The 115,343-nt window shown below is 40.2% G+C and carries 76 protein-coding genes, 2 tRNA genes and 1 riboswitch (2 of these 79 only partly in view); of the genes, 41 read left to right on the top strand and 37 right to left on the bottom strand.

Going from position 1 to position 115,343, the window contains the following annotated elements:
• Positions 1 to 1,145 carry the 5' portion of a glycoside hydrolase family 43 protein gene (locus AC06G9_RS06515; protein ID WP_480957754.1) on the bottom strand. 211 nt of this gene lie to the left of the window's left edge, so only the first 1,145 of its 1,356 coding nucleotides appear in the window; it begins with the start codon at positions 1,143 to 1,145; the stop codon falls past the left edge of the window.
• A 927-nt stretch (positions 1,146 to 2,072) separates the two neighbouring features.
• On the opposite strand from AC06G9_RS06515, the gene AC06G9_RS06510 reads away from it, so the two are divergent.
• From AC06G9_RS06510 to AC06G9_RS06495, 4 genes are all read left to right on the top strand, one after another.
• Positions 2,073 to 2,216 (top strand): hypothetical protein, encoded by a 144-nt coding sequence (locus tag AC06G9_RS06510; RefSeq protein ID WP_293925365.1) that lies wholly within the window; start codon positions 2,073 to 2,075, stop codon positions 2,214 to 2,216.
• Between the two features lie 68 nt (positions 2,217 to 2,284).
• On the top strand, positions 2,285 to 5,464 hold the full coding sequence (locus AC06G9_RS06505) for a SusC/RagA family TonB-linked outer membrane protein (RefSeq protein WP_293925364.1): 3,180 nt from the start codon (positions 2,285 to 2,287) through the stop codon (positions 5,462 to 5,464).
• A gap of 10 nt (positions 5,465 to 5,474) precedes the next feature.
• Positions 5,475 to 7,241: a RagB/SusD family nutrient uptake outer membrane protein gene (locus AC06G9_RS06500; protein WP_434438612.1), complete on the top strand. Its 1,767-nt coding sequence runs from the start codon at positions 5,475 to 5,477 to the stop codon at positions 7,239 to 7,241.
• Between the two features lie 6 nt (positions 7,242 to 7,247).
• The gene (locus tag AC06G9_RS06495; protein ID WP_480957753.1) at positions 7,248 to 8,567 is read left to right on the top strand and encodes a glycan-binding surface protein; all 1,320 of its coding nucleotides are present in this window, start codon (positions 7,248 to 7,250) and stop codon (positions 8,565 to 8,567) included.
• 495 nt (positions 8,568 to 9,062) lie between these two features.
• Here the strand turns inward: AC06G9_RS06495 and AC06G9_RS06490 are convergent, their stop codons facing one another.
• Positions 9,063 to 11,657 carry a glycosyl hydrolase 115 family protein gene (locus tag AC06G9_RS06490; protein WP_480957752.1) on the bottom strand — a complete coding sequence of 865 codons (2,595 nt, stop codon included), beginning with the start codon at positions 11,655 to 11,657 and terminating at the stop codon, positions 9,063 to 9,065.
• 160 nt (positions 11,658 to 11,817) lie between these two features.
• Here AC06G9_RS06490 and AC06G9_RS06485 point away from each other — a divergent pair, with 160 nt between their 5' ends.
• The 9 genes from AC06G9_RS06485 (at position 11,818) to AC06G9_RS06445 (ending at position 21,266) form a co-directional block, all read left to right on the top strand.
• Positions 11,818 to 15,996, top strand: coding sequence for a two-component regulator propeller domain-containing protein (locus tag AC06G9_RS06485; RefSeq protein WP_480957751.1), 4,179 nt, complete (start codon positions 11,818 to 11,820; stop codon positions 15,994 to 15,996).
• 147 nt (positions 15,997 to 16,143) lie between these two features.
• A complete protein-coding gene (locus AC06G9_RS06480) occupies positions 16,144 to 16,572 on the top strand; it encodes a GNAT family N-acetyltransferase (protein ID WP_480957750.1) in 429 nt (142 codons plus the stop codon).
• A 484-nt stretch (positions 16,573 to 17,056) separates the two neighbouring features.
• Positions 17,057 to 17,236 (top strand): HU family DNA-binding protein, encoded by a 180-nt coding sequence (locus AC06G9_RS06475; RefSeq protein ID WP_045756216.1) that lies wholly within the window; start codon positions 17,057 to 17,059, stop codon positions 17,234 to 17,236.
• 160 nt (positions 17,237 to 17,396) lie between these two features.
• Positions 17,397 to 18,146, top strand: a complete 750-nt coding sequence (locus tag AC06G9_RS06470; protein WP_480957749.1) for a LuxR C-terminal-related transcriptional regulator — start codon at positions 17,397 to 17,399, stop codon at positions 18,144 to 18,146.
• A gap of 269 nt (positions 18,147 to 18,415) precedes the next feature.
• Positions 18,416 to 18,928, top strand: coding sequence for a hypothetical protein (locus AC06G9_RS06465; RefSeq protein ID WP_248754327.1), 513 nt, complete (start codon positions 18,416 to 18,418; stop codon positions 18,926 to 18,928).
• A 106-nt stretch (positions 18,929 to 19,034) separates the two neighbouring features.
• The gene (locus AC06G9_RS06460; protein WP_248754328.1) at positions 19,035 to 19,535 is read left to right on the top strand and encodes a hypothetical protein; all 501 of its coding nucleotides are present in this window, start codon (positions 19,035 to 19,037) and stop codon (positions 19,533 to 19,535) included.
• Positions 19,536 to 19,665: 130 nt separating this feature from the next.
• Positions 19,666 to 20,109: a hypothetical protein gene (locus tag AC06G9_RS06455; protein ID WP_248754329.1), complete on the top strand. Its 444-nt coding sequence runs from the start codon at positions 19,666 to 19,668 to the stop codon at positions 20,107 to 20,109.
• 51 nt (positions 20,110 to 20,160) lie between these two features.
• On the top strand, positions 20,161 to 20,424 hold the full coding sequence (locus AC06G9_RS06450) for a hypothetical protein (protein WP_045756212.1): 264 nt from the start codon (positions 20,161 to 20,163) through the stop codon (positions 20,422 to 20,424).
• 248 nt (positions 20,425 to 20,672) lie between these two features.
• On the top strand, positions 20,673 to 21,266 hold the full coding sequence (locus tag AC06G9_RS06445) for a hypothetical protein (RefSeq protein WP_480957748.1): 594 nt from the start codon (positions 20,673 to 20,675) through the stop codon (positions 21,264 to 21,266).
• Between the two features lie 178 nt (positions 21,267 to 21,444).
• Here the strand turns inward: AC06G9_RS06445 and AC06G9_RS06440 are convergent, their stop codons facing one another.
• Positions 21,445 to 21,879, bottom strand: a complete 435-nt coding sequence (locus AC06G9_RS06440; RefSeq protein ID WP_094773523.1) for an immunity 22 family protein — start codon at positions 21,877 to 21,879, stop codon at positions 21,445 to 21,447.
• Between the two features lie 148 nt (positions 21,880 to 22,027).
• On the opposite strand from AC06G9_RS06440, the gene AC06G9_RS06435 reads away from it, so the two are divergent.
• The 5 genes from AC06G9_RS06435 (at position 22,028) to AC06G9_RS06415 (ending at position 27,589) form a co-directional block, all read left to right on the top strand.
• Complete coding sequence (locus tag AC06G9_RS06435; protein WP_434438623.1) at positions 22,028 to 23,104, top strand: agmatinase family protein; 1,077 nt, start codon at positions 22,028 to 22,030, stop codon at positions 23,102 to 23,104.
• A gap of 290 nt (positions 23,105 to 23,394) precedes the next feature.
• Complete coding sequence (locus AC06G9_RS06430) at positions 23,395 to 24,090, top strand: SMUG2 DNA glycosylase family protein (protein ID WP_293925354.1); 696 nt, start codon at positions 23,395 to 23,397, stop codon at positions 24,088 to 24,090.
• 89 nt (positions 24,091 to 24,179) lie between these two features.
• Positions 24,180 to 24,252, top strand: a tRNA-Lys gene (locus AC06G9_RS06425).
• 202 nt (positions 24,253 to 24,454) lie between these two features.
• Positions 24,455 to 26,782, top strand: a complete 2,328-nt coding sequence (locus AC06G9_RS06420; RefSeq protein ID WP_480957747.1) for a TonB-dependent receptor — start codon at positions 24,455 to 24,457, stop codon at positions 26,780 to 26,782.
• An 18-nt stretch (positions 26,783 to 26,800) separates the two neighbouring features.
• Positions 26,801 to 27,589, top strand: coding sequence for a DUF4249 domain-containing protein (locus tag AC06G9_RS06415; protein WP_480957746.1), 789 nt, complete (start codon positions 26,801 to 26,803; stop codon positions 27,587 to 27,589).
• Positions 27,590 to 27,703: 114 nt separating this feature from the next.
• On the opposite strand, the gene AC06G9_RS06410 is transcribed toward AC06G9_RS06415, so the two are convergent.
• Together AC06G9_RS06410 and AC06G9_RS06405 are read right to left on the bottom strand one after the other, a co-directional pair.
• Positions 27,704 to 28,432, bottom strand: a complete 729-nt coding sequence (locus AC06G9_RS06410; protein WP_293925351.1) for a LytR/AlgR family response regulator transcription factor — start codon at positions 28,430 to 28,432, stop codon at positions 27,704 to 27,706.
• A 1-nt stretch (position 28,433) separates the two neighbouring features.
• A complete protein-coding gene (locus AC06G9_RS06405; protein WP_346572464.1) occupies positions 28,434 to 29,519 on the bottom strand; it encodes a sensor histidine kinase in 1,086 nt (361 codons plus the stop codon).
• A gap of 382 nt (positions 29,520 to 29,901) precedes the next feature.
• Between AC06G9_RS06405 and AC06G9_RS06400 the strand changes: the two genes are divergently transcribed.
• Positions 29,902 to 30,372: a response regulator gene (locus AC06G9_RS06400; RefSeq protein ID WP_248754335.1), complete on the top strand. Its 471-nt coding sequence runs from the start codon at positions 29,902 to 29,904 to the stop codon at positions 30,370 to 30,372.
• A gap of 26 nt (positions 30,373 to 30,398) precedes the next feature.
• Here AC06G9_RS06400 and AC06G9_RS06395 read toward each other — a convergent pair whose 3' ends face one another.
• The 4 genes from AC06G9_RS06395 to AC06G9_RS06380 all read right to left on the bottom strand — a co-directional run bounded on the left by AC06G9_RS06395 (position 30,399) and on the right by AC06G9_RS06380 (position 35,300).
• Entirely contained in the window at positions 30,399 to 31,484 is a 1,086-nt protein-coding gene (locus AC06G9_RS06395; protein WP_045754962.1) for a sensor histidine kinase, read from the bottom strand.
• Between the two features lie 74 nt (positions 31,485 to 31,558).
• Entirely contained in the window at positions 31,559 to 33,709 is a 2,151-nt protein-coding gene (locus AC06G9_RS06390) for a sensor histidine kinase (protein WP_480957745.1), read from the bottom strand.
• A gap of 1 nt (position 33,710) precedes the next feature.
• Entirely contained in the window at positions 33,711 to 34,481 is a 771-nt protein-coding gene (locus AC06G9_RS06385) for a methyltransferase domain-containing protein (protein ID WP_045754964.1), read from the bottom strand.
• Between the two features lie 6 nt (positions 34,482 to 34,487).
• The gene (locus AC06G9_RS06380; RefSeq protein ID WP_480957744.1) at positions 34,488 to 35,300 is read right to left on the bottom strand and encodes a hypothetical protein; all 813 of its coding nucleotides are present in this window, start codon (positions 35,298 to 35,300) and stop codon (positions 34,488 to 34,490) included.
• Between the two features lie 684 nt (positions 35,301 to 35,984).
• On the opposite strand from AC06G9_RS06380, the gene AC06G9_RS06375 reads away from it, so the two are divergent.
• From AC06G9_RS06375 to AC06G9_RS06350, 6 genes are all read left to right on the top strand, one after another.
• A complete protein-coding gene (locus AC06G9_RS06375; RefSeq protein ID WP_480957743.1) occupies positions 35,985 to 36,668 on the top strand; it encodes a response regulator transcription factor in 684 nt (227 codons plus the stop codon).
• Entirely contained in the window at positions 36,665 to 38,032 is a 1,368-nt protein-coding gene (locus AC06G9_RS06370) for a sensor histidine kinase (RefSeq protein ID WP_480957742.1), read from the top strand. The genes AC06G9_RS06375 and AC06G9_RS06370 overlap by 4 nt, the downstream gene beginning before the upstream one ends.
• Positions 38,033 to 38,273: 241 nt before the next feature.
• Positions 38,274 to 39,413: an efflux RND transporter periplasmic adaptor subunit gene (locus tag AC06G9_RS06365; RefSeq protein WP_434438641.1), complete on the top strand. Its 1,140-nt coding sequence runs from the start codon at positions 38,274 to 38,276 to the stop codon at positions 39,411 to 39,413.
• Between the two features lie 93 nt (positions 39,414 to 39,506).
• Positions 39,507 to 42,614: an efflux RND transporter permease subunit gene (locus AC06G9_RS06360; RefSeq protein ID WP_480957741.1), complete on the top strand. Its 3,108-nt coding sequence runs from the start codon at positions 39,507 to 39,509 to the stop codon at positions 42,612 to 42,614.
• Positions 42,615 to 42,631: 17 nt separating this feature from the next.
• Positions 42,632 to 43,933, top strand: coding sequence for a TolC family protein (locus AC06G9_RS06355; RefSeq protein WP_480957740.1), 1,302 nt, complete (start codon positions 42,632 to 42,634; stop codon positions 43,931 to 43,933).
• Positions 43,934 to 44,171: 238 nt separating this feature from the next.
• Positions 44,172 to 44,244 (top strand) — tRNA-Lys (locus tag AC06G9_RS06350).
• 296 nt (positions 44,245 to 44,540) lie between these two features.
• Here AC06G9_RS06350 and AC06G9_RS06345 read toward each other — a convergent pair.
• The 14 genes from AC06G9_RS06345 to AC06G9_RS06280 form a co-directional block, all read right to left on the bottom strand.
• Positions 44,541 to 45,827 carry a retropepsin-like aspartic protease gene (locus AC06G9_RS06345; protein WP_480957739.1) on the bottom strand — a complete coding sequence of 429 codons (1,287 nt, stop codon included), beginning with the start codon at positions 45,825 to 45,827 and terminating at the stop codon, positions 44,541 to 44,543.
• A 97-nt stretch (positions 45,828 to 45,924) separates the two neighbouring features.
• A complete protein-coding gene (locus tag AC06G9_RS06340) occupies positions 45,925 to 47,067 on the bottom strand; it encodes a TlpA disulfide reductase family protein (RefSeq protein ID WP_248754344.1) in 1,143 nt (380 codons plus the stop codon).
• Positions 47,068 to 47,069: 2 nt separating this feature from the next.
• A complete protein-coding gene (locus AC06G9_RS06335) occupies positions 47,070 to 48,692 on the bottom strand; it encodes a S41 family peptidase (RefSeq protein WP_480957738.1) in 1,623 nt (540 codons plus the stop codon).
• Positions 48,693 to 48,714: 22 nt separating this feature from the next.
• Entirely contained in the window at positions 48,715 to 50,718 is a 2,004-nt protein-coding gene (locus AC06G9_RS06330; RefSeq protein WP_480957737.1) for a TlpA family protein disulfide reductase, read from the bottom strand.
• Positions 50,719 to 50,883: 165 nt separating this feature from the next.
• A complete protein-coding gene (locus tag AC06G9_RS06325) occupies positions 50,884 to 52,248 on the bottom strand; it encodes a RagB/SusD family nutrient uptake outer membrane protein (protein WP_480957736.1) in 1,365 nt (454 codons plus the stop codon).
• Between the two features lie 12 nt (positions 52,249 to 52,260).
• Positions 52,261 to 55,821, bottom strand: a complete 3,561-nt coding sequence (locus tag AC06G9_RS06320) for a SusC/RagA family TonB-linked outer membrane protein (protein WP_480957735.1) — start codon at positions 55,819 to 55,821, stop codon at positions 52,261 to 52,263.
• Between the two features lie 23 nt (positions 55,822 to 55,844).
• Positions 55,845 to 56,876 (bottom strand): FecR family protein, encoded by a 1,032-nt coding sequence (locus AC06G9_RS06315; protein WP_480957734.1) that lies wholly within the window; start codon positions 56,874 to 56,876, stop codon positions 55,845 to 55,847.
• 168 nt (positions 56,877 to 57,044) lie between these two features.
• Positions 57,045 to 57,638, bottom strand: a complete 594-nt coding sequence (locus AC06G9_RS06310) for an RNA polymerase sigma factor (RefSeq protein ID WP_346568962.1) — start codon at positions 57,636 to 57,638, stop codon at positions 57,045 to 57,047.
• A gap of 328 nt (positions 57,639 to 57,966) precedes the next feature.
• Complete coding sequence (locus tag AC06G9_RS06305) at positions 57,967 to 58,995, bottom strand: glycoside hydrolase family 53 protein (protein ID WP_480957733.1); 1,029 nt, start codon at positions 58,993 to 58,995, stop codon at positions 57,967 to 57,969.
• Between the two features lie 54 nt (positions 58,996 to 59,049).
• Positions 59,050 to 60,102 (bottom strand): DUF5111 domain-containing protein, encoded by a 1,053-nt coding sequence (locus tag AC06G9_RS06300; protein WP_480957732.1) that lies wholly within the window; start codon positions 60,100 to 60,102, stop codon positions 59,050 to 59,052.
• A 31-nt stretch (positions 60,103 to 60,133) separates the two neighbouring features.
• Complete coding sequence (locus AC06G9_RS06295) at positions 60,134 to 61,699, bottom strand: RagB/SusD family nutrient uptake outer membrane protein (protein WP_480957731.1); 1,566 nt, start codon at positions 61,697 to 61,699, stop codon at positions 60,134 to 60,136.
• A gap of 183 nt (positions 61,700 to 61,882) precedes the next feature.
• Positions 61,883 to 64,864 (bottom strand): SusC/RagA family TonB-linked outer membrane protein, encoded by a 2,982-nt coding sequence (locus AC06G9_RS06290; RefSeq protein ID WP_480957730.1) that lies wholly within the window; start codon positions 64,862 to 64,864, stop codon positions 61,883 to 61,885.
• 137 nt (positions 64,865 to 65,001) lie between these two features.
• Entirely contained in the window at positions 65,002 to 67,578 is a 2,577-nt protein-coding gene (locus AC06G9_RS06285; protein ID WP_480957729.1) for a hypothetical protein, read from the bottom strand.
• Positions 67,579 to 67,737: 159 nt separating this feature from the next.
• Complete coding sequence (locus AC06G9_RS06280; protein WP_480957728.1) at positions 67,738 to 71,649, bottom strand: hybrid sensor histidine kinase/response regulator transcription factor; 3,912 nt, start codon at positions 71,647 to 71,649, stop codon at positions 67,738 to 67,740.
• Between the two features lie 146 nt (positions 71,650 to 71,795).
• A riboswitch (TPP riboswitch) is annotated at positions 71,796 to 71,888 on the top strand.
• 60 nt (positions 71,889 to 71,948) lie between these two features.
• Here AC06G9_RS06280 and thiM point away from each other — a divergent pair.
• The 9 genes from thiM to AC06G9_RS06235 all read left to right on the top strand — a co-directional run bounded on the left by thiM (position 71,949) and on the right by AC06G9_RS06235 (position 83,540).
• Positions 71,949 to 72,746 (top strand): hydroxyethylthiazole kinase, encoded by a 798-nt coding sequence (gene thiM, locus AC06G9_RS06275; RefSeq protein WP_480957727.1) that lies wholly within the window; start codon positions 71,949 to 71,951, stop codon positions 72,744 to 72,746.
• The gene (thiE, locus tag AC06G9_RS06270; RefSeq protein WP_045752396.1) at positions 72,743 to 73,381 is read left to right on the top strand and encodes a thiamine phosphate synthase; all 639 of its coding nucleotides are present in this window, start codon (positions 72,743 to 72,745) and stop codon (positions 73,379 to 73,381) included. The genes thiM and thiE overlap by 4 nt, the downstream gene beginning before the upstream one ends.
• Positions 73,378 to 74,211, top strand: coding sequence for a bifunctional hydroxymethylpyrimidine kinase/phosphomethylpyrimidine kinase (gene thiD / locus AC06G9_RS06265; protein WP_045752397.1), 834 nt, complete (start codon positions 73,378 to 73,380; stop codon positions 74,209 to 74,211). Before thiE ends, thiD begins: the two co-directional genes overlap by 4 nt.
• A complete protein-coding gene (gene tenA, locus AC06G9_RS06260; protein WP_480957726.1) occupies positions 74,198 to 74,848 on the top strand; it encodes a thiaminase II in 651 nt (216 codons plus the stop codon). The genes thiD and tenA overlap by 14 nt, the downstream gene beginning before the upstream one ends.
• 1,035 nt (positions 74,849 to 75,883) lie before the next feature.
• On the top strand, positions 75,884 to 76,321 hold the full coding sequence (locus tag AC06G9_RS06255) for a GNAT family N-acetyltransferase (RefSeq protein WP_248754361.1): 438 nt from the start codon (positions 75,884 to 75,886) through the stop codon (positions 76,319 to 76,321).
• 127 nt (positions 76,322 to 76,448) lie between these two features.
• Positions 76,449 to 77,504 carry an SGNH/GDSL hydrolase family protein gene (locus AC06G9_RS06250; RefSeq protein WP_346568954.1) on the top strand — a complete coding sequence of 352 codons (1,056 nt, stop codon included), beginning with the start codon at positions 76,449 to 76,451 and terminating at the stop codon, positions 77,502 to 77,504.
• A gap of 169 nt (positions 77,505 to 77,673) precedes the next feature.
• A complete protein-coding gene (locus tag AC06G9_RS06245; RefSeq protein WP_094771561.1) occupies positions 77,674 to 80,859 on the top strand; it encodes a SusC/RagA family TonB-linked outer membrane protein in 3,186 nt (1,061 codons plus the stop codon).
• Positions 80,860 to 80,870: 11 nt separating this feature from the next.
• Complete coding sequence (locus AC06G9_RS06240) at positions 80,871 to 82,457, top strand: RagB/SusD family nutrient uptake outer membrane protein (RefSeq protein WP_248754363.1); 1,587 nt, start codon at positions 80,871 to 80,873, stop codon at positions 82,455 to 82,457.
• 12 nt (positions 82,458 to 82,469) lie between these two features.
• Entirely contained in the window at positions 82,470 to 83,540 is a 1,071-nt protein-coding gene (locus tag AC06G9_RS06235) for a cell shape determination protein CcmA (RefSeq protein WP_480957725.1), read from the top strand.
• A gap of 37 nt (positions 83,541 to 83,577) precedes the next feature.
• Here the strand turns inward: AC06G9_RS06235 and AC06G9_RS06230 are convergent, their stop codons facing one another.
• Entirely contained in the window at positions 83,578 to 84,459 is an 882-nt protein-coding gene (locus AC06G9_RS06230; RefSeq protein ID WP_045754442.1) for a helix-turn-helix domain-containing protein, read from the bottom strand.
• 267 nt (positions 84,460 to 84,726) lie between these two features.
• Between AC06G9_RS06230 and AC06G9_RS06225 the strand changes: the two genes are divergently transcribed.
• The 4 genes from AC06G9_RS06225 to AC06G9_RS06210 are packed head-to-tail and all read left to right on the top strand — an operon-like array spanning position 84,727 to position 89,613.
• Positions 84,727 to 85,836, top strand: a complete 1,110-nt coding sequence (locus AC06G9_RS06225; RefSeq protein WP_346568953.1) for a glycoside hydrolase family 26 protein — start codon at positions 84,727 to 84,729, stop codon at positions 85,834 to 85,836.
• A complete protein-coding gene (locus AC06G9_RS06220) occupies positions 85,837 to 87,237 on the top strand; it encodes an MFS transporter (protein ID WP_293929248.1) in 1,401 nt (466 codons plus the stop codon).
• A gap of 18 nt (positions 87,238 to 87,255) precedes the next feature.
• On the top strand, positions 87,256 to 88,428 hold the full coding sequence (locus tag AC06G9_RS06215) for a glycoside hydrolase family 130 protein (RefSeq protein WP_480957724.1): 1,173 nt from the start codon (positions 87,256 to 87,258) through the stop codon (positions 88,426 to 88,428).
• Positions 88,429 to 89,613 carry an AGE family epimerase/isomerase gene (locus tag AC06G9_RS06210; protein WP_480957723.1) on the top strand — a complete coding sequence of 395 codons (1,185 nt, stop codon included), beginning with the start codon at positions 88,429 to 88,431 and terminating at the stop codon, positions 89,611 to 89,613.
• A gap of 162 nt (positions 89,614 to 89,775) precedes the next feature.
• On the opposite strand, the gene AC06G9_RS06205 is transcribed toward AC06G9_RS06210, so the two are convergent.
• Positions 89,776 to 89,973 (bottom strand): hypothetical protein, encoded by a 198-nt coding sequence (locus AC06G9_RS06205; RefSeq protein WP_293929242.1) that lies wholly within the window; start codon positions 89,971 to 89,973, stop codon positions 89,776 to 89,778.
• A 412-nt stretch (positions 89,974 to 90,385) separates the two neighbouring features.
• Here AC06G9_RS06205 and AC06G9_RS06200 point away from each other — a divergent pair, with 412 nt between their 5' ends.
• Genes AC06G9_RS06200 through AC06G9_RS06190 form a run of 3 tightly spaced genes read left to right on the top strand, consistent with a single transcriptional unit; the run spans position 90,386 to position 96,121 of the window.
• Positions 90,386 to 91,534, top strand: a complete 1,149-nt coding sequence (locus AC06G9_RS06200; protein WP_480957722.1) for an efflux RND transporter periplasmic adaptor subunit — start codon at positions 90,386 to 90,388, stop codon at positions 91,532 to 91,534.
• A 19-nt stretch (positions 91,535 to 91,553) separates the two neighbouring features.
• Entirely contained in the window at positions 91,554 to 94,709 is a 3,156-nt protein-coding gene (locus AC06G9_RS06195) for an efflux RND transporter permease subunit (RefSeq protein ID WP_480957721.1), read from the top strand.
• Positions 94,709 to 96,121 (top strand): efflux transporter outer membrane subunit, encoded by a 1,413-nt coding sequence (locus AC06G9_RS06190; protein ID WP_480957720.1) that lies wholly within the window; start codon positions 94,709 to 94,711, stop codon positions 96,119 to 96,121. The genes AC06G9_RS06195 and AC06G9_RS06190 overlap by 1 nt, the downstream gene beginning before the upstream one ends.
• Before the next feature lie 163 nt (positions 96,122 to 96,284).
• Here AC06G9_RS06190 and AC06G9_RS06185 read toward each other — a convergent pair whose 3' ends face one another.
• From AC06G9_RS06185 to AC06G9_RS06130, 12 genes are all read right to left on the bottom strand, one after another.
• Positions 96,285 to 97,040 carry a LytR/AlgR family response regulator transcription factor gene (locus tag AC06G9_RS06185; protein WP_248754374.1) on the bottom strand — a complete coding sequence of 252 codons (756 nt, stop codon included), beginning with the start codon at positions 97,038 to 97,040 and terminating at the stop codon, positions 96,285 to 96,287.
• A complete protein-coding gene (locus AC06G9_RS06180; RefSeq protein ID WP_480957719.1) occupies positions 97,015 to 98,157 on the bottom strand; it encodes a sensor histidine kinase in 1,143 nt (380 codons plus the stop codon). Before AC06G9_RS06180 ends, AC06G9_RS06185 begins: the two co-directional genes overlap by 26 nt.
• 528 nt (positions 98,158 to 98,685) lie before the next feature.
• Positions 98,686 to 100,854: an IPT/TIG domain-containing protein gene (locus AC06G9_RS06175; protein ID WP_480957718.1), complete on the bottom strand. Its 2,169-nt coding sequence runs from the start codon at positions 100,852 to 100,854 to the stop codon at positions 98,686 to 98,688.
• A 155-nt stretch (positions 100,855 to 101,009) separates the two neighbouring features.
• Positions 101,010 to 103,595 (bottom strand): outer membrane beta-barrel protein, encoded by a 2,586-nt coding sequence (locus tag AC06G9_RS06170; protein WP_480958173.1) that lies wholly within the window; start codon positions 103,593 to 103,595, stop codon positions 101,010 to 101,012.
• A complete protein-coding gene (locus AC06G9_RS06165; RefSeq protein WP_480957717.1) occupies positions 103,570 to 104,325 on the bottom strand; it encodes a carboxypeptidase-like regulatory domain-containing protein in 756 nt (251 codons plus the stop codon). The genes AC06G9_RS06170 and AC06G9_RS06165 overlap by 26 nt, the downstream gene beginning before the upstream one ends.
• A gap of 31 nt (positions 104,326 to 104,356) precedes the next feature.
• Complete coding sequence (locus AC06G9_RS06160) at positions 104,357 to 105,355, bottom strand: fasciclin domain-containing protein (protein WP_248754378.1); 999 nt, start codon at positions 105,353 to 105,355, stop codon at positions 104,357 to 104,359.
• A 106-nt stretch (positions 105,356 to 105,461) separates the two neighbouring features.
• Positions 105,462 to 106,814, bottom strand: a complete 1,353-nt coding sequence (locus tag AC06G9_RS06155; RefSeq protein WP_480957716.1) for a fasciclin domain-containing protein — start codon at positions 106,812 to 106,814, stop codon at positions 105,462 to 105,464.
• Positions 106,815 to 106,831: 17 nt separating this feature from the next.
• Entirely contained in the window at positions 106,832 to 107,920 is a 1,089-nt protein-coding gene (locus tag AC06G9_RS06150) for a fasciclin domain-containing protein (RefSeq protein ID WP_108157199.1), read from the bottom strand.
• 23 nt (positions 107,921 to 107,943) lie between these two features.
• Positions 107,944 to 109,149: a hypothetical protein gene (locus AC06G9_RS06145; protein WP_293929222.1), complete on the bottom strand. Its 1,206-nt coding sequence runs from the start codon at positions 109,147 to 109,149 to the stop codon at positions 107,944 to 107,946.
• A 49-nt stretch (positions 109,150 to 109,198) separates the two neighbouring features.
• A complete protein-coding gene (locus tag AC06G9_RS06140) occupies positions 109,199 to 110,995 on the bottom strand; it encodes a DUF4397 domain-containing protein (RefSeq protein WP_480957715.1) in 1,797 nt (598 codons plus the stop codon).
• A 2-nt stretch (positions 110,996 to 110,997) separates the two neighbouring features.
• On the bottom strand, positions 110,998 to 114,477 hold the full coding sequence (locus AC06G9_RS06135; protein WP_480957714.1) for a TonB-dependent receptor: 3,480 nt from the start codon (positions 114,475 to 114,477) through the stop codon (positions 110,998 to 111,000).
• Between the two features lie 206 nt (positions 114,478 to 114,683).
• A protein-coding gene (locus tag AC06G9_RS06130; RefSeq protein ID WP_480957713.1) for a FecR family protein crosses the window boundary here: on the bottom strand, positions 114,684 to 115,343 show its 3' portion. 537 nt of this gene lie beyond the right edge of the window; only the last 660 of its 1,197 coding nucleotides appear in the window; its start codon lies off the right edge, out of view — the gene reads right to left on this strand; its stop codon occupies positions 114,684 to 114,686.

Raw genomic sequence — 115,343 nt, 5'->3', positions numbered from 1 at the left:
CTGTTATGAGTCGTTCCTACCCGTGCAAAAAAGGATGCCGCTCCTTCATGACCAAAATCAACATTTTTAACAGCAGTAAAAGCTCCACTTTTTTTGGCTTTTACAAATACGCCTACTTTATTGTTTTGATAAGATTTTACCTCTTTTGACCACGCAATGGTTTCTGCTTGAGTCAACTCATACGGATTTAATGTTGCGATAGCCTTTTTTATCCCTTCATTCATTGAAACCTGTGGAATAGTTCCATCGGTATTAAATGTTAATTCTTGTACACATACCGAACGCGTAAATCCAGTTCCACCCGGGAGGCCCGCATTATGATAAAAGAAATACGTCTTACCGCGAAAGTCAATAACACCGGGATGGTTAGTAAATGATCCACCTTCTGCAGGCATAACAATACCGCCGTATTTCCATGGACCTTTTACGCTTTTACTGGTGGAATAACCAATAAACTCGGGAAGCGGCCCGCCTGGCCAAAACAAATAATACAACTCTTTACGCTTATACAACCACGGGCCTTCTTCATATTTGGTCGGGCGTTCCGGATTGTCATTTCTTTTTCCAAACGCTTCCTCTGTCATTGGTACCTCAATAATCTGTCCTGTGTAAGATATCATGTCTTCGTTTAATTGCACATACTTCAATTTTGGATTACCCCAATACATATGGGCTGTCCCGTCCTCATCAATAAAAATGGTAGGGTCAATATCTCCCCATTCACTTTGCACGAGTGGCTTACCCAATGGATCATAAAATGGTCCCAAAGGACTATCACCAACTGCGACTCCTATCGCACCACGATTGTTCAGCTTGGAGATAACCGGAACATAAAGGTAAAACTTACCATTTTTCTCCACACATTGTGCGGCCCAAGCATCTCCTTTGGCCCATTCAAAATCGGTGTATGGAAGTATTTTACCATGATCGGTCCAGTTCAGCATATCATTGGTCGAATAAGCGCGCCAATTGTTCATATTGAACCACGTGGATTTATCTTCATCATGTGTCGTATAGACATAAAGTCGATCGTTGTAAACCATTGGTGCCGGGTCGGCGGTGTAGGTAGTCTGTATAATTGGATTTTGAGCAAATAGCCTTGTTAAAGTTGCTGTCAGAATCAATATGAGTAAATAGCGCATCATTTATTTGGTCAATTGGTTTTAATGATATTTTTAGATTTATATTTTATTATACTTTATAAGCTCAATTAGGTTAGAACTACTGTATTCGGCTTAGTTTATAAAAAAGTACGCCGTGTGCTGGAATTTCCATTGAGAATGGACAATTTGCGTCATAAACAACAATAATAAGATGAGCATTCCTTTTTTTATTCTATGTAGCATATTCAGTGTTTAAGTTATTTACGGTAATACAGGTTTATACTGATCAAAAATTAATTTATTTATTAATGCTTTTCTCAATAATTTTCAACAGAAGCAAAACCAAAAATAAATATTTAAAAAAATTAATATCCTTGGAAAATGTCTGAATATATTAAATAGCTGATAAAAGTCATATTTTAAGATATGAAATGAATCATTTTGAAATGACTTCGAAACTCCTTTGTAACTGAACGATAGCCAAAGAATGGTCTCCTATTGGGTACATAGTTTAAATTATCAGAAACGGGTATTAAAAAATGCTTCATGTTATTCCCTTTAATGCGCGGTATTTTGACCCGATAAAATACTGACCCTACCCTGGTTATGGCAAAGTGCTTCGGCGCCTTCCCGTCTCTGCTAGCGAGTCCGCTGCCGACATCTGTAAAAAATTAATTAACACTGAACTAACTACTAAAAGACCGATTTGAAATCGACATGCTACTACCGCTGTTGGTATCTTAGACAAGATTGGACATATCACCGAAAATTATAAAGTGGAATTTCCAACCACATTTTACACCTGTGTAACAGTGAGTTAAAAGCGATGTAACAAAAAACAATGTTTATGAAACAAGGAGATATTTCAGTTTTAAAATGTTATTACGACATTTATAATCATAAGGGCTGTAGCACTCGACACATGTCAAAGTAATAGTCCTAAAACCAATTATAAATTCTAATAAAGTTATGAAAAATCCAAATGCGGGAATATTAATTCCTATGCTCCGACGAACTGTACCATTCCGATTTTTGACAGCTGTTGACAATCGATTGCAATATGGTGCATCACAAATTAACGTCGTTTCTTATACCAGTAATAATTTGGTTTAGAAACTAGATCGAAGACAAGATTCTTTTCAGAAAGAAAAATCTGAACAACAAGCTAACCTATTTAAATTATGAGAATTCAACTATTAATCATTCTCTTTCTGTCTACTTGTGTGTATGCATTTGGACAAAGTACACAGATAGAGGGCTCCGTTAAAAATACATTAGGCGAGCCATTAATCGGCGTCACAGTAGGAATCGAAAATTCCAGTACGGTAACCAAGACGAACAAAGATGGATTTTATACAATAAGAGCACAAAAAAATGCAAATCTGAGCTTTTCGAGTGTAGGTTATCAATCCATCACTGTAGCGATTTCAAATCGTAAGACGATCGACATTATTCTACAAGAGGACACGAGGAAAATTGACGAAGTCGTCGTCAACGTGGGTTATGGTACCATGAAAAAAAGTGATCTTACTGGTGCTGTTTCGTCCATCAGCTCAGAGAGTATACAGCAATCGGTACCCACGACGATAGATCAGGTCTTTCAGGGGCGAATAGCAGGTTTGCAAATGTCATCCAACTCAGGTCTTCCGGGTGGAGGAAGCTCTATTCAAATCCGGGGTATAAACTCGATCAACAGTACGAATGAACCTATTTACGTCGTCGATGGAGTCATTATGAGCGGACAGACAGGTAATAACGACGTGAATGCACTTGCAGGGATAAACCCAAATGATATCGAGAGTATCGAGGTGCTTAAAGATGCATCTGCTTCGGCGATTTATGGGGCCCAGGGCGCAAATGGTGTCATTATTATCACCATGAAAAAGGGAAAAAATGCTCGTCCCATTATCAATTTCAATACAAAATATGGTTTGGAAGAGCTCCCAAAAAAGATAAAAATGATGAACCTAAGGGAGTATGCTGTACACCACAATGCTTTCTCCGATGTGCTCGGCTATGGCCATCGTACAGACTTTGCTCACCCAGAGTACTTAGGCGAGGGAACAAATTGGCAAGACGAACTCTATCGAGTGGGGAATCTACAAACTTATGATATCGCTGTAAGAGGCGGAAACACGATCTCCAATTATGCAGTTTCGGCTGGTTATCTCAATCAAGATGGAATGATCTACGGGTCAGGTTTTAAGCGATTCACTTTCCGGTTGAATCAGGAAACCGAATTACGTCCTTGGTTAAAAATGGGAGCTGTACTCAATGGAAATTACACCAAGCAAGCTACGGCAGTTTCATCATGGAGTGTTGTAGGAAGCTCCCTGCTTCAAACACCATCCATCCCTGTTCGCAACGCCGATGGCACATTTGGAGGACCTTCTTCCGAATACGATGCCAATAATCTGGGATTTTCAAACCCTTTGGCAATTGCACAGCTCAACCAACGTAATCGTACTCAATTTGGAGGAAGAGGAAATTTTTATCTGGAATTTAAACCCACGACATGGATGAATTTTAGATCCGAGCTTACTGGCGAAGGCAATACAAATAACTATCAGCAGTTTTTACCGGCTTATGCTTTTGGCGCTTCGATCAAATCCAACGCCGAAACCAGGCATGAGAAATCCTTCAATACCTTCTGGTCACTCAAAAACCTTTTTAATTTCAACAAAGATTTCGGTAAAAAGCACAAAACAACATTAATGCTCGGGCATGAAGTCATTGCCACCCGATATGAATTTTTAATGGGTGAGCGCCAATATGGCTCAAGCGAGCTCCCTGGTCTCGACGCTGGGGACGCAGAGTATGATTCGAATGCGGGGAATTCCAATGAAACTAAACGGGTTTCTTTCCTGGCGCGAGGTACCTATAATTATGATGACCGATACCTTTTTACAGCCACATTTCGGCGAGATGGATCGCACAATTTCGCAAGAGGTCATAGATGGGGAAATTTTCCTTCGGCAGCGCTCGCATGGCGAGTATCTCAGGAAAGATTTTTCTCTCCTTTGAAAAACACCATTGATGATCTCAAATTTAGAGTAAGCTATGGCGCTGTAGGAAATGCCAATGTAGACGCTTTTGCTTATCAGGCCATTTTGGCTAATACCCTCACCAACAATTGGGGTGTCGGTTATTCAACTTCAAATATTCCGAACGAAAATATCACATGGGAGACAACAAGATCCTGGAATGTAGGTTTTGACCTGAGTTTTTTAAAACGACGTGTCGAACTGGTTTTTGATGCTTACAACAAAATCACAGATGATCTACTGCTTCGTTTGTCGTTACCCTCATTTACTGGTACCCGTGGCAATACTCCTGGTTCTGCTGCTCCTCCTTATTATAATATTGGTGCTATACAAAACAAAGGAATTGAGTTTTCCCTCAATACACATAACATCAAAAAACCTGATTTCAATTGGCGAAGTGGACTGGTATTTACCCTTAATCGAAATAAGGTGACCCGGATGAATACTACTACAGCGACAATCCAGCAGATTGATTATTCCAATGGAACCAACATCATCACACAGACCATGCAGGGCCAGCCTATTTCGCAATTTTACGGATACAAACAGGTTGGCCGCATCAACACTGCTGGCGACTATCTGAAAGACAATGGTGACGGAACTAGCACTGTGATCACTGCGACTTTTAAAAATAGAATCGGTGATATTGTCAATAATGAAGGACTGGCAACTTCTACCTATGTGGGTGATATCCTGTATGCAGATCTGAATCAGGACGGCATCATCAACGACGCCGATATGACATTGATCGGAAGCCCGCTGCCCAAATTCACCTTTGGGTTTAACAATACATTCAATTATAAAAACTTTGATCTCACTGTATTTTTGAATGGTTCCTTCGGACATAAAATCTTTAATATTTTAAGGACTTCGTTGGATAACCCCAGAACTTATAGCAACGTCCGAAAAGATGTTGCCAATTATGCAAAAATCGGTTATCACGACGGTAATGCAGAAAACACGAACGTATGGAATGCTTACGTGTTACCGGGCTCAGATCCAGAATTGGGACGCATATCCGTCAGAGATGCCCAAAATAGCATATTTAGTGACCGCTTTGTAGAAGATGGCACATTCCTGAGAGTACAGAATATTGCACTTGGTTATCGGTTTCCAACCAAATTCCTGTCTAGGTATAATATCAATAATATCCGTGTGTATTCTAATCTACAAAATGTGTTCATCTTCACAAAGTATAAAGGATATACACCGGAGGTGGGCTCCAGCTCGGGTCAAAGTATGCTTCGCTACGGCGTTGACGGCGGTTTTGTCCCTTCACCACGTACATATACATTAGGTTTAGACATCACTTTTTAACGATTTGATCATGAAAAAAGCATTTTATTATATTCCATTAGCCTGCGCTGCTCTATTAGGCTTTTCCAGTTGCGAAAAATACCTTGATGTAACATCAGAAACACAGAAGCAGGCAACACAATCATTTAAAAACATAGCAGATTTACGTGGCGCAACAGCATTTCTATACTGTCGACCATGGTATACCACCAACACATCAGTACGAGAAATTACAGAAGCCAGAGCTGGTAATTTATATGTTGACGGGGTGACAGGTGAATTGATAACAACAGCCCTATTCTCTGAAGTTGCCAACTACAATAATATCGCAAACTCCTGGGCATCTTTATACCTTGTGATTACCCAAGCTGATTACATCATCAATGATTATGTGAAGACAGCGATAGAGAATGGTGTAAACGAATCGGAGGCAAAAGCATGTGAAGCTGAAGCGCGTTTTATGCGTGCAGCTGCTTACTGGTACCTTGCCAACTTATGGCATGATGTACCCATTATAGACGATCCCCGAAACCATACATTAAATCCCTTGACACCACCACATCGCTTTGAAGATGTGGTGCAATACGCCATTAACGACCTGATATTTGCATCCGAATACCTCAAAGATGCCGATACAAAAGGGCGAGTGACCAAAGATAGTGCGCGTGGGATGCTGGCAAGGATATACCTCATGGCAGCAAATTATGCGATGGGCAACCATTTCTCAAACGATTATATAAACCGGAACAATGCAGGAAGCAACAGCGGATTGGCAGATAACTATTTCGAACAGGTAAAGAAACTCTGTCAACAAGTGGTTGAAGGCGGGTATTATTCCATGTTGCCCGATTTTGAACAACTGTGGCGAACTCAAAACAATAATAATTCGGAAACACTATTTGGCATTCAATTTATACCTGGTATTACTGAATGGGGATATACGAGTCCATTGAATGATCTTGCCTACAATAGGGAGTTAACAGGCAACTTGAATGGAGGCGGGACGATATTTGTTTCCTATGATATGCTCAAGTCTTTTGTTGATGATGGTGCAGTGGCCAGAATGCGAGGAAGTGTTGCGGTTCCTGGACAGAATTACAATTATATAGGAACTCACTTAAGCGCTGGAAGCTGGACTGTACCTAGCGGTAAAACGAAAGTCAATCTAAAAAAATTCGTCGTCGGCAGTAGTAAAGACACCGATGGTGCAGCCGTTCAAGGCAATACTGGTTTAGTATCGCCTATGTTACGGATGTCCGAAATCTATCTTATGTACGCTGAGGCTTCCCTCGGAAAACAACAACAGACTAATGATGCAGTCGCGCTAGCTTACTTTAATAAAGTGAGGGAAAGAGCGTTCAGCAAAAATATCCAGAACTTCGTACCTGCAACCACTATTACCCGAGACAACTTATTTACGGAAAGAAGGCTGGAGTTTTTTTATGAGACGATCTACTGGACTGATCTTAAAAGAAGATCTTTTTACGACATGGACTGGGTCCTCAACTTTCTAAACAATAAGCTAAAAGATAGCGATGCGGAAACCCCTTTTACCAATTATGCCTCTTGGGCTTATACGTACGATCCTCTACTCTATCCGACAGGCAAAGGCTGGACAAACTCTCCTCGCGCCCAGAGTGGTTACAAACCCCAGGCCGTGGTACATAACTTGCCAGCAGGATCTTATGTGCATGCAGTGGGTGCAACCTCCAATATTTGGTGTTTGCCCTATCCATCTGCAGATGTAACTACCGATCCTGAACTGACCTCAGCTCCCATAAATTATGACTTTAACTAATTTGATATGAGAAATTTGAGAATTACATATATATTTATCTTAGCGCTGATATGTTATAGTTTTTTTTCATGCAAAAAAGATTCATCTAGCAGCAGCATACAGGTGACAGGTATCTGGTCACACAGCAGAAATACAGAAACCACCCAGATATCTTCTATTTTTTTTAATAATTGGATCCGTATTCACGGCAATGGTTTTACTGGGCTACAGCGCGTCTATTTTAACGGAACACAGGTACCTTTTATACCTATTTACGTGACCGACACTGACATTATCATCAACGTCCCAGAGACCATACCGACAGGAAGTGACGTCGCGGACCAAACACGTTTGAACACCATCCAGCTTGTTACCGCAACAGGTCAAACCAGTTTTGAGGGATTCATTTTTCGAGATCCAGATAAAATTCCATCGATCAGTGGAATATCCTATACCATGCCCTATGCTGGAGATGTTATTGAGATCTATGGGAAAAATCTGAAAGAGGCTAGTGTCATCACCTTTCCTGATTCAACAAAAGGAACCATAAGATCGGCCAATGATTCAATCTTACAAGTAATTGTTCCAGAAAACATCGATAGACAAAAATATGGACGTATTACAATTGATATCGATAATGAACGATATTCGTCAGCTCCTTATATGTTTTTCCAGAATGGAATTTTTCTAAAGACTTTTACTGAAGAGGCCATGGTTGCTGGTGGCAATAACGGGATCAGAATCTACTCAAATCCAGCAGATATTGCAGCATTAACAGGCATTCAACACAATCCAGAAAACGTGATTGCTATCCCAGCTACAAAAACAGATATACCTGTAGCAGCAAACAATGGTATAAGCGGTAACTTCTTTAAATTTTACGCTTATAAAGCTTTCAACACATTGATTGAAAAAAATGGCGATATAAAAGGAACCACCTCGATTGAAAATCTTGCGATACAATTTGAACTCTATATGCCGTCACCATGGATATCAGGTGCTATTCCGTTTAAAATGAATAAAAATAGAAGTGGCGTGAATTATGCCTATCTCTATAATATTACGGCATGGGAATGGAAAAAATTAGTTTCGGGCGGTGTCGAATTAAATCCGTTTAAATTTGACAATGGGTGGAAAACGATCACACTCAAATTTAGCGACTTTCCAACTCTAGCCATGAGTTCGCTAAAAGACTATTCGACATCACTGCAAACAAATGGCTTCGAGTCTTTAGTGGGCTATGTTAATTACGATCTCAACGAAGATGGCCATACGCCACAAGCCGTAAAGAATTTCCAAATGTACCTGGCAAACTTCAGGCTTGTTCCCTTAACAAATTTAGAATAACAAATCAGTCATATCATCCCTCCATTATCAATCCTTTCCGCCCAGAATTATCACTAATTCCTGGGCGGATTATTTTTGGGAGAAAATATCTGTAAAACATGTTTCGTAGCCTTTTAAAACCTTACCTCTTATTTCCACCCATTTACAGTGTTGATCATAGCTCGATTGAAGGAGAGTTGAAAGCCTTTGTTCTGTGTATTTCCGACATAAGCTCTATTGCTGTCCCCATTACTGAGGTCTAGCTATAGGCGTTGTTCTGGCACAAGTTTATCCACAAATGTTGCCGTAGATCAGTCCCGCAACACGTGGAATGCTGATCTTACCTTACATCTTTATTGTAGGAAGCAAACACGTGCTGTTGATTAATATTGTTATTCACAAGTGCATCGTCGAATTTTCGGTTATGCCACACCCATTCCTGCCCCGATGTCTACTGTTAGACACGGGGCAGGAGTATTAGCCATCTATATATAAAAATTAGGTACTGGCGACGCGCTAATGGCGGCTGTTTAACGCTGCGCTCTCCCTGGGACCGAGGTAAGAGGGTTTCAGTCCTCCCAGGTCTATGAGTAAGCGCTGCAGCACGATACCCTGATCCAAAAAGCGGATTTTGAGGGTATGGTCTCCCGGTAGCAAGTTGTGCAACGAAACACTTTCGATGATGCGGCGTGCCTGCCACTGCCCCAGCTCGCCCTTGTAATGTCCATTAAAGTTGACCAGCGTTTCGGGCCCTCCGTCAATGGAAATTGCGTAGCGCAATCCTCTGTTTCCATTAAAATTGAGCGTGGGCGAAAATAATGCGATGACCTTTGCCTGCCGCTTTTCTTTCACACGGATTTTGTACTCTAGGGCAGTATTGTTTCCCAGGCTGACCGTGGGTGGTAATGTTGTCATAGCCGATACCGTCTTTCCCAAATCTGGGATCTCCGTCCACTCCACCCCGGGAGCACTGCTTGCTGCGCTATAGCTCGCTGCCTCCATGGCTATGTAACCATCCGTCTCCATAAACACCTTGGCTGCAGGAGCAGCGACGGGCTCAGATAAATAGCGAACGTTGGGCATGATTGCCTTCGCCGGTTCATTCCAGCTGCTATAGCCGATGCGTACTTGATCCATCATATGTACCCATTTGCCTTTGGCGATGCTATGGTTGTAGTGTTCGGTAAAAAGCGAATCACGCCGAAAGCAGGCCTTTACCCTGTCGGCCCAGTCATTTGCCCTGCGATGATTCCGCTCATAACAGTAGTCGTTCATGGCTTTGGCATGGTACATCTCATACAAGTTGGCGCAAGCATTGATTGGAAAAGCCACGAGCTGGTCGAATGCATCTTTCAAGGAATCCGGTAGCAGGTAATGGAGACGCGAGGCTTCCATGGCTAGCGTCTTATAGTCGTTGACTACGCTGTCCAATTCGTTATAATGTATCAGGCTAAACGTCTTATCATTCAGTAGTTCGGGTGTAACCCGATGGTTGTATTTGGCATAACGGTTGATCATTCCGGCGGCTTCCGCCGCATAGGCTTCACCAAACTGCTGCCGGCACCAGTCGTACGTATAAGCCATAAGGTTGCCTGCGTTAAACCTGTCTGGATCCCAGGCCATGTCTAAAAAAAATGAAATGGGAAACTCCATCGGCTTGAGGTCACCGACATTAACGATCCAGATGCGGTCTACTCCATGTCGGTAGGTTAGATTCATCTGTTCCCATACACGCTGGATCTGGGACACATTGATCCATTTAGCATTGCGGGGGGCACCCACATAGTCAAAGTGGTAATACATCCCATAACCGCCCTTTCGGGGTTTGGCTTCCAGTTCTGGCAACTTTCGGACATTACCCCAATTGTCATCACAGAGCAGCAGCGTCACATCCTCTGGCACCCGCATACCTTTATCGTAATAGTCCTGTACTTCTTTATAAAGGGCCCAGAGCTGTGGCGTTTCGGCAGCAGGTCGGCCTGTAACGGAGGCGATCAGACGGCGCTGATCCCTGACAATCTGTTCCAGTAGTCCTACATTCTCCTTTTCGCTCATGGGTTCGTCACCGTCACCGCGCATGGCTATGGTAATGATAGACTCCCAGGTTCGCGCTCGATCCATACCGCCACGCCAGAAATCCTGCAGTCCGGCTTTATTTTTAGCATAGTCCCAGCTGCCACCTTTTCCGTAGCGTTTCCATTCCGCTTGTGCCCTCGCCATCGGCTCGTGGTGCGAAGTACCCATCACGATACCCATTTCGTCAGCCAGCGGCCCGTTTTTAGGGTCATCATCATAAAATGCGCTCCCCCACATCGCTGGCCAAAGGTAATTGGCCTTAAGACGCAGCAGCAGTTCGAATACCTTTTCATAGAAATCCGCATTAAATCCGCCGAATGTTGCCTTGGACCAACCACTCAATGCCGGCGCTTCATCGTTCAGAAAAATGCCGCGGTATCTGACCTTTGGCTCCCCCTGCGTGTAGACTCCAGGCTTAACATATAGCTGCGACGCTTTCCGCACGGGTACATCTGCCCAATAATACCAAGGTGATACGCCAATCTGGGCCGAAAGTTCATAAATTCCGTAGATCGTGCCACGTTTGTCGCTACCGGCGATGACCAGAGCCGATTCAACTCCCTGAAGCGGCTGTTTGACCACTGTCATCACAAACTTTTCACGCTTCCCGGCCAGCTCTTTGCTGTCCAGAAGGCCTTTACGCACGAGACTGTCGATCAGAGCCGAGCGGCCGTAGGTGCCGATAATTATTTTAGACTGACCGCTCCCCTTTTGATGGGAGCTGTTGCCCGTGACCCGCACAAAATCTTTTTTTAGATTATCGAAAGCACGCAGTACCCCCCTGTGATCCTGTGGATCGACAAGCATGGGTAGCGGCACACCATCCTTAACCAGGGAAAGATAACCGGGCCGTGCGGTCTGCACCACAAAGCCTGTAGCGGCAGTATCAGCTGTGCTGCGCAGCATAGCGTGAGCAGTCTCCGAAAAACAGTAGATCAGCACTGCGACCAATAGGATGTTACGATGACCGCGACCGATCAAAAAGCTTGCACAGATCCTAAAAGCAGACCAGTCAGTTTTATTCAAAAATAACATGATAATCTTATTTACAATATTTAGAATTGGTATTTTAGCTCACCTGAATTCAGTACCATACAGCAGCCCTGCCAATCGTGTTACAGTAACATTAACGGACCAATGATATTACCACATTTCAAGAATTTAAAATTAGTCATCCTTACAGGTAGCAGCATATATGTATGTTACATTCCTTTTGGGCTTTGTTACGGCACTAATCGGTGATGTTTCATATTTATTTCAATTTGTTTCACAACCGCTAAAAGCAGCGATTTCATTACCGAAGCCTTCCTTTTTCTTTTCAGGATTGCGCGATAATATGTATCTTCAACAGAATAAACCAATAAAACCAATGCGGAGGGATTTTTTTTCGACAGTCATATTATTATTTGCTTTTGTACTCTATGCACACGGACAAGCGACGCGCATCTATGACAATAGGGATTATGGCTTTGGTGAACTCTCTTCCAATCTGACCAACAGTATCAGTCAGGACAAACACGGCTACATCTGGACAGGCACCGAGTACGGGCTTAACAAATTTGACGGAACTCGTTTTGTACAATATCTTCATGATGTGCAAGACAGTACTTCGGTATCCAGCAACAATATCATCATCCTTTATCTGGACCGTGATAAAAAGCTCTGGGTAGGCTGCAACAACGGCTTACAGTATTATGATGAAAACAGCGACAAATTTGTACGCATCAATTTTCCAGATCAGATCGCGCCCCACATTACGGATATCATTCATAAAAAAGACGGTCAGATCTGGGTAGCCACATCAGGTTGGGGAATCTTCGCTATCCAAGTAAACCGCAAACAGGCCGTATCATTGCCACGCCTCAATGCACTGGTGGGTGGTATGTTTGCCCGCAGCATCTTTGAAGACCGCGACAATGTCATCTGGGTGGCCATTGACCGCGTGGGCGTCTCTCAGGTTTCTACCGACCAGAAGCAGGTGAAGCGTGTTATTTCCGACCTACTCCCCATGCCTAAAGGCGGCAATTACGACATCATACAGCAGGCTGACGGTAAACTGGTATTCGCATCGCCGTCGAAGATCGGCCGACATGATCCGCAAAAAAATACATTCGAAGCTGTAGAATTCAAGGAAAAGCTCCGGTCTACTGTTACGGAGATCCAGCTTTCCAAAGCAAGCAAAAATCATCTGCTGATCACGACCGAGGGGGATGGCCTCTGGTATCTGGATCTGGAAAAAACTCCGCTGATTGCGGCACATGCTGAGCTGCCTAATCTGGACAATGATTACCGAAATGGACGGATACGCACGTTGCTGCAGGACCGAGAAAATAATCTCTGGCTCGGCTGCTTTCAGCGGGGCCTGGTTTTTATTCCCGTACAGAGCAAGCAGTTTGAGTTTTGGCGTATCCTAAGCCGGGAGAAAGCAGCTCAAAATATGATCAGCGCGATCACGCGGGACCAGCAAGGAAATATTTGGTATGGCGTGGAGAACGAAGGCGTATTTAAAACTGACCCTCAGGGCATCTCACACCAGCAAATAAATGCAGTGCAGGATATCAATAAACTGGAAACTGCGGCGGACGGAACAATCTGGTTCAGCTCTTATGACAATGGATTGGGGCAGATTGACCCCAGCACAGGGCGGTCCACATATCTGAATATCTGCCAAAAAAGACAAGTAAAATCATTTGCCTTCGGCAAAAACAACAAGGTCTACATCGCTACTTTCGGTTCTGGTTTTGTTGAATATGATCTCGAGACCAAAGTCTCGCATAATTATAGCATGAATATTAGCAATTCAAAAAAAGGTACATTAGCTAACGATTGGATTTCAACTGTTTTGTGCGATAAGGATGGTCTCATCTGGCTGGGGCACCATAAAGGTCTGAGCTGTTATGACCCAGACGACAATAGCTTCCCTGGGCAATACACAGCTAATAGGCTATCCGAACAGATTACGCTCTCCTTATTAGAGGACGGATCAGGCAATATCTGGGCAGGTACCTATAACGGCCTATATCAGATCAACAAAAAATCAGGATCGATCAACATTTACACTACCAATAACGGCCTGTCCAGCAATGTTATAGCTGGCTTAGGTTGGGATCAGCAAGGGAACATTTGGTGCAGCACCTTCAAAGGTATCAATTGCCTGAATCCCAAGACCGAAAAAATTGTCAACTACTATACTGGGGACGGATTGGTTGATAGATCCTACAACCGTGGTGTACACTTTCAGGATACGCAAGGAAAAGTATACTATGGAGGAAGGCAAGGAATTACATCATTTTTTCCCGAAAAAATACAGTTGCATACATACTCCCACCCCGTGATGATCACCAATCTGTATGTCAAAAATCAGCCGATTAAGCCCGGTATGGCCCCCAGCGGAAGGGTCATCTATCATAACGATCTTATCGCCGCCAATGAGTTCTTTTTCCATAGCAATGACGACAGCTTTACTTTTGAACTGTCCACGATGGACTTCAACAGTCCCGAAAATGTCCGCTACGAATACCGCATCAAGGGAATTAACAAAAGCTGGAATGCTACGTTGCCAGGTGTCAATCTGATCACCTACAACAACCTATCCCCTGGCGAGCATGAGCTCGAAATACGCGCCTGCAAACTTGGTGTTTATTCACCAAGTCTCTTGGTGACGCTACATATTTTCCCGCCCTGGTATTTGAGTACTACGGCCTATTTCGTATACTTCATATTAGCGGCCGGCCTCTTATTCCTCATTATGAAATACCTGCACGAGCGGCGGCTGGAGCGCCTGCAGGCCTTACGGCTACAGCTGTTTACCGATGTGTCGCATGAGATCCGCTCGCCCCTTACCCTTGTGATGAGCCCGATCAACAAGCTCATGAAAAATGCCGCTGATCCGCAGACCAGATCCACGCTGCAAAATATGAATCGCAATGCGCAGCGAATCCTTGATCTGGTCAACCAGCTGCTCGATATCCGAAAGCTGGAAAGTGGACACCTGAACCTCAAGTTTGCCCGTGTCAATGCGGTGGATTATATCAAGCAGGTGATCAGCGTATTTGGGGATCAGGCTCTGGACAATCAGATCCAGCTTTTGGTGCACAGCGATTCCAGCGATATCCCTCTCTGGGTAGATGTGAACAGCTTTGAAAAAATCATGCACAATATTGTCTCCAATGCTTTTAAATTTACACCTAATGGCGGGCAGATTGAAATTTCGCTGGCTGTTCAGCAACTGGAAAAGGAACGTAAAATATTGGAACTTGTTGTGAGCGATACTGGTACCGGTATTGCCAAAAGTGATATCCGACATGTGTTCAAACGGTACTACCAGTCCTCCGCCGGTACAAACTACCAAAGACAAGGTTCGGGCATCGGTTTACATCTGACCAAGGTGCTGGTCGAACTGCATGGTGGAACGATACATGCCGAAAACAGAAGAGACAACAACGGTAGCCGTTTTGTGATCAGTCTTCCGATGGGCACTAAACACCTGCAAAAGGAAGACATCGAGATATGTGGACCAATTGGTGCCCTTCGGTCTGAAGAATCGTTTAAAAGCATTTCTGCTGATGTGCTATCTAGGAAAACTGACAATCCAAAAAAAGACTATAAGATTCTCATTATAGATGACGACCGGGACATCCTGAAGTTTCTACATCACGAACTCTCTTCGGCTTATCAAGTACTTATTGCCGAACATGGTGGCGACGGGTTTCAGCTCGCCCTTGCCGAGCAGCCCGACCTCGTTATCTCCGACGTCGCGATGCCGTGCATGGACGGCTATACTTTGCTCAAAAAAATCAAAGATAATAGCACAACCAACCATATCCCAGTGATCCTACTGACGGCAAAAACTAATCAGGAAGACCGCTTGGCGGGTATTGGACTAGGAGCAGATGCTTATCTGACGAAGCCCTTTATGGTCGATGAACTTCACCTTGTTGTGCGCAATCTTATCAAAAATCGCATGAAAGTAAAGGGAAAGTTCTCGGGCGCCCAGCAGCAGGAAGGCAAAATAAAAACGATCAGCTTCAAATCCAGCGATGAGCAGCTGATGGAACGTATACTCAAAACGGTCAACCAATATCTGGATAACTCGGACTTCAATGTGCAGTTTCTTGCGGACGAAGTGGGGCTGAGCCGTGTACAACTTCATCGTAAGGTGAAGTCACTGACTGGTATTTCTACCGGCGAGTTTATTCGTAATATCAGATTACAGCAAGCTGAAAAGCTGTTGTTGGAGAAAAAAATGAATATATCTCAGGTAGCCTATGCCCTTGGTTTTACAAATCAGACGCATTTCACGACCTTATTCAAGAAGATGTATGGGCTCAGTCCGACAGATTATATCGAGCGCCATCGCTACAAGGAAAATTGAAAGGCTGTAAAAACACCAGATCTTAAAATAAATATTAAATATCGGTACTGGAAAGAGCAATGATTAGCAGTTCATAGCCTCTCCAAAGCAGATATAAAAAATCATTGAATAAGCTAAAAAAAAGGACTGTTATTCTAAAACACTAAAATGAAAGTACTTCCGTATCACAGTTACCCCATTATAAAAGACGACAAAATATCGTTACGCCAGATTATGCCAACTGACGTTAAACACATTGTGGATATTTCGTTTTATGATGGCATTCAGGCAACAACATTTGAAATGGCGGTAGTTATGCAAGAAAGAATTGATGAGGATATTCGACAGGGAAATTCCATACATTGGGGTATTATAGATCATGTAACTAATAAAATTGTAGGAACTTGCGGACAAGGTTTTATGACAAACGCAATGCAGCTGGCAATTGATTTTGGACTAAAAGAAATAGGCTTAACACGTATTTGGGCCATTACATCAAAAGAAAATCTCAAAGCAATCAAGTTACTTGAACGTCTTAAATTTATAAAAGTCGTAGATTTAGAAGACAACGACATGGAATATGAATTAACACTTTAAAAAAAATAAATGAAATTTTACCTTGTTTTTTTACCAAATAAAATTTCAAATAATATCAATTAAAGTCTAAAAAAATGTCACACTTAAATATTGAGCCTTATCATCCGATCCCATTCAATAACTACATGCGGCGATCAAACAAAATATCAGATCGTTCGTGACCACGAATTAAGAGTTGATATTAGCCTCCTATTTGGATCATCAGAAAAGTGACTCACAAGGTCCGTATTTTTGTTTAAAGACAATAGCATTCGAAAGAAAGGTTGACCGTGTTCGATCCCAGATAGCTCGACGATCATATGTGGAAATTGCCGTCCCCACTCTAACAGATGAAAAAAGCTTGTTTTCGTCTATTTCTACAATTTCAAGATAATTACAAGTAAAAGAATCGGTTTTCATCGCAGAAAACCAGTGTTCTGTCTCGTATTTCAAAAATACGTTTATGAGATCGATAATTTTGTAAGGTCACTAAGATCAATACAAAATGAACAAAAAAGAAACACTAGAAAAAGTATCAGAATTGTCCCAAGTCACTATTGCCGATTGTAAAAAAGTATTGGACGCACTAGAAGTAGTTATGCAAGAAGAATTAGCCAACAGAAAAGGTATTCGAAATATATTCGATATGCTATACAAGTTGATGGGTGTATTCAAAAGTAAATAACACCTGTCCTTTTTTAGATCTGCTTTGTGCGAGAACCGATCGCCAAAGTTAAGCTACTTCGACAGGCAATATTTCTTTGATCCAGTTTTTTCTCAAAAGCGTATTGAAAAATGAAATTTATTCTTTTAATTTATACTACAAAACCATTGAACCGCAAGCCATGACTACCGATCTACAAAAACTGCATAACATTTGGCTGGAAACCAGAGCGCATCAAAACACCGATTACCCTATGATTGGTTTTGACAATCTCACCAATGCTGTAATCAGTACAGGACCTTTTTATTATTATGTGATAGATTTTTATGATATGTCTTTATCACACGTAAACGGTGATATTGAAGGGATTCATGGTCTTGATCCGGCGGTAGTCACGTTCAATGATATATTGCTTACCATTCATCCGGATGATGTTGATTTTGTAGCAAATGCGGAATCCTTTATTAATAGATTTTTTCGTGAACGGATTGCAACAGAAAAACTGCTCAGTTACAAAATGAATTATAGCTTCAGAAGCAGAATGAAAAATGGGGAATATGTTTTATTAAATCATCAAGCAATCATGCTCAGCATCGATACAGATGGAAGATCGGGTAAATCGCTTAACATCCATACGCGAATTGATCATCTGAGCAGCTTAAATACACGAAAGATATCTCTTATTGGTCTCAATGGAGAACCCTCTTTCCTAAATATGAGCCTTCCGGAAAAAGCTTTACCTTCTTTTTCAAAAAGAGAAATACAAATATTGAAACTTATCGCCGAAGGGTTGAGCAACAGCGAAATAGCAGAAAAATTATTTATCGCGACCATTACGGTTAAAAAACACCGTCAAAATATTCTTGAAAAAACAGATTGCAAAAACATTACGCAACTCATCAACCAATGCACACTGCAGGGATTGATTTAATATCGTTAAATCGATATTAGCTATAGAAATAATCCCTTATAATAAATTATGATAACACGCTATTCTTATTGCCCAATAAAAATACTCCTTTTGGGGTATTTTATCCATTATACTTTGTTTTTAATTTTGTTTTAATTTACCTAGAGAAAACAAATATCCGCTTCAAGTTAGATCTGAAAAGTGATACTACATCAACGAACTTATTCAGTTTGACAATTAGGATTGATTAACATAAGTAATTACATCTGAGATCAATAAATCTAAACATTATGAAATCTAAAGTATTGGCATTCCTATTGGTTATATGCTCCTTCAACCTTTTTGCGCAAAGCAAATCAGAGGTCATTAAAAACATCAATGACCTGCTTCAAAATGTAAAAAACGTTCGCATAATGACCAGCGAAAACAGTCCTACGCACATTACTCATACTTACATGAATTTTGCAGCACATTCCAGTAAGAAAGGATGGGTTTCATTTACCAGTGTGACATCGTGGGGAAGTGGTTATGAGAATCTAACTCTTACCTATTCTTTTGATCCGTCAAAGATTGAAAAAATAAGCTTGAACGATGAGCTTGATAAAAAACGGGGCAACAAAGCATTCTTATTTGCACTCACACTCGACGATAATAGTGTAGATATAACGAGTGTTCAAGGTGGTAAAACCAGTCGAGACCAATCAGATATGGTGGTCATGTATATCATGATGAAAGGAGATGATGGTTATGAGATTTATGATACGTTAGAGGAATTATTTCAAGAACTTGTAGAGGTATCTTAAGTCGAGTTTACGCTATGAGACTTTATCTTAGTGACCTCCTGCAATCACCATTTATTCTCGAGCTATTCATTTTGGTCAAATAAATTAAAAACAATAAAAAGGTGATATGAAACTCAAAGGAGCAGAAAAACATTTTTGGTGGCACTTTAGACACATCACGGATTCCAAACATATCCCTCTCGAGTTGCCTGGTTTTACCGCGATTGACGATATGGATGTTGATGATGAATACATCGGTATGATTGCCGCAAAAGTTTCCATTGTTCATCATATTTATTTAAAAGAAACAAAGGTTACGGATGTTGGGATTAAATTCATAAGTGATTTTAAACAACTGAAAACCCTAACGCTGATGAAGCATGCAGGAATTACCAAAGCCTGCTTGCCAGATATCAATAAACTAACCGATCTGGAGTACCTGGATGTCTGGAAGACGAAAATCCGATTGGAAGATGTAGATGCGTTAACTAACCTCAATAAATTAAAGGAGCTTTATGTGTCCCCGAACGATGAAGACGACGATTCGGACAGAGATGCTATCTTGGAAAAGATTATCAAAATAGAGGAAAAATTGCCAAACTGCTCGGTATATACTTCTCCACGATAATAAACCGAAATAAGAATCCAGTACTACAGATGAGGAGATAAAGATTGATCTTTTTAAAATATGGCACTCCATTCGTTAACGACTTAAAAGAAACGGGCAATAAAAAATTAAACCTTATAAACTAAAAATTATGAAATACGTATTCACATTCTTATTTTCTATTATGCTTTTAAGCGTAAGTGCTCAAAATAAACAAGAAACACTAAAATGGCTAAATAAGCATAAGAAATATATTACGATGGTTAATCCTAGCGGTTATAGCAGCGAGGATTTCACGGTGGAAATGACCGATAGTTTTATTCGGGCAGAAACCCGAAATGACGGTGACAAATATGAAGTTAAAATGTATTGGTCCGACATTAAGAAAACAATGTTAGGTCTAACAGACAAAGAAAAAGGTTATGTGACATTAAATACAAATGATGAAAGTTATTCTGCGCCTAGTATCACTTTATATTTATCAGATTACAGTACTGAAATGCGAGAAAAATTAACACGAATGGCAAATTTTAGTGGTAGTGATGTCACACTTCAAACACTGGATTTTAGAGGGAAATCATTATTTGGCAATTAACGTTGGACGACAAATAAATTTTATAATACAGCGTGCATAAAAATCAATCATATGACTTACGATGAAGCTTTTAAACACTATATCCTATATCAAAAAGTAATCGCTTGGGGATTCCAACATGAATCACGGGTTCTTCTACCGAATGGCTATTACGCTTTTCCTTGCGGCTATTTCACTGAGTATGAAAATGGATATAAAGTGATTGCAAGCGGAGCTACCCTACACAAAACCGCTATTCAGGAATCGATGATTCTAGATCCCGATGGAGTACCTATAGCTCGGGATACGGAAGATTTAAGGCCTTTTTCTTTTTGAGTAATCAGGCTACAAAGAGCATTTTTTATTCCCATTCAGAGGTAGTCTTCAACAGCCATTCATCCTATATTTCGATGTAATATACTCCTATTGGAGTATTTTTTCTGTTGTTCTTTCTCCTTAATTTTATGAGTGTAGGAGTAAAAAATAGGAATCTCAAATAAAACAGTTAGCCAAACAAATGAGATTCGGACAAAGAGGATTTATAATTCAGGACCTATTCATTGTACAATTAAACTTGATTACCTATGAAAACAGCAATTTCAACTGACTTGATTTCTGAAAACAGATTTCACCGTATTTTTTTAAAAAGGAAGAAATTACGGTTATATTCCAACGCCATTTACAAAACTCCCAACTATTGTAGATGGTTACTTGTGCTCATCTGCGCTGTCTTTTTCTTAACTGCAAGAGGACAACATGTTGCCACTCCTAATTCTTACGAAGGAATTTGGGCTGGAGTGCTAAAAAATAGCAAAGACAGTAAATTAGCCGTTATTGTAAGGATATCCAACGGTACTGCTACCCGATACAATTACAATGTTGATAACAAGAAAATTGAGAAGTATGACTTTCTTAAAGAAATGACGATGATTGTAGGCAATAACCTCAGTTACACATGGATGAATAAAGGAGGAGTATGGTCAGAAACCCAGACCCATATGATGTCCTATGCCGCACCTGATATGTTAAAATGCAGATTAATTCGACAAGTTACAAATACAGAGGAAAGTAAGGAGGATCCAGGCATGAATGATGAGTGGTCTACTTATTTCCAAGGTTTTTTAGATCGTTTTGAGTCTATTCAAGAACTAGAAAAATTTATGAATATTGATGATTAGATTGAAGTTTTGAAAATATGATCTTGAAAAAGCATCATCATCTGCAGGAATTATCTTGCTTTCACCGAAAATAGAAAGTCAAAAAAAGCTAATCCTATGATTAGCTTTTTTGTTGATGGCTACCAGAATTCAAAACAGATACAATACATCATTATTTTGATCCTGATTATGGTATGTATTATGCAGGTACGTTGAAACTTCCAATATAGATCATATCGTTATAATTACCGAGCGGTTTGTCTATGATAAGTTCTGCATCGGCATAACATAATATCGCATTTACCGTTGATATTCCTTTATCCACGCATGCTTGATAAATCTCCACTTCTGTTTGGTCATTCCATATCGGTAGTTCTTCAATGGCTGCCTGAACGCTCATTTTTTTGCGACTGTAGTAAACGGTGATCCAATCGACATCGTAATCGTACTGCTTGTCAATTGCTTTACTGAACTGGGATCTCAGGTTAAAGTCAGGAGCATTTCTAGCATAAGTTTCATCCGTTTTAAATCGATGATAATCTTTAATAAACTTGCTTTGATCAAAATATTTGTAAAATTGATCTTCTGTTTTAGTTGATGTTCCTGCCCAGATATGGATACGTTGTTCTGCCATTTTATTTCTTATACTTTTAGTAGACCGCAAAGGTACCCTAAATTACTGAACCTTTCTTTTTCATTTACTGCCAACATACTCGGTCAACATATCTTTTTTTAACGCAGTTAAGTTTTTTATATTTGCAGTTCAACTAGTGATTCATAACATGTCGACAAAGCAAACAAAAATTGAAAATTTCGATCCATCACAACCTGGCTTACCAGATTCAAGCATATATGGACTTCCTTTTACAGCAGAAGAAAGTGATATTATCGTCATACCGGCACCTTGGGAAGTGACCGTCAGCTACGGTAGTGGCGCTAGCAATGGTCCTGATGCTATTTTAAATGCTTCTTTTCAAGTAGATTTATTGCATCAAGAATTTCCGGATTTATGGAAATTAGGAATTTTCATGGACGAGGCTCCTGAGCACTGGTTAGAAAACAGTGAAAAATATAAAAATCTAGCCCAACCGATTATAGAGGCTTTAGAAAATGGTGAGGATATCGATAGCATCCCCGAATTAAAAAATAACTTAGAAGAGATTAACAAAGCCTCACAGCAATTCAATGACGAAGTAAAAGAACGTGCTTTATATTGGATGAATAAAGGCAAGAAGGTGATTCTTTTAGGTGGTGATCATTCGACCCCATTAGGATATTATCAGGCTTTAGCTGCAAACCACGATTCATTTGGCATATTACATTTTGATGCGCATATGGATTTACGCGATGCATACGAAGGTTTCACATACTCCCATGCTTCTATTATGTTCAATGCTATTCAGCTTCCTCAGATCGAAAAAATCGTTCAAGTTGGTATTCGTGATTTCAGTGAAGGTGAATTGGAAGCTGTAAAAAGTTCGAATAAAGTTAAAGTATATACCGATACCGATTTAAAAACGAACAGTTTTGAAGGAAAGACATGGAAAGATCAGTGTGATGAAATCTTAGCGCAGCTACCTCAAGATGTAGCGGTCAGCTTTGACATCGATGCTTTACAACGCTGGTACTGTCCAAATACAGGAACTCCTGTACCGGGCGGATTATCCTATGAGCAAGCAACTTATTTGTTGAGCAAATTGGCCAATAGCGATAAAAATATCGTTGGTATTGATTTGGTCGAAGTTGCACCAGGAGAAGATGATTGGGATGGTAATGTAGGTGCCCGATTGTTATTCCATTTATGTGGTGTATTTGCAAAAAACAATAAATTGGCTACAGGAACTAAAATTGTTTTATAACAGCATTAAAGACTAGATATCAAAATCAGATTGCCCCTACCCCCATATGGGTAAAATATTAAAATCCTGATACACAACACAGCAGGTAAAATGACAAACAAAGCCAATCTTTCGATCGGCTTTGTTGTTTTAATACAACATCATATGATATCCTCTATGTTTAAGCCATCTAGGCTTAAGTGTACTGCTCTTAAGATAGGGATCGAGAAGATTATCATGGACTGAATTGAATATCCTTTAACGATAGAACAAAATAAATTTGTAAATTAAAAAATTAGCGACGTCATTGTATGGTTACCACTAAAACTTTAGCAGAAAAAATTATTGACTTCAATAAACAATTACAGTATCAAGGTGATCTTCCTCCTGATTTTCAAGTATTAAATCCTTATTTAGGAAATCCGGAAACTTTGGTCGTTATGCAACAATTCTACCATACCTATTACAACGACACATCGAGTCGTAAATTCATCATTGGCATTAATCCGAGTCGTCATGGTGCTGGTGTCACTGGAGTACCATTTACGGACACCAAACGTTTGGAACACATTTGTGGTATTCCAATGAGATCGGCACACACACATGAAATTTCATCTGTTTTCCTTTACGATATGATCGCAGAATTTGGAGGCGCACAAGCTTTTTACAAACAATATTATATCAATTCACCTTTTCCCCTAGCCATTGTCAGAAGAACAAAAGAGAACAAATGGATCAACGCCAATTATTACGACGATAAAAATCTATTTGAACTGGTTAAACCCTTTATGATAACCTCGCTGAAAAAACATATAAGCTTAGGTCTAGATACCAGTGAAGCATTTGTATTAGGGAAAAAAAATGCAACATTTATTGAAAAAATAAACAAAGAAGAGCAGTTGTTTGAAAAATTGACAATTCTCGAGCATCCGCGTTATATACAACAGTATAAATCCCGAGATCGTGACCGCTATATAAATAAATATATCGGTGTATTAGGCACTTAAAAGTTTAGTTCAAAAATTATTTGGAGTATGTGCATAGAAATTCTATCTTTGCATCACTTTCAAAAAAGGAATACATTCCAAAAAGAAAGGATTCCGTAGCTCAGCTGGTAGAGCAATACACTTTTAATGTATGGGTCCTGGGTTCGAATCCCAGCGGGATCACAATAAAAAGCTAATCGCAAGATTAGCTTTTTTTGTTTAAAGATATTTGGGATTCGAAAGAAGAGAAAAACAAATCTCATTTATCATTTCAAACGCTAACAAAACAGCCTAAAATCATAGGTTCCTATAATATCTACCAGCATTCCTATAATAAAAAATATGGGACTGCACGAAAGGGCTACTTTCGTAGAAAATTCGAAAAATGTTAAAATCAATATCTTTTTTATTCCTTCTTATATCGCTTTCGCATCTATCCATTGCTCAAAAGAGATATACGATATCGGGGACAATAACAGATGTCTCAAGCGGCGAAACACTGATCGGTGCTACGGTCCGACTACAAGAATTACCTCAATCAAGCAGTTTAAGCAATTCTTATGGCTTTTATTCTGTTTCAGCTCCATCAGGACGATACCTACTCGTCGGCTCTTATGTAGGTTATAAAACCTTTACAGATACCGTATCCTTAGATAGCGATATGGTGTTACCTATTGCACTGCAATCGCAATCTACATTAGATGAAGTAGTCGTTTCTGTCAACAGAAAAAACAATAAAAACATTTCATCTCCACAGATGGGAATTGAAAAACTCAATATGAGCCAGATTAATCAGTTGCCAGTGGTATTGGGTGAACAAGATATCTTAAAAAGTATCACGCTCATGCCCGGAATAAAAACTTCTGGAGAAGGCAATACCGGCTTTTACGTTCGTGGAGGTGGTTCGGATCAAAATTTAATTTTATTGGATGAAGCGACTGTATACAATGCCTCTCACCTATTAGGATTCTTTTCCACCTTTAATTCAGATGCCATTAAAGATGTCAGTATTTACAAAGGTGGCATGCCTGCCGAATATGGAGGTCGACTGTCTTCGGTCCTAGATATAAAAATGAATGAAGGAAATAATAAAAAAATAACGGTCCAAGGTGGCATAGGAATGATTGCTTCTCGGATCAAAGTTGAAGGACCGATTGTAAAAGATAAAGGATCATTTATGATATCTGCACGCCGCACGTATGCAGATCTATTTCTCAAAGCCTCATCAGATACAACCATCAACAAAAGTACACTCTACTTTTATGACATCAACGCAAAAGCCAATTACAGATTCAACGATAAAAATGCGATCTATCTTTCTGGTTATTTTGGTAAAGATGTACTGGGACTGCAGGATATCTTTGGGACCAACTGGGGCAATGCAACAGGTACAGTAAGATTTAACCATGTATTCAACAACAAGCTATTCTCAAATACGTCTTTCATCTACAGTAATTATAACTATGTCATTGAAGGACTAGATCGCAATGATGGATTTAAAGCGACTTCAAAAATTACAGACCTCAATCTCAAGCAAGATTTTCAATATTATGCGGCATACAACCATAACTTAAAATTTGGTTTACAAGCAACACGGCATGATATTGCTCCTGGAGATATTACTACAACTGCAAGTTCGAGCTTCAACGACAAACATGTAGAACATCGCTATGGTTATGAAATGGCGGCATATATAAGCGATGAATGGAAATTAAACGATAAACTCAGTATGCTATATGGCTTACGTTTAAGCTCGATGTTGCTTGTCGGACCGGGCACTTTCAACAGCTATGATGCTGCAGGTAATATCACGGTTTCCAAAAAGTACCATTCAGGCGAAGTCGTACAGAATTACCTCAACTTAGAACCCCGCTTCAGTGTAAGCTATATGCTCAATGAGCAGCAGTCCATCAAAGCATCCTACAATAGAAACACACAAAACATCCACTTATTAACAAATTCGACGAGTTCAAGTCCTACAGATCTGTATGTCATGAGCAGTAAAAATATCAAACCACAAATTGCAGATCAGGTTTCTGCGGGATATTTTAGAAATTTCAAGGACAACACCTATGAATTTTCAGCAGAATTTTATTATAAAAATCTACAAAATCAAATCGACTATAAAGATGCCGCACAATTGCTCGTCAATCAAGATGTAGAATCCCAATTACTATATGGCGTTGGTAGAGCTTATGGTACCGAAATATTTCTGAAGAAAAAATATGGAAAGTTTAATGGATGGGTTGGGTATACCTTGTCCAAGACGGAACGTAAATTTAAGGAAATCAACGATGGCAGATATTACCCTGCCACCCATGACAGGACACATGACCTATCCTTAGTAGCTATCTACAAATACAACGACCAATGGACATTCTCCAGCAATTTTGTTTATGGAACTGGTAAAGCCGTAACCTATCCGACAGGTAAATATCATGTCGGTGGTCATACTACCTATTCTTATTCAGAAAGAAATGCATATCGCCAACCTCCCACACACCGTCTAGATATAGCAGCTACGTATGAAGGCAAGCCTGGTAAATACTTCCAATCGAGCTGGACATTTGGCGTCTACAACGTATATGCACAAAAAGATCCATATCGCATTACATTCAAAGACAGCAAAAATGTGCCTCATGCAACGGAGGCTGTTCAAACCAGTATTTTTGGAGTGCCCATTCCTTCTGTTACCTGGAATTTTAAATTTTAATCTTAAATCAGAACAAACATGAAAACATATATTCCATATTCGCTTATCCTGATGCTTTTTATTTTAGCGACTTCTTGTGAAAAAGTCATTGATATTCAAGTTGACGATGATATAGGCAAGCTTGTCATTGAAGGTACCATTAACAATACTGATGAACAACAGGAAATCAAGCTCAGTAAAAATATCGCATTTTCAGATCGCAACAACTATCCAGCAGTGTCAGGTGCTACTGTTATTGTCCGGGATGATGAAAAAAATGAATTTGTATTTAGCGAGACGAGTGCAGGCACCTATATTGCAAAATCATTTACAGGAATACCCGGCAAAACCTACAGTTTTGAAGTTCATGTTAATGAAAATAAATATACGGCGATATCGCAGATGCCTCAAGTGGTAACACTAGATTCGATTGCTGCAGAAAAGCCCAAATTCGGAGAAAAAGATACACGGAATATAAAAGTATTCTACCAGGATCCAAAAGATCAAATTAATCAGTATCGATTTGTCCTTTTTGTCAATGAGAAGCAAATCAATGATATCTATGCTGTAAATGACGATTTTAACAATGGAAATCAAGTTAGCATAACATTAAGACCCAAGGAAGATGTCGATATTGTTTCTGGAGATAAAATTCGTGTCGAGATGATCGGGATGGATAGAAACGTCTATCAGTATTGGTATAGTCTCATGCAACAATCTGCTGGTGCAGGCATAACCCCTAGCAATCCCCCAACAAATATTAGCCCATATGTATTTGGTTATTTTAGTGCACAAACCCATTCAAGCAAAAGCATAAGGGTGGATTGACCCATTTCTAATAAAACAAAGGAGGTTTCATAGTGGAGATCTCCTTTGTTTTTATAGATCAGAGTCAGCATCCGTTATACTTCTAGGCATTTAACATCCTCCTCTGTTCCCATATTACCGATTAATAGTGTGCTTTTCAATACGCTTTAACAAATTCTCTTTAAAGCTAGCTCCCAAGGGCATCTCAAAACCAGCCACAGTGACCCAGTGATTATCCACGCTCTCAATATTATTCAAATTGACAACAAATGACTTGTTGACCCGAACAAAGTCAGATCCGGGCAATTGATTACAAATAGTCTTTATATTCATGGCTACCATTAATTTTTTATGTTTTGTATGAATCATCACATAATCTTTCATGGCTTCAATATACTGGATTTCAATCAATTCCAATCGAAACAGTTTACGATCAGCTTTTACAAAAATATGATCAGTCTCTGGCAAGACATCCTGCTCTGTGACATTTTTTTGAAAATAGTTGATCACTTTATCCACAGCTTTTTTTAAACGGTCTTCGGCAATAGGTTTTAAAAGATAATCTAAAGCATTCAATTCGTAACTTTCTAAAGCATAATGGGGATAGGCTGTCGTAAATATAATCTGGACAGGTGCCGGCACAAGCTTTGCGAACTCCAATCCGCTTTCCTCTGGCAGATGAATATCTAAAAAAACCAAATCGATCTGCTGCCCTTCCATGATCATACGGGCATCTTCTGTATTACTATACATACCCATACAATCCAAGCAGTCATACTCTTTTAATAATTTCACCAGCCCCCTCCTAGCCAAGGGTTCGTCCTCAATGACAATATATTTTATCGTTAACTTATCTTTAGCCATATCAACCTTTTATTGGAATACTTAAAAAAACTTTAAATATATCTCCACCATCATCTATCTGTAGATCATACGCCTGAGGATAAAGGATTTCTAGTCTTTTACGAATATTACTCAGTCCTAGGCCCCCGTACGCTGCTGTATGTTGTTTCTTTTTTTGTGAATTGATACATGTAAAACAAATATGCTGATTATTTATGGAGAACTGGATTTGGACATGTAAACCTCCCTCCATGGTTTGATGCGCACCATGCTTGACCACATTTTCTATAAAAGGTATAAAAAGAAAGGGCGGTACATGAATCTGTTCCAAATCGCTATCAACCTGAAAATCCACTATGAATTTATCCCGACGGATATCTTCCAGAAAGAGAATGTTCCTCAATACCACGATTTCTTTTCCCAGTTCAATCGTCTCCCCTTTTGATAAATATAATTGATTTCGCAGAATATCACTCAGTTTCACTAGAACTTTTGAAGCCAATTTGGGATTTTCATCAATCAAAAAATTGATATTATTGAGTGTATTGAATAGAAAATGAGGATTAATCTGACTTTTGAGCTGTTCTAGTTGAATGGTTAATGTATTATTTTCAAATTCTTTAAACCGAATCAAATTAACAATCCATATTTTAAACAACTTAACACTACTTACCGCGGCTATAAAAATAGTAAATAGAATAATCAAAACGATAAAGTCCTTCCAATTTAAAAGAGACTGATCCTGTTTTTTAATAAACTGCAATTCCTGGCTTTCTAGTACCAACATACTTAAAAATATGAAAGTGTAAAGGGCAAATAAGCTGCCGGCATAATCTAAGAATCGACTTTTTAGTATGAAAAAAGGAATTAAAATATAATGATTGATATAAAATAGCGCCAGAAGGATGAGGATTGAAATGAATTTGACCCATAAATTCCACATCTCCGTGTCCTTATCGACCTCTGCAGGGGCACTATTGGGTAAAAAATGAATCCCTATGATGGCTGCTATCAATAGAATATGTCGAATCCAACGATATTTACTATCGATTATAAAATCTATAAAAAGACTATTTTCATAGCCTATGATTATTTGTCCATTTTTCATATAAAGAGTCGGTCAAGAGCATTTGTAGCAAAGATACGCTATAAAGATGAAAACGATTTGGTGGCCTTGCCTCCCTTTATTCAATTGAGATATGCACACTGCTACGCTCTTGCATGAGGTCAAAAATATTTTTGATGAATCTTCTCCAGATTGAAATTAGATTCAAATAATTCTTTAACTTTGTAATACATAAAAATAACTATTCTATCTATAGGTACATCTTGTTTGTTTAAATACAGAAAAAGCTATTTATTATTGAAAAATAAATAAGCATATTTGGATACAAACCAATGTATTAAACTTTTGTTATTACAATAATAACAGCATTGATATATTGTTAAGGCGACTTTATTAAGATCTCTTACTTATGACAACAAATAACATGGAAAATAAAAAACCCAAAATAACTGTATTATATGTTGATGACGAGGAAAACAATCTCGTTTCTTTTAAAGCGACATTCCGTTTCAAGTATAAAATATTCACTGCTATCAGTGGTTCTGAAGCCATTGATATTGTCAAGAAAAATCAAATTGATGTCATTGTGACCGATCAACGGATGCCAGAAATGACGGGCGTTGAATTATTGGAAGAGATTATCAACATCGATCCAGAGCCTATGCGTATTTTATTAACAGGCTATACGGATATGGGTGCAGTAATAGATGCTGTAAACAAAGGAAAGATTTTTCATTATCTCAACAAACCATGGAGCGAAGAGGAACTAGACGAAACCATTAATCGCGCCTATGATATCTATTCTGAACGCAAGAATTTACTGGAGACGTATTCAAAACTGGAATTATCTAATGAACAATTAGAATTTTTACTGCGTCAAAAACTACTTTCTTAAGTAATTACTTAGCTTTTATACATCAACTACTTACTTGGAACAACTATCGTAAAAGTTGTTCCAACTCCAATATCAGATTTCACATCAACTGTTCCTTGTAGTTTCATTAAGGCACTCTTGACATTATAAAGCCCAAATCCCATGCCTTCGGCTTGATCACTTGCCCTGAAAAACAATTTAAAAATATCATTGATATATTCTGGAGAGATTCCAATTCCGCAATCACTCACGACAAAAGTAGCGTATCCATCAGCTACTTTAACGGACAACTTTACAAATTTATCCTCATTATCCTTGCGTTGATATTTAAATGCGTTGGAAAGCAAATTATGCAAAATCAGTTCTAAAACAGTCTTGTCACACTTAAAATCTTCCGCTTGATCAACATTTATTATAAACTGCACATCGTTATTGCGAACGTACATATTGTAAAATGCAGCAATATCCTTGAAAAGCTCTTTAAAATCGATACTAGACAAAAATAATTCTCCACGCCTCAACAAATAATAGTCGCGTAAACTATCAATATATAAATCAAGCCTAGTCAAGGAACCATCCATTAGCCTCAGCAATTCATGAATTTGATCGATGTCATCAAATTGCAAGGCAAGTTTGACAGCTGATAAAACTCCTGTAAGTGGATCACGAAGATCATGACTTACACTATACGCGAATTTATCTAGCTCATGATAGGCTTTTTCAAGTTCTTCATTTTTAATATCCAACATCGAGTTGGCTGCATAAAACTTATCGGCCTCTTCAATACAAGAAATCATCTCCTCTTCCAACCAAGGCTTGCGGACGAATCGAAAAATGTGTCCCTTATTTACCGCGTCGATTACGGTTTCCATATCTGCATATGCCGTTAGTAGAATACGAATAGGTCTTGGAAATTCTTTTTTTATACGGAAAAAGAAATCGATACCCATTTCATTTGGCATACGTTGGTCACAGAATATAATCCTAATATTAGGATTTTTAATTAATATTTCTTCAGCTTGAATTGTCGAGGAGGCGGTGTGCACAACATAGCTATATCTAAAATTGGCTTTAAAACCAAATAAGTTATTCAATTCATCATCAATATATAATATTTCTATGTCTTTAATCATAATCTAATAATATAGCAATGCATACCGCATTAACAAAAGTAAGAATATTTGTTACTATAAATACATTCCCCTTCTTAATTAATTTGTCGAATAGGAATAATTAATTTAAAGCTAGTACCTTCCCCTATAACTGAATCAACGACAATTTTACCATTATGCTTGGCAATTGTATTGTAAGCAATAGACATGCCTAATCCTGTTCCTTCCCCAACATCTTTTGTTGTAAAAAATGGTTCGAAGATTTTATCTCTAATATTTGCTGGAATTCCAATACCGTTATCCTGAATACGGATAAAAATAAAAGAATCGTCCTCATCTATTCCAGTATCTAATTTTAACGTTCCCCCTGGTTTATTTACAAACTTTTTATTAATAGCGTAGATTGCATTAGTTAAAATATTTAGAAAAACCTGATTAAGTTTACCTGCATAACATTCAATAGCTGGTAAAGCTCCGTAATTTTTCTCTACCTCGATGCCCTGTTGTATTAAGCTATTGAGAATGACCATGGTCGATTCTAGACCTTCGTTGATATCTGCAAATTTAAGAGTATCCTCATCTACTCGAGAAAAAATACGGAGACTTTTGACGATTTCAGCAGTCCGATTAGCACCGTCGCTCATGCCTTTAAGTAAAAAGTCAACTTCCGTTTTCAAATACTCCAGATCTATTTCCTCTTTGTATGCCTCGATACGAGATTTCTTTTCATTCAGAGAGAGCTCTTCATTAAAAGCGAGGTGCTCGACCTCTTCCAATGTATCCCAGATCATACTAATATCCCGTTTCAAAGGAGCTACATTTGAAGTTACAAAATTGATTGGATTATTGATTTCATGTGCTACCCCTGCAGTCAGTTGACCAAGAGAGGCCATTTTTTCTGCTTCTACCAATTGTGATTGCGTTTCTTTCAAGTGGGTCAAAGTGGCTTGCAGGGACTCATTTGCTTCCATCAATTCACTTGTTCGCTCTTCCACCTTTTGTTCTAATACGACATTTTGCTCCCGGATCAAACGTTCATTCTCAAGTGACGTGGCCAATTCTTTAGCTTGAGACATTTCCTTTTCTTTTTTCAAAATATTAATACGAGAAGCTAAAGCAAAAGAAAGTAGAGCCATCTCAATAATGGATGCTAGCCTAAAAGAATTGCTGGTAAACAAATTATAGGGCAATATTCCATAATCTTTCAAAAGAAATATTAAAGCTCCGATCAGTAAGATAGACCATGCAATAAAAAAATATCGTGCTGGCAGATAATTCTTCTTTAATACATACAATGATGCGATAAATAGAGCAACTGTCTCCAATGAGGTGGTGATCTGCATCAACTCAAATGCCAATTGACGATAGCCAAAAATCATGAACAGCATACTCAGCAGAAACAAACCTAATAACACAAACAACACCTTACGAATGATCGGTGCGTTGGTACGTAGGTTTAAAAACTGATTGGAAAAAAACAAGACAGCGATACTACTCAAGCATGCAAAAAGAACAACACTGATCGATTCCCATTCCGGATTATTGGGCCAAAGAAATTGAAAGTTGAAGCCCACAATTCCTAATTGTGTAAGCCCCAAGAAAGAGATATAAAGCACATAATATAGATATGCCGAATCCCTAACGGACAGGAATAAGAAAAAATTGTAAATTGCCATGATGAGCACCACTCCCAAGAATAGCCCCAATAAAATATTCTCTTTCCATAACCTTTCCCAAACAACATCGGGTTTACCCACAGCAATAGGAAGAATAATCTGTTCTGAACTTTTTACTCTTAAAAAATACTGTTTAGTTTCCGAGGACTGTAAGTGGAGATCAAAAATATAATTTGTACTTTGATAAGTACGATGCTTAAAAGCTTTGAAACTTCCTAAATGACCAAGCGATCGGAGGTTGCCTGTATCGTCCAAATCATATAGCTCGACATCATCAAGTAGTGGATAGGCAACATCTAATAAATAATGTGAGCGCTTACTGAGATTTTGAATTGAAAATGAAACCCAAACACTAAACTTACTAATCCCCAGATTTGGATTGGCAGCATTACTGGGTGTAAATTCATGAAGAAGCGCTTTGATCTCCTGAGGCTGCACCTCTCTTTCTAATTTTAAAATATCTAAATTAGAGTCTGGTGTAACATACTCAATATGATCAGCCAGTTTTATTTGGCTAAATGCAGGGATGGGTACTATTAATAAAAATAATAGCAGTCTAAATAACATCATACTATTTAACAGCCGAAACGACTACAATATTCATAGAACAAGAAAAATAACCGGATTGATCGGCATGTTTTTGGGCTTCAATAAAATGATCTCGTTCATGAGCTCCTATCAAATCCAACGCATACATCTCATCGATCATTTTATCGATCCAAAGATATTTACATGCATCTTCATATCTTTTTAACACAAATGGAAACACTTCGATGGCTATTTCTGAGAATCCGCTTTCCATCAAATAAGCAGATAAGGATTGGGCAGCCTTTCCATTATTTACCTTTTTTCCTGTCAGATATTGGTTCAATTTATCGGTCGTGCTGCTATCTCCGTTATAAAATGATAAACTATTCCAATCAGATTCTACAATCACAATCACTCCTTGATCTTTTAAGATACGTCGCGTTTCTTGAAACAAAGATATCGGATCGGAAACATGCTGAACTAAGCGTTCCATCCGCACACCATCGACAGCTGTATCAGGCAATGGTACTTCCAGTACATTCGAAACCAAAAATTTAACATTGTCCTCGTCTTTTATCGCGTTATTACCTGCCGCAATCATTTCAGGATCGTGGTCAATACCCAAAAACTCCAATTTATTGGCACGAAACATATGGCTCATATTGAGCACATCCTGTCCAGATCCGCAACCCAGATCAACAATAGTTCCACCTTCAGGAGTATCTTTAAAAAATGCGTAAGATTTCTCTTTAACACCACTAAGTAATTTTAGTGTTTCGGTTAAATAATCTATATTATAATGTTTTTCGTACATGTTATATTAAAGTATATTCAGATTATTTTCATCAAAAAGTTCATCATTATTTTTCTGTTTAGACATCTGTTTGATCACCTCTTTCAAATCCCATCGTTCCATATTATCCAACTGCAGCATATAATGGATCTCAATCTCTTTAGATCGCAATTCCTCGATTCTCACGACGTTACCTCTATTACGCAATTCTAAAATTGCTTGTCTATCTTCTTCAGATGCTAAATCTAGATTATTGACATCATCTAAAATCATGGTTGTTGCCAAAAGGTCAAGTTTTGGGTAATAGAATGTCCCATTATTTCCCACTCCACTTTCCAAACGATAACCGACACATTTTGTCAAATTAATCGTATAGGGAGCACAAAGTGCAAATAATGATTTTATACCGATTTGAGGTGCAATGGCAATCGCTGCTCTTGTTAAGAAAATACTACCGATTCCATAACCCGCAATTTCACGCGAATTCCACAATCCGCAGCCCTCTCCTGTACCTTCTTGTGCATAATCCCAAACTAGATCAAAGATCTTAGCGTCCATTCTGCCTGTTGCCTCCTCGATAGGAAGAAGTTGCGATCCTCCAGAAACATGTATTCTGGCGCCCCCATATACGTTTTCCCCATCGAGAGATTCAACAATTAAAACAAAAGCTGCAGGGTTATACATCCAATCATTTTTGGATGATGTCACTTTTTTGACACCTATAGCTGTTAAAACATGTGCATGTCCCTCTATAAAACGCTCACAAGTCTTAGGATCATCAATCGCACGAAACGCTCTTAACCTGACCACAGGACGTCCCTCTTTAAATATTAGTGCCATGGAACAGTTAATTATTCGATTAAGATTCAAAAATAATGAATATAATCAAAAGATGTTAACGATAAAAAAAACTTTACAATTTTATACGTATATCTTTTTCAAAATTTTAACCTACATCATGAAAATTTGATGTTCCATATAATATAAGTTCCTAAAAAAGAGAATTCCCTAGTCGATAATAAAAATTTATAATACATCGACACCAACTATCAATCCTATAGGTAATTTAGCTCTCTTCAAACACGCTCATCAAATAACACATATTTAAGTCAATTCAATAAACACCGTAAAACTAAGCTTAAAATCTTTATAAATACAATTAAAAAATCTTAAAAGTTAATTTTAAATAACTATGTGTTACATAACACTTTTTTATTGATCGATAGTTTCATTAAAATCAACAATAAAAACCTGCATGTTTGAAAGAAAAGTATATTATAATCCGTACAAATAGCATTCCCGATAAGCTGTCCTGCTGCTAATTTTACGATAATACCATCATAAATTGTAAGTTTGTATTTATAAAAATAGTTTTGGGTATGTAGATCTTGGTCAAAATAATCGATTTTGACTTTGTTTTTTTGATTACCTGATTATCATTTATATACATCAAAGATCAGTTAAATTTCAAGGGTATTAACATGATACTCATGACCATCATTTAGCTAAAAAACAACTTGTTCCATGAAAATACTAATTGTAGAAGACGATCATCGTGTAGCAGAACTCATCAAAAGAGGACTTGAAGAGCAGGGGTTTGTGACGACCTTAGCTTATGATGGCTTATCAGGCAAAAAATTGTCTTCACAAGATCATTTTGATCTCGTGATCACCGATATCATTCTACCAAAAATGGATGGACTGGATCTTTGCAAATACCTCAGACAAACACATCCAGATCTTCCTATCATTATGTTAACAGCCCTTGGTACGACAGACGATAAGGTAGAGGGTTTTGACGCTGGAGCAGATGATTATTTAGTGAAACCTTTCGAAATGCGCGAATTGTTAGTTCGCATCAGAGCATTATTAAAGCGAAACCAAAAAAACTCCGGTAACATCAGTGGTATTTTGGCTTATGCAGACCTTGAAATGAATTTGCATACCAAGATTGTCAAACGAAATCAACAGCAGATAAACCTTACTCCTAAAGAGTTTAAACTTTTGGCCTATTTGATGCAAAACCCAGATCGTGTATTATCTCGTGTAGAAATTGCCGATAAGGTGTGGGAGACCCATTTTGATACCGGCACCAATTTTATTGATGTCTACATCAATTACCTTAGAAAAAAGATAGATCGCAATTTTGATCACAAACTCATTCATACAAAATCTGGAATGGGTTTTATTTTGAAAACAGAATCATGAAAATAAGAACCCGGCTGATTATACTTTTTACACTGATCACAGCGATTATATTAGGACTGTTTGCTACGATTATTTACTTATCTGCCAAAGAGAATAGGGAGATCGAATTTTACCAGTTACTCCGAAAAGAAGCGATTACTAAAGCAAATCTTTTTTTAAATGCCCATGTAGACAAAAAGATCTTACAAGATATCTACCATAACAACCGAAAAATTTTGAATGAAGTTGAGGTTGCTATTTATGACACCCACTTTGACCTACTTTATCACGATGCGGTCGACATTGATTTCGTCAAGGAAACCAAAGTGATGATCGATCAGATAATTCATAAAGGAGAAATTAGGTTCTATCAACAGGGCTGGCAAGTCGTGGGGCTACCCTACCGGTATGAAGGCAAAAATTATATTGTTACCGCAGCCGCTTATGATGAATATGGTTATAGTAAACTTGCCAATCTACTCCACAACAGCATTTTTGTTTTTGTCATTTCCATTCTGTTTATCCTCATAGCGGGAATCTTCTTCTCTAAAAAGGCATTTGAACCGGTACGAGCGATGATTGAAAAAGCCAAAAATATATCGGCTACAAATCTTGATCTTCGATTATACAGCCATCAAAGTAAAGATGAATTATCTGAACTCGCAGATACATTTAATGAAATGCTCAATCGTTTAGAAAATTCATTCGATGCACAAAAACACTTCGTTTCAAACATATCACATGAATTGCGTACACCGCTGGCCGCCATTATTGCTGAATTGGAGCTATCAACAACTAAAGAACGCAGTATTGCAGACTATAAAGCAGCGATTCATCATGCTTTAAGTGATTCAAAAAAGTTAGTCCGATTATCCAACAGCCTATTAGATCTTGCCAAAGCCAGCTATGATCCTAGTGAAATCACTTTTAAGCCCGTTCGTATCGATGAAGTATTATTGGATGCCAGACAGCAGGTTCAACAAACAAATCCTGAATATAAAATTGATATCCATTTTGAAGATGATTTCGAAAGTGATGATCAAATTTCGGTAAATGGTAATGAATATTTATTGCAGGTTGCCTTCAGTAATCTTTTTGAAAATGGTTGCAAATTTTCCAGTCCGCATCGATGTACTGTCTTGGTCTTATTTGAAGATAAAAACATCATCTTAAAATTTAAAGATCAAGGAATCGGAATCCCTGAACAAGATCTCGCACAGCTATTCAGCCCATTTTATCGTGGCAAAAATAAAGATTATACTTATGGCAATGGTATTGGACTTGCACTGACCGAAAAGATCATTACACTGCACCATAGTAAAATAACGGTTGTTTCGGAGGAAAACGTGGGAACTACTTTCATGATCACCTTGCGGCATTATTAAATAGTTCATCTTCTTTCCTCTTCTAAAGATTCACCTAAATGACCAAGCTCACATGAGGTTTTACAAAATAGTTGCCCTCCCCATATCCTTCTAATAAAATTCTAATTTTTTTCTATTGTTCTTCTAACAGCTTACCATCGATAGACTCAGCACCTTTGCCCTATTCAAAAAAATAGGCACTTCCTAAAAGGGAAGTGATACGAAGTTTGTGTTCAAGTCAAATCAAAAAAAGATCTTATCGATGAAAGCAACAATGACAAATAAATACACCATTTTAACAAGGCTCCTTTTCATTTCTCTTATTTCATTACCTCTATTGGGCTGTCACAATCCAGTTGATCAAGAACAGCTAGCAAGTATGACTTTACGCGGTGATACCATTTTTGTCCACGAAGCGGCTCAAGTAAAATCGTACTTAAAGACCATAACCGTGCAGAAAGAACTGCATCAGCTGCAACTGAACACCACCGGAACAGTCAAAGCAATTCCAAACCAATATGCCGAAATTACCGTTCCTTTTTCAGGCCGTGTAACTGCGGTACACCTCAAATTAGGGATGAAAACAAAACCAGGAATGCCGCTTTTCGAAATTGCATCACCCGAATTTATGGACAGTCAAAAACTATTCTTTCAGGCAAAGACAGCCTTTCAAAATGCATCATTAATTTTAAAACGCCAACAAGATCTTAAAGTTAACGGAGTCGGTACCGCACGGGATGTAGAAGAAGCTAAAGCAACCTATGACATTACACAGAAAGAGTATGAAAATGCACGAGCTGCGCTCCAAATCTTCCAGATCGATATCAATAAACTCGTTCTAGGACAGTCCCTGATTGTACGTTCACCCATTGCCGGACAAGTCATTAGCCACGATATCGTCGTCGGACAATATATCAAATCTGACGAACCTTCCCGTGCAAAAATTGCCGAGTTGAATCGGGTTTGGGTAGTCGGAATGGTGAAAGAGCAGGATCTCAACCTCATCAACAAACTGGACATCGCAGAAATTGCCATTGCAGCTTTTCCTGATAAAAAAATAAAAGGAACCATTGAGCACATTGACCAAATCCTAAACGAAGATACCAGAAGTGTTCAGGTGCTAGTAGCCTGTCAAAATTTAGATAGCGTGTTAAAACCCGGTATGTATGTCAGTGTCAATTTTATTGAAAAAGCATCCGATGTAATCTTTATTCCCGAAAAATCATTGCTACAATACCATGATCAAAGTTACGTATTGGTGCAGATTGGTCAAGATCAATACCTCAAGCGTCCGGTCAAGACGGGTATGACCGATCACGGCAAAGTACAGGTTATATCTGGACTAACGGTTGGTGATACCATCATCAGTGAAGGCGCCTTTTATCTGCTAAATGCAAAATAGCATAACACAGACCGATCCCTATTAATATCATCTCGTGCAAGCAAAAAAAATCCGCTAAACGGATGACCGTGCTCACCATAGATTCTTATACTGATGAAAAATATATTTAACAACACCATTGCCAGACGTTGGCTTGTTTTGGCACTTTTTATTCTACTAACCTTCTTTGGATATTACTCTTGGACACAATTATCGATTGAAGCTTACCCTGATATTGGCGATGTTAGTTCACAAATTGTAACCCAAGTACCTGGACTTGCTGCCGAAGAGGTTGAGCAACAAATCACTATTCCGATAGAGCGTGCTATCAATGGTTTACCTGGCATGCATGTCATGCGCAGCAAAAGCACCTTTGGTCTCTCTATGGTTACGATCGTTTTCCAAGATGGAACAGACGATTATTTCGCACGCACACGCATTCAGGAACGTTTGGCGGACTTAGCATTACCCTATCAAGCTGTGCCCAGTCTGGACCCACTTACCTCTCCGACAGGAGAGATATTTCGTTATATCATCGAAAGCAAATCACATGATTTGCGCGCACTCACAGATTTGCAGACTTTCGTTATTATTCCGCGGATCAAACAAGTGTCCGGAGTTGTTGATGTCACCAATTTTGGGGGAATTACCACCCAATTTCAGATTGAGATCGATCCGCAGAAACTTGAGCACTATGGTATTGTCTTAAGCGAAGTCGTTCATAAAATCGAAGCAAATAATACCAATGCAGGTGGAAGTGTCATGAACAGAGGCGACCAATCTTATGTAGTCCGAGGAATTGGATTGGTCCGAACACTGGAAGACATCGGCCAGATAGTTGTCAAATCACAACAGGGAACAGCCATTTTCATGAAAGATATCGGTCAGATCAAATATGGACATTTGGAAAGAAAAGGCGCTTTGGGATACTCAGATAAACGTGGAGCAAATTACTCGGATAATATTGAAGGAATAGTACTCTTGTTAAAAGGTCAAAATCCATCTCTTGTTTTAGAGGGAGTCAACGAAGCCATAGATGAACTAAACAGCAGCATTTTACCAAATGGCGTACAGATTCATGCTTTTATGGACCGTACAGATCTGATCAATACCACACTAAACACCGTTTCGCATACCTTATTAGAAGGAATGGCGTTGGTCATTATTGTACTGATCGTATTTCTGGGAAGCTGGCGTGGGGCATTGTTAGTTGCGATTACCATTCCTGTTGCTTTGCTGACTGCTTTTATTCTCATGCATTTTACCCATGTGCCTGCCAATCTCTTATCATTGGGAGCAATTGATTTTGGTATTATCGTCGATGGAGCCATTGTCATGATGGAAGCTATTTTGAAAAAAAGAGAAGAGAATGAGCAAGCAGAGTTAACAGAATCAGGTGTAGCTTCATTGGTCAAGCAAATGGCAAAACCTATATTTTTTGCGACCATTATTATCATCACCGCTTATATCCCATTATTTGCTTTTGAGCGTGTAGAGAAGAAATTATTTACCCCTATGGCATTTACCGTAGGTTACGCCTTATTTGGAGCATTATTAGTGGCGCTGTTTCTGATCCCAGGAATAGCTTATGTTGTCTACCGCAAACCGCAAAAAGTATATCACAATAGATGGTTAGCAAATTTGACAACAGGTTATCATAGACAAATCGAAAAACTATTAAAGAAACCAAAAGCCGTCATTTTTCCTCTGGTAATTATATTTTCGGGTGCACTAGTGCTCACCGCTACCGTCGGTAAAGATTTTCTTCCACCCTTGGACGAAGGTTCTATCTGGTTGCAAGTATCGCTTCCACCGGGTATCACGGTCGAGAGATCAAAAGAAATGAGTGATGCATTACGTACACGAACACTCCAATTTGATGAAGTGACCTATATGATGGTTCAAGCAGGTCGAAATGATGATGGCACAGATGCCTGGACGCCCTCACACTTTGAGTGCAGCATTGGTTTACTTCCCTATAAACAGTGGAAAGGTGGTAAGACTAAGGCTGATCTCATCGAAGAATTAGCAGCCGCATATGCAGAGATGCCCGGATATGATGTCGCTTTTTCTCAGCCGATGATCGATGGGGTCATGGATAAAATAGCGGGAGCACACAGTGAACTGGTCGTAAAAATATATGGCGAGGATTTCAAAGAGATACGCCGCATTGCGGAAGAAGTGATGTTTACATTACATCAAGTTAAAGGAGCTGTGGATTTGGCTATTGACCAAGAACCACCCTTACCTCAGTTACAAATTAAAGCAGACCGCACTAAAATAGCACAATATGGTTTAAATGTAGCTGATGTTTCAGAGCTTATTGAAACTGCGATTGGAGGAAAGGCAATTTCACAAATATATCAAGAAGGAAAAGTATACGATATCATCTGCCGTTATCAGGAAGAGAGTCGAAATACACCTGAAAAAATAGGTGCCTTGATGCTCACAAGTGAATCAGGAATGAAGATCCCCTTGGCACAAATTGCAACGATCAAGCTCCATACCGGAGAAAGTACGATTGCTCGTGAGATGAACAAAAGACACTTAACCGTACGGCTAAACCTTCGAGGCAATGATCTGACGTCTTTTCTCAAAGAAGCGCAATTAGCGATAGAAAAAAATATCCGATATGATCATGATCAGATCAAAATAAAATGGGGAGGACAATTTGAGAACCAAAATCGCGCCTATCAACATTTGTCGGTCATTGTTCCGATGGCATTAATGATTATGTTTATTCTTCTTTATGGAGCATTTGGGAGTTTCGCCCAGGCAGGATTGCTTATGAGTGTCGTACCACTTGCTATTTTTGGAGGGATGCTCGCGCTCCATGTACGTGGAATGACCCTCAATGTATCGTCCGTGGTAGGATTTATAGCCCTATTTGGTGTCGCGATCCAGAATGGGGTGCTGATGATCACGCAATTCAATACCTTAAGGAAAAATGGATATTCACTTCAAGAAGCTGTTACTATGGGTTCACAACACCGCTTTAGACCAGTTATCATGACTGCAACTGTAGCGATCTTAGGTCTTTTACCGGCATCACTCGCCACTGGAATTGGTTCCGATGTACAGAGGCCTTTAGCAACAGTAATTGTTTATGGGTTATTCTTTGCAACAGTGATTACCCTATATGCGCTGCCATCATTATACTACCTCATGGAAAAGAAAAATGCAGCTCAAATGGCGCATGAAAACCTTCACCAAAAATCATAAAAATCATGCTTAACAATATGACCATAGTTAAAAATTTACTGTTATCCACCTACTGGACTTTGTTGCTCTTGGCTCTTGCACCGATTCAGGCTCAAGTTGTGGTAGATACCACTTTTCATAAAAAAATAATGACCTATTCGGACTATATAGAAGCCGTGGCTCAAAACAACCTATCCTATGCAGCAGAAAAATTAAACATTAATATAGCTCAAGCAGCTATTGAAAAGGCTAAAATAATACCTGACCCAGCATTCAATACCGGATTTTTCAATAACGATCAACAGCATATGAAAATGGGGTATGGTTATGATATCGGGTTAGATTGGACATTAGAGCTTGGCGGTAAACGAAAAGCTCGAATAGATCTGGCAAAAAGTGAATCGGAATTAGCGCAATATGCATTGCAGGATTTTTTTCAGCGTCTGCGAGCAGAAGCTACCATGCACTATTTGACAGCTCTACATCAGGAACAACTCGTTAAACTGCAACTCAGCTCTTATGACGCTCTGGATCAATTAGCAAAATCCGACAGTGTCCGTGAAAAATTAGGTGCAATTACTGCTATAGATGCCACACAAAGTAAACTCGAAGCGGCATCCATGTGGAATCAAGTTATCCAGTCCATTGGTCATTGGAAATCCGCTCTTGGAAACTTAGACTTGCTAATGGGCAGCAAGCGAATAGCAGCCGTCACGTCAACAAACGGAGATTTTTCAACCTTCAATAGGAATTTTCATCTGCATGACTTGATCGAACAAGCGCAGTTGTACCGCTCCGATCTACTTTACGCCTTGCAGCATCAAGATGCTTCGCAAAAAATGTTAAAACTGGCAAACGTCAATCGGATCATTGATCTCGGTATCAATACGGGATTAACCCGCAATGCTGCAGCCCGTAATGAGATCGCACCGAGTCCTGCATTCACAGCAACCAACATCGGTATCAGTATTCCATTAAAATTTTCAAATAAGCAAAAGGGAGAATTGAAAGAAGCTTATTATGCCCAACAGCAATCCGCAGTACAATACAAGCAGATCGAACTTCAGGTGCATACAGAAGTAATAAACGCCTATTATCAATATGAAGCAACACAAAAGCAACTTCAACAGTTTAATACTGGATTACTCCAAAATGCTCAAGCTATTTTAAAGGGAAAACGCTATAGTTATGAACGAGGCGAATCCAGCTTATTAGAAGTGCTGCTTGCACAGCGTGCCTATATAGAAATCCAGCAACATTATTACGAAACACTTTTTAACAATGCGGCCGCACTTGTGGAGCTCGAACGATCTGCTGGAATATGGGATATCCATTTTTAACGATCTTAATGAAAAAGGAGCACTTTTATAGTATAAATCTTCCAACATTATTGGATAGTGGGGTACATAACGGCACAAAATCAAGCAAAAAAGAAGAGCTAAAATGGTCAATTAAAAAATATTCTCCCTCAAAACAAACGTTTTAAAGAATATTCACAACATATACTTGGCATATATCAGGTATTTTTCTACCTTTGCATCACTCCAAACAACGAAGGAAACTTCAAAAAAAGAGTAAGATTCCGTAGCTCAGCTGGTAGAGCAATACACTTTTAATGTATGGGTCCTGGGTTCGAATCCCAGCGGGATCACAACAAAAAGCTTCACAGAAATGTGAGGCTTTTTTTTGTACCCAATGGAATGAGAACAGAAGCGTTGGGATGGGTTCGACCTTTTTCATTGCGGACATGCGTTTGGGGTATGTGGGTCGCAATAAATCCCAGCGGGATCACAAACAAGAAAAGCTAATCTTGCGATTAGCTTTTCTTGTTTATAGTCAGAGAACTGCCTATAGTAATGACCGCAAAAAGAATAGGAAAATTGCATGTTAATCGGTTATCGAAAACATACTATTCTATGATAACCAAAAAAGGGATATCAACCTGATTTAATACAGATAAAGATTTCCGATTTGAAAATTAAACACGACCCTAAATTGCTTTAAAAATGGTGTACCAAGTAGCCCCACCATTGGTAATTGCTGGTCCCCTTTACCTGCACCAATAGCTTGATCTGTAATGACGGTTGACATAGGCACTAAAGTCAGTGGGCCTACCTGTGCTTCCTCTAGATGTGCCACTTCACTGATCACTTGCCTATTACCAACACCCAATAGGCTCGTCGTTTTTCCTTCAAATCTAAGATGAGTCTTGAGGTTATGTACAACTTCTTGCTTGAGTAAATTAGTATTTGCACCACAATCTATACCCATCGGATAAGGTTTCCCGTCAATATTGATATCAACTATAGGGATATGCCTTCTCATTCTGATAGGAATAGTAGCAAGGGGCTCGCCATGCCTAAAAGATATGCCGGTTAAATGCCCCGCTCGATCCACACGTTCAAAAAGGAGTTCTTGCTGATCATAATCTATAGATAATTGAAAACCGCTAAAGATACCGAAGCCCATTAAACCAAAAAGTGGTCCAACCATTAATTCTTCCTGATCCATCTCATCCAACGACACCGCTGCTGCATCCAGAGATTTGATGATCATATCGCCCCAGATCAAGTGATTTCCAAGAGACCAGTTCACGTCCGACATGTTGCCCCCCATACCCGTAAAATCTAGAGTGACATCTTTATTGATCGCATGATCCGGCACATATTTCTTTCTAAGCATAATCGTAGGAGCCCCAGAATCGAACATAAAAAATCCATCCATACCGTTTAATTTAGCTGGAACATAGATTAAGTCATTGACCAACTTAAACTTGACACGCATCGTATCAGGGATCATTGTATTGGACAATGCTGCCGCAAGTGCTTGTGCCGGATTGGCAGTTAATTTAACCTTAATAATACCTAATTCGATTAGTTTACCATCTTTGTTAAAAGTAAATGTAGGCTTACCGCGCCCCCCATTTTTGTAGTTCACCAATAGCGAAACGAAGTGATCTCCAGTTAACATCCTCTGGTCTGTAATCCAATCATAGGAATCAATGCCTTGGAAATTAGCAAGAATATCTGGAAGAACTTGCTGCTTATCAATTGTTGCAGGCAAATTACCTATTTGACAAGAGTCGGCCATCATTTCCAATAGCCCACTACTATTTTTAGTATTTAGTAAAACAATGATTTTTTGGATATCCCTATGTACGACGTGCTCTTGCGCATGACAAAACCCGATTAGAGCGACGTATAAAATCAAGACCTCGACTATTTTTTTTCCCATATCAAACCGAATAAAATGATTATTTATAAAAAAAAGAAGAGCCGCTTGGAGAGGCGACTCTTTCTTTTCTAACTAGATGTTTATGTAGGTTACTAAATTACTTTCCAAATATTTCAGCGAGCTTTTTATCCAACTCGTCACCGCGCAAATATTTCGCAATGATCTTGCCGTTTGGATCCACTAAAAAGTTCATGGGGATTGCCTTGACTTCATACATCATACCAGCTTCGTTTTCCCAACCTTTCAGGTCACCTACTTGCTTCCAAGTCAGTCCATCATCTTGGATAGCCTTCAACCATTTTGCTTTATCCGCGGCTTTATCCATCGATACGCCCAAGATTTCAAAACCTTCTTTTTGGTATTTTGCATAAGACTTGACCAGATTCGGATTCTCACGGCGACATGGTGCACACCACGATGCCCAAAAATCGATCAGTACATATTTACCTCGGTAGTCGGACAATTTAACTGGTTTACCATCTATATCAGGCTGTGTAAAATCTTGCGCCTCTATACCTTCACTTGTTTTCTTCAGTAAAGCAATCCGCTTGGCCAAATCCTTACCCAAAACTGAGTTTTGTAAACTTGGATCCAACGTTAGAAATACTTCTTCAGCTTTAATAGCGTTAAATTCTGGAGGTAAAGTCGAATTAAACGCCATCAGTGCCATATAGCTTTTTGGGTTTTTTGCGACATAATCCATTTTAGCATCAATAGCCGCTCGATCCACGACCTGAGCACGCTCCTCCAAAGATTTGATGAAAGCAGGATCCTGTTGATCAGCCAAAGATTTGGATCTATACTCCTTTTCCAAAGCCTCATACTGGTCGTAGATCGGTTTCAACAATACAGTTACTTTCTCATTCTCCGCATTTAGTGGTGAACCGGAAATTTTCGCGTTTTTTATGGAGTCCGCAGATACAAATTTAATAGTAGCCCCTTCGATCAAAAAAGCAAGTATGTCCTGTTTTGGCGGTTTTGCAGGATCAAAAGGTGCATTGTCGTGGATAATACGCAAATGCGCTTCCATAGGTGAAGGGATACTACCTTTAAATTCGAACTTACCATTTTTAATATCAACAGAATCGATACGTACTTTTTCGTCATAATTTAAACGCAAATATGCTTTTGCTGGCTGGTCCAATTTACCAACAGTCCCCTGCAGCGTATAATTTTGCTGTGCAAATCCAAAAGCAGGTAAAGCTACAGCTAGCATTAAAGCCCATTTCATATTTTTCATCTTTATTTTGTTTTTTGTTTTATTCTCTCTCCTACTGTTCCAGTATTTAACAACTTATTGTAAAGCTGTTTATCACGCAATACCAATAACGCTTGTTTAAAGCTTTGGTTCGCTTCATTGCGCACGCGTGTACGATAATCACCGCCCGTATAAAGGAGTGATCCTACCTGAGCTTTAAATTCAATATCAATGGCATCATGAGCAGCAGTAAACTTTTGCTCCGGTATTGAAATGGAATGTTTTTGGGCGGCATCTACCACTTGTACATGAACTGGTTTTGGCACTTTGAAACTCTTATTAAACATGTTAAAATCGGGATACGCTTTTAACAACGCTTGACGATTTTGTTGCACAAATTCAAATCCACCCTTAGCGACCAAGCCACTATTCATCAATTGTGCCATCCAACTGCTATATTCATTGGTATCGATAGCCACAAATCGATCGGGCATAATGCCACCTCCGCCATAAACAATTCTTTTATTCTGAAGTGTCGTGTATTTTAAAGAGTCTGGAAATTGAACATGTCCTTCTTCCAATAACTCTTTAGACTCCATACGGCGATTGAAATCTTGGAAATAATCATCCTTACCTTTTGTGTACGGTTTTTGGATAGAACGACCTGAAGGTGTATAGTATCGAGCTCCAGTCAATTGCATCTCTGAACCATCGGATAACAGAACAGGTTTTTGCATCAAGCCCTTTCCAAAACTTCGTCGTCCGATGATCACCGCACGATCCCAGTCCTGCAGTGCTCCTGTAACGATCTCACTGGAAGATGCTGTCGATTCGTCGATCAGCACCACCAATTCACCTTCATAAAATCGGCCGAATCCACCCGTAAAGAAATAATCTTTACCCCCTTCATTGGGCACCGAGTAGAAGACAATTTTTTCTTTGGGCAGAAATTCATCTACAACACCAATAGCGGATTCGACATATCCTCCACCATTACTTTGTAGATCCAAAATCAACTTCTTCATCCCCTGTTCTTTGAGTTTTTTCAAAGCCTCATCAATCTCTGGTCGTGTCGTACGGTTGAAAATAGAGAGTGCTATATATCCGATTTCACTGTCAACCATATAGCTTTCGCGGACTGATCTTTCTAAAATATTTTCTCTCACGATACTGATCTTTTTCGGTTCCAAATGACCAGCAGATAAGATTTCTAACACTACAGGGATTCCTTTTTCGCCGCGGAGTTTTTCCATAATCTCCTTGTTCCCCCATTTCTTCCCCGCTATCGCCTCACCATCAATACTGATGATCTGGTCGCCCACTTGGATTCCAGCACGCATGGCCGGACCATCAGGATTGACAATCGTAATAAAGGTCTGGTCATTATTCTTTAAAAACTGAATACCAATACCGGCAAAACTTCCACTCATTGCTCCCCGCATAGCCTCCGCCTCTTCCCGACTGGTGTATTTGGAATGCGGATCCAAATCGGCAATCATCGCTTTTATGGCAGCATCTACCAAATGCTCTTCATTGACCTGATCGACATAGTTTTGTTGAATCAGTTTCAATGCCTCCTCAAATTTATACTTTGGATTCATCTGAGCCTGTAAAGACAGACTTAGACCTACCATCCCCACGAGCAAGCCCGCTGCTTTCTTATTCATATGGTATTTTTTATAAAACTGTTTATTTTTCATTCTTTAGGATCTCTATAGCAAGCGATAATTCATCCATCAACTTACTTGGACTACCAGAATATCCTCCCGAACAGTAGCGTACACGACCATCTTTGACCACGATTTTGCGTGGAATAGAAGAATCACCAAAAAGAGGTACCAATTGTTTAAATACCAAGTTTTGATCATTTGTAACTGGATTGACCGAATCATGTAATAGATGGAATCGATATCCTTCCCCACGCACATAGTTGACCGACTTGCTTTTATAGTCTCCTGTCTGCATAGTACCCAACATATAGATCGCTACAGTTGGATCGTGGGCATATTTATCAACCAAGAGCTGCATCCCCGGAAATGCCATAATGCAAGGACGGCACCAAGTCGCCCAAAAATCGACGACGACAATTTTACCCTTCCAGTCTTCAGGTGTTATAAATGATCCTTCTGCAGTTTCTAAACGAAAATCCGGCATAGGATGATTGACCCAGTTGTGGTCCACATAAGCTTTCATTTCGGCTTTTTCTTCATCCGATTTTAGACTCGCAAGATAAGCCTGGTATCCCTTTTCATCGCCATTATGCCCTTTCAGATAAATAGTTTTCAGTTTTTCGAACATACGGGGTGTCATAGCATTGTACCGTGCACTCATTTCCAAAAGCGGCAGGATCTGTTTATCATCGTTAAGACCTTCGAGCACCTGTAGGTTGATCTCGTTCAATTCGGCATTTTCATATTTCCCTTTTTCAGAAAGTTCCAAAAAATATCTGCACGCCTCTGTATATTTTTTCAGATCGTTTAACAGCGAAATGTGTGTAAACAATCGATCATCCAGATTTTTCACCACATTGGAATCTGCTTGTGCCTTGGTGTCAAAATCTTGCTTATACGACTGATCATCTTTTCTGGATATCAATTTAGGTATAATCGCCTCTGAGATGCTGTATAACGTATCTTTGCCAACCATCTTGAACATATAAGCACGCATGATATTCCAACGCATCAATTCATTACCGGTACGAAAATCAAGATCATCGAATAGTGATACGAACTTATCAAATTGCTTGGACTCGAAATAAGATGTTCCTAAACCTCGATAAACTGCATAATAAATAAAATTCTGATTATTTGGATTTTTGCGCCATTGCGCAATCGGAAACCGTTTTAAAAATTCTTCATAAGCACCGATCGCCTGAGCCTGATCCGAACTAGCAAGCATCGCATTATTATAAGCCATAAAACGTGCAGTAGCGCCATTTGGAAAGTCACTATAAACCCTATTTTGAATAAATTTAATCAAATCCGCATCTTTCAAACGGGCATTGGCATAATTATAAAATACGCCTAATGTTTCGTCATCCAGACCTTTAACAGCAAGCGCATCTGTCACAAACTTTCTGGCATATGCCGGAAATTCATTTCCTAAGCCCAACTTTTGCAGATTCATAAAGGAATGAAAGTAATTGAGGTAATTTTTTCCCAACAAAGCAGACTCTTTAGCACCCAACGTCTTTAGATAGGCCTGTTCCAGAGAGTCAGGTGGGTTGGTATAATAACTTAATATTTCTCCTCCGGTGATACCTGGCGCCTGAAATGCGGCTTCAGCTAAGTAAGATCCTGCCAGGGGTTTTCCTTTTGCACTTGTTAGCGCAACAGCATAACCTAAGTTATTATTATTATCACCAGCATCAGGTTGATCACTCTCTCCCTGAAAAAATTTCACGCCGATAAAGACAGTGCTCGGTTTAACGGGTACATTTGCCGTCCATAATCCATCACTATTTTTTTGCAGAGGCAGGATGAGTTTGGTCCACGTAAAATTGTCAAAAATAAACAGGTTGGCATTTACCTCATCACTGAATTCTAGATCCTTATCTTTTGCATTGTACATCAGCTGCACAAAATCACTCGTTTTTGGGTTTTTAGGCTTAAAAACACCGCTATCATATCGAGGCTGTGCATATAACACAGCCTGGACAATAAACAACAGTAAAAAAATCGCTCGCTTTTTCATCAGTATCGTATTACTTTATGAGCTCGTAAGCTCGATTTGTTTATTTATGAATGGATTTTCTCTTGGCATTTACGTGCCCAGATCAATTTTATCGGTAATAAACCGTTCATGAGCACGACCCCTAGCTGTCTACGCGTGCTCATGACGGTTTTCTTCTGACAGTTATTATCTAGGATTCTGACCGATTTCAGGATTTAGCGTGAGCACCTCCTGATTGATAGGATATACCATACGGGGACTATTTGCCTGTAAGGTATAGCTCTTTCCGTTAAGTGTTCTCGTTACCGGTTTAAAATAATTGCCATCCAACGTTAACCTCCTCATATCATACCAACGTAAATCTGTCCCTACAAATTCTCGACGTCGCTCATCCATCACATATTGCAACAAATCGGCTTGGACATCTGTCGTCTTCAATGCGACATATTTACTTGCTTGGAAACGTTTTTTACGTAATAGATTCAACATTTCCACTGTTTTAGCCACATTATTCTGGCGTGCATATACTTCAGCTCTATTGAGATAGATTTCAGGTGTATTCAAGCCTATGTATGCATTATAATTGGAATTGCCATTGGACAAAGGTTTGATATACACATAACCTTTAAACGTATTTGGATCTGTACCGATAAACATTTTGAGGCGTAGATCGTTCTGATCATAAAGTGCTACAAGATCGGGATTGATTGGACCACGAACAAAGCCTGAGCTCAGTTTTGAAAGTAGCACTTCTTTATCGTCAATAAGTCTAGGATAAGTTGCTGAAGTATATTCTTCCAAATTATACACCGTTGGATCAAGCGCCAAAGCCAAATCGGCATATCTTCCACTCTCCTCAAAATTTCGCATGGTCAAATACACCCGCGATAAAAGTGCATAGGCTGCAATCTTGGATGGGTGATAATTGAAGGATGGAAAATTGGGCAAGTTTCCAATCGCGATATTAAGATCTTCAATAATTTGCTCATATACTCTTGATAAGGATACTCGGCTTAAGTTTTGAAAAAGATCTGGTGTCAATAGCAATGGTAAACCCTGCTGGCTAGTTGCTTTTGTTGGATCGTAAATGGGTGCATATTGATTTGCTAGAGAAAAATAAGCGAACGCGCGATGCACGCGTGCTTCTGCAGCAACATGAAGTTTCTGTGCTTCACTTCCACTTTGACTCCCCATCACCCCCGCCAAGATCTCATTAGCGATATAAATCTGTTTATATAAATTGTTCCAGGCTATATCTTGCTGGTTATCGATGTAGAAGTAATCGTTCCACAAATAAGCGCGCTGGTAGATTTCCCCCCAAGCAGTCGACGCAGATGTAGCCACATCTGCAGCGATGTTGTCGCTGGTGATCAGAGGCAGCACAAAAGAACTTTCAAAGTTAACTTTGTTATTGAGCAAGTAACGGTAGTCGTCCGTAGTTTTTAACGTACGTTTATCATTTTGGTCGATCTCTACGTACTTTCTACAGGATGAAGTAAGTAAAGCTCCTGAGATAACCAAACTATAGAGTAAAATATTTTTGATTTTCATAGCTTTTGCTGTTTAAAAAGACATATTTAGCGTAACAAAAAATGTTGGCGATGGAGGCAAGTTGGAGTAACTGTTCAACGTTCTATAAGTTGGATCGACTCCATCCTTATTTTTACGCCAGATCAATCCCAGATTACGCACGCTACCGCTCACATTTACCGATTTAAATGGTGTGTTTTCAAGAGTTTTAAACGGAACATTATAAGCGAGGTCAATTTGTTGTAGACGCACATTACTACCGCTGATCACGAGCGCATCGGAACTGGCATAGCGCGACAAGTTATTATATTGATATCCCGCTCTGCTTAATCCAGGTACATTTGTTATTGCTTCATCTCCAGGCTTTCTCCATCGAAGAGCAAGATCAGACTGCAAACCGATCGCACCGGAATAAGGTGCATAATCGGGATAATTTTGCACTGATAATCGTCTTAACACATGTCCCAATTCATAGCTAATCCGTACACCCAAAGTAAAATCTTTATAAGAAAAAGTATTAAACAATCCACCAAAATATGGCGGCGTTGTTCTGCCAACTTTCACCAGATCATCAACAGTAAGAGCTGTAGCAGGAGCATCTGCGGCTACGATTTCACCATTTTGTTTATAGATCTGTGAACGTCCTTGGTTATCCAAACCAGCCCAACGATACGCATACATGTAGTCGGTCGGATTATCCACAATCGGTACACCCGTATTGATATAATCCAATACCCGAGTCGGATTGACGAATCGTGAATCGGTCACCTTATTGGTATTGTATCCAAAATTAAAGAGGGTATTCCATTTCACTTTCGATTGTAACCATGCCGCTTTTACGCCCAAGTCTATCCCATGTCCCTCCATCGTAGAGCTATTAAATTTGACTCTTGTCCAGCCATAGGTAGGATTGAATGGGAAATCATAAATGATGTCGGACGAACGCTTGGTATAATAATCAAAGTTAAATTGCAATCTATTATTCCAGGTTCCATAATCAAGACCGATATTAAAGGTTTTGACCTTTTCCCAAGAAATCTGTTTATTCGCTGGCGATACAATACTTGCTGTAACTTCATTGGTGACCAAGTCACTACTTGTATTGATAATGATTGTTTTACCTGCACTTTGAGGCAATGTTCCGTTGACACCATAAGTCATCCGTATACCCAAGGCATCGGCCCAAGCAGCGTTTTTTAGAAAATTCTCTTTCTTGGCATCCCACTTTCCGCCCACTGACCACAGCGGTTTAGCTCGTTGGTCGCGCGATGCACCAACAACAGTAAAGTCGTCAAAACGGACACTTCCAGAGAATACATATTTTCCCTTAAAAGCCGAGAAAGCCGCATTGGAATAATAAGAAAGAGCACGAGATGTATTTTTCGCTATTGATGCATTGGAGTTGAAATAATTATCCCATCCATAAATGGTATTATAACTCCCCCTTGGATTGATCACAGCAAAAGAATAAGTATCCTCGCTAAAACCTAAATAAGTATCTGTTGAGGATCTATAATTATTTTGTCTCCATTCCGCTCCAGCTAAGAAATTGAGATGATGTTCAGCATCTTGTCCCAGAGCTTTATTGACGTTCAATTGCGTACGAAATACATATTGCGAACCATTGTAGTTACGTACCCCTAGATTACCTCCCATGGGATAACCGTAAACAAAATTTCCATTTTTATTAAAAGTTGTTCCGATATTGATTTGGTTGCGCAGTGCATAACTTGTGACATCATCGATATTTTCCTGGTTATTCATTTCACGCTGCCACTGCCCCATCACTGATAGATCCGCCCAGCTGTTCAATTTGGTATTGACATCCATATGCATGCGCAAACGATGCGTCTGATCGTCATAATTTCCAGTTTTCAACTCTTCTATTGGATTGTAAGCCCAATCTAGGTAACCTCTTTTTTCAAAATCTTGAGTTACTTCTGGTCTAAATTGTATGTATCTTCTGATGTTATTTCCATCCCCATCTTTCAACATATCGTAGGGTAGTAGACCTCCAGAATAAGGATTTGATGACAGTGCATTGACCGCCGCATTATTCGTCTTGGAATTTCCGTAGTTATAATTTATTCCTGTAGCAATCTGCACCCGATCATGAAAGAGCATATTGGTTAAATTGGCTGTTGTTGTGAAACTCTCTGCCTTATTGGATCGAAAAACAGGAATATCCTTGCTGTAGTTGGTGGAAACAAAATAGGTACTTTTGTTTGCTCCTCCCGATATTGACAGGTTATATTGCTGTGATGTCGCATTTTGCAATAGATAATCTTTGATTTGATCCCTATTATCTGTAGCGGCGAGTTTGGCTAGTGCCGCATCTCGCTCCTGTTCAGTTGCAGTACCACGTTTTACTCGAAACAGCCATTCCATAGATTCGGAGTGTGGTTTATTGGTATTAAATGGGTCCCAACTTTTTTTGATGATGTTATCTCCGATAAAACCCTCTTCAAACAATTGCTTTTCTAAATCAATATATTGTGCAGAGGACATCCGATCCATTTTATGAAGATCTGCAGGAGCTGCTATACTTAATGATGTACCGAAACTCAGCGAGGTCGGCGTATTGCGACCTTTCTTTGTTTCGATAACAATTACACCATTCGCCGCTTTCGCTCCCCATATAGATGAAGCTGCAGCATCCTTAAGCACTGTGATACTTTGAATATCATTAGGATTGATCCGACTTAATATCGCACCTCCTGAACTCTGAAGAGACCCCTTACCAGTTAATGAAAATGACGCATCTACAGTTTCTGCCATTGGAAATCCATCGATCACGATCAAGGGATCTTTTGGCGTCCCGCCCGTTCCAAAACTATTGATACCACGTATACGGATCGCATTACTTCTAGGATCGACATACATCCCTGGTACCAAACCCTGAATACGTTCCAAGACATTAATCGCTGGAGTTTCTTGTATTTGTTTTGCCGTAACGGTACCGAATGATCCCGTAGCACGTTCTTTTGGTAGCTGGGTATAACCTGTCGAAACCACTTCCACATCTTGGAGAACATGGACGACCTCGCTCATAGACACATTGATCTGATTATGACTTCCGATGACACGGCGTTGCGGTTCCATACCGACATAAGAAAAAATAAGCGCCTCAGCTGGATCAGTCAAGCGTAGGGTGTAGCGCCCATCGCTACTGGTAGTTACGCCATTCCTAACGGCATTCCCATCGGCTATAACCGTCACCCCTACCAAAGGTGCCCCTGCATTATTTTTCACCACACCAGATATCACCTTCCAAAAGCGGTCATCGTTGTCAGGACCTTTATTGTTACGACTATCACGGATGATGGTAAAATAATTGTTTTGTACATATAGGAACAGGAAATTGTTTGCATATAAAAGTTCCTTCAATACAGATTCTACTGGCATTTTTTTATTCTTCGGGACCAGTTCTGAATCGATAAAGGCATTGTTTATCAAGCCCTCTTCGTAAGAAAATTTTGTCCCATAAATCCGGGTTACTTCATCCAGAGCTTGGGAGAGACTCACCTTTTTTTGCGCATAACTGCCCGCATAGGTAAACAGGCAGAAAAGCAGCACGAGTAATCGTGGTTTCATAAGTATTGATTAAAGTTAGTTAGTTAGTTAGGTTTTATTATTATTTGTTTGTTTTGTACGACAATATCAACGTCCATGGTATGTTTGATCACAAAGAGCACATCATCAATTCCCTTTAAAGGAATAGTTCCGGTAAAACGCTTATCCAAAAGCATTGGATCTTCGACAATGACTTGATAACCATAATTATCTTCTAGCACACTGACGATATGAGCTAGATTGCTGTGTTCTATATTGAGCTCACCACGGGTCCATGATGATACTTTAGATGGATTCGAGTTGTGAACAATTTCGTTCCCTTTTGACTGTTTGTCATAAATAAAGGTCTCTCCAGGTTTGAGCAATTTGTCCACTCCATTTTTTCCGTCAATTTTAACGCTTCCTTCGAAAAGGGTGACTTCGATACGACCACGTCTATCTTTTACATTAAACTTGGTCCCAAGCACTGTTAAAGACAGTTCGCCTACATGTACCACGAATAGATCATTCTCACGTAAACGGTTTTTGAGCGCCGTATGCTTTACCTCAAACATACCTTCACCTTCCAACCATACTTCCCGAGGTTTGTCCGTTTTCCAGTTTCTGACATAAGATAACTTCGAGTTGCTATTTAGGTTAATCAGGGAAGCATCTGGTAATAATACCTCGGTCCGTTCACCATATGCTGTATGGGTCGATTTCGTTCCGAATTGACTGATATCATAAACGATAAAAATAAAAGCAATGATGGCCGCAGCACGCGCAGTCCATTTGACTATTTTCCGAATCAATCGTTGTTGACTTTGTTTTCGCGAATAGGTAGGAATTGCATGTTGAATGTTTTCCCAACGTTGATCACTCGTCAGCTGGCTTTTAGCAACTGGTTGTTCCTTGATCAATGTCATCCAGAGCGCAGCGATATCCATCTGAACGGACAGCTCCGGATCATGTGCGCCCAATCTGTCCCAAAAATCTTTTTCATTCTCGATCTGCCCCAACTTGGATTGCACAAAGTCTTCATCAGCAAAAAAATCTGCTGCTTTATAATTTTTGTATTTTAAAAATTGAGGATCCATAACCTTTTTTATATAGATACACCTCTTTTCAAAATTTTACCCCAATAAATTTTATTTTTTTTAAAAAAATTCAAAAACGATTAGTAAATACCTAATTTAAGAGGTTATTTATTACTAACAACGCAGGAGCCGTTGTCTATTCATCACATCAAGTGTTGGGTACTTGATTTATAATTTGACTTGGTTGATCAGATGCAAAAGCACCAAAACGCCAAATTTTCCAAAGTGTTTCTTCAGATTATCCAATGCTCGATAATACAGTTTATAGGTATCCTTGGTCGATAGCCCCATAATACTTGCAATTTCAGCATAGGTGAGTTCTTCAAAAAAACGAAGGTGAATGATTTCGCGTTGACGAGCGGTCATATTGGACAAGGCCTGATCCAGTTTATCCTTGATCTCCAGCACACGCTCCTTGCGGATCATGCTGACATCATGGGGCAGTTCTATGGTAAAAGGAAGATGTTCGATCGCTGAGTTGGTCACTTGAGCACGCTTTATGGTTTGCTCAATGTTTTTAATCAAATTACGACGAAATGATTTATACAGATAGTTTTTAACAGATACGTCGGTATTTAAATTTTCTTTATTGCTCCACAACTTGACAAATAATTCTTGTATACTATCTTCAATGACAGCATTATCCTGTGTAAATTTGAATCCATAGTTATACAAAGATTGGTTGTATCGTTCAAAGAGAACTTTAAACGATGCTTCATGTCCAACCTGGAACAGCTGCCATATTTGTAAATCGGAATCCATAAGTAAGTAAAAGATTTTTTATTTTGAGGCCTAACCGAAAAATCTTCTTTTTCAAATGTATAAAAAAAAATGATGTTATGTAATTTATGAAAGATAATCCTTTGAAAAGCTCTTGTAAACAAAAGAATCACACAAAAATTATTGATTATCCAACATTTTGCCCAGTCAAGCAAAAATAATATAACCTGATATCATCAAAAAAGCCACTTATTCAAGTGGCTTTTAGTAATATAGATTATTAAAACAACAAATTCCTCTTAATTACAAATGGATCGAACAGCTTGACCACTAAAAACGTGTTCTTTATAACCGATTAAAAGAGTCCATTTTATTTAAAGGCATTCCATACTTTTGTTGGTCTACCGTTATTGTCAAATGCACCAAGGGTATATCCATTCCACCCGGCATAAGCCAAAGGTTCCCAATAGAATATCCCCAATACTTTTTGATTCGGAATCCCATTTACCGCTTTCAACAATTCCTTCAACCATCGTTCTGCAACCTCTTCTTCATCCCAGCTTATCCCCACCTCACAGATCATCACTTCCGATTGATAACGGCTGATCATATCGTTGATATTGTTGATACAAGCCGTATTATACGCTTCCCAGTTTTCTTTATTGGGATATAACGACATTCCGATCACATCCCACTTACCACCATTATTGTTTAACCCGTCAAAAAGCCAACGGAACAAACTGTTATCCTGACCATTTTGCAGATGTACAATCACTTTGCTATTTGGCAAAATCGCTTTCACCGCATCATATCCTGCATTATTCAACGCAGCATAGTTAGCCATGTTGACCGAAGCTTTTCCATCCTCCCAGAGCATCCCATTTCCGGTTTCATTCCCTACCTGTACCCATTCTGGTTGGATACCATTATCTTTCAACAATTGCAGTACAGATGTCGTATGGGATGCTACAGCAGCCTTTAATTCACTAAAAGATAATGTGGACCAAGCAGCTGGTTTGTTCTGCTGTCCGGGATCTGCCCAAGTATCACTATAATGAAAGTCAATCAGTAAGCGCATCCCCAGATGCTTTGCGCGTCGTGCTTTTACCAAAAGATCATCTTGATTGCACCATCCATTTTGAGGATTTACCCATACCCGCAATCGGACCGCATCGACACCCAACGACTGGACGAGCTTCATACCGTCCACTGAAGTTCCCCCCGTATTGTAAAACTGTACACCCGAAGCTTCCATTTCTGTGATCCAACTGACATCAGCACCTTGAGCTAAATGGCCCGTTTGTTGTACCGGCTGTGCCACCCCTTCATCGCTACAGCTATATAAGCTGAGGCATAAACAAATCAAGTAAAATCGTAAATCTATTACTAAGTTTTTCATCTCATTCTTTTTAAAACCGACCTATTATTCTTTCCCTTACCCCAAAACAGCAACCTATTGCACCCAGTACTTAAATGCTTTAGGATCGCTCAGATCGAGTACAAGCGTATGTGTTCCGATCTTGTCATATACAAAACCACTGGCGTCTGCCGTATATAAATGGCAGGTTCCTGCTTCCTCTGCGGCTCCAAAGAACCACGTCCAGCTGCCATTGATCAAGACCTTGATCCCCCATTGCTCCGCAACTGTATTCGTAATCGTTGCTTTCCACAATTTCTCCGTTTTATCGTAAGTCATGGGTGTAGCAGACGCACTCCATCCATTGAAATCACCGGTGACGGACAAGGATTCGACGACCGTCTCTTTCCAGCTTAATTTATTGACATCGGCAGTCAGGTACAGGTACCCCCCATTGCTGGTCCAACTATTCCAACGATCATCTCCACTATACAGAATATATTGGCTACCTTCCAATGGATAAGAACCATAGATCACAGACGCATTGGCACTTTCCTCATTGGTCAGGTAGAAGTTAAACCATTGTTCTACCTGTACAAATCCGTCATAGAAACCATCTTCCTTACGCGAGCATATCTTCCATGGAAATTGTGTCAGTTCCTTGTTGGCCATATAGAGGTATTGGGCATCAACAATAGGTTCATAAGCCGTCACCGCTATGGCGATCACATTACTATATACGACATCAACATTACGTGCTAGACGTGTCGAAACACGTGCATATAAAGTTTTCTTTTTCCCAGGTTCAAAGCCCATAGCTGTTACTAAACTATTCAATTGTTCGTGGGTATAACTCAAGGATGGCGCCACTTGTTCGCTCTTTTTAGCAATCACGGCAAATGTCGCTTCTGCGGCAAATTCAACGGTATGCTGAAGCGTAGACGGAGCGATTGGCTGTGCACTAGTCAAATTCGACTCCTCCCATACCAGTTGCAATGCCAGACTTTTACGATCAGTAGATGTCAACAGAACATCTGTTGTGCTACTATGGAGCACTGCTGCCTCAAAACCTGTCAGGACGGGCTCACCGCCTTCCTTTTTACAAGAAAATAAAAGAAAGGCCAACGTGTAAATAATCAATTTTTTCATAATCGGTGTCATTGGATAATAAATAGCATATTTAGTAACCTGTATTTTGTACTAAATTGGGATTGGCAGTCAGATCAGTAGTCGGTATCGGATACAGATTGAACTTTGCATCTACACTACTTCCATGGACAGTCCCACCTTTCCATTGCCACAAATACGTATTACCTGTAAAGCGTCCAAAGCGGATCAGATCGGTCCGTCTTGTACATTCCCAAAAAAGCTCTCTTCCACGTTCGTCAAGGATAAAATCTAACGTAAGCTGTGCCTGTGTAATAGCGCCAGCGGAACCTTTATAAGCGCGTTGACGAATCTGATTCACCAGATTGAGCGCCTCTTGGATATTACCGCCACCACCACGTAGAACGGACTCGGCATACATCAAATAACTATCAGCCAAACGAATCATTGGGAAATCGGTACTCACTAGACCTTCATCTGTTTTGTAGGTGCCGTCATCATTTAAATTGGTAAATTTTACCATACCATATCCCTGACTAGAAGAAGCCGGATCATCGACATCCAAAGATTGCCCTTTAGTCCAAAAATCGCCTCGCTTATCGTTAGCATTAAATATAGAAACAAATTCACGCAGGGTACGGAAACTGTTCCATCCAGAGATCACGCCGTAATCTGCAGCCTGCATGCTTCCCACAATAGGACCATTGACCAGATAAGTGGTTGCCCCCCAGCTTGTCGTATGGGCTACATCAGCTTGAATTTGAAAAATAATTTCATTCAAACGTTTATCATTATCAGCATTAAACAGCTGTTTATAGTCATTATGCAGCGTATGTCCACTATCGATCACCTTTTTACTATACAGCAAACAGTCGGCGTAGCGTGCTGTGCCAGTATAGATCTGCGCATTCAAATAGTTTTTAGCAAGCAAAGCCCAAGCGGCAGCTCGACTGACATGACCATACTGATTTTGACGTGCCTCGGGCAACAGGTCTGCAACAGCGATTAGCTCTTGTTCGATATAGTTAAAAAGATCAGCTCTTGCTATACGAGGAGGAAAAAATGCAGCAACAGGATCTTTCTCTGTTACAAAAGGAACATGGCCGTACAGATCCATGGCATGGCTATACGTTAAAGCGCGTAGAAAACGAGCCTCGGCAGCAAAACGCTCAATCTCGGCACGTTCTGCAGGATCAAAAGCGGTTAATTTTTCTGCCGTCACATTCCTTAAAAACTCATTGCATAATGCAATTGAATAGTAGATACGGTAGTACATGGCATTCACCCAAGTGTCGGATGCGCCCCATTTTACGTACTGTATATCCTCCATGTTATCACCACCTGCCCAGGTATAAATAACCTCATCTGTGGGCACCTCTTGCAAATTAAAGAAAACGCGCAGGTAACCCCATGAAGCTGTTGCTCCTGCCATATCTGGATCGGCATCTCCACGACCATTTCCGGCGACAGCAAAAGAAGCATATAATTTTGCCAGTACCGAACGATAACCATCTACTGAAGTATATACGGCTTCAGATGTGGTCTGTACTGTAGGATATTGATCGAGATCCTTGGTGCATGAAAACAGCATTAGAAAGATCGATAGTATGCTACAGCTATATATTTTCAAGTTTTTCATCAGTATATCATTACGTTGTGAGCTCGTAAGCCCGGTTATATATTCAGAAGTTGATTGTGTCTTTAGGCATGCTGCCCGCAGTGTTTTTATCGTTGATGAAGCGATCATAAGCCCTATTCATCGCTGTATGTAAACAGGTATTCATGAGGATTTCATCGGACATGAACTTGGTTTTTAAAAGGGTTAAAAATCTAAATTTAAGCTTAAAGAATATGTGCGGGAACGCGGATAGAAGGAACTATCAAAGCCACTAGGGACCTCCGGATCATTACCGCTATAGTTACTGATCACAAATACATTTTGTACGATCGCACCCACTCGTAGATTGGACAACTTTCCGATCTTCCCAAAATTATAGCCCAGCGAAAAGTTTTCCATCCGTAAGAACGAAGCATTTTCAACATAATAATCTGAATAATATTGTCTGCTTTGAAATCCAGTATTGAAATAATCGCGATGCAGATTATTAAGTGCTGGGTCTACGTACTGTACAGTCTCCCAAGCACTGAGATTCATTTTGGTATTGTTGAATACATAATTACCTAGATTAGCTCTCAAAGTCGTAGCCGCTGTCCATTTCTTGTAAGACAATTGCGTATTGAAACCAAATAACCACTTCGCAGCAGGTGATTCATACCGGTATAGATCCTTTTCATCTATAGCTCCATCGCCATTTAGGTCAGCATAGATACCTTCTAATGGTTTTCCAGCATCATCATATAACTGCTTATAGACATAAAACATATACGGTTGGTACCCTGTGGTTAATATCTGTATCCCCCGTCCACTGACTACCGGCCCTATGTAACTTCCTACGGATGAAGCGTCCTGTACCAGAGCAATATTGGTCACCTGAGTATGTTGATTGGTCGCATTGATATTTACTTCCCATCTTAGATTATCGGTCTGAACAGGCACTGTATTTAACTGAAACTCCCAACCTCTGCTTTCCACATTACCCACATTGATGGTCGCATTTTGATCAAAATTTGTCCCTGCAGCAACAGGTACATTGGCAAGTAGATCATGTGTTTTGCGGGTATAGTATTCGACAGAACCAGAAACTCGTGCTTTCCATAATGAAAAATCCAAGCCATAGTTAAAGGCTTTAGTCGTTTCCCATCTTAGATCTCTGTTGTAGACCGATGGACGGTACACCAGATGGTATTGATCGCCAAAACGATATTGAGCATAAGGAGTCCCTTGGGTATACACGGGCAGATATTCGTAATTGCCGATCCCTTCTTGCTGCCCTGTGATCCCATAACTACCACGAAGTTTGAGATCATCCAAAAAAGATACATCTTTTAAAAAAGATTCTTCCGAAAGTCTCCAAGCCAGGGCAAGCGATGGAAATGTTCCCCAACGATTTTCTGGACTAAATCTGGAAGTACCGTCTTTTCTGATCGTGGCAGTCAACAGATAGCGGCTATCGTAATTATAATTCAATCGGCCATACCAAGAAATCAAGGTGTGTCTTTCGTCCGAAGCGATCCCTGTAGAACGCAAATCTCCGGCTTCATTAAAATAACTAATGGCAGGTCTTGTTGAGCTCCAATGCTGATAGTCGTGTCCTGCCGTAAACTCTACCGTACTTTTGATTGTGGGAAAAGTTTTGTTATAAGTCAGATAGCCTGTAAATAATTTATTTTTAAGGGTCTGCTCATACGCATCATATGCACCGCCAATCAAAAAATTATTTGCCGCACTTGCTGGAATATGATTAGAACCACTACCCTTAGCGTAGTCATACCCGATGGTCACATGTGCCTTTAAGGCCGGTAAAAAATGAAACTTATAATCCATATCCAGATTTCCGATACCTCGATTGACAGTACTGCGATGTTTCTCTTGTTTAATCAGCCCCAGCGGATTCAGATTAGCTCCAGTAGCTGGGAGACCCGCATTGTCCAAACTTTCGTAATAACCCCCATAGGCGTCCACTCCCGAATAGATCGGTTGTGTCGGATTAAAAGCGATGGCAGACCATATGGCATCCGTATTCGCAAAACGATTGTTGTTTCTGGCACCTTTCAAATTCAGATTTACAGATAAGTGCTGATCAAAAAAAGTTGGCGTCAGCACCACCCCACCTGTGATCCGTTCGCTCCTATCCGTTCGCAAGGTCCCCTGTTGATCATAATAACCAACGGAAGCACGAAACGGTAATGTCTTGGCTATTTTACCCTGCAAGCTCACATTATTATCAGTACCCATTGCCTGTTGGAAAACTTCATCCAACCAGTCCGTAGAGGCATTGCCCAATAAATTTTTCTGTGCTGCAGTACCTTTGGTATTGATCAGATCTGCAAATTCTTCACGTGACATCATGTCCGCAACCCCCAAAGCCTGCTGCATTGATACGATCGACGAAAATGAAAGTCGTAAAGTATCCCCTTTTCCTTTTTTTGTGGTAATCAACAAAACCCCATTGGATGCCCGAGAACCATAAATAGCCGTTGCAGAGGCATCTTTCAATACCGTCATGCTCTCGATATCATTGGGATTGATCAAGCTTAAAAAATTGCCACTATTACCGCTGATACCACCCGTTTCCAAAGGCACACCATCCAGTACGATCAAAGGATCATTGCTCGCACTTAGCGATGCTCCTCCACGGATACGGATCGTGCTTCCCGCAGAGGGCGAACCGCTATTGGACATCACTTGCACCCCAGCAGTCTTACCATTGATCAATTGTTCTGGAGAACCGACCAATCCTGCATTAAAATCCTTACTGCTTACCGTTGTCACCGCGCCAGTCAGATCTTTTTTATTGGAACTACCGTAGCCGATCACGACCAATTCTTCCAATACCGTACCACTAGCCTTCATCTGCACATCCAGCTTTTGGCCAGTCACAGTCAACGTTTGACTGCTATAACCTACTATGGAAAATACAAGTTGCGACTTGCCATTAGGTAACAAGATCCGATAAGACCCATCAGCTGATGTGGAGGTACCTACTGTTGTACCCGCTACCATCACTGTCACCCCTACCAAAGCCTCCCCATTTTCGTTACGCACAATTCCCCGTATTTCTTGTTGCAGGGATTTTGTCCATCTGCTATGCGGTATCATACTCGCATGCAGATCGGTCATCCCGCTTAAACACGAAAGCAAAGACAAACCCAATACACTTGTTTTAAATGTAAAACCCTTCATTTTTTTAGATTTATAATCGTATATAATTTAATGCTATCTCTCTATTTTGACGCCTGCACGGATCAAGAAGGTCTATACCCCTTCCCAGATCACGACGACAAAAGTTTACTCCCTTCCGTTTTTTGTCCCAACAAAGCCTACTCTAACCAAAGCGCTCCAATTGAAACCGAAGCCCCCTGCTGCACTTCCCCATTTGTCGCTATAACCAATTTCTCTATTTTATCCTTTATAAAAGGAAGAGGAATCTCCGGATGGAAATAACGGTTTAAAAAGTCGGGATAAGGAGCTGGTAATAAAGCAGTGGGTATCATCTTCAGATCAGTCAAAGGTATGCGCAGCACATTCTTTTCCTGATTGTCCACAAACACGTGTTTTGCATAGGTATATCCCTGATCATCCACAAAGCCGATATCCAATGGTCCTGCATGATCTTTCCATTGCAGCTGTATACAGACTGTTGTTGCCTGTGCTATTCCTTTAGGTCGTGCAGTAATAATATCTTTCACATCCTTCACCCAGAAATAACGGGAACCAGCATCTTTACCTTCGAAAGTATACTGCCATTGCGCGGCTTCGGTCAAGTTGTTTTGTACTTTTTTAGCCGTTACATAAGCTTTCTCCGGAATCGCATAGCGTTCAAATGGACCGTCCAGTCCTTCGGATTGGGTCAGGAGTATGAGACTGCTCGATTCAACCAGAGCAGATGTCCAATACTGACCGACCTGATAATCCCAATCTAGCGGTGCCCCATTTTGATCATCAGGATAGGTGAACTGCTTGCCGTTCATAAATACGGTAACGGTATAGCGGAGCAAGTCTCCCTGCAACATCGATTCGGGTAGCTGAGCTTCGTAAGTATAATGGTCCTTCGGCAACAGTTTAATATAAGGATTATGCGCTTTCCAGAAAGAAACCTGATCCGTCTGCAAGATGATCGAATCGGGCTGCTGTGCCGTGATCAAGCGAAAATCTAATCTAACTGCTTTACCTTTCTCTATCGTTGGAGCAGGTTGATGCAGCATCACCGCTTGACTGTTTACAGTTGCTGCAGGAGCATAAAAATCACCGATCTTTCCTAGTTTCCATCGGCTATCAGCTGTCCAGATATTTTTACTGATCAAGGCTTTTCGCTTCAGCAGATACACGCCCGGAGTTGCGACAAAACTTGTCTGCTGCACCTGCTGGAGTTTGTTGTCTTCGGTCTTATTTGTGATATGTTGAACTGTATATGCTGTACCAAGATTGGGCAATTTGATATCCATCATATGTGGGGTGTGCAAAATTTGCGTCACCTCACGGGAAAGAGATGGTTTGCCAAATGGATCTGCCACCTGCTCCGCATCGGGCATCAGTTCCAATCTCCAAAGTCCGTCTTCCAATTGGTCTAAAAAATAAGCACCGGAACCCGTATAACCGACAACAGGCGAAGATCGATACCCTGCAATATGTTGTAGTCGATCAATTTGCTTCGGAAAAGATGAGGTCTCATTGCTGTAGTAAAATTTTTCTGGCGTATTCATCATAGACAGATCTTGCTTATAACTGACCGTAAAATCGCCAAAGAGTGTATCCTGAGGATAAGCTGGAAATTGTTGATTTCTAGGAATCGTATAGGCAATTTCTGCTGCAATCAGGGTGCTGATTGCTTTAGCCGGTGTATAAGCCAAATTGAGGTAATGGGTTTGGTATTCGGTATTGTAGGCTGCAATATCGATGGGATCATACGCAAATTGTGTGATCCACTGAAAACCCGCAGAACGAAAGGTACGCACCATCGCCGGATGCATATAACCGTATAGATTATCGGCCGGATCATATTCATAAATAGCCTTGGCTTTATTTGCAAACCCCTTAACGGATGAAAAAGGGATATTATACTGATCAATGTAGGGCAAGAAATTTCCTTGACGTTGTTTTCCAGCAACCAGACCAACGGGATACCATTGATAAGTAGTGCCCTGAATATCCGCATTAAAATATGCCGGCACATGATCGATATTATGACTTACATTATAGAAAATAGGTTTCTTATTTCCTGCTTTCTTCATAGCGGTTACCATTTCTTTTATATAAGCTGCAGTCGTATGTACCGATCCGATATGGCAGGGCTCATTATTGATTTCAAATCCCACAACATAGGGATCTTCTTGATAGGCGTAACCTGTATAAGGGTTTTTGTGACGGAGGAGCTGTGTGATGTATGTTTTTTGTGCCGCTATTGCCTGTGGATCAGCATGAACATGACATTTATCAAAAAGGTAAGTAAAAGCCCCCGTAGCTTCATTCTTTTCCGGATATCCGTTTCCAAAATTGGTCATCCCCGTAATTAAAATCCGGATACCTTTCTCCTGTAATTTAAAAAATAGATAATCCAGCAAGTCCAGATGTTCATTTTCCAAAAGATTACCGGTTGCATCTGAGATCTCCACATCCCAGATATGGATACGATAAGCATTATAACCTAGACGAGCGAGATGATAAACGTCCCGATCTATCGCTTCTTTATGGTTGACTCCTTTATAAGATAGCGCACGATAAGCATGGGCAAATGGAACCGTATAATTCGTGCCGTAGAAAGACGCCTCTTTTTGGGTATCCGACCAGCGCATGACACCTTGCTTGTCCACAAAAATAGTAGGCACTCGATTATTTTCTTGAGAAAAAGAAGTCAAAAACGCAAAAATAGCGCCGATAAATAAAATACTTATACGCATACAATAATTCAGTTTATAAATTTGGTTTCAATTGATAACACAAACTTATAAAGCGCATACGATATCTACGAACGCATATTGGACAAAGAACAACACAAATTGGACATCTGCGATATCAATCGATTAGACAATAAAAACAACAAGCTCAATAACAATCCGTTAGTCTTTTCGATCCATATAAGCTTTCGGTGTGACACCAAACTCTGCCTGAAAGCATTTGGAAAAATAAGAAGCATTAGTATAACCGACCATATACATTACTTCGGCAACGGTAAACTTTTTCTGTTGCAATAAAAGAGCTGCCTTTTTGATCCGGATCGTCCGAATATATTCGACCGGAGTATAGCCCGTCATTTGTTTAATCTTACGATACAATTGCTTTGCTCCAGTATCCGTGTCTTCAGCAAGTCGCTGTACCGAAAAATCCGAATCATCGATATTCTTTTCGATGATCGCTGTCACTTTACTCAGTAACTTTTCATCTGGGGATACCTGGTCACTGTTCACCCTCGGCTGACTGATCTCCTGGATACGCAGCTGGGTTGCCAGTCTATCTTTTTTGTCCAGTAAATGCAGCAACTGCATCTTAAGGACTTCCAGATCGAAAGGTTTAGCCATATACGCATCTATGCCCACCGCAACCCATTCACGTTGGATCAGATCATCATTCTTGGCGGTCAATAAAATAATAGGTATGGTTGATGTCAGTGTGTTTTGCCTTAATTTTTTGGCTAATTCAAGTCCTCCCATTATTGGCATCATCGCATCAGAAATGATGATATCTGGTAAAAATTCATGCTCATTGATCAACTGCATGGCTTCATGGCCATCTTTCGCCACCTTACAGCGGTAGGAGGATTCGAGGGCTACTTTTAAGAAAGACGACAATTCTTCATTATCCTCCACAATTAGGAGCCTCCGTTTATCTGAAGGTATGTTTTCTTCACCTTCTTCCTTAAGCTCTCCCCGATCCATAAACATCCTAATCGATACCGCGGTTCCCACCTGATAAGTGGATACAATATCCATTTCCCAACCCAATTGATCACAGTAATTCTTGACCAGATACAAGCCTACGCCCGTTCCCTCAAGTCGATTGACCTCATCGGAAGATGAACGGTAGAATTTGCTGCAGATATAAGGCAGATCTTCTTGGCCGATCCCTATCCCAGTATCGACAATAGCCAAGTTTAATGTTCCCTCGCCCTTGTTGATCTTAACAGCAACCGATCCCTTTTCCTGCCGATTATATTTACATGCATTGGACAGCAGATTATTTAAAATGGATCCCAACTTGGAGACATCTGTATAGATAAAAACACTTTCTATATCTGAACTAAAATAAAATTCCAGATGTGCATAAGCCGTATTATTTTGCCATTCTTCGGTGATCTGTTTGACATACGCGACAAGATCAATTTGCGAATTGAGTAAATTAGGTATTGATAAATCTTGATTTTCAGCTTTATCAAATGCCATTACTTCTTGAATCAAGTTATTTATTTTAAGCGCATTGCGATGCACCCCCTCTAAGCTTTTCTTATTTTCACTGTTTTTTGTCTTGCGCATCAATTGGCTGACAGGAGCTAAAATTAAACTAAGTGGTGTTTTCAGCTCATGGGAGATCGCGGTTAAAAAATCCATTTTCATTCGGGTCAGTTCCAAAACTTTGTGCCGTTCACGTCTTTCCCATTTTAAGGTATTGCGCACACGAAAAAAGTTCATCACCCACATGATCAGACCAAGACCTGCCAGTACGTAAGCGATTTTAGCCCATATAGACGCATACCAGATAGGCTTGATCACAATATGGTATTCATAGATATCCGACACTACGTTTCCAGAAAGATCCACTTTTGTCAACTGCAGATGATAATCACCCGATCTTAAATTGGAAAGCAGGACTTTATTATCTCCACGCTCCAGCGGGATCCAATTTTCATTTTTATCCTTAAAATTATAGGCTAAACGGTGCCCAAGATGATTGCCATAATCCAGATCCGAAAATTCAAGTCTCAGGTTATTCTGGTCATGATCTAACGTGATTTCATTTCTGTAGCGCAAACCATAACCGTAATTACCGTAGGCCTCATTGTTCACATACATCGCAGTGAGGACAATTTTTTTCGTCTTTTGCTTGAATTCATCAATCACTTTTTCAGGTAAGACCGTCAGCTCATTGATTCCGCCCAGAACGACTTCATGTTGAAGTTGGTCATAATACATCGCCGTTATATCATGGCTGTACTTTAGCAACTCGGGTTTTAAGCTTTTTTTATTTACACTCCACACGCCTCCACTGGTGGAAAGCCAGATCTCATCACCGACCTCTACCATAGCGGTGACTTCTCCTTTGACCACAGGATCGAAAACAAGAAGATCACTACGATCATTTTTGTCTACCCGCCTCAATTCACCATGCTGCCCTATCCACACCGTACCCTCCCGATCTTTCAACATAAACGTTGATTGGTTCAACGATTTACCCTCTTTATCTTTCCATTCTTCCACTTTTCCCGTCACAGGATCAATGCTACTGATACCCATGTTATAAAACAGAGCCAAAATTTTGCCCCGTCCATTGTCAACGATCTGATTGGCAAAATCGGCCAATAATCCATCAGATTGAGTATAATTTTTATTAGCAATAAAAGATCCCGAAGAGGATAGAAGTTTATTTTTATTGACCTTAAATATACCACCCATATAGGTTGCTATCCAAAGATTCCCCTGCTTATCCTCTAAGATATTATAGGCCCATTTTGCATTTCTCATGCCATTTGAATCCACAATATCAAAACTTCTAAACTGTTTGGTCTGGGCATCAAATACGTTGACCCCACCGTCAGAAGCTATCCATAAATGTCCCGCAACATCCTCATAGATATCCCGAATCCGATTATGGGGAAGTTTATATGGAGCAGCATCCATCCGGTACCAGTAACTTTCGAAATCTTTTTGCCCCAATCCTCTGGTCCGAATCAAACCATTATCGCCACCAAGCCAATACCATCCCGCACGATCTTTGAATACTTTGTAAAATCGATTCCCATCGCTACTATTAGTAAACTGATAAATGGGAAAATTTTTCTCCTTTTGTTGGTTTGACCATAGGGAGATGCCCAAATCTGTGCCAACCCACATATTGTTGCTACGATCCCGATAGATACTCCAAATAATATTATTGGCTAAGGAATACGGATTTCGGGAATCATGCTTGGTTCTCAAAAGCGTGTGAACACTAGGCTGATATTCAAAGAGACCATCATCTGTTCCGATCAATAACGTTTGGCCATCTTTTGTCGCCATGGATTTGATCGGATGATTTTGCAGTACCGGTGCTTTAGACAGCTTTTCAGTGTTGTTATCATACCTGTACAGGCCATATTCCGTTCCTATAAATGTTATTTTAGCCGAAGTCAAAGAAAAAATAGAATTGACAAATTGATTACTACCCGATTTATAATCTGGTAAAACCAATTTCTTCACCTCTTTACGAGCAGGATGGAGTTGATACAGCCCCTTGTAAGTACCCACTAAAATTTTATCGGATTGAGTGGATAAAGCATAAATGGCTTGTCCATCCAAATCTTGATACCAAGTTTTTCCGTAATTGGTCAGTTTCTTGGTTTTCGTGTCGTAGCCATATAAACCAGAGATGGAACCGATCCATAGTTGATCACCAACTAACAGGAGCGACCTGACATCTGAAGGGCTACCCGTTGGAAATACTTCGTACCGATCTTCCCGATAATTGTATAAAAAAACACCTTTACCTGTCCCCAAAGCAAGATGAGTACCGTCAAGAACAGCAATACTATAAATGAAGGTCTGATAGGGCAATGCAGCTTCAGTCGGAGCATGAAGGGAATAACCATCGTAACTATATAATCCATTATTACTACCCAACCAAAGGATACCCAGACTATCTTGCGCAAAGCAGTGCACTGTACTCGCTTTTGCTCCAAGCCCTATATTTCTAAAAAATTGAAAATCTAACGATTGCCCAAAAACAGAAGGACCGCAAAGCGAAAGGAATAGCAAGAAAAACAAATAAACTGTCCGCATCATAAACAAGGTATTTACAAACATAATTATTTAAAAGTGTAAATACAATGTGGAACTTTATCGGCACACTTTTTAAGAAATGTACTAAAGAGCCTGTGATGATGAGTTTGGGCGCTTATCCATTAATTCATTTTTTTTCAATACTTTTGTATACGCTTTAGGGGTATTCTGTAAAGAATTGAGAGAGTCCCTTTGAACCTGATCCGGCTAACACCGGCGTAGGGAAAAGCAATCAGTCCATCTACTCATCCGGACTGTTGTTATGGATTTTTCCTAAAGCTTTTATTGTTAAAAATATAAGAATGGAAAAAAAACTCTGGCAACACATCATTCAGGTAAGAAATACCTCGCCTCTTATTCACAATATCACGAACTATGTTGTGATGAATAATACCGCCAATGCACTGTTGGCAGTGGGCGCATCACCGATCATGGCACACGCCAAACCTGAGGTCGAAGCAATGGTAACGCTATCGCATGCACTGGTCATCAACATCGGTACGCTGGACGAGTACTGGAGCGAATCCATGTTCATGGCATCTAAAAAAGCAGATTCAATCCAGAAACCTTGGGTTTTAGATCCTGTAGGTGCAGGTGCGACCTCCTATCGCGATACTGTTTTAAATCAACTGTTGCTTTTTAAGCCTACCGTCATCAGAGGGAATGCTTCTGAAATCATTGCTCTTGCAAAAACAGCAGATGTGGTGACAAAAGGGGTAGATAGTACCGTGATCAGTACCGAGGCTATCGATGCTGCAAAAAATCTACAGGCCAAATCAGGCGCAATCATATGTATTTCAGGTGAAACAGATATCATCATCAGCCACAACACATGTATATACTTAAAGAATGGGAATGCGATGATGACCAAGGTGACCGGATTAGGTTGTACTGCATCGGCCCTGATCGCGGCATTTATTGCTGCGGTTGAAAATAAAACGGAAGCTGTTGCTGCTGCAATGAGTTTACTGAGCATAGCAGGAGAATTAGCCGCAAAAGAAACTGCTGGCCCAGCAAGTCTGCAGACCCATATTCTGGACAAGCTCTATAACATTACCGAACACGAATTTCTTACCCATTTAAAAATCACCCAATCATGAACCTGCACCCCTCATTTCCTTATCCACTTTATTTAGTGATCTCGGAAAAGGACTGCCGAGGACGTGATTTCCTTTATGTAGCTGAACAGGCAATACGTGGAGGTGTGGACATGATCCAACTCCGTGAAAAAGAGATCACGACCAAAGAGTTGATCTATAAAGCACTGAAATTAAAAGAGATTACCGACAAATATCATATCCCGCTGATCATCAACGATCATGCTGAAGTAGCTGAAAAAATAAGTGCTGCTGGAATCCATGTCGGAAATCGGGATATCGCTCCTGCTGTACTGCGCCGTGTACATGCTTTTGAAAGCAAAACAATTGGCTATTCCATAGAATATCTCCATCAATTGGATGATGAAAACACCGCTGTAGCAGATTATTTAGGCGTCAGCCCCATATTTAATACGAAAACAAAAACAGATACCGTAACGGAATGGGGCTTGAACGGATTAGCAATGATCCGTTCTCGTACAGATAAGCCCTTAGTTGCAATCGGAAATGTACGATTGGAAAATGCATCAGCAATCGTTAAAGCGGGTGCCGATTCGTTAGCAGTCGTCTCCGCGATCTGTGGTGCTGACCATCCAGAGCAAGCCGCTTATGCAATTAAAAATGAACTATTAAAATGAAACAATACACCTATCCTTCGGTGCTCACCATTGCTGGTTTTGACGGTAGTGGCGGAGCTGGCATTCAGGCCGATATTAAAACCTTTTCAGCGCTGGGCTGCTATGCGACGTCAGTCCTTACTGCTCTGCCGGTGCAAAATACACAAGGAGTCCAAAAAATATATCCCATTCCGATAGCAGCTGTATCCGACCAGATCGCCGCGATCTTAGATGATATTATGCCTGCTGCTATTAAAATAGGCATGGTCCATACCCCCCAACTGGTGGAGACCATCGCGACTTCTTTAAGTCATTATCCAAAGATCCCGATCGTCTTTGATCCTGTCATGGTGGCAACAAGTGGTCATACACTTATTGAGGCAGATACCATCCAAACCATCATGGACAGGCTATTTCCAATAGCCGACATCATCACTCCAAATATGGACGAAGCTGCACTACTGGCTGGCATTGATGTAAAAAATCTGGACGATATGCATCAGGCGGCAAAGATTATTCAGACCCTAGGCTGTAAACATGTTCTTGTTAAAGGAGGACATCAACAAACGGCTACCTTAACCTCATTATTTTTTGAAGAAAATGGCCAGTACACAGCCTTTGAAACGAAAAAATTTGCGACAAAAAATACACATGGATCGGGTTGCACACTTTCCTCAGCTATCGCCGCTTACTTGGCACGTGGAGAAAATTTTCATACCGCAGTAGCATTAGCGCAAGATTATATCTACGAAGCTATTAAACATGGAAAAGATGTCGTAATCGGAAAAGGCAATGGCCCTCTTAACCACTTTTTTAACCCTGATAAATTAATTAAAAATGAATTGGTCTGAAATCTCTTGGAATCAAATTGAAAATAACTATCAGTCTATTTTAGAAATGCCCTTTATTACTGAACTAGCTGCTGGAAATCTACCTATACATAAATTTCAGTTCTATATGGCGCAAGATTCCCTCTATCTGGAACACTTCGGAAGAGCATTAGCACTGATCGCAGCTCGGGCACATGATGTAGATACTACTTTACACTATATCAAGTATGCGGAGACAGCGATTGTGGTCGAAAATGCCCTGCATCATGCATACTTTCAGGATTTTGGTTTAACCGAAAAGGGAACGATGGGGCCCGTATGTCATCATTATATTCACTTTTTAAAAAGCACGGCAGCAATAGATGCCGTTGAAATCGCTATGGCCGCGGTACTCCCCTGCTTTTGGATCTATAAAAAAGTCGGTGATCATATCCTCAATGAGGTGAACAGCAGCAATCATCCGTACCAAAAATGGATCGATACCTATGGTGGTGAAGACTTTGCTATTGCCGTCCAGCAAGCCATTGATCTGTGCGACAAGGCGGCAGCGGAAGCATCACCAGCCATTAGAGAAAAGATGACCGAAGCTTTTATTACTGCTTCAAAAATGGAATATTATTTCTGGGAAGCGGCATATGATATCAAAAGTTGGATGTAATGAAAAAGAGGTTAAATCCTATTATTCATTTCAGTGACAAAAAAATAGTTAGCGCACTACCTATTTATTAAAATTATAGCAAAAAGTTAAATAAAGAGCGTAAAAGTGGGATCACTTGTTGACTTTCAGCGATCCCTTCTTGACAAGAAGGGATCGCTTATTTGTAATAAGGGAACACAATTTCGCAAAAAGGGATCGCTTGTTTGTAATAAGGGAACACAATTTCACAATAAGGGATCACTTGTTTGTAAAAAGGGACACAAGTTCACAAAAAGGGATCGCTTGTTTGTAAAAAGGGAACACAACTTCACAACAAGGGATCACTTGTTTGTAATAAGGGAACACAACTTCGCAACAAGGGATCGCTTTTCCTAAAAAGACATCAGCAGTTATAGAAATACTGATCCAACCTCGACAACAACTTATCACTTGTTTGCGACAAGAGGTTTAACTTTAGAAAACTTGTTCTCCTTCTTCAGAAAAAGGGACTGCATCTTTTCAAGAAGGGACTTCTTCTTCAGAAGAAGGGACTGCACAAAGCGAAGAAGTGATCACTGACTGGACGATTTTAATCGAATAATAGCTTATTTAAGCTTTAAAAGGTGTTTTTAAATTTTAAGATCTCGACTTATTGATTTTTTTCTAACTGACCTCAATTGGTTGTATCAGCAACTTTTACCAACTAAGTATTGTCGTATGACCTGAATCTTCGCAAAATAATCAAGAACAAAATTGAGGATCCGCACGGTCATCTCCTAATAAGATGATTTACCCAGATACTGAAGTTGACCGGCTCCGCTTGATCGATCAGATTACGAATCCCTTTGCTCTCATTAGTAGCCTATTAAAAAAGAGCATCAATCCCTATTAAAGTATGATCTTAAAGGAAATTAAGCCAATCACATCTCTACACGAGACATTGTATTTGGTAAATAACTTTTTTTCTCTCAAATTTGTAAATATTACATATAAATACCAGTATTTAATTTCTGAACCAGTAGCAGCAGATATTTTTAAATAAAACAAACTAAAAATATGATGGAAATAAAAATTTTATGCTTAGCGGACATCAATGATCAAATTGCCGAAGAGATAGCGGCGCTTTTTAAACAGCTCAGTCCTCAAAAAAAACAATTGCCATTAACTGAAATATTGAAGGATGAAAATCCCATATCATTCGTTTACTGTTTAATTGATCAGCATGTAGCAGGGATAGCTAGTATATGTACTTATCAAGTAATTTCGGGTAGCAAAGGATGGATCGAGGACGTGGTGGTGAATGAGCAATATAGAGGTAGAGGTATCGGAAAAAAACTCATTGAAAAAATATTAGAAATTGGCCATCAGAAAAAGCTTAAGGAGATTTTACTCTACACAGAAGATCATCGCGAAGCCGCTTTAAACCTTTATCAAGGTATCGGCTTTCAAGCTAAAGAAAGCAAAATTTATTATATTAAAAATGAACAGGTTTAAAACTTGAGCCTTTAGAGCTAGCGTATACAAAATTTCTGCATCACATATTTAATTCTTATTTGATGCACATGTTGCGACAAAAAACACAACTTTACACCTATATTATAGCACCAAAATAAACAACCCCATGTATAGAATTTGTATCAGTATCCTATTGTTATCTTTTTTCTCCTGTATGGCACAGCAAAAAACACAAACTTTTTCTGCTGACCACCCTGCAATTACTTATACTGGAAGAATTGATTTTTCAGATCCTAAATTGCCCACTTTCTATGCTCCTGGGGTGTACTTTGAGTTCGATTACGAAGGATCCTATTGTGACATTACACTTATCGATGAAGCATTATATGGAAAAAATCATAATTACATCAGTATACTCATCGATCAGGAACCGGTGCAACGATTGAAGCTTGCCTCGAAGGAAAATAAAATACGGATTGGTGAAAAGCTTGCTGCAGGTCGACATCACGTATTGATCTGTAAAGGAACAGAAGCAAATATAGGGTCCCTAGCATTAAAGAATATCCAAGCAGAACAGATTTACAAATCATTGGACCAAACGACCCGAAAAATCGAATTTTATGGCAATTCCATCACCTGTGGGACTGGCTCCAACCTCAGCATTCCCTGCGGCACTGGAGAATGGTCTGACCAGCACGATGCCTATGCAGCGTATGGCCCCATTTTAGCACGTAGTCTCCATGCAAAATGGCAGTTGACATCATACTCAGGAATAGGTCTTATGCATTCGTGTTGTGATCTAAAATTTACAATGCCTGATATTTATGATAAAATAAATTTACGCGACAATCGCATCAATTGGAACTTTTCCACTTATCAACCCGATTTAGTCTGTGTGACACTTGGACAGAATGATGGTTTTCAACCTGCTGAATTATTTATAAAGAATTATATTGACTTTCTAAAGAAGCTACGTCAAAAATATCCTCAAGCAGAAATTTTATGTTTAAGCAGCCCAATGGCAGATCCGGAACTTAAATCCTATTTTGCCTTACAATTACCTGAAATTGTGAAGCGTGCAGATGACACGAACATCAACTATTATCTCTTTCAAAAATCTTACAATTCTGGATGCGACAGCCATCCTGATGCGAAGGAACATGTGCAGATCGCACAAGAACTGGAGCATGCTATCCTAAAACAATATAACTGGAAAAAATAGAACCCAAAAAATAGCAAAATAGTATCAATACAGTAACCTACAAAAAATAGCTTAAATAAACATTTTCTGGTTTAAATAGTTCGAATATTATTAAGATTGGTCATAATAGTATTAAAGATCTACTTGAATTATCTCCATATTTGGATAATTATAACCAAGAAATAAAGCTATGTTAAACATTCTACAAAGATCCCTACTTACAGTGGGCTTTTTTACATTATGTCTCCATTCTGCTTATGCCCAACAATCCGGAAATCGGGTAATCACAGGTATAGTCCAAAATGCAGAGGGACAAAAACTTCCTGGCGTCAACGTTACGGTAAAGGGGACCAATACCGTTGCCGCGACAGATAGTCAAGGAAAATATACCATCACGATCCCATCAAACGCTAAGAGTTTAGTGTTTTCCTTTGTCGGTTCCAAAGCTCAAGAAGTTACTATTGCAGATAAAAACACGATTAACATCTCTTTAGAGCCTTTTAGCAATACTTTGGATGAATTGGTCGTGATCGGATACGGTTCTGTCCGTAAAGCAAATGTTACTTCTTCCATTTCTTCTATCTCTGAAAAAGATTTTAAGGACCAACCCGTAGCTGGAATAGATCAAGCACTGCAGGGTAAAGTCGCAGGTGTAACGGTGACCAACAATGGCGGTCAGCCCGGAGGGGGCGTTTCCGTTAAAGTACGTGGTATTACCTCAGTCAATGGAACAGAACCTCTTTATGTGATCGACGGAGTTCCGATCCTAACCAGTACAAACTCGGTCTCACAAGACCAACTTGGAGGAAAAGGTGGTCAGACCGAGCAGTCTGTCCTCGCCACATTAAATCCAAATGACATTTTATCGATTGACATCTTAAAAGATGCCTCGGCACAAGCTATTTACGGATCATTGGGTGCCAATGGCGTAATCCTAGTCACAACTAAGAAAGGAAAAGCCGGTGAAGGTAAATTTACCTATGATGGCTATTATGGTATCCAGCAGGTGGCAAAAAAACTCAACATCATGAACTTGCCACAGTACGCAACCTATTATAATTCATTAATCCCCGAAGTATTCAAAGCTTCTGGAACTGCACTCAACGAGATCGGTGAACTCAAAGATCCCACAATATTGGGTAAGGGTACCGATTGGCAAGATGCATTATTCCAAACTGGCCATACGAGCAATCATCAATTAGCATTCTCTGGAGGGCACAACAAAACGTCTTACTATTTTTCGCTCAATTCATTTGATCAAAAGGGTACCATTATTGGTTCAGATTTTAATCGGTTAGCCAGTAGGTTTGCGTTGGACCAAGAAGTGAAACCTTGGTTAAAAGCAGGTATTACCGCAAATTTATCCCGTTCTAATCAAGGGATTACACTTACCGACGGAGTAGAAACGCCCACCGCAATCGTTTTATACAATAGTCCTGCAACTCCTATTAAAGATGCAAATGGCAACTATATCACGACAAGTTCTTTAGGTAACAATACCTTTGGCAATGCCAATGGCAATCCAATTGCTACTGCACTTTTGCGTGAAGTAAATGCGATCCAAAATAAAGCTTTTGGTAATATTTATGCGGAACTGAAATTTACCGATTATCTGACGCTAAGAAATGAAGTAAACTATGATTTCCAATTAGCAGAAAATACCGCATTCCAGCCCAAAATAGATAATCAGAATACTGGTCAAAGTATTCTTTCTCCCAGTAAATTGCGAGAAGATCGAAACACAAGTCATTTTTGGGCTTTGAGAAATTTCTTAAATTTCAACAAAGGATTTGGTGCTAAACACTGGGTGTCGGCCGTATTAGGACATGAAGCTCAGGAATCACACTATAATGGACATTACATCAGTGCCATCGACCTGGATCAAAATATCAAATCTATTAATGCAGGAACTGTTGTACCTTCCGGAACAAACTCCACCACCAGTTCATGGGCTATGGAATCTTATTTCGGTCGCGCGAGCTATACATTCGACAATAAATATGCGATCTCCGGATCCCTACGTCGTGATGGGGCTTCGAGCTTTGGAGAAAATAGGAAACATGGAACTTTTACAGCGATCTCCGGTGCATGGACAGTGACTTCGGAAAAGTTTGCTAAAAACTGGAATGCGATCGATTATCTCAAATTTCGTGTTGGTTATGGTACAGTAGGAAATCAGAATTCTCCGGTTCAAAATGCATACTCTACCAATATTCGCCTCTTCCCTATTTCTCCATTTGGCAAAGGAGGTATTCCCGCCAATGTCGGAAATCCAAATTTAGGATGGGAGTCTGTGAAAACGACAAATGCAGGTTTTGACTTAACCCTATTGAAGAAAAAATTAGAAATAACCGTGGATGTTTATAATAAAGTGACCACGGATATGATTCTTTCCACAACACTACCAGTATTTGCAGGATTAGACCCAAACCCACCCTACAATGCCTATAAAGAAATTGAACCTCCGGTTACAAATGCGGGTAAAATGTCCAATAAAGGTATTGATATCGGAATCACCAGTTACAATATACAACGGGACAATTTCACTTGGAAAACAAGCGTTGTATTTTCACACTATAAAAATAAATTGGTTAGCCTAAACTCGGAAAATGCGTTATTGCGTGGCGTAGAGCAAGATTTCACGGGTTCTACTTCTGTCGTTAACATTACGCGAGCAGGACATGCAGTCGGTACCTTCTATGGTTATGTCACGGACGGATTATTCCGTTCCATGGACGAACTCAATAATGGCACGGATTGGGGATTGGCTGTAGGTCCAACAGGTTTATATTTAGGAGATGTACGGTATAAGGATTTAAATGGTGATGGAAAAATAGGATCTGAAGACGTGACCACTATTGGAGATCCTAACCCGACCTTCAATTACGGGATCACTAATAATTTTACCTACAAAAACTTTGACGTATCTATTTTCCTACAAGGAGTGCAGGGTTCAAAAATTTTTAACTGGACAAAGAAATATACCGAATCACTTTCAAATCCTTTTTTAAATCAATCTGCTGATGTTTTAAACCGCTATACAGAATCCAATCCCAACGCATCTATTCCGCGTTTTGTCAACCAATGGCATAGTAACAATACCAAAAATTCTGACCGCTATATTGAAGATGGCTCTTATTTGAGGATTCAAAATATTGCCATTGGCTATAACCTTCCGGAACGTTGGATGAAATCGGTTAAAGCCTCTAGTGCAAGAATTTATTTATCCGCACAAAACTTATATACGTTTACCAAATACTCCGGATATGATCCCGAGATCGGTTCGTTCAATAAATCAGTCTTGTCTCAAAATGTGGATAATGGTCACTATCCAAATCCAAGAACATTTACGATCGGAGCTAATATTCAATTCTAATTTCCATCATCATGAAAAGATATCAATTTATATATATAATGCTCGGGCTTGGCTTTATGCTTACAGCTTGTAAAAAAGAATTTCTAAATAAACCTTCGGAAAATAATCCAACCTTAGATACCTATTACAATACTGCAGAAGAGGTATATGCGGCTACTGGTTATCTTTATAATTCGGTTTGGTACGATTACACCGACAAATCGTTCCATGCTATCGGGGAAACACTAGCTGGAAATATGTTAACCGAAACTGGACCCAATTATGATGGGGGTAGTTTTAATAATTTCACCGTCTTGAGTACCGATGGACTGGTTGCTTCTGCATGGCGCTCGCTCTATAAAGTTGCGGGTACAGCTACTGTTTTGGCTTCGACTTTCGAACAGAAAAAATCCACTTCTGGAGATAAAGACTATTTGAATATCGCTATTGCCGAATCGCGTTTTATTCGCGCAGTTGCCTACTTTTACTTGACCAGAATATACAAGGATATTCCTATTGTCAATGATCCAGTTGCCTTAGCAGGATCAGGTAATTACAATGTGCCTCGTTATATCCAATCGGATGTATTACGCTTTATCTTAGAAGACTTAGCTTTTGCAGAACAAAATCTTCCGACCACTCCCTATCAAAAAGGTCGAGTTTCGTCCCTTTCTGCATCAGGAATGATGGCTAAAGTACATTTATATCAAAAGAATTATGAAAAGGCCAAAGAAAAGGCGCAACTCGTCATTAGTTCCGGAAAATATGATTTATATCCAAATTATGAGGAAATGTTCACCAGTTCTAAAGCAAATAATAATCAAGAGTCTTTATTCGCATTGCAGTGGATAGCAGATGGTGGTTATGGCTATGCCAATGCTGTCAATGCTTATGCAGCACCGAGTACCTTAATGAAACCCGACAAAGGAACTGGGTACTCATCAGTCTATCCAACTATCGATATGTTAGAATCTTATGCCGCACAAGATAGACGTCGTAAATGGTCAAATATGGAACATGGTTTTTTCCGCGCAGATTGGAAAAATGTCAATTTTCCAAATGGTTTTACCTACGATACCACCGGCACAAACTATGAAACAACGACTACTTTTAGAAATGGTTCTCGAGCAAATTCGCTTAAATATGTCGTAGGTCCGGGTTCCAATGGTGAAAAATTATCTGATAATGGATCTTCTGATATCTGTACCTATATTTTACGTTATGCCGATGTTCTACTTATTTATGCCGAGGCGACATTAGGAACCCAAGCGAGCACTTCAGATGCAACCGCATTAAATGCTTTCAATAAGGTTCACAATCGAGCGGGAAATTTCAACAACATCCCAGCTACATCTTTAACTGCAGACCTAATCTTTAAAGAAAGACGTGCCGAATTTGCTTATGAAGGCGATTTTTGGTTTGATGTGCAAAGAAGAGGTTTTGATTTTGCGAAGCAATTTGTGTCCAAACAGGAACGTGGTTCTTATACCGGTACTGGAATCAGCACATTCAAAACGACGATCAATAATGAAGCGCAGTTGTTTTTACCTATTCCGCAATCGGAAACTGTCTCTGATCCTGAATTATTAAAACCAGCAGTTCCTTATTACACGAATTAATCCCCTATAAAAATGAAAAATATATTAAAACCATTATTTATATCCATCGGGATGTTATGTGCAGTCGGAGTTTTTATAGGCTGTAAAAAAGAAGAAAGCAACTTAAGTGAGCCTTCCACCAATCCCAATCCACAAGAAATATCACCGGGCCAAGGTGCCGCAGGAGAAGTATTGACACTAAAAGGGACAGGATTGGGTGGAATTAAAATGATCTATTTTGAAAAAGATAGTATTGAAGCCACCTTAAATCCCAATTTCAATACAGACCATGCCGTGATCTTCCGTATTCCAGATGATGCAATACCTGCAGACCAAAATATTGTCTTTATCAATTACAAAGACGTCAAATTTACCGTTCCTTTTAAAGTACTGGGTCTTCCAAACATACTCGAAGTATCCAATTATAACTTTAAAGGAAATGGTGAGCTTACACTAACGGGTAAGAATTTTGCGGATATCTCCGAAGCTAAATTTGTCAAGGATGAGCAAGCTGTGATTCAAATTGTTTCGAAAACGGCTACTTCCATCACCTTGAAAATACCTGTAGTTGAATTTACACAATCCAAATTAATCTTAACGAATGAAGCAGGTAGTATCACCAGCAAAGATGATTTTGTCAATTTAGATAAAGCTTTAGTGTTATTTTATGAAGATATGGAACAAGGTTTTGTCAATGGTTCATGGGGACCGGCAGAAGTATCAAGTGAAGCGGCTAAATCAGGAACACATTCTTTCAAGATGACTTATAATAAAGGAAATTGGTCCGCTAATGGATTTGCCAATTGGTCAGGAGGAATTAACGTTCCTGTCGAATATACCTATATTTCATTCTGGTTAAAAGGTGGTACATCGGATCAGACTTTATATATTACCTCGAATACTCGAAATGTTGCCTATGGCAATTCGGATCGGAATACTGAACTTATTGTCAAGGCCAATAAATGGAATTACTTTAAATTGAAAACCGCAGATATAGATCAGTTTGTCAACGGTAGAAATATCGTTCAATTGGGATTTTGGCTTCCGGGTCCTGATGATGCTAATCAAAATATCTATTTAGATGATCTCATCTTTATTAAATAGTACCCTGTAAAAGGCGATCTTCGGATCGCCTTTTACATTACACAAATATCCGCGATCCCGAAAAATTCTCCCTAAATTCGGTCGGCGTGCATCCCTTTTTCTTTTTAAAAATACGATTGAAATTGGAGATGTTATTAAAGCCACAGGTGAATGACACCTCTGCTACCGCATGTGTGGTTTCAATTAATAATCGGGTCGCATGCCCCAATCGAATTTCTGTTAACGAATCTATAAACGTGTTACCCGTTCGCTTTTTTATAAATCGGGAAAATGAAACCTCTGTCATATTGACCAATTTGGCAATTTCTTTCAACGATATTGGCTTACCATAATGGGCATTCATATATTCAAATGCCTTATCAAGCCGTCTGCTATTATACGAGAAATTGTCTACCTGAATAAAATTATCTCCCGATAAGGTTTGCACCCCGCGTGAAGAAGAAAGATCCCGTAAGATGAGCATCAGGGAAATCACAGAATCAAATCCTGATTTTTTATCCAGATCTTTTATCCGAGGGGCTATCATCTCAATGGCTTCTTTGGAAAAACTCAAGCCTTTGGATGATAATTCGAACATTTTTTTAATGAAATTAAGTTGATTGCGCTTTAGAAATTTTTCATCAAATAAATCCTTATGCCACTGTACCGTGATCTCCTGAATTTCCTCAGATTGACATTGGTGGGTAAACCAGGCATGGGGAAGATTGGGTCCTACCAATACCAATTCCAGCTCATCGATCGTTTCGATATGATTGCCGATAATACGCCTCGCTCCTTGTCCATTTATAATCAGGTTTAATTCATATTCATCATGATAATGCAGCGGAAAATCAAACTCCTTCTTGATGCGACTGAACATCGTAAAACAATCTGACTGCGTTAGTGGTGTTATTTCCTTAATGATATTGGTATGATCCATGATGTTTACAATTGGTATACTAATCTAGTATTTTTTATCAGATGTGATAAATAAATATTAAATAAATTTTAAATAAAAATAGGTTTCATATCATTTAAACAAATGATAATGTCAGATTATCAATCAATATTGTTAAAATAGTATTAGCCTATTTTCTAATTACTTTGTAATATTGAATCAACAATTAGCAACCTGATTATTTTACCAATAAATCTATTTATAGTGCGATTTCCAATATTCAATTTATTCATGTGCTCACTCTTATCCATGTATTTACTTCCGTTAAGGGCGCAAGTATTGATCGACCAAGAAGCAACAATAGAAACCAAAAACCTGTATCAAAACCTATTCAAATTACAAGATAAAAAAGCTTTACTATTTGGACACCAAGATGCATTAGCCTACGGTGTCACTTGGAAAGATGTACCGAATCGATCGGATGTCAAGGACGTCGTTGGCGACTATCCGGCTGTCTTTGGATGGGATATTGGTGGCATTGAGCACCAACGTTCGCATAATATCGATCAGGTATCATTTGCTAAAATGAAAGCATTTATCGTGGATCGTTTTGAAGCTGGGTCTATTAACACCATCAGTTGGCATATGGACAATCCACAAAGCTTAGGAAACTCATGGGATACCACAACGGCAGTCGCCAGCATTATTCCTGGTGGTAAAAACCATCAGTTATATGTCCAATGGTTAGATCGTGCCGCAGATTTTCTGAAGGAACTTAAAACGAAAGAAGGCGTATATGCCCCCATTCTATTTCGACCTTTTCATGAACATAATGGTGGCTGGTTTTGGTGGGGAAATCCACACTGTTCTCCAGATGATTATATCAAGTTATGGAAGTTTACCGTGGATTATCTGAAAAATAAAAAGAATATTCACCACCTGATCTACGTCTATAATACCAATAATTTTCAATCTGAAGAGGAATTTATCCATAGATACCCCGGCAATGATTATGCTGATATGATGAGTTTCGATACGTATCAATTCGCCAAGCCATCCCCTTCTAAGGCAGAACTTGAACAATCAAAAAAAGATTTCACGGCCTTGCTACGGAATAATTTAGCCGTATTGCAGCAATATGCCCAGAAAAATCAAAAACCGATGGCACTCGCGGAAACAGGATTTGAAACCATTCCCGATCCTACTTGGTGGACGCAGACTTTATATGCATCTGTTCAAGATTTTGATATCTGTTATGTTTTGATCTGGAGAAATCATGGTTTGAAAAAAGAAGAAAATCAAATGCATTATTATGCTCCATATAAGGGACATCCCTCCTCCTCAGATTTCAAAAACTTCTACGCCTTACCTAACGTCTATTTTGGAAAGAAAACTAAAGCGCTAAATCTCTATAAATAAATGATGAAAACAGAAAAACTATCCTTTAAGGAGAAAGTGGGCTATGGCTTTGGAGATTTTGCATCTTCTATGTTTTGGAAAATATTCTCCGTGTACCTGCTCTATTATTATACTGACGTATTTGGTATTTCCGCCGCTGTAGTAGGGACCATGTTTTTGATCACACGGATTTGGGATACCGCATTTGATCCTCTTGTAGGGATCATATCCGACCGTACACACACCAAGTGGGGAAAATTTAGACCTTTTATTTTATGGATTGCGCTCCCTTTTGGTCTGATTGGCATCTTGACCTTTTCAGCCCCCGAACTGAGTCAATCGGGTAAGATTATTTATGCTTATTGTACCTATACCTTGATGATGATGATCTATTCGCTTATCAATGTGCCTTATGCCTCATTAATGGGTGTCATGACCGCTGATATCAAAGAAAGGACGGCCTTATCTTCTTATCGATTTGTATTTGCATTTGCTGGAAGCATCTTAGTTTTAGGATTAGCAGAACCGTTGGTTGATTATTTTGGAAAAGTGGAAAATGGTCTATTTGATGCTCAAAGAGGATGGCAGTATACCATGATTATTTTTGCTTGTATCGCTTCTGTTTTATTCTATTTTACATTTGCATGGACAAGAGAACGAATCCTTCCTGTTAAAAGTACCGACAATTCGCTGAGGGATGACCTGCGTGATTTAGCTACCAACAAGCCTTGGTTTATATTGCTTGCTGCAGGGATTGCGACATTGATTTTCAATTCCCTACGTGATGGTTCTGCTATTTTCTATTTTAAATACTACTTTACCAATCAAAATGCCATACATATTCCATTTCTAAATCTCCATTTAAACTATTCCACACTCTACCTGGTATTAGGTCAAGGGGCTAATATTATTGGGGTATTACTTGTCAAGCCCGTTGCAGATCGATTAGGAAAGAAAAAAACATTTGCCTCGGCGATGATCCTTGCCGGGATCCTGAGTTTATTTTTTTATAGTTTAGACGAGACACAGGTGGCTTATATTTTTATTTTACAATGCTTAATTTCCACCTGTGCAGGAGCAATTTTTCCTTTATTATGGTCCATGTATGGCGATATTGCCGATTATTCGGAATGGAAAACTGGACGTAGAGCAACAGGATTGATCTTCTCCTCCTCCTCGATGTCTCAAAAGTTAGGCTGGACGATGGGTGGAGCATTGACAGGCTGGATATTGGCCATCTATGGCTTCGAAGCCAATGCAATACAAACCGATAGTGCAAAAAATGGAATTCGCTTAATGATGAGTATTATTCCTGCCATAGGGGCATTGATCTCCGTTATTTTTATTTATTTCTATAGCCTTACTGATGCGAAAATGTATGCGATATCCGAAGAATTGGAGAAGCGCAGAAATCACCATTAATACAATTTATATTTTCTTATGACCACAATATTCGAATCTCGATTACAGCTACTCACGCAAACACAAGAAGAATTACTTGTTCGAAAAAACAACAAAAAAGCAATAGGCAATGGTATATTCGATCGATACGAGTATCCTGTTCTTACTGCGGCACATATCCCTTTAACATGGCGCTTTGATTTTAATCAAACAGAAAACCCTTATTTTATAGAACGCTTTGCTATAAATGCTGTTTTTAATGCAGGAGCAATAAAATTCCATGACCAATATCTATTACTTGCACGTGTAGAAGGCGCAGATCGGAAATCATTTTTTGCCATTGCTGAAAGCCCCAATGGGATCGATCATTTTCGTTTTCGGGATAGACCAATTTTACTGCCACAAACAGAAGAACCAGATACCAATGTCTATGATATGCGACTTACGGCACATGAAGACGGGTATATCTATGGTCTATTTTGCACAGAACGTAGAGATAAAAACGCTTCTGAAAATGATCAGACAGCAGCAATTGCCCAATGCGGCATTATTCGTTCTTCGGACTTAGTCAACTGGGAACGTTTACCCGATTTAAAAACCCATGCTGCACAGCAAAGAAATGTGGTCTTACATCCCGAATTTGTTGAAGGAAAATATGCCCTTTACACGCGTCCACAAGATTCATTCCTTGAAGCTGGACAAGGTGGTGGAATCGCCATTGGTTATTGTGATAAAATGGAAAACGCGATCATCGATCATGAAATTGTGATTGATAAAAAAGTATATCATACTGTCTACGAAGCTAAAAACGGTCAAGGACCTGCTCCTTTAAAAACAGATTTAGGTTGGTTGCATCTTGCACATGGGGTACGCCATACTGCTGCAGGTCTTCGCTATGTACTCTACCTGTTTATGACCGACCTTCATGACATTACGCAAGTTATTTATAAACCTGCAGGCTATTTTATCGCTCCAGAAGGTGATGAGCGTATTGGAGATGTTTCCAATGTCGTATTTTCTAATGGCTGGATTCAGGATGGAGACGATGTATTGATCTATTATGCTTCTTCAGATACACGCATGCATGTAGCGACCACCACTATAAAACAATTGATTGATTACGTCACGCAAACTCCGGAAGATTTATTGACTTCCAAAAGTTCTGTAGAAAGAATTATCGCTTTGATTGAATCCAATAATAAGATCGCATAAATGCCGACAACAACTAACCTTCGTAAAGAATTGGATATCGCATTGAACAATATCCTCCGTTACTGGAAGAACAATACCATCGACGAAATCAATGGTGGTTTTGTGGGAAGAATCACGCAAGATAATCAGGTCGATGATACTGCGGCAAAGGGTTTAGTGCTACAGGGACGTCTACTATGGTCATTTTCCGCAGCCTATAAAAACAGTAACGACCCCACTGATCTAGCTCTTGCCGAACGCGCTTATCACTATATAAAAACTTATGGAATAGACCCCATATATGGAGGGGTATATTGGTCATTGACCCATAAAGGGGAAGTATTGGAGGGTAAAAAACAAACTTATGCCATCGCATTTGTGATCTATGGTCTGTCGGAATATTATGAAATTTCGCAGGATATGGAAGTACTTGCCTGGGCAAATAAATTAGTTGAAAAACTAGAAAAATATGCTTTTGAACCTGTATATGGTGGCTATATCGAAGCATTAGGTCAGGATTGGTCTAAGATCGATGATGTGCGCCTTTCAGACAAGGATCTTCAGGCAAGAAAGACCATGAATACCCATCTCCATATTATTGAAGCCTATTCCAATTTATATCGTGTAGCGCCTACTGATTATTTAAAAGAGAAAATAGATCATTTATTATCCATATTTGACCAATACATCATTAATGGCAAACATCTGATCCTCTTTATGAATGATCGATGGGAAAGTTCACAACGCTTTTTCTCCTTCGGTCACGATATTGAAGCTTCCTGGCTCCTGTTAGAATGTGCTGAAACGATCCAAGATAAAAGGTGGATCAAAATTTATAAAAGACATGCCATTCAACTTGCCGAAGGCGCTTTAGAAGGATTTGAAGGTGGTGCGCTCAACTATGAATACAACCATGCTACCCGACATCTGCATGCAGAAAAACATTGGTGGGTACAAGCTGAAGCTTTAGTGGGTTTTTATTGCGCTTATACCCTTACACAACACGAAAAGTATTTGAAAGTCGTGTATCAGATCTGGAGTTATATCAAATCCAATCTTCTTGATACTAAACATGGCGAATGGTTCTGGGGAAGAGATGCGCAGGGTGAACTTATGCTGGGAGAAGATAAGGTCGGAATCTGGAAATGCCCCTACCATAATACGCGAGCTTGCTTAGAATTACTGCATCGAATACCAAAAGATTGATCCGTGCAAATAAAAGAAGTAAAAATTAGAGAATGTGCCTTCCGTCAAAATTTGACTCATAACAGGAAGGTGCATTTTTTAATTATGAATAATTCCGGCAGTTTTGACGAATGGTCTAGCTCATCATAAAATAAGCCCTATATAGAATCCATAAGCATTGACTTATGCGATACGCTCGCCAGATATAAAACCGATCTGTAAACCCTTTGACCTGATCAATTTCTGAATCTGGTATTCCAGGCGTTCTCTAGATTTGATGGACATCGTAAACTTCCGATCTTGTAACTCAATGGTCGTTAATTCCAAATGATCGAGATGCTGTTGCAGATAAGACATGATCTCCTGCCGTCTTACGATCATATCTTTACAGATTGAAAAAACCAAAATATATTCCATCATCATGGTAGAAGTTGTGTTTAAGGGATAACTCTTTGAATGTCCTATACGAAAATAGAGAAGAGGTACCTTATTGTTAAGAGAAAAATAGCTCAACTGGCAAAATTCGATGCTGAATTGGGAACGTCAACCCGCTGAACCGTACCTCACCGATTTTCTTGACGATCTATCTTACTGAACTTTTACCCCGACTTATAACGCCTGCAACTTTTAATTATGCGGCATACGGGTTCCGTCCTATACAGCAATATACCGTGTTGATTCAGATGACAACAGTTTCGTTTCAGAAGCCATTTTCGCCAGTTCAGTCACTTATCTCTTTCTTAAATGATAATAACTCTTGTTATTTGTATCTGAAATTTTAATCGTATATAAAATGGTAAAGCAAGAATTCAAAGCAAGGATCAATTTCAATCTATACATAGCCGTATTTGCTTTCGGTATTTTGTTTAGTTCATGTGGAGGACAACAACAGGAAGGATCATACGAACAACAGGCATTACATGCTGATTTCATCGCATTACAAGAGTCTCCGACGACCATCGTCGAGACTTATCCTGGTACTATAGAAGGAACAGTCAATGTCGATATTCGGGCACAAGTATCGGGCTATCTAGAGGCTAGTTATGTCAAAGAAGGAGAATATGTACAAAAAGGACAATCGCTGTTCAAAATCAAGAGCGATGTCTTCAATGAGCAGGTGACTAATAGTAAAGCATCATTACAATCGGCCTTAGCGTCGCAGGCCAACGCGCAGATCGAATTGGAAAAAATAAGACCTCTAGTTCAGGGAAAAGTAGTTTCAGACCTACAGTTAAAAAGTGCACAGGCGCAGTATGATGCTGCAACTGCTCAAGTCGCACAGGCAAAATCTGCTTTGAGCTCTTCGCAGTTAAATGCTGCTTTTGCCATTATTAAAGCACCAGTAAGTGGTTACATAGGACGTATTCCAAGTCGGGTCGGCAATTTGGTCACCCCTACCGATGCAAATCCATTGACCAGTTTATCTGAGATCGATCAAGTCTATGTTTACTTCAATCTGAATGAAGCTAAATTCATTGCCTTTATGAATGATCGAAAAAAAGATGCAGGGATGAATACCGTAGAGATCATCATGGCAGACGGTAACCGCTACAACCAAAAAGGTCAAGTAGAAATTGCAAGTGGTAATATTGACCGAAACACGGGAACGATATCGCTAAAGGCTGTATTTGCAAACCCCGATAAAATTTTACGTTCCGGTGGTGCTGCGCGTGTGGTTTTGACAAAAAACCTGAATAGTGCTCTGACACTACCAATGGCTGCAGTGAAAGATATACAAGACAAATTTTTTGTTTATGTACTCGCTGACAGCAATAAGGTGGCGATGAAAACGATCGAAATAGATGGCCGCACAGGTTCAGATTATATCATCAAATCGGGTGTTAAATCGGGCGATAAAATTGCTATCAACAGTATAGACCAATTAACAGAAGGAGTCGTAGTCGTGCCTAAGATCGTGAGCCAAGACTCTTTGAAAAATTAATTTCTAGACCAGTATCAACATGTTAAAAAAGATTATAGATAGACCCGTAATGGCCACCGTAATTTCGGTTGTGCTATTAATATTGGGTGTTATAGGGTTATTAAGACTCCCTGTAACGCGTTTTCCGGATATTTCTCCGCCTACCGTCATGGTGTCGGGAAGTTATCCTGGAGGGAATAGTGAGGCCGTTATTCGTTCAGTGGTCACACCGCTCGAAGAGCAGATCAATGGAGTAGAAAATATGCAGTATATCAAATCGACTGCGAGTAATGATGGTTCATTTTCTATTTCCATTATCTTCAAGCAGGGCGTCGATCCTGACCAAGCGGCTGTAAACGTACAAAACAGGGTGCAGCAAGCTACCCCTATACTCCCTCAAGAGGTGATCAGAATGGGACTGACGACCTCCAAGCAGCAGAATAGCATGATCCTCATTTTCAACGTATATACGGATGATAATGAAAAATATGATGAGCTTTTTCTTCAAAACTTTGTCAATATCAATGTCATTCCACAGATCAAACGTGTTTCTGGAGTGGGACAGGCACAAGTTTTTGGCGCCAAAGATTATTCCATGCGTGTATGGCTCAATCCTCAGAAAATGGCTGCTTATGGTTTAGAACCTGCTGATGTAAGCAACGCTATCGGTACGCAAAGTATAGAAGTCGCGCCCGGTAAGCTGGGAGAAGAATCCAATGCCGCTCTGGAATATGTCATGCGCTATAAAGGTAAAAAGAATCAACCCCATGAGTACGAAAACATTGTCGTGAAACGCGATGGTGAGCTTTTGGTGCGCTTGAAAGATGTTGCCCGTATCGAATTTGGTTCGCTTAATTATAGCGGTAATACGACTATGAATGGGAAGAATGCCGTGACTGTAGCTATTCTACAGACGACGGGATCCAATGCCAAAGACATTGAAATAGGTGTACAAGATGTACTGAAAAGTGCTTCCAAAAACTTTCCTCCAGGAGTAGACTACACAAGCTTGATGAGTACAAAAGAACGTCTGGACGAAGCAACGGGACAAGTGAAATCTACCTTGATCGAAGCCTTTATATTGGTATTTATTGTCGTTTTCTTATTTCTACAAGATTTCAGATCAACGATTATACCCGCTATTGCGGTACCGGTAGCGATTATAGGAACATTTTTCTTCCTGCTCGCTTTTGGATTCACCATCAATGTGCTGACCTTATTTGCTTTGGTACTCGCTATCGGGATTGTCGTCGATGATGCCATCGTAGTCGTCGAAGCCGTCCATAGTAAAATGGAGGGGACGAACATGACCGGAAAAGAGGCGACACATAGTGCCATGGGCGAGATCACGGGTGCAGTGGTATCGATCACTTTGGTTATGTCGGCGGTCTTTATACCGATTGGATTTATGACCGGTTCTGCAGGTATATTTTACAAGCAGTTTGCCTACACATTGGCAATTGCCATTGTCATATCAGCGGTGAATGCCTTGACCCTTACTCCTGCACTCTGTGCCTTATTATTAAAAAATAATCATGCTGATGGTCAACATGGAGCATCTGAAGAAAAAGGATTTGGAAAACGATTCTTTACCGCATTTAATGCTGGTTTTGAAAATTTAACCGGTAAATATATCAAGGGGCTACGGTTCCTAATTGTAAAAAAATGGATCGGTGCGGGTTTGATTATCCTGATCACTGCCCTTGCAGGCTGGATGATGAGCAGTACACCCAAAAGCTTTGTTCCTATGGAAGATGATTCTTTTATCATCTTCAGTTTAAGCATGCCTCCGGGTACTGCACTGGACCGGACAACTGCAGCCGCTGCACGTGTGGATGAGATCTTGAAAAAGACAGAATCTGTACAAAATAGTACAACGATCACGGGTTTCAATATTTTGTCAAACAGTGCCAGTCCAGCTTATGCCATGGGATTTATCAAATTAAAAGATAAAAAAGACCGTGGCGCGGAGAAAGATATTGATGTCATCTTGGGTCATCTAACAGCGCAATTTGCTACGGTTAAGGAAGCTACGATCATGGCTTTTAGAAGTCCTCCTGTGGACGGATATGGGGTCACCAGTGGTGCCGAAATCGTGTTGCAGGATAAGACGGGAAAATCGCCAGAAAAACTTAAACAGATGTCTGATGAAGTAATTGGAAAAATTATGCAGCAACCCGGTGTTCAGTTTGCATATACCACATTCCGCACAGATTTTCCTCAGCTTGAACTGGAAGTTGACGAAGATAAAGCACAGCAAATGGGTGTGGAAATCAGTCGTATGATGAATGTGATCCAAACCTATTTTGCAGGTGATCAATCGATGAACTTCACCCGATTCGGTAAATTTTATCGCGTCAATGTAAAAGCAGATGGGATATTCAGAACGGATGAACAATCATTTAATGAAATCTTTGTCCGTAATGATCAGAACCAAATGGTGCCCGTCAATTCCATGGTCACCCTGCATAAGGTATATGGTCCTGAATCATTGAGCAGATATAACTTATTCAATGCGCTTACAATCAGTGTAGTGCCCCTACCAGGTGCTAGTAATGGTCAGATCATGACCAATCTGGAGCAAAACGTGCTGAGCAAATTGCCATCAGATTACGGATACGAATGGACAGGATTAAGTTTAGAGGAAAAATCTGCCGGTAACCAGACCTTGGTTATTTTGTCGCTGTGTCTGTTATTTGTGTACTTCTTATTGGCCGCACAATATGAAAGTTATCTGTTGCCACTAGCGGTATTGCTTTCTATTCCTACCGGAATTATTGGTGCATTTGCATCGATTAGGGCGATCGGATTGGACAATAATATTTATGTTCAGGTTGGTTTAATTATGCTTGTTGGGCTATTAGCGAAGAATGCGATTTTGATTATTGAATTTGCGGTGCAGCGTCGCGCTGCAGGTTATACGATCGTTGAATCGGCAATTGAAGGAGCAAAATCAAGATTACGTCCGATCATCATGACCTCCTTGGCTTTTATTGTCGGTATGATTCCCTTAATGTTTGCAACAGGTGGCTCTGCCATGGGTAATCGATCGATCAGTACAGGTGCAGCCATCGGGATGCTTTCGGGCGTGATCCTAGGTGTATTTGTCATCCCAATCCTGTATATACTGTTTCAATATCTTCAGGAAAAGGTATCCGGTAAAAACAAAAATCAAAAAATTCAAAGTGTTGAGTAATGGCATTATCTATAAATCATATATTTTACGGTGTTGGAGTGGCAGTTTTACTGTCCTCCTGCTCGGTAAACAAAAAGTATAGTCGTCCAGAGTTGGAGACTCCAACAAGTTATAGGAATACGGTTGAATTGACGGGTGATACCATTAGTCTGCCCTATAAAACGTTCTTTAAAGATGCTTATCTGACCGCGTTGATCGATAAGGCGCTGGACAAGAATAAGGATATATCGGTCGCAATGATGAATCTCCGTCAGTTGGATCTTTCTTATAAACAGGCAAAACTGGGACTTCTTCCCACGGCAGACCTTTCTGTCTCTGCTGCACGAAACTACCTATCAAAAAGTTCTTTGAATGGTTCTTTGAGTGAGCAATTTACAGGAAATCAACACATGGACGATTATTCAGCTTCGCTCACTGTTTCCTGGGAAGCAGATATCTGGGGCAAAGTAGCCATGCAAAAAGAGTCCGCTCGAGCCAACTTTTTCATGCAGCATGAAAATCTATCGGCATTGCGGACCCGTATTGTCAGTCAAGTCGCGCAGGCTTACTATAATTTAATTACACTGGATGAGCAGCTTAAAGTTGCTTCCCGAAACATTGCGTTGAGCGATACGACCTTGCAGATTATCAAGCTGCAGTTTGAATCGGCACAGACCAATTCATTAGCTGTGGATCAGGCTGAAGCACAAAAGAAGACTGCTGAATTGCTTGTCCCTCTGGCCAAGCAAAATATCGCCATACAGGAAAATGTATTAAGCATTCTCTGTGGTTCTTTTCCAGATAGCATCGCACGTGCGTCGACTATGGAAACGACACCTTTTGTAGAAAGCTTCCCGATAGGCGTGCCTGCCGACATGCTCAGTAGACGTCCAGATGTACGTGCCGCAGAATATGCTGTCGTGATGGCCAATGCGGGTACTGGTCTGGCAAAGGCTCAGATGTATCCTTCTTTACGATTGACTCCTTCTATCGGAACCAATTCATTCCAGTTTAATAACTGGTTTGACCTTCCGGGTTCATTGGTGAAAAATATCGCAGGTAATATTACCCAGCCGATTTTTCAGAACAAGAAGTTGAAAACAGCTTATGAAATAGCCAAAATTGAACAAGAAAAATCAGCAGAGCAATTTCGACTGACAATCATGACAGCCGTAAGCGAAGTGTCCGATGCATTAGCAAAACGACAATACGCCGATCAGCGCGTAGCGCTTATCGAACAGAAAAAAACAGCATTGCAGAAAGCGGTGAGTGATGCCATGTTGCTGTATAGAAGCGGAATGGCGACTTATCTGGAAGTGATCACGGCACAGAATAATTCGCTACAGAATGATCTGGAAGCCATATCGATCCAAAAAGAGCGATTTGATGCCGCTACGGATCTTTACCGTGCTCTGGGCGGAGGCGTAGATTAAAAAAGTATTGATTATCATAAAAATAAAAGCTGTGCTTCTATCCAGGAGCACAGCTTTTATTTTTATATCCAACATGGAAATGGGTTTTTAGATCACAATCTCGGCCTGGTTAGATCTGATATGCGCCTTAATCAGCAAAACAATGGATCTATTGCTTATGCCGTTACGAATCCAGCCATTCTTTCAAGAGATTGGATTTCTCCCTGCTCACGATCACTTCACAATCAGCATTAAACAGGATAACTTTGAGCTTTCTATTGAAATAATTGACCAGTTGATCTACAGAGTCGACATGGATAATAAATTGACGATTGGCCCTAAAGAAAAATTTTGGATCCAGCTGCTTTTCAAGATCATCCAAACTCAGATTTAACACAACATCTTTACCATTTTTCAATCGTGCTTTTGTCAATTTCATATCCATATAAATAAAGGACAGGTCGGTCACCAATATGGTTTGAAAACCATCTCTAAAGGGAACCAGAAAACGAGTCCGATACTCCTTTTGTTTGACATAACTGATCAGCTTATCAATGGACAACTGATGTTCCATTTTTGATTTATAATCGTCCACCTTGTTTAATGCGGTATGGAGCTCTTCCTTTTCAACAGGCTTTAAGATATAATCAACACTATTGTACTTGAATGCCTGTACCGCATACTCATCATAAGCTGTCGTAAAAATAATCGGACATTGGATAGCCACCTTCTCAAAAATATCAAAACTAACCCCATCAGAAAGGCGAATATCCATCATAACGACATCCGGTTCGTCATTTTCCTTGAACCATTCTATCGTATCCATCACACTGTCCAATACGGCAATAATTTTTACGTTTGGATTGATTTCGCTTATTAAACGTTTCAGACGGTCTGCATTGAGTTTTTCATCCTCAACTATTACTATTTTCTCTATCATACGCTATTAATTGAATAGATACCATAAAGGTATGTTCATTTTGAAATACTTCTGGAATTTTCTTCCCCAAAAGTTTAAAACGACTATTTATATTTTTTAATCCGATACCTGTAGATGCAATCTGTGTCCGATCGATGGGCGAACGTGTATTTTCTATGACCACCCGATCAATCTCAGGATTGTAAATGCTGATCATAAGGGGTTTTTTATGATGGGTCGCATTATGCTTGATTGCATTTTCGATCAATAACTGCAGCGTAAGCGGCGGGATATACAGCTGTTTGCTCCGCTCATCAATTTCGATGGTAAAATGAACACCGGTACCGACCCTATTTTCGATCAAAAAGATATAAGACCTCAGGAATCTGATTTCCTCTTCTAAAGAAATTAAATTCTTCTTACTGTTAACCAGTAAAAAACGGTAGACTTTGGCAAAGTTTTCGGAATACTCAAACCCCAGTTGCTGATCTTCCAAAATCAATTCGGACAATATACTGAGATTATTAAAGATAAAGTGCGGATCGAGCTGCAGTTTCAAGGTATTGAGCTCCGCTTCCACAGAAGCTTGTCTCAATTCTACCGCATGAATTTTATGTCGAGACATTTCCATGGAGGTATCGATCCAGTTATTGATCAAAAAACTCACGGTATTGATGGAAATAATCATAAATGAAATCACCAAGCTGATCACCATCCACTGGAGTAAACCTTTAATCTCTTCCATGGAGATATCGGTATCGGGTAAATCGGAGTAGATCCAAGAAAAACAAAGCATGTTCATCATGATCAGAATGACCACGACTCCAAAATTGAGGATTACTTCGAGAAACAACCTTTTAGATTTATTTTGCGTCCATGGAACACGCAGGTTTAGTTTTTTATGAAGCAGGAAGCTAGACTCTGTAATTAAATAGCAGAACAAAAAGGTCACGAGCCATTCAATAACGATTTCATAAGGTTGCCTCTGCAGGTACTCTTTCCAGAAATCACTATAGGGATTGAGGATATAGGATACCAGGTAAAATATAATAAATGCAAAAAACACCAACAACATTTTCCTTAAACGGGTTGGTAAAAATCGTTTATTTATCTGTTCCAGATCGCTATATCCCTTCATACTTGCTATGAATTAAATCATAAATAATGCTTTCATTTTTATTCATTAGACTCCAGTCAATTCAAATAGGCCAGACATCCCTTATCCGTAGGGCAGATCAGTAGAACTGATCGGTAGTAGGATGGTACCGGTATAGCGCTCAGGTCTTCGCTATTGATTGATCAAAACCTGTGCGCTTAGGTTATAAATTTGGTTACGTGTTGCGTGAACATCTGTCCTCCTATTCTTCTTTTACAAAGATCGTGCTTCTTCCGCAAATTAGTTCATACTTACGCACTCAACCCTCAAAATTGAAAGCTGAATATGACCAATCTCATGCTGAAATGTTTATTGAATATAACTGATGGGACACATGCCTCAAATTTTTATTATGGAGGCAATCTATACCGATGGCGATCTCCGCACACAAACGACTAGACCTTGGGCTACTGAACAATAAGTATATAACAAAAAAACATCCTAACAAACCGATCATAAGACCAATTTATCAGGATGTTGTACCCATTATTTTAAAGAATAAGACCTTTCCTACTTCAAGAAAACCTTCCGGATGGCTTTATTGTCCGGATCCAAGATATAAATATTACCATTCTTGTCGACCGCCATATCGGCCAAAGCTCCAAAGCGTGACTCTACTAAAGATCCATCTGTATAACCCCTGTTATTCGCCTTGAAAATAGTGGATACCTTTCGAGTTGCCACATCAATTTCTCGTAATGCATAATTAAAGTTATCCGTAGCGTACATGGTATTACTTCCAAAAAGGACAACACTGCTAATGCCCTGAAAACGTGCAGCACTTCCAATACCATCCGCATAGCCTGCATCTGAAAAACCGATCCATGCATTCATCGTAATACCATCAGATCCCCTACGCATCAAACCATTCCCACTGATGGCATTTTGATCTGGATAGTAGTAATTTCCTAAAGCATCTACTACCGTGCGGGTTGTCACCCAACCCGTGCCATTAATTTTACTATAATTTCCTGTTGGATTGACCTTATTGACTCCTGCAGCAAATCCATTGATATTGACATACAGATTTCCAGCATCGTCGATACTCATATGCCCGGGTGCAAATCCCGACGTGTGGACCGAACGTTGACCGGCCGATGTAATCTTGATCACCTGATTGGTTCCCTGATCACTCACATACATGGTATTCTGCTTATCGATGACGATGCCATACGGTTTAACAAACACCGCATCTGTTCCATTGACCTGCAGAATTAAAACAGCTCCCGAAGGGGTTATTTTTTTCACCTGTTTATTATTCGTATCGGTTACATAGATATTCCCTTGCTGATCGGTAGCAATGGCAGACATATATCCGGCAAAGGTATTACTGCTAGGTCCCCCCGCCAAAGTCATTACACCTGCTCGTTTAAACAATTGCGGAGCAAGGGCTTCCTGCCCACCAACAACCACTTTCACATTTCCAGTGCTTAATCCTAGAGGTGCTTCGAGCACTAAACTATTCTCCGTTGCTGTTTTTACCATTGCTAATACGCCATTGAAATACACTTTATTTTCTGATGCTGTTGTGCTAAAACCTGTGCCTCTAATCGTCACACTCGTACCGGTCAATCCGTTGTCTGGTGTCATCGCAGTAATCCCCAGATTTTGATCTTTAAACTGTGGACCATTACTCACCTGATCGTTCACCACAACACGGATAACGCCAGACCCAGTACCTCCTGGAACGGTTAGTTTCAGCTCCGATTCATTAGCTGAGGTCAACGGTATCAATATATTGTTGATATATACTTGGTTTTCATCCAGCTCTTTACTGAATAAAGATCCACTAATCGTCATTTGTGCCCCCTTTGGACCGCTTAATGGGGTTACTGTTTGGATGATTGGTTTATCCACCACAGTAAAAGACGGGCCTGTTGTTTTCTGATTATTGATATTGACCGATAAGGGTCCTGTGGTTACTCCTTCTGGAACCTTTACGACCAAACGCTCTGGGGTAGATTCAACCACAAGAGCTTGCTTACCATTAAATTCTACGATATTTTGGGTAGTCAATTGCTCAAAACCTTCTCCCGAAATCACCACACGCGTGTCTTTTCCTCCGCTTAATGGCTTGATACCTTTTATGGCCTGATAAGTGAAGTTTTGCCCTTTCGCATCCATGCCATCCACTTTAACCAATACCGATCCGGAACCAGCTTCATTGGGCACCTCTGCTACGATCAAAGTATCACTGATACTGACGACCAACGCTTTTTTTTCATTAATAAAGACTTCCGCCGGATGAGTAATACTTCCAAATCCCGTACCTCCAATGCGTATTTGGGAACCAGCAGGTCCATTAGCAGGAAACACCTGACGTACACTTAAATTTTGATAGGTATAGGTACCCACATCCATCATCTTGTTATCATAGCTCAATACCAGTTTTCCGGTACTCCCGCCCACCGGTATACGAATGACAACAGCCGTTGCTGTAGCGCTGATCACAGCGGCATCTTGACCATTTACCGTTGCTTTATAGGCATCTATACTGGTGCCAAAGCCTTCGCCTTCAATGGTCACAAGCGTACCCTCTTTTCCTGAATTTGGATAATAATCGATTATGTTCATTGCAGTCTCAGGAAGCGCATCTTCCTTCTTTTCACAACCTGCAATACCTCCAAGTACCAAAATAAAGAGGATGATACTGAGGCTATATTTTGTCCATGTTTTCATGACTTTCATTTTTTATTTTACCAGATGGAATATCCATATGCTCTCTTTTTTTTGCGTTCGCATGAGCAAAAGATACTATCTTTTGCCTGCCTCTAACCCTGATTTCAGGGCACTTAGCAGCTATTAAATCACTCCTAAAGGTTTACTACTAGGGCTTAAAACGTATACCTAACTCCGAGTTGTACCTGTGCTCTTGAATTGAAATAATCAATACTATAGGTTTGTCCAGGTTCATTGAACGTAAATACGGGCCAGTTTCCATTATTTTGCTGTGGTGGAAACAAGGTCGGTGTCAAACCCACGCTACTGGTCGAATTGAACGTATTAGGAGAAAAATATTGTACGCCCCACTTTTTGTACAGCAGGTTTGTCACATTGACCAAATCGGCAGAAATCGTCATAAACTGTCCTTTTTTAGTGCTCATAGGGAAATCGTGTGCAATGCGGAGATCCGCTTGCACATTCCAAGGTGTACGTCCCCTATTACGTTCCGTAAAATCTCCTCTTCTGCTGCTGAGATAAGCATTGCCATCGATGTACTTGTTAAATGCTTCAGCTTGTTGCATCGCCGTGTTTCCACTAGGAATATCTTTAAAATAACGGATTGCCTCCTCCTGATTTGGGATATAGACCAAACTCACCTGTTGTGGCAATCCTTGAATGCTGTTGTTTACTATACCATAAGTAAATGGAGATCCCGATTGTGCACTGATAAACAAGGTGATGTTTGTTTTTCCTGCCGTTCGCCAATAATGATCGTAACTGATACTGGAAACGACGCGGTGACGGATATCAAAATTACTATAGGCCAACTTTGGATTATTCGGTATAAGCGATTGGTTCAGTTGCCAATTTGATTCCATAGAATTACGCACCCCGTTGCTCAAATCCTTTGATTCTCCGTACGTATAACTCGCTGTTCCATTAAAATTCTTCATTCGTTTGCTGATTGTCCCCGTGATGTTATAACGGTAGCCCTGATCGGTATTGCTCAATACATAAATATTCGAGAAACGATCATCAACCGCACCCTGATACACCGGTTGCTGTTGATGAATATCATAACCATAATAAAGTGGATTATCATGGACATTCAACTGTTGAAAGAGCACATCGCTGATATTTTTGGTATACAAACCTTCGACTGTAAACTTCCAGTTGTTCGCTGTTTCATAGTCAATACCCAGACTACCACGCAGTACCTGAGGCATTGTAAAGCCATTATCAACCAGATCAACCTGCGTTTTACCACTCTTCGGATCATTTACTACAGCTCCATTTGCGGCAATAAAATCGGCCAATCCATTGGAGCTGGGTTTAATCGCATCACTGCCCGGAGCAAAAGGTTTCTGATCTGCACGCTGATCAAAAGCACCATAACTGTCCCCTGTATTATAGAACGCATAGGCTAACCATGCAAAAGGAATCCGTCCTGTAAAAAGTCCTGCTCCACCACGTACTACTAAACTTTGATCTTCCAACACCTCCCAGCGGAATCCCACACGGGGCGACAACTGTACGCGATTAAGGAAATCATTTGAAATCCGTGACAAAGGCGTATAGTCATAAGTAGTCCCAAAGTATGGATCAGATTGTATATTCCTGACCTTATCACTTAATAATGGCATTTCCGGTAGGTGTGTAAAATCGGCACGTAAACCTGGCGTAACGTGAAAATGATCACTTACCCTGATCTCATCCTGTACATAAAGACTGTACATATTGATTCCAAAATCTGCCGAAGGATGGTCCAAAATATAGTCCCGCGTATTGTTTTTATAGTTGTAACTACCGCGTACACGGTAAGGATTATTACTTAAAAAATCGTCAATACTATTGTAGTCTACACGTCCATTCCAAGCATTCACAAAACCATAGCGAATACGGTAAAGCTCATTATGGGTCCCAAAAAGAAGTTTATGCCGGCCAAGGTTCCAGTTCAGATTTGCTGTCAGTTCCCAAGTGCGCTGTTGCATATCAAAAATACTGGCTTCACGGTCAGTTCCCAGGTAAATTGTCGTACCTGGAGTCCGCCCCTGAATCTGTACTTGAGGAAGCGTAGGGTCACTCAACGGATCCCGTCTATCGTTTACTACGGTAAACCCCAGTACTGCACTAGCAGAAAGATTATTACTCAAGCGGCTTTTCAATTCAGCTACTGTACTGCTTTGATTATTCGTCTGCTTAAACGCCATACTCGAAAAGCGGAAATCCTGTTGATCCCGGTCCATGTGAGTCGCACTACTAAAAATCGTGTTGTTACGAATGGCTAATTGATGTCTATCATTGATATTCCAGTCGATACGGTTAAAAAACTTAGTGGATTTTGACCAGTTGGTGTACTTACCGGCTGTACCTGCATCAAACACATCACCATAGCGGTTACCTACTGTCGTGGCAATCGATTTGGCATCCTCTTCGCTCAGGATATGAGCAGTCTCCGCTGTCCCCACTTGCAGTTGTGTAGGATCTTGACGACGGGTGATCTCTTCATTGCTAAAGAAGAAAAGTTTATCTTTTATAATTGGAAAACCGATTCTAAATCCGGACTGGTAGTCATAAAAATCATGATCCATTTTACCGAGACTTCCCACACGGTCTTTACCCGTTAAAGCAGCATTGCGTCCATATCCATAGACTGAGCCTTCGATTTTATTGGTACCGCTTCGGGTTACGGCATTGACCGAACCTCCCGTGAAATTACCGATTTTTACATCATAAGGGGCTAGATATACTTGCATATCTTGTATGGCATCTATGGAGATCGGGTTTGTACGCGTACTGCTTCCGGCCATGCCCGAAGTCCCTGCTCTGTCCACCCAGTGAGGGTGAAAAACCAATTGCATCGTTATTGACTGCCCCATCTACGGTGACGTTATTATACCTGAAATTAGTTCCTCCGAAACTATTGTCTCGACTTCCTTGTGGTGTCAGGCGGGTCACATCTGTAATCGAACGACTCACCGTAGGCATATTGCGCACCTGTTCAGCACTGATATTACGTCCTGCACCATACGTATCCACACGTTGTCGCTGCGCACGTCCGGTTACAGCAACTTCGCCCAATGCTTGACTGCCCTCCTGCACTTGTAAATTGAGTTCCTGTGCCGCACCCAGACGGATTTGAATATCCGTACGTGTGTCACTTTGCATCCCGACCATACTCACGGTCACCGTATAGGGTCCGCCAATACGGAGATTGTTTAAGGTGTAGCGCCCATCTTTATCCGTAGCAAGTGAATAACGTGTGCCCGAGGGAGTATGCACCGCCAGAATTGAAGCCCCTGCGACAGCATGCCCATCAACTTGTAGCACACGCCCTGTTAAAGCACCTGATGTTTCCTGCGCGAAAAGTGAGGTACTTATTAGAAAAAAGAAGCACAACAAGGCTACTTTTATATGGTTCCACCAAACCATCCCTTTCCCTAAAGACGGACCAGATCTTGGCTTCCTATTGCTATAACTGTTCATTTTTAATTTCTTTTAGCTAATCCTAATTTGATTATTGGGTAATCCGTAAACCGCCATCGATCACGTGCAGTACCCCATTTCCACTTAACATATCTTGTTTTAGTAATTTGATCTCTGAAGTATTCCCTATTCCACGTAAGCTGATCCCTTGAAAAGAATTAGGAGCATTTGGATTGGGGACCAGTGAGATGCTGATGCTATTACCGTCCATCATGCCCTGTTGCGCCTTATTGGAAGCACCCGTACTCAGAATATAGTCGTATACAAAACGTCTATCCTTCACAATATGGTAGCGCAACAAACTTCGGAGCTTATCTGGATCTGCCAATTGGATCTGCTGCACTGTACTGTATCCCAAAGCCTGCATCGCTGCATTATTTGGTGCAAATACCGTATAGGGACCGGCATCACTTATCGTCTGTAGCAGTCCAGAAGTTTTTAAAGCTTGTGCAAATAAGGTGATACTGGGATCAGCAGCAATAGCATTCCCAATCAAATCGTGCACATAGGGCGTCAGCACCCGATCTAAGACCTGAATCAGTCCATTGGATGCGGCGATGTTTTGAGCCAGTACACGTGATCCGTTGAGCGTCAATACCGTATCCCCTCCCTTTAACCAATGGGTCGCATACATTTTTCCTCCGCGCGTGCGTAATTCCTGATTAAACAAAAAAGGAAGTTTATTTAACTCATATTTACCATCCAACATATGATAATGAGCAATTCTGCTGATCACTTTCGTATTTCCCGCCAAAACTGATACCGCATCGCCATAACCTGCTGCTGAAAAAGCCGCATCGGAAGGTGCCAATAAGGTATAGGGTCCTTCTCCATCCTGTAAAACTTTATCCATGCCGCTTTTACGCAAAACGGCACTAAAACTAGACAGATTAAAGTTGTCGGCTATGACCAAATTGACCCTGTTATTGTCATGACTATTCAGTACCTCGTCCTTTTTACATGAGGTCACCATGAAAGTTGCAAAAAGCAATATCCCCAATTGCTTATAATATCTTAGCTGTAGTTTCATCTATCGTTTATTAATCATGAGCTTACCAGCTCGTTTTGTTATTCAGCGTTCACCTGAAATCGTATCGATATCTTGTTATTTTTCAGTTTCCATACGATTTAAGCGCCTACTTTAATTTAAATCCCTTAGGCAACAGCAGATTGTCCACAACATGTATCGGTCCATTGAGGGTATTGATATCGGTATCGATAATCTGTACAGGTGTACCGCCACTTTCTTTTATGGTCATGGATAGCTTTCCATTGGATGCTGTAAAAGCAAAAGGATTTTTATAGGCATATTGCACCTGCGCATTTCCACCGATGTTGACGTAATAATCCTGTAGAAAATCGGCCGTCAGATCATTACTAAAAAATACCGTACTATTGGGATATGCCAACCCATAAGCTGGATCTTTGATCGCAAAAAAGCGTCCCCAATCCCGATGATAGTTGACGATACTATCCAATGGATAACCACCAGAGGGTTGGAACGTCGTCTCATCAAAATACACATGGCCTCGAGTCTCATTGAATTGAAGCATTTCTGCTACAGATTTAAATCCTGCACGCTTAAATGCAGCGTCTGTCGGAGCAAACCAAGTCGATATGGTGATATTGGGATCAGCATAGTCGGGATTGGGTGTTGGTCCGATCATCCATTTTTTTGTATAGGGCTCCCGCGCATCAGGAAAATTCTGCCAATATTCTTCAGGAGACATTTTATAACCAAACAAAGGCTCCATTTGAGTCACCATCACTTCTACGAAAGCATCATCAGAAAGGCGTTGCAATTCGAGAAACATGGTAAAACGCCCATCCTGCTCCAAGGCTTCCAAAACAGTTTTTGTCGGTTTGGTAACGGTTTGTTCCAAAAAATAAAGCGCACCATTACGTGCCGGTTGATACTTCATTTTACCGGCTTTCTTTCCATTGATCAGCAACTGTTCATCGCGTATAGCCAGATAATGTTTGTAATAGTAGGGATCATAGCGTTGGCCAAGACCTGATCCCACTCCACCTTCATAAAAAGGAACTCGTAAACCCGGATTCATCAGCATACTTTTTACCGGTAAACTATTATCTCGAAGTTCATCACGGGATATCATACCCAAAACCGTATAAAATAACAGGAGGCTGTCTACATCTGTCCGTGGCATTTGTGCAATCTTTGCTTCGGTCAGTCCCGATGCGATCATCGCCGCATTGTTGGGAACCAACAAAGTATAGGTGGTATTCCCTCCTTTTTCCTTGATTTTCTCCTCCATGCTGCTCTTTTTCCAAGCCGTATAAAATATTGTCGCATCCGGATTTTTACCTAATATTTCGGTAACACTCTCGGTCGCCTCAGGTTTATAAGGCACCTGCTCGCCTTCCGCCGCAGGCATAAACTCTGTTTTTTTACAGGCGGCAAATAACAGCGTCATGAGCAAGCCCATAAAGGCCAGCTTATATAGTGTATTGATTTGTTGCATTTTCATCAGCATAATTTGTGATATTATTTAATAGCCTGTTCAGGTCTTACCAATCCCTGATTAAGATCATGTACCACACCATTACGACACAGATAGTCCATCTTTGCCCTGATTCCATACGATACTTGAGCAATTATGGGTGCTGTGACGGTACGGTCTGCACGTAATCTGAGGTAGTAACTTAATATAAAACTGGGGTAGTCCTCTCCGGCAGCAAAACTCATCTCATGCAGATTGTTCTTTAACTGATAGGTATAGCCCCCAGTAGTCGCAATGATCCCCATAACTTTAGCATCGGATACAAAAAAGTGTTTGTCATAGATGAGGTAAGATCCAAACAGCACATCAGCACGATATTTTTCTGGGCTTAATGTTTGTAATGTTTCTTCGGTAATACCCACTTCTTCCAATGCTTCATTGGTCGGCGCAAAGATGGTGAAGGGCCCATTCGTTGCCAGTTGATCCCATAAACCAAATTTTTTCAACCCACTTACAAAAACACGGTAGGTAGGACGTGCTGCCAACCAGGCCTGAATAGAGGTATCAAATTGTGGTTTCATCATTTTATCCAAAACATACAAAACGCCATTGGCTAAAATCACATCTTTTCTAGACGCCTTTGCTCCACTGAAAAAAAGCTCATTTGTAGGCGTACCACCATTTGGTCCCACCGAACCTAGCGAAGCATATAACTCCGAACCGGCTAGCGTGGCATAGCGCACATCTACCCCATTTGATGGGATATCCCGCAAGAGCATACGGCGAGGAAGAATATGGTATTGGATCACTTTTTTTAAACTGTCCAGATTCATCTTATCAAAATCTGAAGGTCTAAATATGCCTAATTCATTAAATGCGGCATCTGTAGGCACCAAAACGGTATAAGGTCCCTTTTCATTTAATGTTGATGCCAATCCCACTTTTTCCAGCGCAGCACTGAATAAGGTCATTTCATAATTATTTTTGATAAAATCCGATGCTGGACGTAAGTTCTCGTTGGGTACGACCACCGTTAAATCGGGATGTTCACAAGAGAAAAGGAAAAACGAAAGCATAAATAATACGTACTGCCTTACTGGATACCATCTCTTATCGATTATCTTATAGTTCATATTTAAAATCTCCTAGCTAACTGTTAATAAACTGGTGGTGCATATTTGCGTTGAATGGTGGTCAGGTAAATCCGGCCATTGACCACTTCTAATGTGTTGACTGTTGCAAAAGTTTGTGGATTATGGGTGCCGGAATGCACATTGACCAAGAGGTTCGGCAACTGCGTTCCATTATCAGATCCTTCTAATGATACTTTTCCATTCTTCAGGCAGTTCACGGATGCCCAATTGCCTCCGGTAGCGATATCACCGGAGAAAAAAGGATTATTGGTAATATCCATACCTGGAATAAAGAAATCAAACCGTTGCCAGATATCAGTCTGGATACCATTACTTTTACTGCTTGCCCACAGCGGAAAACTCACATAAGGACTGACCGCAGCGGTGGTATTATTACGGGTCAATCGCGTTAAAAATTTACCTTTATAACCAGGTACTGTCTGTGCTTGAACAAAAGGTTTTTCTTGACTTTCATACAGCGAAAGAAAGATATTCATCTCGTCTTTGATCCCATTTTTAAAACTCCGCAGTAAGTAATCATCATCTTTCAAAGTCAGATCGGCCTCTAAGAAGCCTGTTGCACTCATGTTGTAAAAATTGACATAGACCAAGGAATCAGAAAGTGGCAGTTTATGAAAATTCTCCTGACGCAAGAGCAATCCATGCGTTTTGGTCACAAAATCTTTTTGCAGCAGATGCAGGGTATACACCTCTTTACTTGCTAGATGGATCACCGTATCGATTAAAACATCTGTCTTCAGGTGACTTTCTAATTCCAAAAAAGGTATGCTGTTCTTTGGTCGATAGGCGAAAATAATGCGCAGGTCTCCCGACGGAACTTGAGCCCAGCTGCTTAAATCAAATCCGTTTAAGATCGGGCCTACCAGTACATTTTCTTTACCTGGATATTCTGGATTATCCACTGTGGTACTATTTCCGATATGTGAGGGATAAGGTGGAGCATAAGCTGCTCTTTTATCCAGAAAGTCACCTACAATCTCGGCTCCTGTTATTGCTCCTCCTGCACCAAAGGTAGGATTGATCAACATACAGAAATAGGGCACTTTATCATCTTTACTGCCTAAGGTCTGAACATAATTGAGGTTGTTGAACACCCGTAGATAGGCAGGTTCGGCGATGGCTGTATATTCCACCTTATTACAACTTGTAAATAGGGAAACACACAGCAGCCATAGTGCTAAGTAAATCGTTAATCGTTGATTTTTCATATCAATATTTTTTTAAATCATGGTCAGACAAGAATACTTATGCCTTCCATTATCGGGTATGTTTAACTAAAATCATTCTTGCTTTATCGGTCGCAGTAGCATCTTTTGAACTCTTGCCAATAAGAGCAACCGTATATACGCCTGCTTCCTGTATGGGTTCGTGGCGTCCTGATTTCTCGTAAAGTTTTTTATTGGCGATAAAAGCTTCGTGTGTCAACACGCTGATATCGCTTGCCCAAATACCTGGAATGACATCAGGTGTAGAACGATAGACCATAAATTCAAAAGGATTATAGAGCGTTCGATATCCGATATATGGTCTTTCCATCTTCGGAATTCCAGGTTGTAGATTTTCTACCGCGTCCCGATTATCGAAAGACGTGGCAAGAGACTGTCCATTGCCCACGGTAAACGTCACATATGGATTTCCAATGGATAAGTTTAAAAAGCGTTTTGGGAAATAAAACTGATATTGTAAACGGGCAAAACTGGCATCATCCTGAGCTCCTGTATAGACCGAACCACTTAAGTCATTGGCCACTAATAGCAGTTGAGGTTTACCATCTTGTTGGGGATAAAGCCAAATGGTATAATTTTGTGCCGGTTGCATCGCCTGCTCCAAAGAAGCCAATACTTTGCCTGATGCATCCAAGGCTTCTATCATATGTGTTCCCTGAATCATATTGAGATAATTACTGGCCTGACCAAAAGTCAAAGCATTGGCTAGTGGTTTACCATCAACCCGAAAATTGACCGGTTGACCTGCTCGCGCATTAGCTGCTTGAATACGGGAATAGGTCCGGTTGGCAGGAGCTGCTACATCGGTCAATACCTGAAAAGCATTCTGATAATAGGAAGAGGTATTTCCGATTTCATCGACGTAGTAATTAAATTCTCCGGGAGCAACCAACAAGGTATACACGCCACCGGGTTGATAGGTCGTGACGGGAGCGTAATGCAAATTGCTATTGCTCGAATGATCGATAGCGATCGTGGATGTCGACGGATGAAGGACCGTGTATGCGTAAGTATCTGCTCCCAAAGCTGGAATCTGCCTTCCGTCTTGGAGCAATAACCTAAACTGATAGGTACCATAAGGCAGTTCAATATAATCAGAAGCTACTGCATTTGTCTGTATATTATTGGTTTGTGTACTGACCAATGTACCATCGGCATACGCTAGAGATACGGCTCCCGTAATATCTTCCTGCATACCCAAAAGGCCCATGGTCTGATGTTTGATAGGACCACCCAGATTGACGACTCGGATTTTAAAATGATCCGGTTTTGAAGGAGCGGAAACCGCACGTGGCACTGCTACTATATCCGGTTGTCCATCCATAAATAACGTAGGCATCAAGAAATAATCCATCGGTTTACGGTAATCGTTGGCAGCCTGAAAAGTAATGTCCCGATCTAAAGCCCCCTGATAATGACGTATCCCCAACGTCAGCTTTACTTGATCCTGTTGGTTAAAGAGATCCTGTGGAATTACCCAGCTTTTACCCAATCGTCCGTCTACAGGAAAATAGGATGTACCCGGATAGCGATCCGTATCTGGAGCGTCTGGACGACGCACGATAAAATTGGTTAAACTATCTTTACCTGAAATAACCTGATTAAATCCAGCCATATTTATAATCCGCACATTGGATCGTTCACGGTTTTCCGTTACCGCCCGATTGTCAACACCCATATCCATTTTTTCTTTCTGACAGGCCGTAAACACGAATGTGAAAAATAAAATGGCCACATACATGAGGTGGTTATCCACTAGGCGACACCAATAAGCTTGTTGCGTATGATCGCGTTTGTACTGTTTAAAGTCTAATTTTTGATATCGCATGACTACAATAAATTATATGTAAAGCCTACCATGATTTCCGCACCGCGTTTATAACTACGGTTGATGTACTCGTTGCCGTACCATTTTCCTCCCGTTTTCGGATTAGCATACACCGTTTTAATCGCTGGATTCATGATATTTTTGGCAAAGCCCTTAAATTGAATTCTTTTATTGATCCGTTGACTAAATACAAAGTCCAGATAAGGAACTGGCTGTGTATATAGATCTGGTTCACCCGTTAGATTGATCTGGACCAAGCGTTCGCCGACCATATTAAAGGTCATCGTTAGATCTGTTCCTGATTGATCATTATCATAATTTAACCAAGCGTTGATCGAATAGGGAGCTTGTTCAAACAGGGGGCTATTTTTTGGTGAATGTCGATCCAATGAGCGATTGGCTTCATAGCGCGCCGCTGATTTTTGGATCTCACTTTGAGCAAGCATGAGGTTGGAGCCTACGAAGAAATTGCGTAAAGGATCGATCAAAGTTCCCAAGTTTTTAACCACTTCAAACTCTACTCCCCATACTTTACCGACATTGACATCATTCTGGAATTGTATGGTCGGAAATTCTGGGTAAGTAGCTGCCAATCCCTGAGTTTCTAGATTAAACACTTTGACCAATTGGTTTTCGATACGCTTACCAAAAGCCGAAACGGCTATAACCTCGCCTTTTGCCGGAAACCATTCCCATCTAAAATCTGCATTTTGTGTATATTGATTTTTTAGATTTGGATTTCCAACGACCAATCCCATTTGAAAAGCGTCAAATTCAAATACATTGGTTATTTCCCGAAGCTCCGGCCTTGCTAAGGTCGTATTGACAGCGCCCCTGAAATTCATGTTATCATTTAAGGTAAACGTTGCATTCAACGAGTAAAAAGGCTTATAACCTGTTTTATAGACCGAGTTTGGATCAATCGGATTAAGCGGAATAGGCGCTTCTCCATTGGCACCTGTTGTCAATGAAGGATCCAAAAATACACCAGCTGTATCGACTGTAGAGCCAATATTGGTCATTTCAAATCGAACACCCCCTGCCATACGGAAACGGTCGGTCAATTTTAGATCAAGCATACCGTATAGGGCATTGGTTTCAAAATAACCGGTATAATTGTTCGGTGATTTCTGACTATTATATAAAAATCCGCCGATAGGCATCATTCCTTCACCCTGACCTGCTGCTGGTATTTTCACTCCAATGATTTCATTACTGACCAGACGATTCAGATTACCTTCAACGTCATAGAGCGGTAATGCTTTATTTCTGGTAAAATTCGATCCTGGTAAGAACAACTGGTTTTCTGTAAAATCCCGATCCCGAAACAAATAGTTTACCCCTGTTTTGAACTCTTGCTTCTGACCTAATAAGCGGAAAGGAATGCTGATATCAGCTTTGTAATTGTAATTCTGTTCTGTCAGATTTCGCCATCTCCGGCCATTCGGCTCCGCCTGCATAATACCATAGGTACCAAATCCATTGACATAACCTGAAGTCAAGGCATACAAATGTTGAGTATACACCTCTTGTGTTTCACCATTATTTGCGCCCACAACTGGTCTGCTATAATAACCTCCACCACGCGGGATATAGTCTGCTAGACTCGCGAAACGAAAATCAGGATCATTCTGTTTGGATTTTGAACTGGCCACATTGTAACTTAGACGAGGAGAAAGATCACCTTTTAAAAATTTGTGTTCTCCTTGTAAATTGAAGGTATTCAAGTTTCTGAACGTCTGTTTAAGCGAATAGGTTGTACTTCTCACCTCTCCCGGCAAACCCGTGTATTCGTATCGACCATTTAGGTGAGTAGATTTTGTTTCACCGCCCCAGCTCCCGAGGTACTGCATACTGATTTCATGCTGTGGATTAAATCGGTAGGTCAGTCCCACCAGCGTTCCATAATTCAATGTTTCGGTTCCGGTATTTTCCTTATAAGTCTGATATTTGCCCATATACAGACTATTGGGTGTAATATAATTTGGAATATTGCGGACACTGTATACATCTGGATTACCAGTTACGACTCCCTGATAAATACTATATTGTGTCAAGTCACCGCCACTGATGTCGGTTGTTCTTCTATAATAATTACCACCTAAAATGACTCCTAGCTTATGTCTCTTATTAAACAGGTCATAACTGTTTCCAAAGGTGGCCGAATACAACTGGTTCAATGGCGCTTTTTTATAGGTACTGGTCATCACAGGATCAAAGCCCTGCATAATGCCGTTAATCCGTCCCACCTCCTGATAAGCATCGTTGCTATAATTACTGTTGGCGATCATATTGTGGATCGATGATAAGCCTGCGGGGTATTCTTTTGCTAGATGTAAGAAATCAGTCGACAGATTTTTATTATTGATCTTTGTGCCCAAAAATCCCATCTCACTATTCCAGAAACTATTGTACTTCCCTCCCATCCCAATATTGGAATTTAATCCGGTCTGTGCTATGACTTCAAAAGTCATCCGATCGGGGACAGACTTTGTTTTCAGTTCTACAATCCCCGAAGCCGCATCTGCAGGTTTATCAGGTGTCACCGTTTTATAAATGGTGATGTTATCCAATAAGGAAGCAGGTACCAAATCTAAAGGGATAGAACTACGGTCAGGATCCGATGATGCTAGACGTACTCCGTTTAGCTGTCCAATCACCGATCGGTCACCAAGACCGCGTACCGCAACATATTTATCGTCAGTAACGGTTACTCCGGTGACCCGTTGTAAAGCTTGAGTCGTGGTAATACTTCCCGTACGCTGTATCAATTCAGCCGAAATGGCATCCTGAACAATAGATGCTCGTTTACGCTCTTCCAAAACGGCAACTTCGGTATTTGCTTTACGTCGCGCCTGTACCCTGACTTCCACCTCATCTAATGCTGTTGAAGCAGAACGCAGTTGAATTAGGATATTACGTTCGGCGGCGTTAATCGATACTTCTCGGGATTGGTATCCCAATAAGGTGAATACAAACACCTGTGTGCTTTTGGGAACAATAATTGTAAAATTGCCCGCGGCATCGGTGGTAGCTCCTAATTGAAGACCCTTGACCCGAATGGTAACCCCTGCAAGAGCCGCTTTATTATTCACATCTTGGACGCGTCCGGTGATCGTAAATTGCTGCTGTTCGGGTTTGGATTTGCTTCCAGCATTTTCTGGAGCTTCGGTCACCACTACTAATTTATTTTTAATCACATATCGAAAAGGCAGATCAGAAAAACAAGCCATTAATGCCTGTTCAATGGAAGCATCCTTCAGATTAATATGGATCGGTTTGGTATTTTTAAATAATTCAGTATCATAAAAAAAGTCGTACTGACTTTGTTTTCTGAATTCCTGTAATATGGATGGTATGTTGCTATTTTGTTTATTCAGTGTAATACGCTGCCCAAAAGTAGACGCACTGACCTGAACCAACAAGCAAGTCATTAACATCATGGTGATTTTCATAACACGCATGCATTGATAAAAATTCATATGTATTTATTGTCCTTTCACAAGACTATATAGCAGATTCATGACGGGTGTTTACCCAATGCAAATGAATATTTTATATATTTGTTGTCGTTAATATTAATTGATGATTTTGTTCGCACAACGTTATTGATCAGCTTAACGCACTAGCCAGAGGTGTTACGAGCACCTTTGGCCTTTTTTTAAGCCGATCGGGTATTATAGAGGTATTAATCGGTCACAATAATCCTCCTTTCTGTCAATTTCAATTTTGCTTTTCCCGTTATTTCAACCATATCCATAATAGCATTCAATGGCTGAGAACGCGAAACAATGCCATCAAATTTGAGTTTTCCTAAATGTGGTGGACATACGAAATCCACATCGTACCAGCGCGATACTTTACGCAGGATACTGGCTAATGGCTCACTTTTAAACACAAAATCTCCCGCAGTCCACGCTACCTGCTGCTCGACATCTGCTGTACTTACGACCAGGTGTTTATCTAAGAATGATTGCTGTCCAGGACGCAACAGAATCGATTCGCCGTTTAAAGATGAAGTTACCCGCACACTTCCTTCCAGCAGTGTGGTAACTATTCCGGGTTCATCGGGATAGGAATTCACATTAAAATGCGTACCTAATACTTGGATCTCCTGATGCGCTGTTTCCACATAAAAAGGGATACGCTCGACCCGACCATGTTGACGCTTTTCCATTTTGGCAATTTCAAAATATACCTCACCGGTCATTTTTACCCGGCGCTCGTGATGTTCAAAATGCAGGGGATAGTGTAAGGTTGATGAAGCATTCAAACAAGCCTTAGAGCCATCGGGTAAGGTAAGTCGATACTGCCCTCCTTTAGGAGTGGTAATGGTATTGGAAGCATT

Source organism: Sphingobacterium sp. MAE (genome assembly GCF_056711605.1).
Note: the sequence above shows the minus strand (reverse complement) of the source record. Positions and strands in the feature narration are given on the sequence as shown.

Coding starts and splice junctions, on each gene's coding strand:
- AC06G9_RS06355 (WP_480957740.1), top strand. CDS start 42,632: ATGACCATAGTTAAAAATTTACTGTTATCCACCTACTGGACTTTGTTG.
- AC06G9_RS06405 (WP_346572464.1), bottom strand. CDS start 29,519: ATGAAAAATGGACAAATAATCATAGGCTATGAAAATAGTCTTTTTATA.
- AC06G9_RS06315 (WP_480957734.1), bottom strand. CDS start 56,876: ATGGATCCTCAATTTTTAAAATACAAAAATTATAAAGCAGCAGATTTT.
- AC06G9_RS06195 (WP_480957721.1), top strand. CDS start 91,554: ATGTTAAAAAAGATTATAGATAGACCCGTAATGGCCACCGTAATTTCG.
- AC06G9_RS06335 (WP_480957738.1), bottom strand. CDS start 48,692: ATGAATAAGAAAGCAGCGGGCTTGCTCGTGGGGATGGTAGGTCTAAGT.
- AC06G9_RS06450 (WP_045756212.1), top strand. CDS start 20,161: ATGACTTACGATGAAGCTTTTAAACACTATATCCTATATCAAAAAGTA.
- thiM (WP_480957727.1), top strand. CDS start 71,949: ATGGAAAAAAAACTCTGGCAACACATCATTCAGGTAAGAAATACCTCG.
- AC06G9_RS06280 (WP_480957728.1), bottom strand. CDS start 71,649: ATGATGCGGACAGTTTATTTGTTTTTCTTGCTATTCCTTTCGCTTTGC.
- AC06G9_RS06440 (WP_094773523.1), bottom strand. CDS start 21,879: ATGGCAGAACAACGTATCCATATCTGGGCAGGAACATCAACTAAAACA.
- AC06G9_RS06245 (WP_094771561.1), top strand. CDS start 77,674: ATGTTAAACATTCTACAAAGATCCCTACTTACAGTGGGCTTTTTTACA.
- AC06G9_RS06435 (WP_434438623.1), top strand. CDS start 22,028: ATGTCGACAAAGCAAACAAAAATTGAAAATTTCGATCCATCACAACCT.
- thiE (WP_045752396.1), top strand. CDS start 72,743: ATGAACCTGCACCCCTCATTTCCTTATCCACTTTATTTAGTGATCTCG.
- AC06G9_RS06370 (WP_480957742.1), top strand. CDS start 36,665: ATGAAAATAAGAACCCGGCTGATTATACTTTTTACACTGATCACAGCG.
- AC06G9_RS06310 (WP_346568962.1), bottom strand. CDS start 57,638: ATGGATTCCGATTTACAAATATGGCAGCTGTTCCAGGTTGGACATGAA.
- AC06G9_RS06430 (WP_293925354.1), top strand. CDS start 23,395: ATGGTTACCACTAAAACTTTAGCAGAAAAAATTATTGACTTCAATAAA.
- AC06G9_RS06160 (WP_248754378.1), bottom strand. CDS start 105,355: ATGAAACTACAGCTAAGATATTATAAGCAATTGGGGATATTGCTTTTT.
- AC06G9_RS06320 (WP_480957735.1), bottom strand. CDS start 55,821: ATGAAACCACGATTACTCGTGCTGCTTTTCTGCCTGTTTACCTATGCG.
- AC06G9_RS06215 (WP_480957724.1), top strand. CDS start 87,256: ATGACCACAATATTCGAATCTCGATTACAGCTACTCACGCAAACACAA.
- AC06G9_RS06385 (WP_045754964.1), bottom strand. CDS start 34,481: ATGTACGAAAAACATTATAATATAGATTATTTAACCGAAACACTAAAA.
- AC06G9_RS06325 (WP_480957736.1), bottom strand. CDS start 52,248: ATGAAAATCAAAAATATTTTACTCTATAGTTTGGTTATCTCAGGAGCT.
- AC06G9_RS06225 (WP_346568953.1), top strand. CDS start 84,727: ATGTATTTACTTCCGTTAAGGGCGCAAGTATTGATCGACCAAGAAGCA.
- AC06G9_RS06465 (WP_248754327.1), top strand. CDS start 18,416: ATGAAATCTAAAGTATTGGCATTCCTATTGGTTATATGCTCCTTCAAC.
- AC06G9_RS06510 (WP_293925365.1), top strand. CDS start 2,073: ATGAAAAATCCAAATGCGGGAATATTAATTCCTATGCTCCGACGAACT.
- AC06G9_RS06205 (WP_293929242.1), bottom strand. CDS start 89,973: ATGATCGTAAGACGGCAGGAGATCATGTCTTATCTGCAACAGCATCTC.
- AC06G9_RS06155 (WP_480957716.1), bottom strand. CDS start 106,814: ATGAAAATGCAACAAATCAATACACTATATAAGCTGGCCTTTATGGGC.
- AC06G9_RS06230 (WP_045754442.1), bottom strand. CDS start 84,459: ATGGATCATACCAATATCATTAAGGAAATAACACCACTAACGCAGTCA.
- AC06G9_RS06175 (WP_480957718.1), bottom strand. CDS start 100,854: ATGAAAACATGGACAAAATATAGCCTCAGTATCATCCTCTTTATTTTG.
- AC06G9_RS06345 (WP_480957739.1), bottom strand. CDS start 45,827: ATGGGAAAAAAAATAGTCGAGGTCTTGATTTTATACGTCGCTCTAATC.
- AC06G9_RS06410 (WP_293925351.1), bottom strand. CDS start 28,432: ATGGCTAAAGATAAGTTAACGATAAAATATATTGTCATTGAGGACGAA.
- AC06G9_RS06235 (WP_480957725.1), top strand. CDS start 82,470: ATGAAAAATATATTAAAACCATTATTTATATCCATCGGGATGTTATGT.
- AC06G9_RS06375 (WP_480957743.1), top strand. CDS start 35,985: ATGAAAATACTAATTGTAGAAGACGATCATCGTGTAGCAGAACTCATC.
- AC06G9_RS06295 (WP_480957731.1), bottom strand. CDS start 61,699: ATGAAAAACTTGAAAATATATAGCTGTAGCATACTATCGATCTTTCTA.
- AC06G9_RS06480 (WP_480957750.1), top strand. CDS start 16,144: ATGAAAGTACTTCCGTATCACAGTTACCCCATTATAAAAGACGACAAA.
- tenA (WP_480957726.1), top strand. CDS start 74,198: ATGAATTGGTCTGAAATCTCTTGGAATCAAATTGAAAATAACTATCAG.
- AC06G9_RS06200 (WP_480957722.1), top strand. CDS start 90,386: ATGGTAAAGCAAGAATTCAAAGCAAGGATCAATTTCAATCTATACATA.
- AC06G9_RS06340 (WP_248754344.1), bottom strand. CDS start 47,067: ATGAAAAATATGAAATGGGCTTTAATGCTAGCTGTAGCTTTACCTGCT.
- AC06G9_RS06475 (WP_045756216.1), top strand. CDS start 17,057: ATGAACAAAAAAGAAACACTAGAAAAAGTATCAGAATTGTCCCAAGTC.
- AC06G9_RS06360 (WP_480957741.1), top strand. CDS start 39,507: ATGAAAAATATATTTAACAACACCATTGCCAGACGTTGGCTTGTTTTG.
- AC06G9_RS06500 (WP_434438612.1), top strand. CDS start 5,475: ATGAAAAAAGCATTTTATTATATTCCATTAGCCTGCGCTGCTCTATTA.
- AC06G9_RS06380 (WP_480957744.1), bottom strand. CDS start 35,300: ATGGCACTAATATTTAAAGAGGGACGTCCTGTGGTCAGGTTAAGAGCG.
- AC06G9_RS06415 (WP_480957746.1), top strand. CDS start 26,801: ATGAAAACATATATTCCATATTCGCTTATCCTGATGCTTTTTATTTTA.
- AC06G9_RS06330 (WP_480957737.1), bottom strand. CDS start 50,718: ATGAAAAAGCGAGCGATTTTTTTACTGTTGTTTATTGTCCAGGCTGTG.
- AC06G9_RS06455 (WP_248754329.1), top strand. CDS start 19,666: ATGAAATACGTATTCACATTCTTATTTTCTATTATGCTTTTAAGCGTA.
- AC06G9_RS06170 (WP_480958173.1), bottom strand. CDS start 103,595: ATGCAAGTATATCTAGCCCCTTATGATGTAAAAATCGGTAATTTCACG.
- AC06G9_RS06165 (WP_480957717.1), bottom strand. CDS start 104,325: ATGAACAGTTATAGCAATAGGAAGCCAAGATCTGGTCCGTCTTTAGGG.
- AC06G9_RS06395 (WP_045754962.1), bottom strand. CDS start 31,484: ATGATTAAAGACATAGAAATATTATATATTGATGATGAATTGAATAAC.
- AC06G9_RS06390 (WP_480957745.1), bottom strand. CDS start 33,709: ATGATGTTATTTAGACTGCTATTATTTTTATTAATAGTACCCATCCCT.
- AC06G9_RS06485 (WP_480957751.1), top strand. CDS start 11,818: ATGTATGTTACATTCCTTTTGGGCTTTGTTACGGCACTAATCGGTGAT.
- AC06G9_RS06220 (WP_293929248.1), top strand. CDS start 85,837: ATGATGAAAACAGAAAAACTATCCTTTAAGGAGAAAGTGGGCTATGGC.
- AC06G9_RS06470 (WP_480957749.1), top strand. CDS start 17,397: ATGACTACCGATCTACAAAAACTGCATAACATTTGGCTGGAAACCAGA.
- AC06G9_RS06145 (WP_293929222.1), bottom strand. CDS start 109,149: ATGAAAAATCAACGATTAACGATTTACTTAGCACTATGGCTGCTGTGT.
- AC06G9_RS06495 (WP_480957753.1), top strand. CDS start 7,248: ATGAGAAATTTGAGAATTACATATATATTTATCTTAGCGCTGATATGT.
- AC06G9_RS06420 (WP_480957747.1), top strand. CDS start 24,455: ATGTTAAAATCAATATCTTTTTTATTCCTTCTTATATCGCTTTCGCAT.
- AC06G9_RS06460 (WP_248754328.1), top strand. CDS start 19,035: ATGAAACTCAAAGGAGCAGAAAAACATTTTTGGTGGCACTTTAGACAC.
- AC06G9_RS06255 (WP_248754361.1), top strand. CDS start 75,884: ATGATGGAAATAAAAATTTTATGCTTAGCGGACATCAATGATCAAATT.
- AC06G9_RS06490 (WP_480957752.1), bottom strand. CDS start 11,657: ATGTTATTTTTGAATAAAACTGACTGGTCTGCTTTTAGGATCTGTGCA.
- AC06G9_RS06285 (WP_480957729.1), bottom strand. CDS start 67,578: ATGCGTATAAGTATTTTATTTATCGGCGCTATTTTTGCGTTTTTGACT.
- AC06G9_RS06150 (WP_108157199.1), bottom strand. CDS start 107,920: ATGAACTATAAGATAATCGATAAGAGATGGTATCCAGTAAGGCAGTAC.
- AC06G9_RS06190 (WP_480957720.1), top strand. CDS start 94,709: ATGGCATTATCTATAAATCATATATTTTACGGTGTTGGAGTGGCAGTT.
- AC06G9_RS06240 (WP_248754363.1), top strand. CDS start 80,871: ATGAAAAGATATCAATTTATATATATAATGCTCGGGCTTGGCTTTATG.
- AC06G9_RS06140 (WP_480957715.1), bottom strand. CDS start 110,995: ATGCGATATCAAAAATTAGACTTTAAACAGTACAAACGCGATCATACG.
- AC06G9_RS06365 (WP_434438641.1), top strand. CDS start 38,274: ATGAAAGCAACAATGACAAATAAATACACCATTTTAACAAGGCTCCTT.
- AC06G9_RS06305 (WP_480957733.1), bottom strand. CDS start 58,995: ATGAAAAACTTAGTAATAGATTTACGATTTTACTTGATTTGTTTATGC.
- AC06G9_RS06400 (WP_248754335.1), top strand. CDS start 29,902: ATGGAAAATAAAAAACCCAAAATAACTGTATTATATGTTGATGACGAG.
- AC06G9_RS06185 (WP_248754374.1), bottom strand. CDS start 97,040: ATGATAGAGAAAATAGTAATAGTTGAGGATGAAAAACTCAATGCAGAC.
- AC06G9_RS06250 (WP_346568954.1), top strand. CDS start 76,449: ATGTATAGAATTTGTATCAGTATCCTATTGTTATCTTTTTTCTCCTGT.
- AC06G9_RS06135 (WP_480957714.1), bottom strand. CDS start 114,477: ATGAATTTTTATCAATGCATGCGTGTTATGAAAATCACCATGATGTTA.
- AC06G9_RS06505 (WP_293925364.1), top strand. CDS start 2,285: ATGAGAATTCAACTATTAATCATTCTCTTTCTGTCTACTTGTGTGTAT.
- AC06G9_RS06180 (WP_480957719.1), bottom strand. CDS start 98,157: ATGAAGGGATATAGCGATCTGGAACAGATAAATAAACGATTTTTACCA.
- thiD (WP_045752397.1), top strand. CDS start 73,378: ATGAAACAATACACCTATCCTTCGGTGCTCACCATTGCTGGTTTTGAC.
- AC06G9_RS06445 (WP_480957748.1), top strand. CDS start 20,673: ATGAAAACAGCAATTTCAACTGACTTGATTTCTGAAAACAGATTTCAC.
- AC06G9_RS06290 (WP_480957730.1), bottom strand. CDS start 64,864: ATGAAGGGTTTTACATTTAAAACAAGTGTATTGGGTTTGTCTTTGCTT.
- AC06G9_RS06210 (WP_480957723.1), top strand. CDS start 88,429: ATGCCGACAACAACTAACCTTCGTAAAGAATTGGATATCGCATTGAAC.
- AC06G9_RS06300 (WP_480957732.1), bottom strand. CDS start 60,102: ATGAAAAAATTGATTATTTACACGTTGGCCTTTCTTTTATTTTCTTGT.